The 92,609-nt window shown below is 73.1% G+C and carries 88 protein-coding genes, 2 pseudogenes and 1 riboswitch (1 of these 91 only partly in view); of the genes and pseudogenes, 59 read left to right on the forward strand and 31 right to left on the reverse strand.

Annotation, left to right across the window (positions count from 1 at the left end; genetic code table 11):
• Positions 1-147: the end of a sulfurtransferase gene (locus E4P39_RS13905; RefSeq protein ID WP_135137178.1), read on the forward strand. 699 nt of this gene lie to the left of the window's left edge; only the last 147 of its 846 coding nucleotides appear in the window; the start codon falls outside the window, past its left edge; it ends in the stop codon at positions 145-147.
• Here the strand turns inward: E4P39_RS13905 and E4P39_RS13910 are convergent.
• Entirely contained in the window at positions 131-445 is a 315-nt protein-coding gene (locus E4P39_RS13910; protein ID WP_135137179.1) for an SMR family transporter, read from the reverse strand. The two genes, E4P39_RS13905 and E4P39_RS13910, sit on opposite strands and share 17 nt — an antisense overlap.
• Positions 446-454: 9 nt before the next feature.
• Positions 455-519, reverse strand: a riboswitch (guanidine-III (ykkC-III) riboswitch).
• Positions 520-600: 81 nt separating this feature from the next.
• Here E4P39_RS13910 and E4P39_RS13915 point away from each other — a divergent pair.
• Positions 601-876, forward strand: coding sequence for a hypothetical protein (locus E4P39_RS13915; protein WP_135137180.1), 276 nt, complete (start codon positions 601-603; stop codon positions 874-876).
• Between the two features lie 9 nt (positions 877-885).
• Here the strand turns inward: E4P39_RS13915 and E4P39_RS13920 are convergent, their stop codons facing one another.
• Both E4P39_RS13920 and E4P39_RS13925 read right to left on the reverse strand, forming a co-directional pair.
• Positions 886-1,650 (reverse strand): sirohydrochlorin chelatase, encoded by a 765-nt coding sequence (locus E4P39_RS13920; protein ID WP_245159821.1) that lies wholly within the window; start codon positions 1,648-1,650, stop codon positions 886-888.
• Positions 1,651-1,667: 17 nt separating this feature from the next.
• On the reverse strand, positions 1,668-4,487 hold the full coding sequence (locus E4P39_RS13925; protein WP_135137181.1) for an aconitate hydratase: 2,820 nt from the start codon (positions 4,485-4,487) through the stop codon (positions 1,668-1,670).
• A gap of 255 nt (positions 4,488-4,742) precedes the next feature.
• Here E4P39_RS13925 and E4P39_RS13930 point away from each other — a divergent pair, with 255 nt between their 5' ends.
• The 8 genes from E4P39_RS13930 to E4P39_RS13960 all read left to right on the forward strand — a co-directional run bounded on the left by E4P39_RS13930 (position 4,743) and on the right by E4P39_RS13960 (position 13,242).
• The gene (locus tag E4P39_RS13930) at positions 4,743-5,795 is read left to right on the forward strand and encodes a phosphatase PAP2 family protein (protein WP_135137182.1); all 1,053 of its coding nucleotides are present in this window, start codon (positions 4,743-4,745) and stop codon (positions 5,793-5,795) included.
• Positions 5,792-6,277: a Sir2 family NAD-dependent protein deacetylase gene (locus tag E4P39_RS23245; RefSeq protein WP_280790860.1), complete on the forward strand. Its 486-nt coding sequence runs from the start codon at positions 5,792-5,794 to the stop codon at positions 6,275-6,277. Before E4P39_RS13930 ends, E4P39_RS23245 begins: the two co-directional genes overlap by 4 nt.
• Entirely contained in the window at positions 6,172-6,546 is a 375-nt protein-coding gene (locus E4P39_RS23250; RefSeq protein ID WP_280790861.1) for a Sir2 family NAD-dependent protein deacetylase, read from the forward strand. Before E4P39_RS23245 ends, E4P39_RS23250 begins: the two co-directional genes overlap by 106 nt.
• Positions 6,547-6,651: 105 nt before the next feature.
• Positions 6,652-8,187, forward strand: coding sequence for a long-chain-fatty-acid--CoA ligase (locus E4P39_RS13940; protein WP_135137183.1), 1,536 nt, complete (start codon positions 6,652-6,654; stop codon positions 8,185-8,187).
• A 186-nt stretch (positions 8,188-8,373) separates the two neighbouring features.
• The gene (locus tag E4P39_RS13945) at positions 8,374-9,618 is read left to right on the forward strand and encodes a C40 family peptidase (RefSeq protein ID WP_245159823.1); all 1,245 of its coding nucleotides are present in this window, start codon (positions 8,374-8,376) and stop codon (positions 9,616-9,618) included.
• Positions 9,619-10,107: 489 nt separating this feature from the next.
• Positions 10,108-11,199, forward strand: coding sequence for a MoxR family ATPase (locus E4P39_RS13950; protein ID WP_348633818.1), 1,092 nt, complete (start codon positions 10,108-10,110; stop codon positions 11,197-11,199).
• Positions 11,196-12,224 (forward strand): DUF58 domain-containing protein, encoded by a 1,029-nt coding sequence (locus tag E4P39_RS13955; RefSeq protein ID WP_167761862.1) that lies wholly within the window; start codon positions 11,196-11,198, stop codon positions 12,222-12,224. Before E4P39_RS13950 ends, E4P39_RS13955 begins: the two co-directional genes overlap by 4 nt.
• A gap of 61 nt (positions 12,225-12,285) precedes the next feature.
• Positions 12,286-13,242, forward strand: a complete 957-nt coding sequence (locus tag E4P39_RS13960) for a VWA domain-containing protein (protein WP_135137184.1) — start codon at positions 12,286-12,288, stop codon at positions 13,240-13,242.
• Between the two features lie 62 nt (positions 13,243-13,304).
• Here E4P39_RS13960 and E4P39_RS13965 read toward each other — a convergent pair whose 3' ends face one another.
• The 3 genes from E4P39_RS13965 to E4P39_RS13975 form a co-directional block, all read right to left on the reverse strand.
• Complete coding sequence (locus tag E4P39_RS13965; RefSeq protein WP_135137185.1) at positions 13,305-14,276, reverse strand: NADPH:quinone oxidoreductase family protein; 972 nt, start codon at positions 14,274-14,276, stop codon at positions 13,305-13,307.
• Between the two features lie 365 nt (positions 14,277-14,641).
• Positions 14,642-15,247 carry a dihydrofolate reductase family protein gene (locus E4P39_RS13970; protein ID WP_135137186.1) on the reverse strand — a complete coding sequence of 202 codons (606 nt, stop codon included), beginning with the start codon at positions 15,245-15,247 and terminating at the stop codon, positions 14,642-14,644.
• Positions 15,248-15,610: 363 nt separating this feature from the next.
• Positions 15,611-15,751, reverse strand: a complete 141-nt coding sequence (locus E4P39_RS13975; RefSeq protein WP_135137187.1) for a Zn-dependent oxidoreductase — start codon at positions 15,749-15,751, stop codon at positions 15,611-15,613.
• 230 nt (positions 15,752-15,981) lie between these two features.
• On the opposite strand from E4P39_RS13975, the gene E4P39_RS13980 reads away from it, so the two are divergent.
• From E4P39_RS13980 to E4P39_RS13990, 3 genes are read left to right on the forward strand one after another with little or no spacing between them, the layout of a single operon-like run.
• Entirely contained in the window at positions 15,982-16,770 is a 789-nt protein-coding gene (locus E4P39_RS13980) for an amino acid ABC transporter substrate-binding protein (protein ID WP_245159825.1), read from the forward strand.
• On the forward strand, positions 16,767-17,435 hold the full coding sequence (locus E4P39_RS13985) for an amino acid ABC transporter permease (RefSeq protein ID WP_135137189.1): 669 nt from the start codon (positions 16,767-16,769) through the stop codon (positions 17,433-17,435). Before E4P39_RS13980 ends, E4P39_RS13985 begins: the two co-directional genes overlap by 4 nt.
• Positions 17,432-18,187 carry an amino acid ABC transporter ATP-binding protein gene (locus E4P39_RS13990; RefSeq protein ID WP_135137190.1) on the forward strand — a complete coding sequence of 252 codons (756 nt, stop codon included), beginning with the start codon at positions 17,432-17,434 and terminating at the stop codon, positions 18,185-18,187. The genes E4P39_RS13985 and E4P39_RS13990 overlap by 4 nt, the downstream gene beginning before the upstream one ends.
• Positions 18,188-18,796: 609 nt before the next feature.
• Here E4P39_RS13990 and zwf read toward each other — a convergent pair.
• Positions 18,797-20,287 carry a glucose-6-phosphate dehydrogenase gene (gene zwf / locus E4P39_RS14000; protein WP_135137191.1) on the reverse strand — a complete coding sequence of 497 codons (1,491 nt, stop codon included), beginning with the start codon at positions 20,285-20,287 and terminating at the stop codon, positions 18,797-18,799.
• Positions 20,288-20,653: 366 nt separating this feature from the next.
• Here zwf and E4P39_RS14010 point away from each other — a divergent pair, with 366 nt between their 5' ends.
• From E4P39_RS14010 to E4P39_RS14035, 6 genes are all read left to right on the forward strand, one after another.
• Positions 20,654-21,865 (forward strand): ATP/GTP-binding protein, encoded by a 1,212-nt coding sequence (locus tag E4P39_RS14010; RefSeq protein ID WP_245159826.1) that lies wholly within the window; start codon positions 20,654-20,656, stop codon positions 21,863-21,865.
• Positions 21,862-22,224, forward strand: a complete 363-nt coding sequence (locus E4P39_RS14015; RefSeq protein WP_135137192.1) for a hypothetical protein — start codon at positions 21,862-21,864, stop codon at positions 22,222-22,224. Before E4P39_RS14010 ends, E4P39_RS14015 begins: the two co-directional genes overlap by 4 nt.
• A 224-nt stretch (positions 22,225-22,448) precedes the next feature.
• Positions 22,449-22,790 (forward strand): metalloregulator ArsR/SmtB family transcription factor, encoded by a 342-nt coding sequence (locus E4P39_RS14020; protein ID WP_135137193.1) that lies wholly within the window; start codon positions 22,449-22,451, stop codon positions 22,788-22,790.
• 3 nt (positions 22,791-22,793) lie between these two features.
• Positions 22,794-23,300 carry an SRPBCC family protein gene (locus E4P39_RS14025; RefSeq protein WP_135137194.1) on the forward strand — a complete coding sequence of 169 codons (507 nt, stop codon included), beginning with the start codon at positions 22,794-22,796 and terminating at the stop codon, positions 23,298-23,300.
• Complete coding sequence (locus tag E4P39_RS14030; RefSeq protein ID WP_135137195.1) at positions 23,300-23,920, forward strand: dihydrofolate reductase family protein; 621 nt, start codon at positions 23,300-23,302, stop codon at positions 23,918-23,920. Before E4P39_RS14025 ends, E4P39_RS14030 begins: the two co-directional genes overlap by 1 nt.
• 176 nt (positions 23,921-24,096) lie before the next feature.
• Positions 24,097-24,765, forward strand: a complete 669-nt coding sequence (locus E4P39_RS14035; protein WP_135137196.1) for a hemerythrin domain-containing protein — start codon at positions 24,097-24,099, stop codon at positions 24,763-24,765.
• Between the two features lie 10 nt (positions 24,766-24,775).
• Here the strand turns inward: E4P39_RS14035 and E4P39_RS14040 are convergent, their stop codons facing one another.
• From E4P39_RS14040 to E4P39_RS14050, 3 genes and pseudogenes are all read right to left on the reverse strand, one after another.
• A complete protein-coding gene (locus E4P39_RS14040) occupies positions 24,776-27,397 on the reverse strand; it encodes an AAA family ATPase (protein WP_280790864.1) in 2,622 nt (873 codons plus the stop codon).
• Positions 27,383-28,117 (reverse strand): annotated as a pseudogene (locus E4P39_RS14045) (AfsR/SARP family transcriptional regulator); the annotation flags it as partial. The gene E4P39_RS14040 and the pseudogene E4P39_RS14045, both read right to left, overlap by 15 nt.
• Positions 28,118-28,210: 93 nt before the next feature.
• A complete protein-coding gene (locus E4P39_RS14050; RefSeq protein ID WP_135137199.1) occupies positions 28,211-28,900 on the reverse strand; it encodes a hypothetical protein in 690 nt (229 codons plus the stop codon).
• 447 nt (positions 28,901-29,347) lie between these two features.
• Between E4P39_RS14050 and E4P39_RS22680 the strand changes: the two genes are divergently transcribed.
• On the forward strand, positions 29,348-32,008 hold the full coding sequence (locus tag E4P39_RS22680) for a serine/threonine-protein kinase (RefSeq protein WP_209306536.1): 2,661 nt from the start codon (positions 29,348-29,350) through the stop codon (positions 32,006-32,008).
• Positions 32,009-32,104: 96 nt separating this feature from the next.
• On the opposite strand, the gene E4P39_RS14060 is transcribed toward E4P39_RS22680, so the two are convergent.
• A complete protein-coding gene (locus E4P39_RS14060) occupies positions 32,105-33,175 on the reverse strand; it encodes a DUF2332 domain-containing protein (RefSeq protein ID WP_245159827.1) in 1,071 nt (356 codons plus the stop codon).
• A gap of 105 nt (positions 33,176-33,280) precedes the next feature.
• Complete coding sequence (locus E4P39_RS14065; protein WP_135137201.1) at positions 33,281-33,484, reverse strand: zinc-ribbon domain-containing protein; 204 nt, start codon at positions 33,482-33,484, stop codon at positions 33,281-33,283.
• Between the two features lie 286 nt (positions 33,485-33,770).
• On the opposite strand from E4P39_RS14065, the gene E4P39_RS23255 reads away from it, so the two are divergent.
• From E4P39_RS23255 to E4P39_RS14085, 4 genes are all read left to right on the forward strand, one after another.
• The gene (locus E4P39_RS23255; protein ID WP_280790862.1) at positions 33,771-34,715 is read left to right on the forward strand and encodes a transglycosylase family protein; all 945 of its coding nucleotides are present in this window, start codon (positions 33,771-33,773) and stop codon (positions 34,713-34,715) included.
• A gap of 108 nt (positions 34,716-34,823) precedes the next feature.
• Positions 34,824-35,528 carry a beta-ketoacyl-ACP reductase gene (locus E4P39_RS14075; RefSeq protein WP_135137202.1) on the forward strand — a complete coding sequence of 235 codons (705 nt, stop codon included), beginning with the start codon at positions 34,824-34,826 and terminating at the stop codon, positions 35,526-35,528.
• Between the two features lie 4 nt (positions 35,529-35,532).
• The gene (fabI, locus tag E4P39_RS14080; protein ID WP_135137203.1) at positions 35,533-36,309 is read left to right on the forward strand and encodes an enoyl-ACP reductase FabI; all 777 of its coding nucleotides are present in this window, start codon (positions 35,533-35,535) and stop codon (positions 36,307-36,309) included.
• Between the two features lie 65 nt (positions 36,310-36,374).
• Positions 36,375-37,496, forward strand: a complete 1,122-nt coding sequence (locus tag E4P39_RS14085; protein WP_135137204.1) for a ferrochelatase — start codon at positions 36,375-36,377, stop codon at positions 37,494-37,496.
• Positions 37,497-37,607: 111 nt separating this feature from the next.
• Here the strand turns inward: E4P39_RS14085 and E4P39_RS14090 are convergent, their stop codons facing one another.
• From E4P39_RS14090 to E4P39_RS14100, 3 genes are read right to left on the reverse strand one after another with little or no spacing between them, the layout of a single operon-like run.
• Positions 37,608-38,006, reverse strand: a complete 399-nt coding sequence (locus tag E4P39_RS14090) for a hypothetical protein (RefSeq protein ID WP_135137205.1) — start codon at positions 38,004-38,006, stop codon at positions 37,608-37,610.
• A gap of 15 nt (positions 38,007-38,021) precedes the next feature.
• Positions 38,022-38,243 carry a hemerythrin domain-containing protein gene (locus E4P39_RS14095; RefSeq protein ID WP_135137206.1) on the reverse strand — a complete coding sequence of 74 codons (222 nt, stop codon included), beginning with the start codon at positions 38,241-38,243 and terminating at the stop codon, positions 38,022-38,024.
• A gap of 26 nt (positions 38,244-38,269) precedes the next feature.
• Positions 38,270-39,004, reverse strand: a complete 735-nt coding sequence (locus tag E4P39_RS14100; RefSeq protein ID WP_135137207.1) for a hypothetical protein — start codon at positions 39,002-39,004, stop codon at positions 38,270-38,272.
• 92 nt (positions 39,005-39,096) lie between these two features.
• Between E4P39_RS14100 and E4P39_RS14105 the strand changes: the two genes are divergently transcribed.
• Both E4P39_RS14105 and E4P39_RS14110 read left to right on the forward strand, forming a co-directional pair.
• Positions 39,097-39,534 carry an NfeD family protein gene (locus tag E4P39_RS14105; RefSeq protein WP_135137208.1) on the forward strand — a complete coding sequence of 146 codons (438 nt, stop codon included), beginning with the start codon at positions 39,097-39,099 and terminating at the stop codon, positions 39,532-39,534.
• A gap of 77 nt (positions 39,535-39,611) precedes the next feature.
• Positions 39,612-40,820, forward strand: a complete 1,209-nt coding sequence (locus E4P39_RS14110) for an SPFH domain-containing protein (protein WP_135137209.1) — start codon at positions 39,612-39,614, stop codon at positions 40,818-40,820.
• Here E4P39_RS14110 and E4P39_RS14115 read toward each other — a convergent pair.
• Both E4P39_RS14115 and E4P39_RS14120 read right to left on the reverse strand, forming a co-directional pair.
• Positions 40,817-41,773 carry an RNA polymerase sigma factor SigF gene (locus E4P39_RS14115; RefSeq protein WP_245159828.1) on the reverse strand — a complete coding sequence of 319 codons (957 nt, stop codon included), beginning with the start codon at positions 41,771-41,773 and terminating at the stop codon, positions 40,817-40,819. The two genes, E4P39_RS14110 and E4P39_RS14115, sit on opposite strands and share 4 nt — an antisense overlap.
• Before the next feature lie 89 nt (positions 41,774-41,862).
• The gene (locus E4P39_RS14120) at positions 41,863-42,357 is read right to left on the reverse strand and encodes an ATP-binding protein (RefSeq protein WP_135137210.1); all 495 of its coding nucleotides are present in this window, start codon (positions 42,355-42,357) and stop codon (positions 41,863-41,865) included.
• 227 nt (positions 42,358-42,584) lie between these two features.
• Here E4P39_RS14120 and E4P39_RS14125 point away from each other — a divergent pair, with 227 nt between their 5' ends.
• The gene (locus E4P39_RS14125) at positions 42,585-44,462 is read left to right on the forward strand and encodes a SpoIIE family protein phosphatase (protein WP_245159829.1); all 1,878 of its coding nucleotides are present in this window, start codon (positions 42,585-42,587) and stop codon (positions 44,460-44,462) included.
• A 100-nt stretch (positions 44,463-44,562) separates the two neighbouring features.
• Positions 44,563-45,549 carry a DNA topoisomerase IB gene (locus E4P39_RS14130; RefSeq protein WP_135137211.1) on the forward strand — a complete coding sequence of 329 codons (987 nt, stop codon included), beginning with the start codon at positions 44,563-44,565 and terminating at the stop codon, positions 45,547-45,549.
• A gap of 73 nt (positions 45,550-45,622) precedes the next feature.
• On the opposite strand, the gene E4P39_RS14135 is transcribed toward E4P39_RS14130, so the two are convergent.
• The gene (locus tag E4P39_RS14135; protein WP_135137212.1) at positions 45,623-46,021 is read right to left on the reverse strand and encodes an STAS domain-containing protein; all 399 of its coding nucleotides are present in this window, start codon (positions 46,019-46,021) and stop codon (positions 45,623-45,625) included.
• A 254-nt stretch (positions 46,022-46,275) separates the two neighbouring features.
• Positions 46,276-46,689, reverse strand: a complete 414-nt coding sequence (locus E4P39_RS14140) for a hypothetical protein (RefSeq protein ID WP_135137213.1) — start codon at positions 46,687-46,689, stop codon at positions 46,276-46,278.
• A gap of 190 nt (positions 46,690-46,879) precedes the next feature.
• Between E4P39_RS14140 and E4P39_RS14145 the strand changes: the two genes are divergently transcribed.
• The 8 genes from E4P39_RS14145 (at position 46,880) to E4P39_RS14180 (ending at position 56,053) form a co-directional block, all read left to right on the forward strand.
• On the forward strand, positions 46,880-47,455 hold the full coding sequence (locus E4P39_RS14145) for a DUF1360 domain-containing protein (protein WP_135137214.1): 576 nt from the start codon (positions 46,880-46,882) through the stop codon (positions 47,453-47,455).
• Between the two features lie 171 nt (positions 47,456-47,626).
• A complete protein-coding gene (locus E4P39_RS14150) occupies positions 47,627-48,640 on the forward strand; it encodes a Ku protein (protein ID WP_135137215.1) in 1,014 nt (337 codons plus the stop codon).
• A 1-nt stretch (position 48,641) separates the two neighbouring features.
• Positions 48,642-50,114: a non-homologous end-joining DNA ligase gene (gene ligD / locus E4P39_RS14155; protein WP_135137216.1), complete on the forward strand. Its 1,473-nt coding sequence runs from the start codon at positions 48,642-48,644 to the stop codon at positions 50,112-50,114.
• Between the two features lie 76 nt (positions 50,115-50,190).
• Positions 50,191-51,111 carry a non-homologous end-joining DNA ligase gene (ligD, locus tag E4P39_RS14160; RefSeq protein ID WP_135137217.1) on the forward strand — a complete coding sequence of 307 codons (921 nt, stop codon included), beginning with the start codon at positions 50,191-50,193 and terminating at the stop codon, positions 51,109-51,111.
• 33 nt (positions 51,112-51,144) lie between these two features.
• Positions 51,145-52,044 carry a formyltetrahydrofolate deformylase gene (gene purU / locus E4P39_RS14165; protein WP_135137218.1) on the forward strand — a complete coding sequence of 300 codons (900 nt, stop codon included), beginning with the start codon at positions 51,145-51,147 and terminating at the stop codon, positions 52,042-52,044.
• Positions 52,045-52,203: 159 nt separating this feature from the next.
• Positions 52,204-52,725, forward strand: a complete 522-nt coding sequence (locus tag E4P39_RS14170; protein ID WP_280790863.1) for a Fur family transcriptional regulator — start codon at positions 52,204-52,206, stop codon at positions 52,723-52,725.
• Positions 52,722-54,389 carry a catalase gene (locus E4P39_RS14175; protein ID WP_135137219.1) on the forward strand — a complete coding sequence of 556 codons (1,668 nt, stop codon included), beginning with the start codon at positions 52,722-52,724 and terminating at the stop codon, positions 54,387-54,389. Before E4P39_RS14170 ends, E4P39_RS14175 begins: the two co-directional genes overlap by 4 nt.
• Before the next feature lie 365 nt (positions 54,390-54,754).
• Positions 54,755-56,053: an aromatic acid/H+ symport family MFS transporter gene (locus E4P39_RS14180; RefSeq protein WP_135137267.1), complete on the forward strand. Its 1,299-nt coding sequence runs from the start codon at positions 54,755-54,757 to the stop codon at positions 56,051-56,053.
• A 155-nt stretch (positions 56,054-56,208) separates the two neighbouring features.
• On the opposite strand, the gene E4P39_RS14185 is transcribed toward E4P39_RS14180, so the two are convergent.
• Together E4P39_RS14185 and E4P39_RS14190 are read right to left on the reverse strand one after the other, a co-directional pair.
• Positions 56,209-57,159, reverse strand: coding sequence for a PAC2 family protein (locus E4P39_RS14185; RefSeq protein WP_135137220.1), 951 nt, complete (start codon positions 57,157-57,159; stop codon positions 56,209-56,211).
• A 97-nt stretch (positions 57,160-57,256) separates the two neighbouring features.
• Positions 57,257-58,534 (reverse strand): AI-2E family transporter, encoded by a 1,278-nt coding sequence (locus tag E4P39_RS14190; protein WP_135137221.1) that lies wholly within the window; start codon positions 58,532-58,534, stop codon positions 57,257-57,259.
• Positions 58,535-58,610: 76 nt separating this feature from the next.
• On the opposite strand from E4P39_RS14190, the gene E4P39_RS14195 reads away from it, so the two are divergent.
• The 14 genes from E4P39_RS14195 (at position 58,611) to E4P39_RS14260 (ending at position 70,117) form a co-directional block, all read left to right on the forward strand.
• On the forward strand, positions 58,611-59,078 hold the full coding sequence (locus E4P39_RS14195; RefSeq protein WP_135137222.1) for a PPOX class F420-dependent oxidoreductase: 468 nt from the start codon (positions 58,611-58,613) through the stop codon (positions 59,076-59,078).
• Positions 59,079-59,116: 38 nt separating this feature from the next.
• Positions 59,117-59,704 (forward strand): hypothetical protein, encoded by a 588-nt coding sequence (locus E4P39_RS14200; RefSeq protein ID WP_135137223.1) that lies wholly within the window; start codon positions 59,117-59,119, stop codon positions 59,702-59,704.
• Positions 59,701-60,222: a hypothetical protein gene (locus E4P39_RS14205; protein ID WP_135137224.1), complete on the forward strand. Its 522-nt coding sequence runs from the start codon at positions 59,701-59,703 to the stop codon at positions 60,220-60,222. Before E4P39_RS14200 ends, E4P39_RS14205 begins: the two co-directional genes overlap by 4 nt.
• A 108-nt stretch (positions 60,223-60,330) precedes the next feature.
• A complete protein-coding gene (locus E4P39_RS14210; protein ID WP_135137225.1) occupies positions 60,331-60,990 on the forward strand; it encodes a peptidoglycan-binding protein in 660 nt (219 codons plus the stop codon).
• A 25-nt stretch (positions 60,991-61,015) separates the two neighbouring features.
• Positions 61,016-63,460, forward strand: coding sequence for a M50 family metallopeptidase (locus E4P39_RS14215; protein ID WP_135137226.1), 2,445 nt, complete (start codon positions 61,016-61,018; stop codon positions 63,458-63,460).
• 72 nt (positions 63,461-63,532) lie between these two features.
• Positions 63,533-64,075: a hypothetical protein gene (locus E4P39_RS14220; protein WP_135137227.1), complete on the forward strand. Its 543-nt coding sequence runs from the start codon at positions 63,533-63,535 to the stop codon at positions 64,073-64,075.
• A 41-nt stretch (positions 64,076-64,116) separates the two neighbouring features.
• A complete protein-coding gene (locus E4P39_RS14225) occupies positions 64,117-64,872 on the forward strand; it encodes a dienelactone hydrolase family protein (RefSeq protein WP_135137228.1) in 756 nt (251 codons plus the stop codon).
• Positions 64,873-64,927: 55 nt separating this feature from the next.
• Positions 64,928-65,326, forward strand: coding sequence for an ankyrin repeat domain-containing protein (locus tag E4P39_RS14230; RefSeq protein ID WP_135137229.1), 399 nt, complete (start codon positions 64,928-64,930; stop codon positions 65,324-65,326).
• 173 nt (positions 65,327-65,499) lie between these two features.
• A complete protein-coding gene (locus E4P39_RS14235; RefSeq protein ID WP_135137230.1) occupies positions 65,500-66,771 on the forward strand; it encodes an AI-2E family transporter in 1,272 nt (423 codons plus the stop codon).
• A gap of 112 nt (positions 66,772-66,883) precedes the next feature.
• Complete coding sequence (locus E4P39_RS14240; protein WP_135137231.1) at positions 66,884-67,147, forward strand: hypothetical protein; 264 nt, start codon at positions 66,884-66,886, stop codon at positions 67,145-67,147.
• A 103-nt stretch (positions 67,148-67,250) separates the two neighbouring features.
• Positions 67,251-67,670 (forward strand): DUF350 domain-containing protein, encoded by a 420-nt coding sequence (locus E4P39_RS14245; protein WP_135137232.1) that lies wholly within the window; start codon positions 67,251-67,253, stop codon positions 67,668-67,670.
• A gap of 112 nt (positions 67,671-67,782) precedes the next feature.
• On the forward strand, positions 67,783-68,559 hold the full coding sequence (fabG, locus tag E4P39_RS14250; protein WP_135137233.1) for a 3-oxoacyl-ACP reductase FabG: 777 nt from the start codon (positions 67,783-67,785) through the stop codon (positions 68,557-68,559).
• A 76-nt stretch (positions 68,560-68,635) separates the two neighbouring features.
• Positions 68,636-69,400, forward strand: coding sequence for a crotonase/enoyl-CoA hydratase family protein (locus E4P39_RS14255; RefSeq protein WP_135137234.1), 765 nt, complete (start codon positions 68,636-68,638; stop codon positions 69,398-69,400).
• A 96-nt stretch (positions 69,401-69,496) separates the two neighbouring features.
• Positions 69,497-70,117, forward strand: a complete 621-nt coding sequence (locus E4P39_RS14260) for a GDSL-type esterase/lipase family protein (protein WP_135137235.1) — start codon at positions 69,497-69,499, stop codon at positions 70,115-70,117.
• 6 nt (positions 70,118-70,123) lie between these two features.
• Here E4P39_RS14260 and E4P39_RS14265 read toward each other — a convergent pair whose 3' ends face one another.
• From E4P39_RS14265 to E4P39_RS14295, 7 genes are all read right to left on the reverse strand, one after another.
• Positions 70,124-71,290, reverse strand: coding sequence for a cation:proton antiporter (locus tag E4P39_RS14265; RefSeq protein WP_135137236.1), 1,167 nt, complete (start codon positions 71,288-71,290; stop codon positions 70,124-70,126).
• 8 nt (positions 71,291-71,298) lie between these two features.
• Entirely contained in the window at positions 71,299-71,784 is a 486-nt protein-coding gene (locus E4P39_RS14270) for a cation:proton antiporter regulatory subunit (RefSeq protein WP_135137237.1), read from the reverse strand.
• Positions 71,785-71,898: 114 nt separating this feature from the next.
• Complete coding sequence (locus E4P39_RS14275; RefSeq protein WP_135137238.1) at positions 71,899-73,713, reverse strand: NAD(P)/FAD-dependent oxidoreductase; 1,815 nt, start codon at positions 73,711-73,713, stop codon at positions 71,899-71,901.
• Positions 73,714-73,968: 255 nt separating this feature from the next.
• Positions 73,969-75,780 carry an NAD(P)/FAD-dependent oxidoreductase gene (locus tag E4P39_RS14280; protein ID WP_135137239.1) on the reverse strand — a complete coding sequence of 604 codons (1,812 nt, stop codon included), beginning with the start codon at positions 75,778-75,780 and terminating at the stop codon, positions 73,969-73,971.
• Between the two features lie 42 nt (positions 75,781-75,822).
• Positions 75,823-78,666, reverse strand: a complete 2,844-nt coding sequence (locus E4P39_RS14285) for an FAD-binding and (Fe-S)-binding domain-containing protein (protein ID WP_245159830.1) — start codon at positions 78,664-78,666, stop codon at positions 75,823-75,825.
• The gene (locus E4P39_RS14290; RefSeq protein WP_135137241.1) at positions 78,663-79,958 is read right to left on the reverse strand and encodes a hydroxyacid-oxoacid transhydrogenase; all 1,296 of its coding nucleotides are present in this window, start codon (positions 79,956-79,958) and stop codon (positions 78,663-78,665) included. Before E4P39_RS14290 ends, E4P39_RS14285 begins: the two co-directional genes overlap by 4 nt.
• 86 nt (positions 79,959-80,044) lie before the next feature.
• Positions 80,045-80,443 carry a cupin domain-containing protein gene (locus E4P39_RS14295; protein WP_135137242.1) on the reverse strand — a complete coding sequence of 133 codons (399 nt, stop codon included), beginning with the start codon at positions 80,441-80,443 and terminating at the stop codon, positions 80,045-80,047.
• Between the two features lie 233 nt (positions 80,444-80,676).
• Between E4P39_RS14295 and E4P39_RS14300 the strand changes: the two genes are divergently transcribed.
• Entirely contained in the window at positions 80,677-82,026 is a 1,350-nt protein-coding gene (locus tag E4P39_RS14300; RefSeq protein ID WP_245159831.1) for an MFS transporter, read from the forward strand.
• A 53-nt stretch (positions 82,027-82,079) separates the two neighbouring features.
• Positions 82,080-83,654, forward strand: coding sequence for an FMN-binding glutamate synthase family protein (locus E4P39_RS14305; protein ID WP_135137243.1), 1,575 nt, complete (start codon positions 82,080-82,082; stop codon positions 83,652-83,654).
• A gap of 47 nt (positions 83,655-83,701) precedes the next feature.
• Here the strand turns inward: E4P39_RS14305 and E4P39_RS14310 are convergent, their stop codons facing one another.
• Both E4P39_RS14310 and E4P39_RS14315 read right to left on the reverse strand, forming a co-directional pair.
• A complete protein-coding gene (locus E4P39_RS14310; protein ID WP_135137244.1) occupies positions 83,702-84,340 on the reverse strand; it encodes an FMN reductase in 639 nt (212 codons plus the stop codon).
• The gene (locus E4P39_RS14315) at positions 84,337-85,494 is read right to left on the reverse strand and encodes an LLM class flavin-dependent oxidoreductase (protein ID WP_135137245.1); all 1,158 of its coding nucleotides are present in this window, start codon (positions 85,492-85,494) and stop codon (positions 84,337-84,339) included. Before E4P39_RS14315 ends, E4P39_RS14310 begins: the two co-directional genes overlap by 4 nt.
• A 308-nt stretch (positions 85,495-85,802) precedes the next feature.
• On the opposite strand from E4P39_RS14315, the gene E4P39_RS14320 reads away from it, so the two are divergent.
• The 3 genes from E4P39_RS14320 to E4P39_RS14330 all read left to right on the forward strand — a co-directional run bounded on the left by E4P39_RS14320 (position 85,803) and on the right by E4P39_RS14330 (position 88,178).
• Positions 85,803-86,693, forward strand: a complete 891-nt coding sequence (locus E4P39_RS14320) for a hypothetical protein (protein ID WP_135137246.1) — start codon at positions 85,803-85,805, stop codon at positions 86,691-86,693.
• Between the two features lie 103 nt (positions 86,694-86,796).
• Complete coding sequence (locus tag E4P39_RS14325; protein WP_245159832.1) at positions 86,797-87,312, forward strand: universal stress protein; 516 nt, start codon at positions 86,797-86,799, stop codon at positions 87,310-87,312.
• A complete protein-coding gene (locus E4P39_RS14330) occupies positions 87,309-88,178 on the forward strand; it encodes a hypothetical protein (protein ID WP_135137247.1) in 870 nt (289 codons plus the stop codon). The genes E4P39_RS14325 and E4P39_RS14330 overlap by 4 nt, the downstream gene beginning before the upstream one ends.
• Positions 88,179-88,190: 12 nt before the next feature.
• Here E4P39_RS14330 and E4P39_RS14335 read toward each other — a convergent pair whose 3' ends face one another.
• Positions 88,191-88,856: a TetR/AcrR family transcriptional regulator gene (locus tag E4P39_RS14335; RefSeq protein WP_135137248.1), complete on the reverse strand. Its 666-nt coding sequence runs from the start codon at positions 88,854-88,856 to the stop codon at positions 88,191-88,193.
• A gap of 146 nt (positions 88,857-89,002) precedes the next feature.
• Here E4P39_RS14335 and E4P39_RS14340 point away from each other — a divergent pair, with 146 nt between their 5' ends.
• The 4 genes and pseudogenes from E4P39_RS14340 to E4P39_RS14355 form a co-directional block, all read left to right on the forward strand.
• Entirely contained in the window at positions 89,003-90,487 is a 1,485-nt protein-coding gene (locus E4P39_RS14340) for an NAD(P)/FAD-dependent oxidoreductase (RefSeq protein WP_135137249.1), read from the forward strand.
• A complete protein-coding gene (locus E4P39_RS14345) occupies positions 90,487-91,329 on the forward strand; it encodes an SDR family NAD(P)-dependent oxidoreductase (RefSeq protein WP_135137250.1) in 843 nt (280 codons plus the stop codon). Before E4P39_RS14340 ends, E4P39_RS14345 begins: the two co-directional genes overlap by 1 nt.
• A 14-nt stretch (positions 91,330-91,343) precedes the next feature.
• The gene (locus E4P39_RS14350; protein ID WP_135137251.1) at positions 91,344-91,988 is read left to right on the forward strand and encodes a 50S ribosomal protein L11 methyltransferase; all 645 of its coding nucleotides are present in this window, start codon (positions 91,344-91,346) and stop codon (positions 91,986-91,988) included.
• 287 nt (positions 91,989-92,275) lie between these two features.
• Positions 92,276-92,609, forward strand: a pseudogene (locus E4P39_RS14355) (hypothetical protein); the annotation flags it as partial.

Below are 92,609 nucleotides of genomic sequence, written 5' to 3' on the forward strand. Positions count from 1 at the left end.
TCCGGCGTCACGGCGGCACACGAGATCGCCGCCCTGGCCGTCGCCGGGATCGACGCGGCGCTCTGGCCCGGGTCGTGGTCGCAGTGGTCGGCCGACCCCGCCCTCCCGGTAGCGACGGGACCCGCCCCGGTCAGTGCAGGAGCTTGAGCCCGAGGACGCAGCCGACGATCCCGGCCAGCAACAGCACCTTGACCGCGGACACCGATTCCTCGCCGGACGCGATCGCGATCGCGACCGTGAGCACCGCGCCGATGCCCACCCAGACGGCATACGCCGTGCCCACCGGGAGCTCCCGCATCGCGTAGGCGAGCCCGAGCATGCTCAGGACGAGCGCACCCGCGAAGACCAGCGACGGGGTGAGGCGGGTGAAGCCCTCGGACCGCCCGAGGGCGGTGGCCCAGACGGCCTCCAGGACGCCGGACAGGACGAGCACGAGCCAGGACATGACGCCTCCAGGGAGCCGTCTTGTCGCTGTCCGGGTACGGCACCACTCGTCCGGGGGACCGTTCCGGGCCCACCACGATTCTCTCCCCTCGGCGCCGGGGGGCAAGGGCGCCGTAGGTGATGTTCGCCGCTGGTCCGGAGCGCCATACTGCCGCCGTGGAGACCGTCACCCGCGCACGCGGGCCCCTCGTCGTCGCCGGGCTCGCCGCTGTGCTGCACCTCGTCGTCGGCTACTTCTACCTGGCCGGCGGCCTTGTCATCCCGGGCTACGTCCTCTTCCCGCTGTGGGCGGTGTGGCTCCTCCTGGCGTGGTGGCTCGTGACCCTGGCCCGCCGGAACTCGTGGTGGACCCCGCTCGCCCCGGTCGCGGCGGCGGTCCTGTTCCTCGTCGTGATCACGGTCGGCGAGCAGGTCCTGGGCTGGCAGGGCTGAGCCGACACGTCAGTCCTGGGGGACCGCGGCGTCGTAGCGGTCCAGCAGGACGGCGGCGATCCGGTCGTCGGGCAGCAGGGGAGCGGTGACCCAGTCCGCGCCCGCGCCCGCCAGCTTGTCGTGGAAGTGGCCCGGCGCCAGCAGATAGGCGGCCACGACCACGCGCCGGGCTCCGGCGTCCCGGGCGGCCACGACCGCGTCGGGCACCGCCGGCGTCGCGGCCGACCCGTAGCCGGTGGTCACGGGCCCGGCCCACGAGTGCTGCAGCAGCGCCGCGGTGCTCTCCACGTCGGCGACCGCGCGGACGTCGCTCGACCCGGCCGCGGCCAGGACGACCGCCGTCGCCGGGTCGTCCGGGTCGGCGCCGGCCTGGACCAGCCGGTCGCGCAGCACCTCGACGAGCCGCGGGTCCGGGCCGAGCGGACGGGCCGCCACGGCCGCGTCGGAGCGGGCCACGGCCCCGGCGATGTCGACGTGCACGTGGTACCCGCCCGACAGCAGCAACGGGACGACGACCGCGGGTCGCCCGGCCGAGGACAGCTGTGCCACGACGTCGACCACCGTCGGCGGCTGGACGTCGACGAACGCGGCGGTCGTCACCAGGCCCGGCCGCAGGTGCCGCGCGGCGAGGGCCAGCTCGGCGATCAGCCGGCGGCCGGTGGGGTTGCGGGTGCCGTGCGCGCACGCCACCAGCACCGGTGCGTCGGAGTCCCCACGACGCGCGACGGCGCCGTCCCCCGGCTCGGGCAGGGGGACGGCGCCGTCGGCGACCACGTGGACCGGGCTGCCGGTCAGGCCCCGACGGTCCCGCGCAGGGAGCGCAGCACGTACTGCATGATCCCGCCGTTGCGGTAGTAGTTCGCCTCGCCGGGGGTGTCGATCCGGACGCGGGCGTCGAACTCCACATCGCCGGCCTTGACCTTGACCGTGCGCGGCGTCGTGCCGTCGTTCAGCGCGGTGACGCCGGTGATCGTGAACTCCTCGTCCCCGGTCAGGCCGAGCGACTCGGCGGTCTGGCCCTCGGGGTACTGCAGCGGCAGCACACCCATGCCGATCAGGTTCGAGCGGTGGATGCGCTCGTAGCTCTCGGCGATGACCGCCTTGACGCCCAGCAGCGCCGTCCCCTTGGCCGCCCAGTCGCGCGAGGATCCGGAGCCGTACTCCTTGCCGGCCAGCACGACCAGCGGGATCCCGGCGTCGATGTAGGCGCGGGAGGCGTCGTAGATCGTCGTCGTCTCGCCGGTCAGGTGGTTCTTGGTGACACCGCCCTCGGTGCCCGGCACCAGCTGGTTGCGCAGCCGGATGTTGGCGAAGGTGCCCCGGATCATCACCTCGTGGTTGCCGCGGCGGGACCCGTAGGAGTTGAAGTCGCGGCGGTCCACACCGTGCTCGCGGAGGTACTTGCCCGCGGGGCTGTCGGCCTTGATGGAACCGGCCGGGGAGATGTGGTCGGTGGTCACCGAGTCACCGAGCACCGCGAGGGTGCGGGCGCCGGTGATGTCCTCGACCGGGGCCGGCTCGGCCGGCATGCCGTCGAAGTACGGGGGCTTCCGGACGTAGGTGCTCTGCGCGTCCCACGCGAAGGTGTCGCCTTCGGGGGTGGGCAGCGCCTGCCACTGCTCGGTGCCGGCGAAGACGTCGGCGTAGTCCTTGGTGAACATCTCCGCGGAGACGGCGTGGTCGATGACCCGCTGGACCTCCTGCGGCGACGGCCAGATGTCGTGCAGGAAGACGTCGTTGCCGTCGGTGTCCTGGCCCAGGGGGTCGTTGTTCAGGTCGACGTCCATGGATCCGGCGAGCGCGTAGGCGATCACCAGCGGCGGGCTGGCCAGGTAGTTCATCTTGACGTCGGGGTTGATCCGGCCCTCGAAGTTCCGGTTGCCGGAGAGCACCGAGACGACGGCGAGGTCCGCCTCGTTGACCGCCTGGCTGACCGGCTCGGGCAGCGGGCCGGAGTTGCCGATGCAGGTCGTGCAGCCGTAGCCGACCAGGTAGAAGCCGAGCTTCTCCAGGTACGGGGTGAGCTCGGCCTTCTCGTAGTAGTCCATGACGACCTTGGACCCGGGGGCCAGCGTCGTCTTGACCCAGGGCTTGCTGGTCAGCCCCCGCTCGACGGCGTTCTTGGCCAGCAGCGCCGCACCGATCATCACCTGCGGGTTGGACGTGTTCGTGCAGGAGGTGATGGCGGCGATCACGACGTGGCCGTGATCGACCTCGGTCTCCGTCCCGTCCTCCATGACCACGCGGGTCGGCTTGGACGTGCGGCCCGTGTTGCCGTTGCCGGTGACGGCCTCGTGCGGCTTCCCGGCGTGGCCGTTGCCGTGCGCGAAGGGGCTGGCCGGGTCGGACGCCGGGAAGGTCTCCTCGACGGCCTCGTCGACGGTGGACCCTTCCTCCGCGGCGTCGTCGGGATCGCTGTCGCCGTCCGGCGCGTAGGTCGGCAGCGCCTCGCGGAACGCCTGCTTGGCCTCGGTGATGGCGACCCGGTCCTGCGGGCGCTTCGGGCCGGCGATCGACGGGACGATCGTGGCGAGGTCGAGCTCCAGGTACTCGGAGAACGTGGGCTCGCGGGAGGCGTCGTGCCAGAGGCCCTGCTCCTTCGCGTAGGCCTCGACCAGCGCGACCTGCTCCTTGGAGCGACCGGTCAGCTCCAGGTAGGTGATGGTCTCCTCGTCGATGGGGAACATCGCCGCGGTGGAGCCGAACTCCGGGCTCATGTTGCCGATCGTGGCGCGGTTGGCCAGCGGGACGGCGGAGACACCGGCACCGTAGAACTCGACGAACTTCCCGACGACGCCGTGCTCGCGCAGCATCTCGGTGATGGTGAGGACCAGGTCGGTCGCGGTGGCGCCGTCGGGCAGCTCACCGGTCAGCTTGAAGCCGACGACGCGGGGGATGAGCATCGAGACCGGCTGGCCGAGCATGGCGGCCTCGGCCTCGATGCCGCCGACGCCCCAGCCCAGCACGCCGAGGCCGTTGACCATCGTCGTGTGGCTGTCGGTGCCGACACAGGTGTCGGGGTAGGCCAGGACCTTGTCGCCCTCCTGGCGCGGGAAGATCACGCGCGCCAGGTGCTCGATGTTGACCTGGTGGACGATGCCGGTGCCCGGGGGGACGACCTTGAAGTCGCTGAACGCGCCCTGGCCCCAGCGGAGGAACTGGTAGCGCTCGCCGTTGCGCTCGTACTCGATCTGGACGTTGCGCTCGAACGAGTCCTCCGTGCCGAAGATGTCGGCGATGACGGAGTGGTCGATGACCAGCTCGGCGGGGGCCAGCGGGTTGATCTTCTGCGGGTCGCCGCCCAGGTCGGCCATGGCCTCGCGCATGGTGGCGAGGTCGACGATGCAGGGGACGCCGGTGAAGTCCTGCATGACCACGCGGGCCGGGGTGAACTGGATCTCCTGGTCGGGCTCCGCGTTCGGGTCCCAGTTCGCGATCGCCCGGATGTGGTCCGCGGTGATGTCCGCGCCGTCCTCCGTGCGCAGCAGGTTCTCCAAAAGGACCTTCAGGCTGAAGGGCAGCTTGTCCGCGCCCTCCACCGCGTCGAGCCGGAAGATGTCGTAGTCGGTGCCGTCGACGGTGAGGGTCGATCGTGCCCCGAAGCTGTCCATGCTGGCTGCCACTGCTCTGCGCCTACCCCTCGGTGGTCCGCGACAAGATGTACTGCGCTCGTCTCTCGCACCGATCATCCCAGTTCGCCTCGGAGAACACCGGGTGGGGCGGGCAGCGTCTTCCCCGGTGAGGTCCGTCACCGGGGAAGGAGAGGCGCTGCTCACCCGTCCCCGGTGCACCAGAGGGAACGCCGCGAGTGACATCTGCCCCGATGTGCTGGTCAGCGGCCCGTCGTGCCCATAGCGTCGCCCGCCATGACCGCGGTCGAGTCCACGGCGCTTACCCGAGCGCTGCCCAGTCCCTGTGCTCCCGTGGCGGGGGCGGCAGAGCTGACCGCGTTCGCCACCGTGTCGACGTCGCGGCTCCACGGCCGCACGACCCCGCGGGCACTGGTGCGGGCTGTCCTGCTGGCCGGCCTGGTGCTGGCGTTCGCGGTCACCTGCAGCCGGGAAGGACTGCCGACCGACCGCGTGGTCCTGCTGGGCTGGGTGATCGCCGGTCTGGCGGCGTACGCCGCCACCGACGGACTCCACCGGGTCGGCCGGCTGCTCGTCGACTGGCTGCCCCTGGCGGTCGTGCTGCTGGCGTACGACGCCAGCCGTGGGCTGGCCGACGAGCTGGGGGCGACCGTGCACGTCACGGAGCCGGCGGCGGCGGATCGATGGCTGGCCGGAGGCGCCCTCCCGACGGCCGTCCTGCAGCAGCACTGGGTCGCGGACTGGTGGCAGGCGCTCGCCGCCCTGGTCTACAGCAGCCACTTCGTGGTGACGCCGCTGGTCCTCGGCCTCCTGTGGGTGCGGAACCGGGCGCGCTGGGGGCAGTACGCCCGGCTCGTCGTCGGTCTGTCGGCGGCCGGGCTGGTCACCTACGTGCTCTACCCGGCGGCCCCGCCGTGGCTGGCGGCCAAGGACGGCGTCATCGAGCCGGTCCAGCGGCTGAGCGGAGTGGGCTGGGAGGTGCTCGGGCTGCCGCGCGCCGGGGCGCTGCTCGCGGACAGCCAGGGGCAGGTCAACCAGGTGGCGGCCGTGCCCTCCCTGCACACGGCCTTCGCGGTGCTCACCTGCCTCGTGCTCTACCCGGTCGCGACGCGGCTGTGGCAGCGGGCCGCCCTGGTCGCCTACCCGGTCGTGATGGCGCTCGTCCTGGTGTGGTCGGGAGAGCACTACGTCGTCGACACGCTGCTGGGCGCGGTGTACGCGGCCGGGGTCGTCGCCGTCGCGGCCCGGGCGCTGCCGGTTCTCACAGCGGTCGCGGGGAGCATCGCCGCCCGCCGCCGCCCCGCCGTCGTGCCGGGCGTGAGCGGGTGACCGGCGCCGTCCCCCTGCCCGGCTGGCTGACCGGGGCGCGGAGGATCTGCGTCCTCAGCGGGGCGGGCATCTCCACGGACAGCGGGATTCCCGACTACCGGGGGCCGAACGGGCTGTGGACCCGCGACCCGGACGCCGAGAAGCTGGTCACGCTCAGCTACTACCTCGCGGACCCGGAGATCCGGCGACGCTCCTGGCTCCTGCGGCAGGCGATGCGGGACGCCGACCCGCGACCCAACGCCGGGCACGCCGCGCTGGTCGGCCTTGAGCGGCAGGGCCGGCTGCGCGCACTGATCACCCAGAACATCGACGGGCTCCACCAGGCCGCCGGCTCCTCGCCCGACCTGTCCTGGAGATCCACGGCACCGTGCACGAGGTGGTCTGCGTCGGCTGCGGCGACCGGACGGCGATGTCCGCCGCCCTCGCCCGGGTGGCGGCGGGTGAACCGGACCCGGCCTGCCTCGTGTGCGGCGGCGTCCTGAAGTCGGCGACCGTCTACTTCGGGCAGATGCTCGACGAGGACGTCGTCGAGGCGTGCACCGCGGCCGCGGCGGACTGCGACGTCTTCCTCGCCGTCGGCACGTCGCTGCAGGTGTGGCCCGCGGCCGGCCTGGCCGACATCGCCGTCGGCGCCGGGGCCCGGCTCGTCGTGGTGAACGCCGAGCCCACCCCGTACGACGACGTGGCCGACCTCGTCGTCCGGGAGCCGATCGGCACCGCTCTGCCGCGGCTGGTGTCGTCCGACGGCTGACCTGGGCTGCAGGGGCTCGTCGTCGTCGGCGGCTCCGGTTAGCGTGACGGTGACCACACCGAGCGGCCGGCAACGGAGTCGGCCGCGCAGAGCCCGGGAGCCGGCATGCGCGTGCCCTTGACCACCCAGGACTTCCTCAGCCGGGCCGAGCTCGTCTACGCCGACCGGCTCGGCATCGTCGACGAGCCCAGCCAGCCGGCCCCGTCGCTGGGCGAGGTGAGCTACCGCGAGGTCGCCCGCCGCGGGCGGGCCCTCCAGGCCGGGCTCGACGAGCTGGGCATCGGGGAGGGCGAGCGGGTCGCGATCGTCAGCCACAACTCGGCCCGCCTGCTGGAGCTGCTGCTCGCGGTGCCGTCGTCGGGCCGGGTGGCGGTGCCGATCAACTTCCGCCTCTCGCAGGAGGAGGTCAGCTACATCGTGGGGCACTCCGGCGCCCGCGTGCTGCTCGTCGACCCCGAGCTGGACTCCTCGCTCAAGGGCGTGGAGGCGGAGCACCGGTTCGGCACGGGGGAGGAGTACGAGCAGCTGCTGCGCTTCGACACGGAGCCGCGTCCCTGGTCCGAGCCCGACGAGGACGCGACGGCGACCATCAACTACACGAGCGGGACGACGGCGCGGCCCAAGGGCGTGCAGATGACCCACCGCAACCTCTGGGTCAACGCCGTCACCTTCGGGATGCACATGCAGGTGAGCGACCGCGACGTGTACATGCACACGCTGCCGATGTTCCACTGCAACGGGTGGGGGCTGGGGTACACGATGGCGGGGGTCGGCGCCACGCAGGTCGTCATCCGCAAGATCGACGGCGCCGAGATCCTGCGCCGGGTCGACCGGCACGGCGTCACGGTGATGGCCGGGGCGCCCGCGGTCTGGAACGCCGTCCTCGAGGCCGCCGCCAACTGGGACGGCGAGATCCCCGGCCGTGACCGGGTGCGCATCATCGTCGCGGGCGCGGCCCCGCCCTCCAAGACGATCGCGCGGGTCGAGGCCGAGCTGGGCTGGGAGTTCAACCAGATCTACGGCCTCACCGAGACCGCGCCGCTGCTGACCATCAACCGGCCGCGGGCCGAGTACGAGCAGCTGGACGCCGACGAGCGGGCCAAGCGGCTGTCGCGGGCCGGCGTCCCGGCGCTGGGCACGCGGCTGCAGGTCAACGAGTCCGGGGAGGTGCTGGCGCGCAGCAACACGGTGCTCGCCGGCTACTGGCAGAACCCGGACGCCTCGGCGGAGGCGCTGGAGGACGGCTGGTTCCACACCGGCGACGGCGGCACCATCGACGACGGCGGCTACCTGACGATCTCCGACCGCAAGAAGGACGTGATCATCACCGGCGGCGAGAACGTGTCCTCGATCGAGGTCGAGGACGTCGTCTTCAGCCACCCCGCCGTCGCCGAGGTCGCCGTCATCGGCATTCCCGACGAGAAGTGGGGCGAGCTGGTCACCGCGCTCGTCGTCGTCGCGGAGGGCCAGCAGGTGACGGAGGACGAGATCATCGCGCACTGCAAGGCACGGATCGCCGGGTACAAGGCGCCCAAGCGGGTCGAGTTCCGCGACGAGCTGGCCCGGACGGCGACCGGCAAGATCCAGAAGTTCAAGCTCCGGGAGACCTTCTGGGCCGGATCGGAGCGCCAGATCAACTGACCGTCCCGTCGGTCCACCTCTCCTGGCCCTCCCGTGGCGTCTCACCCCCAGGGGTGAGACGCGTTCAACGGGCGGTCCGCATCGGTCGATCTACCGAGCAGTGGCGCCCTTCCGGGTGCCCGTTCGAATCGACAGCGCGGCCGGGTCCCCCGTGGGGAACGCCAGGGTTGCTGGAAGAGGTAGGACGTGGACAGCGGTGCGCGGAGAACGTTCGTGCGGGCGGGCCTGCGGCTCGCCGGGACGTCCCTGGCCGTGCTCGCGGCCGTGGGGCTCACCCCCGCTGTCGCCGTCGCCGCGCCGACGAACGCGCAGGTCGCCGCCGCCCGGGCCGCGGCCGACGCCGTCACGGCGAGGATCGGTGAGCTCTCCGCGCAGTTGACCGCTGCCGAGGCGACCGTGGACGCGGCCCACGCCGCCGCGACGATCGCCCTCGACGAGTACCAGGCGACGCAGGCGGCCGTCCAGGTCGCGCAGCAGGAGTCCGCCGCCGCCCAGGCCGCCGCCGCGCAGGCCACCGCGGACCTCGGGGTGGCCCGGAGCGCGGTCGTCGCCTTCGCCCGCCGCAGCTACATGCAGGGCAGCACGTACCCCGAGGCCGCCGCCCTGATCACGGCGACCGGCCCCGGTGAGCTGATCGAGCGCGCCGCCCTCCTGGAGGCGGCGGGCACGCACCGGTCCGACGTGCTGGACACGGTCACCGTCCTGCAGCAGCAGGCCGCCTCCGCCGACGAGGTGGCCCGCACCGCGCTGGTGCAGGTCACGGTCCTGCAGGAGGCGGCCGCCGCGGCCCTGGCGACCGCCACGACCGCCGAGGTGTCCGCCCGGGCGCAGGCCGCCGAGCTGGCCACCCAGCAGGCGTCGCTGGAGACCGAGCTCGCCTCGGCGCAGGCGGAGCTGCAGGAGCTGGTCGGGGCTCAGGCCGCGGCCGCCCGCACGGCGCAGGTCGCGCCGACGCCCCCCGCGCCGGTCGACGTCGCCCCCGCCCCGGCCGGCAATACCGCACGGGCCGGCGCCGGCAACTCCTCGGCGGCGCAGGTCGCGATCGACGCGGCGAAGTCCTACCTGGGTACGCCCTACGCGTGGGGCGGCGGGGGCAGCAACGGCCCCGGCCCAGGCCAGGCGCCGGACCTCGGCGTCATCGGCTTCGACTGCAGCGGGCTGACCCAGTACGCCTACGAGCAGGCCGGCATCAGCATCCAGCGCAACAGCCGGGCGCAGTACGCCTCGCTGCCCAAGGTGTCCAGCGACGACCTGCAGCCCGGGGACCTCGTCTTCTGGGCGACGAACCCGGCGAACCCGGGGACGATCCACCACGTCGCCATCTACCTGGGCAACGGGCAGATCGTCGAGGCGCCCGAGAGCGGCGACGTCGTCAAGGTGTCGCCCATGCGGTGGGGGCACTACGCGGGTGCGGTGCGCCCCAGCGCCTGACGACAGCCCCGGGAGCATCGCAGCGAGGAACGAGCGAGGAGCAACGGGACGCCGGGCGTGATCACCGGCGGCCATGACGTAGGGGCGTCGGGCAGCCACGGGGGGAGCTGCCCGACGCGGAGCAAACGTTATCAGCCCCCGTCCTCCACGGGCAGGGGTTCTGCGCGCCTCGCCGAACAGTCCGGGATGTCGACCCGCACGCCGCCGTCCGGGGCGCACCGGAACGTCCGCGGGGTGGCTGCCGCGCGCCGGTGTAGGACACTGGGACGGGGCCGGTTCTGCCGCCCCGTCGACGGCCGCCACCTCAGGGCGCCGTCGGCCGGTACGACCAGGGAGCCCCGTGAGCCAGCTTGCGCGCGAACCGTTCTCCGCTGCGGCGGGAACGCAGCCGACCAGCGTCGAGGGGGCGGCGTGAGCACCGCTGCCGGAACTCCGCTCGACGCCGCGCAGGCCCAGTCCCCGGTGCCGCCCTCGGCCGACGCGGCCCAGCTGGAGCGGGTGCTGTTCGAGATCAAGCGGGTCATCGTCGGGCAGGACCGCCTGGTCGAGCGCATGCTCGTCGCCCTGCTCGCCAAGGGACACGTGCTGATCGAGGGCGTGCCCGGCGTCGCGAAGACCCTTGCCGTCGAGACCCTCGCGAAGGCGGTGGGCGGCACCTTCGCCCGCCTGCAGTTCACGCCGGACCTGGTGCCCGCGGACATCATCGGCACCCGGATCTACAAGGCCGGGCAGGACGCCTTCGACGTCGAACTGGGCCCGGTCTTCGCCAACTTCGTCCTCACCGACGAGATCAACCGCGCGCCCGCCAAGGTGCAGTCCGCGCTGCTCGAGGTCATGGCCGAGCGGCAGGTCTCCATCGGTGGCGTGACCCATCCGCTGCCCGACCCGTTCCTCGTGCTCGCCACGCAGAACCCCATCGAGTCCGAGGGTGTCTACCCGCTGCCCGAGGCACAGCGCGACCGGTTCCTCATGAAGGTGCTCGTCGACTACCCGACCTCCGAGGAGGAGCGGGAGATCGTCTACCGGATGGGCTCCGAGCCGCCCGTGGCCGACACGGTGCTGGGCCCCGACGAGCTCCGCCGGCTCCAGAGGACCGCGTCGACCGTCTTCGTGCACCACGCGCTCGTCGACTACGTCGTCCGGCTGGTCGTGGCCACCCGCACGCCGCGCGAGCACGGCATGGAGGACGTCGCCACGTGGGTCTCCTACGGCGCGAGCCCCCGGGCGTCCCTGGGGCTGATCGCGGCCAGCCGCGCGCTCGCGCTGGTCCGCGGCCGGGACTACGTGCTGCCGCAGGACATCCTCGACGTGACCGCCGACGTCCTGCGGCACCGGCTGGTGCTCTCCTACGACGCGCTGGCCGACGGCGTGCCGGCCGACCACATCGTCAAGCGGATCGTGCAGACGGTGCCGCTGCCCCAGGTGGCGCCCCGGCAGAACGCCGGCGGGTTCGGTCCTGGGACGCCCGGCGGCCCGCAGGTGCCGCACGCCGTAGCCCCCGTCGCGCACCAGCAGGGTCAGGGCCCGCAGTACGGCCCGCCCGCTTCCAACGGCTTCGTCCAAGGGCCGCAGTCGGCGTGATCCGGCGTCGCCGCCAGGCCGAGAGCCTCCAGCCGGGACCCGAGCACCCCGGGCTGCTGCTGCACCCCGCCACCCCTGGCTCCGGCATCGAGCCGGGCAGCGGCGACGGCGCGCCACCGCGGTTCGCCGACGGCCCGGCCGACGTCCTGCTGCGCCGGCTCGAGCTCACCGTCCGCCGGCGGCTGGACGGCCTGCTGCAGGGCGACCACCTCGGGCTCGTGCCGGGCTCGGGGTCGGAGGCCGGCGACTCCCGCACCTACCACCCGGGGGACGACGTCCGGCGGATGGACTGGCCGGTCACCGCGCGCACCCAGGTGCCGCACATCCGCGAGACCATCGCCGACCGCGAGCTGGAGACCTGGGCGGTCGTCGACCTCTCGGCCAGCCTCGACTTCGGCACCGCCGCCTGCCAGAAGCGTGACCTGGCCATCGCCGGGCTGGCCGCCGTCGGGCACCTCACCGTGCACGGCGGGAACCGGCTCGGCGCCGTCGTCACCACCGGAGAGCGGATCGACCGGTACCCGGCGATGCCCGGCCGGCTGGCCGCCGAACGCCTGCTGCGCTCGGTGGTCGCGACGCCCCGGGCGGCGGGCGGCCGCCGGGGGGACCTCGCTGCCGCCCTGGAGACGTTGCGGCGTCCCGTGCGCCGCCGGGGTCTGGTCGTGGTCATCTCCGACTTCCTGGGCGACAGCGACTGGGACCGACCGCTCCGGGGGCTGAGCGCGCGCCATGAGCTGCTGGCGATCGAGGTGGTCGACCCGCGCGAGCTCGAGCTGGTCGACGTCGGGCTGCTGACCGTCGTCGACCCGGAGAGCGGACAGACCCTCGAGGTGCCCACCGGCGACCCGGAGTTCCGCTCTCGCTTCGCGCTCGGCGCGGCGGCGCAGCGGGAGGAGATCGCCGCTGCCCTGCGCCGGGCCGGCGCCGGTCACCTCCAGCTGAGCACCGACCGCGACTGGCTGATGGACGTCGTGCGATTTGTGGCTGAACGACGCCGAGCCGGCTCGGGAGGGGCATCACGATGACGTGTTCCGGCCAGACTTCGTCTCGTGAACGCCGTCGCGCCGGCAGCGGGGGTGCGTCGCGATGACGTTCCAGGCACCGCTCTGGCTGCTCGCCCTGCTCGGCGTCGCCGCGCTGGTCGGGCTCTACGTGCTGGTGCAGCTGCGCCGGAAGGCCTACGCCGCGCGCTTCACCAACGTCGCGCTGCTCGGCTCGATCATGCCGAAGCGCCCGGGCTGGCGGCGGCACCTCGCCTTCGGCGTGCTCGCCCTCGGGCTGGCCACGCTGGTGGTGTCCCTCGCCGTCCCGAGCACCGTGGTGCGGGTGCCGCGCGAGAAGGCGACCGTGGTGATGGCCGTCGACGTGTCCCTCTCCATGCAGGCCACCGACATCGAGCCGGACCGCTTCCGGGCGATGCAGACGGCGGCCAAGGAGTTCGTCGACGTGCTGCCCGAGCGGATCAACCTCGGCCTGGTGTCCTTCGCCGGCACCGCGACCACCGTGGTGCCGCCGACGACCGACCGCCTGCAGGTGGCCAATGCGATCGACAACCTGGACCTGGCCGAGTCGACGGCGATCGGCGAGGCGGTCTTCACGTCCCTGACGACGATCGAGAACTTCCAGTCGACCGTCGTCACGCGGGGGGAGGAGCCGCCGCCGGCGCGGATCGTGCTGCTCTCCGACGGCCAGACCACCGTCGGCCGGGAGGACACCCAGGCGATCGACGCCGCGAAGGCGGCCGGGGTCCCGGTGTCGACCATCGCCTTCGGTACCGACTACGGAACCCTGGACCTCGACGGCGAGATCGTGCCCGTGCCGGTCGACCGGGCGGCGCTGGAGGCGATCGCCGATCAGACCGGTGGCAGCTACAGCCAGGCCGTGAGCGCCGCGGAGCTGGAGCAGGTCTACGCCGACCTGGGCAGCCAGATCGGCTACACGACCGAGCCGCAGGACATCAGCCCCTGGTTCGTGCGCTCCGGGGTGCTGATCGCCGTTCTGGGCGTCGTCCTCAGCCTGCTCTGGACCAACCGCCTCGTCTGACGCGCTTTCGGTACCGGAAGCCGCGCGTGGCCGCGCCGCTTTCGGTACCGGAAGCGCGGACTTCAGCGGGAGGGGTCGAGGACGAGCTTCCCGGTGGAGCGGCGGGCCAGCAGGTCCTGATGAGCCTCCCGGACGGCGGCCATCGGGTAGCGCCCGCCGACGACCGGCTTCAGCGCGCCCTCGGCGACCAGCGGGAGCAGTTCGCCCATGGCGGCGTCCAGCATCTGCGGCCGGGCCATGCAGTGCGCCAGCCAGAAGCCGATGACGGCGCGGCTCTTCTGCATCAGCGGGCCGACGTTGACGGGCTTGGGCTGCGTGCGGCCGGCCTGGCCGTAGGCGACGAGACGGCCGAACGGCGCGAGGGCCGAGAGCGACCCGTCGAAGACGTTCCCGCCGGTCATCTCCAGCACGATGTCGACCGGCTTGCCGCCGTTGGCCTCGCGCAGGGCGCCGGTGAACAGCTTCGGGTCGTCGGTGGCCAGCGCCGGGTCGACAGTGGCGTGGGCCCCGAGCTCTTCCGCCAGCGCCCGCTTCTCCGGGCTGGAGGCGGTGGCGATCACCCGTCCGGCGCCCCAGCGGCGGGCGAGCTGGACGGCGAGGCTGCCCACCCCGCCCGCGCCCGCGATGACGACGACCGACTCGCCCTCGGCCATGTGCGAGCTGGTCCTCAGCAGGTGCCAGGCGGTCGCGCCCTGGAGGACGACGGCGAGGGCCTGTTCGTCGCTCACGCCGTCGGGGACCGTCCAGGTGAGGAAGTCGTGGGCCACGACCTTCTGCGCGTAGCCGCCGCCGTCGAGCAGCCCGACCACCCGCCGGCCGCCGGCGACCGGGGTGCCGACGAACTCCGCGCCGGGGATCAGCGGCAGCTCCTGGGCCGACAGGTAGCTGTTCTCGATCTGGTGGGTGTCGGCGTAGTTGATGCCGGCGGTGGAGACGTCGTAGAGCTGCTGCCCCTCGCCCGGGACGGGGTCAGGCAGGTCGACGACATCGAGGACTTCGGGTCCTCCGAACCGGGTGATCTGGACGGCTCGCATGCCAGCGACCCTAGGTCCTCGACGCTGACGGAACTTCCTGCCGCCCGGGCTCGAGTTCGAGGCTCGGCCGCTTGGTGCTCGCCTGCCCAGGCGATGAATCCAGGGAAGACCTGCTGCGGGGCTGCGCTCCGGCGTCCCTGCCGGCGATGCGACCTCGGTGCGACCAGGCGCCGAAAGCCGGCCCGGGGTAGCCCGCTGGGAGTTGGCGAGAAGGTCCGCAACCCGCTTCGGCAGGCGGGCAACAGCCCCCTGACGTGGTCGCGACGTCCCGCAGGTTGCGATACGCCTGCTGCCTCAGGGCGGGAGGCGTCGCGGCGTGGATCTGACTCAGTGCTTCCTCGAGACGATGCGTGTTTCCCGCGACGTCACGCAGGGGCTCCGAGCGGCGGGTGCTCGAGCACGCGTGGCTTGTACTCGACCAGCAGGATGCGGCCGTCGAACGTCCGGTGCTCGATCATCTCGAGGGCGACGTCCGGATAGCCGTCGTAGATGCGTTCTTCGCCCGTGGCCCCGGTGATCACCGGGAACATCCCGACCCGGAAGCGGTCGACGAGTCCGGCCTTCAGCAGGGACCGGCACAGGCTGAGGCTGCCGATCGTGCTGAGGAGCCCCGAGCCGTTCTGCTTCATGGCGCGGACGGCTTCGACGGCGTCGTCGCGGACGAGCGTGGAGTTGGCCCACGCCAGTGGCTCCTCGAGCGAGGAGGAGAACACCACCTTGGACGCTTGGGTGAGCTCGTTGACGGACGCCTCTTCCTCGGGCCTGAACTCCTCTTGGCCATTCGGGACCTCGCCCGCGGCGAAGCCCGACATCAGGCGGTAGGTGTTCGCTCCCATCAGGTAGGTGACCTCGGGCTGCTCGCCGAGCCAAGCGAGGTACTCCGGGCCCTCGAGGCCCCAGAACCCGGGCCAGCCCTCTCCCGATGCGTAGCCGTCGAGGGAGGTGATGAAGTCGACAAGAAGCTCTGACATGGTGGTGTCCGTTCCTAGGGTGTTACGAGCTGGGACCGGCCGGAAGCCACGAACTCATCGGCCGCGCTGCGGGGTAACGAGGAACCCATGACGCTGCAGCCGAGCGTCCCTGCTCGCCCGCGCCCAGCGCGCTGCTCCGAGCTGACCGATGCCCACCGGGCCACCCGACCCGTCGCCGGCTTCGGCGGCTTCCTCGACTACGCGAGTCACCAAGATCACCAAAGCGGCCAATACTCGCTCCCTGGACACGAGTCCGGACAGCGCAGGTGGGGCCAAGACTTCTTCCCACCTGCCGCAGAAGTCGGCCCCGGTGTCTTCGACGGGCGAACCGAGACGCGCGAGGTCGATCAGTGGCGTGTTCTGTCAGTGGTAGGTGTCGGCGAAGTTGACGCCTGCGGTCGAGACGTCGTACAGCCGCTGGCCGTCACCCGGCGTCGGCTGGGGGACGTCGACGACATCGAGGACCTCGGGACCGCCGAAGCGGGTGATCTGCCCAGCGCGCATAGGAGTGGGGCTGGGGGACGGCAGTGCCAGCCTCGTCCCGGACACCTGAGCCACCGGTCGCTGGCCGTCGGGGTCGGCCTCTGGTCGGAGGACGGCGAGGTCAGGTCGATCATGTTGTGCGACTGACGACCCGGCGGAATGCTTCCGCGTGGGAGCGGTTGACCCCTGGCGGCAGGCCACTGACCTGTCGGACGCCGAACACCCCCGACCCGATGAACCCGGAGCCCACCGTGCGCACGCGCCTGCCCCTGACCCTTGCCCTCGCCACCGCCCTGCTGCTGACGTCCTGCGGCGGGGGATCAGACGAGGCGGGAGGCGGCAGCGCGAGCGGCTCCGAGGACGTGCTGCGCGTCGGGACGGAGGGCACCTACGCGCCCTTCACCTTCCACGACCCGAGCAGCAACGAACTGACCGGCTACGACGTCGAGGTCGCCGAGGCCGTCGGTGCGGAGCTCGGCATGGAGGTCGAGTTCAGCGAGACGCAGTTCGACGCGATCTTCGCCGGCCTCGAGGCCGACCGGTACGACGTCATCGCCAACCAGGTCACGATCAACCCCGAGCGTGAGGAGAAGTACCTGTTCTCTGCGCCCTACACCGTCTCGACCGGCGTCGTCATCACGCGGGCGGACGACGACAGCGTCACCTCGCTGGCCGACGTCAAGGGCAAGCGCAGCGCGCAGTCGACAACCAGCTCGTTCGCCGAGGTCGCCACCGAGGCCGGGGCGCAGGTCGAGGCCGTCGAGGGCTTCACCCAGGCCATCACGCTGCTCAAGCAGGAGCGCGTCGACGTCACGATCAACGACAGCCTCGCCTTCTTGGAGTACCAGAAGAGCACCGGCGACGAAGACGTGAAGATCGCCACCGAGATCGACCAGCCGAGCGAGCAGGCGCTGGTCTTCCGCAAGGACAGCGCCGACCTCCAGGCCCGGGTGGACGAGGCCCTCGCGGCGCTGCGTGCCGACGGTGCGCTCGCCCGCATCTCCGAGAAGTACTTCGGTGAGGACGTCAGCGGGGAGTGAGCGCGATCGACTGGGAGCTGGTCCGCAGCAGCCTGGGCCCGCTGTTCGACGGGCTCGTTCGCGGCACGCTGCCTCTCACCGCGGTGAGCTTCGTGCTGGGGCTGGCCATCGCCCTCGTGGTGGCGCTGATGCGGCTGTCGGGGCGGCGACTGGTGGCTGGGGTGGCCCGGGCCTACGTCTCGGTCATCCGCGGTACGCCGCTGCTGCTCCAGCTGTTCATCGTCTTCTACGGGCTGCCCTCGCTCGGGATCACACTCGACCCGTGGCCGAGCGCAATCATCGCCTTGTCCCTCAATGTCGGGGGCTACGCCTCCGAGGCGGTGCGGGGAGCCATCCTCGCCGTGCCGCCCGGGCAGTGGGAGGCGGCGATGACCGTCGGGATGGGGCCGATCACGACGCTGCGCCGGGTGGTGCTGCCCCAAGCCGCGCGGATCGCCGTTCCGCCGCTGAGCAACACGCTCATCTCGCTGGTGAAGGACACCTCGCTCGTCTCGGTGGTCCTGGTCACCGAGCTGCTGCGCAGGGCCCAGGAGATCGCCGGGCAGAGCTTCGAGTTCTTCACGCTCTACGGCGTCGCCGCCGTCTACTACTGGGTGGTGTGCCTCGTGCTCTCCTTCGGTCAGACTCGGCTGGAGACCCGGCTGTCGCGGCACGTGGCCGCATGAGCACCCCGCTGCTCGAGGCCCGCGGGCTCGTCAAGTCCTTCGGCGCCAACCGCGTGCTGCGCGGCGTCGACGTTGCGGTGCCGGCAGGGTCGGTCACGTGCCTCATCGGGCCGTCCGGCTCCGGCAAGACAACGGTGCTGCGCAGCCTCAACGGGCTGGAGACACCGGAGGCCGGCACGGTGCGGATCGGGGACGTCGAGCTCGACTGGGCGACCCGGCCCGAGGCCCGCGCTGTGTCCCGGCTGCGAGGTCAGAGCGGAATGGTCTTCCAGGCTCACAACCTGTTCCCACACCTCACCGTGCTGGACAACGTGACCTCCGGGCCGGTGTTCGCGCATGGCCGGCCGCGTGCGGAGGCGCAGGAGGAGGCCCGGGCGCTGCTGACCCGTGTGGGTCTGTCCGACAAGGCGGACGCCTACCCGGTGCAGCTCTCGGGTGGGCAGCAGCAGCGCGTCGGCATCGCCCGCGCGCTGGCCACTCGGCCGGAGGTGGTGCTGTTCGACGAGCCGACCAGTGCCCTGGACCCCGAGCTGGTCGGCGAGGTGCTGCAGGTGATGCAGTCGCTGGCCGCAGAGGGCTGGACGATGGTCGTGGTGACCCACGAGATGCGGTTCGCCCGGCAGGTGGCCGACCAGGTGCTCTTCCTCGACGGCGGCGTGGTCGTGGAGCATGGGCCGCCGTCGGAGGTGCTCGTCGAGCCGCGGGAGTCCCGCACCCGGCAGTTCTTGCATCGCCTGCTCGACCCCCTGTAGCCACGACCGGCCTGGGCGCGTTGGAGCTGCGCGCCTCCAGGGCTTCGCGAGCGCCTGATGCCCGCAGGCGTCGAGAGCCGCCATCGCGATGTGCTCGAGGCATCGGACTGGGCTCGTTCGATCGGTGCCTTCTCGGACGTCGTCGCATGCGATCAGTGGGGCGTGAGGTTCCGCCGCGGTCGCCGCCTCGCGTCACTTCGGGGCTACGGCGGGGCTGCGCGGTGCATGTGAGTGTGACGACGGGGCGTGGTGCGTGTCGGCGTAGTTGGTACCGGCTGTCGACACCTCGTAGAGCTGCTGACCGGGACGGGCTCCGGCTCGGCGATGTCGACGATCTCCAGGACCTCGGGACCGCCGAAGCGGGTGATCTGCACGGCACGCATCGCTCGACCCTGGTTCTGACCGTCGAGCAGAAGCTGGGTCCGGCAGCGTTGACGATGGATCCCTCCGCCCGCCCGGGTCTCGGCGGAACTGTGCGGCGGGACGGGCCGGAGGATGGGCCGACAGAGACTGTCGGATGGTGTGTCGTCCGGTCGGACTGCGTGCGCCGGGCTACTGAAAGCTTCAGTCGCAAATGGGGTCTGCCTCTCGCATCTTCATCTGTCGCCGTCAGGTCGAGTGGCGCCAGCTCCGGCCGTCTCGGGCGATGAGCAGGTCCGCCTCCGGGGGGCCCCATGTGGCTGCCTGGTACAGGGGGATGGGCCGCCGGTCCATTGACCAGTACTGCATGACCGGGTCGACGATGCGCCAGGAGCGGCCGACCTCGTCGGCGCGGATGAAGAGGGTCGGATCGCCGATCAGTGCGTCCAGGATGACTCGCTCGTAGGCGTCCGGCGACTGCTCTTCGAAACTCTCGTACGAGAAGTCCATGGATGCCTTCTGCACCCGGAACGCATGTCCGGGGACCTTCGCCCCGAACCGCAGGCTCAGTCCCTCGTCGGGCTGCACGCGCACGATCAGGGCGTCGGGCTCCAGCCCCTCGGCCCTTCCGGGGAACAACGGAAGTTGTGGGGGGCGACGGAATTCCATGGCCACCTCCGTGAGACGCGTGGGCAGCCGCTTGCCGGTGCGCACGTAGATGGGGACGCCGGTCCAGCGCCAGTTCTGGACCTCCAGTCGCATCGCCACGAACGTCTCGGTCGAGCTCAGCGGGTCGACGCCGGGCTCGTCCCGGTACCCGGGCATGAGGTCCTCGCGGGTGCCACCGCGGGTGTACTGCCCGCGCACCGCGTTCGTCGCGATCTCCGCCTCCTCGTCCAGCGGGCGGATCGCGCGGAGCAGTTTCACCTTCTCGTCGCGGATCGCCTCGGCGTGGAACGAGGTGGGCGGTTCCATGAGGAAGAGCGAGAGGACCTGGAGGACGTGGTTCTGGACGATGTCGCGCATCGCGCCGGTCGTCTCGTAGAAACCGCCGCGGTCGCCGACGCCCAGTGTCTCGGCGACGGTGATCTGCACGTTGTCGACCCAGGTCCGGTTCCAGATCGGCTCGAAGATCGAGTTTGCGAACCGCAGCGCCAGCAGGTTCTGCACCGTCTCCTTCGCGAGGTAGTGGTCGATCCGGAATATCTGCTCCTCGACGAACGCCGAGGACAGTTCCGCGTAGAGATCCCGGGCGCTGTCCTCGTCCCAGCCGAACGGCTTCTCGATGACCGCACGGACGAAGCCGTCGCCGTCCGGGACGGACAACCCCGCCTTGCCGAGGCTCACCGCGATCGGCCCGAACAGGCGGGGTGGCGTGGCGAAGTAGTACACCCGGTTGCCGGCGGTGCCGTGCCGCTGATCGCTGGCGGCCATCACCTCGGCCAGCCGCTGGTAGGTGGCCGGGTCGTCGTAGCCGCCGTGGACGTAGCGCGCAGCCTCGGTCAGGTCCTTCCACCGCTGGTCGCCCTCGCCGGACACGCTGCGCCGGCAGAGGTCCCCGAACTCGTCGTCGGTCATGGGCGTGCGGGCCACGCCGATCAGGGCGACCTCCGCGGGGAGGGCGCCGTAGCCGGCCAGCCGCGCGAGTGCCGGCAGGAGCTTGCGAGCGGTGAGGTCTCCCGAGGCTCCGAAGATAACCAGCGCACATGGCGGAGAGCGACGGTCCGCATCGACGTTCATGTGCTGGGAGCATGCCCGGCTCGGAGTGCCACGGACAGGCCCCGACACCGGCGTCCGTTGCGCGGCTGGACACGCACCGCGGTGTGTCGTGGCGACGTGGTGCCGCGCCCGGGAGGACGAGTGACGGCGACGCGGAGCGCGGACCGGCTCAGTTCTACGCGGTGTACCGCTCACGACAGGAAGTGGTGCGTGTCGGCGTAGTGGATGCCGGCTGGCGAGACCTCGTAGAGCTGCTGGCCGGGACCGGGCTCCGGCTCGCCGATGTCGACATCTCCAGGACCTCGGAACCGCCGAAGGGGGTGATCTGCACGGCACGCATGCGGGACAGGCCATGGCCTGCCGGGCAGCCGCGGCGGTGCCCGGGGCGTGCGCCGGGCGGCCCACCCTGGCGACCGGGCCGGTCGGCCGCGAAGCCTTTATGGTCCTCGGATGCAACTGAGCGCAGCGCTGGAACAGCACATCGCAGTGTTCGGCGAGAGCGGCAGCGGCAAGACCGTCCTGCTCTCCTCGTTCTACGGGGCCGCGCAAGAGCCTGCGTACTTGAAGGACAGCCTCTTCCACGTCGTCGCCGACGACATCGGCCAGGGGAGCCGGCTGCACAAGAACTACCTCGGGATGAAGAGCTCTGCGAGCGTGCCAGAGGCCAATCGCTTCCGGGCGACGTCCTACTCCCTCTCGGTCAAGATGAGGGCCGGGTCCGATCCGGAGGCGACGAGAGCTCAGCCCTTCAATGCACTGCGCCTCGTCTGGCACGACTACCCGGGCGAGTGGTTCGAGGAGGACGTGAGCGGACCGGAAGAGGGGCAACGCCGAGTCGACACGTTCAGGTCTCTGCTGCGTTCGGACGTCGCCCTGCTGCTGGTGGATGCGCAGCGGATGCTGGACAACGCCGGCGAGGAGGAGCGCTACCTCAAGTCGTTGTTCGCCAACCTGAAGAACGGGCTCCTGAACCTCAAGGACGACCTGCTGGACGACGGACAGCCGCTCGTCGAGTTCCCGCGCATCTGGGTCCTGGCGCTGTCGAAATCCGACCTCCTGCCCGACCTCGACGTCTTCGGGTTCCGGGACCTCCTCGTCCTGAAGGCGTCCGACGAGATCACCGAGTTGCGCAACGTCATCGCGGAGATGGTGGAGGGCAGCGACGCGCTGTCGGTCGGGGAGGACTTCGCGCTGCTCTCGTCGGCGAAATTCGAGGTGGGCAAGATCGAAGTCACCGAGCGGATCGGTCTTGACCTGCTCCTGCCGCTGGCCGCGATGCTCCCCATCGAGCGACACATCGACTGGACCCAGACGCAGCAGCTGCCGGGGAGGGTGGCGGAGAGCCTGCTGGGCGGCATCGGCCCTGTGGTGGATGTGCTGTTCAAGCGTCTGTCCAGTTTGCCGGGAAAGCTCGGCATCTTCTTCGGTACTGCCGGTCCCAGCCTGCAACTCGTGGCTCAGCTGGCCGGAGACAAGCTGAAGGAGATGAACGACGAGGCGCGCGCGAAGGGGGACAACCTCAAGGCCACGTTGACCGGCTTCCGGCTCGACCTCGAAGGAGGCGAGGAGCGGGGAATCTTCCTCAGGAGCCTGCGATGACCCTGATCTGGGCCACGCGTGGACGGACCTGGGGCTTCCGGTTCCTCCGGGACGGAGGGATCGAGGAGCCGCTCCGGGTCTACGACATCGCCTTCTCGGGCGTCGAGGAGGACTCGGAGGTCTGGCGCCCTATCACCGGCACGAGGGAACAACGCGAGATGGTGGCGCTGCGGTTGCCGGATCCGTTGGGGCGGCAGGACCGCGCCGGAAGGGTGATCCCGCACGACTTCGTCGTCCTGCCACCACTGGCTGACGAGATCGATTCGGTCGAGGACGGTCGCCACAGGATCTGGCCCCTCGTTGCCGATCAGTTCGAGCGCGTCTGGGAGCTGTCGGAACCGCCCTCTCCCACAGACTGACCTCAGCGGATCGGCCCACGGCACGTGAATCGGAGGACGGCCACGTCGTGGTGTGTCCACCTGACACCCGGTCCCCGCAGCAGCGCACGGTCCGAGGCATGAACGAGTTCTCTCATTTGCGCCCTGCCCCGGAGCCCCGGCCAGAGTTGCCCTCGACACGGTGGTCACCACACCCACCAGATTCCTGGTCTTGACTCATGCCGATATGGGTATACGTTGGCGCCGTGGCACGAGCAGCGACGACGTCGGACGTCTTCAACGCGATCGCCGAGCCGCAGCGCCGGGAGATCCTCGTGCTGCTGCGGGCGGGTGAGCGACCGGTGACCGAGTTGGCCCGGGAGATGGGGATGACTCAGCCAGGGGCGTCCAAACACCTGCGGGTGCTCCGGGAGGTCGGGCTCGTGCGGGACCGCAAGGCAGGCAAGCAGCGCCTGTACGGCCTCGATGCCCGCGGGCTGCGGCCGGTTCACGAGTGGACCGGCGGGTTCGAGCGGTTCTGGAACGAGAGCTTCGACCGGCTGGACGCGTACGTGCAGGACCTCGAGCAGGCACGGCAGGAGGAGTAGCTCATGAGCGCCACGGGACGAGGAGCGCCGGCGCAGTCCGCGACGGCCGGCCGCGAGATCGTGATCTCGCGGGTCATCGGCGCCCTACGGGAGCTGGTGTTCGAGGCGTTCACCGAGGTCCGGCACCTGTCGCGGTGGTGGGGGCCGGACGGGTTCACCACCACCACGCGGTCCTTCGAGTTCCGCGTCGGCGGGGAGTGGGACTTCGTGATGCACGGGCCGGACGGGACGGACTACCAGGAATGGATCTCCTGGACCGAGATCGTCCCGCCGGAGCGGATCGCGCTGCTGCACGGTGAGTTCCGCGGCGACCCGAACGCCTTCGAGTCGGTCCTGACGTTCGAGCCCGACGGGGCGGCGACCCGGATCGACATGCGCACGGTGTTCCCCACCAGGGAGTTGCGCGACGAGGCGGTCGAGAAGTACCACGCGATCGAGGGTGGCCGGCAGACCCTGGGCAACCTGGCTGCCTACGTCACCGAGATCCATCGGCAGGGAGGCGAGGGCTGATGGCCGGGAAGGTGTTCTTCAGCGTGTCCATGTCGCTGGACGGGTTCATCGCGCCCGGGTCCCTCGGGGAGTTGATGGGGCGGCAGTGGATGGAACTGCAGCGGTGGGTCTTCCCGACGCGGTTCTTCCGGGAGAACCTGAAGCTCGGCGGGGGTGGCGAGGAGGGGCGCGACAACGACATCGTGCGGACGACGTTCGAGCGCACCGGCGCGAGCGTGATGGGCAAGCGCATGTTCGACGCCGGCGAGCAGATGTGGCCGGAGGAGGCGCCCTTCCACACGCCGGTCTTCGTCGTGACGCACGAGAAGCGTGACCCCTGGGAGCGGCCGGGCGGGACCACCTTCCACTTCGTCAACGACGGCATCGAGGCCGCGCTCGACCGGGCCCGCGAGGCCGCCGGCGACCGCGACGTCCGCATCGCGGGCGGCGGCGCGACGATCCTGGAGTACGTGAACGCCGGCCTGATCGACGAGTTCTCGATCGCTCTGTCGCCCGTGCTGTTCGGCTCCGGAATCCGCCTGTTCGAGGGCGTTGACGCGGACCGCGTGGCCCTCGAGCAGGTCCGCGCGGAGCCCTCCCCGAGGGTGACGCACCTGACCTACGCCGTCCGGAAGCGGTAGGCGGACGGCGGAGAACGAGCCCCGCATCGTGAGCCGAGTCAGGGATCAACCGACGAGGTGCGCACCCGCCTGAGCCGAGTCAGGTATGAGGTGGATCTGCAAGCGGGCTGCAAGCCGGATGCACGGGGTGGGGTCGATCGTCGTGCTGACGACCCGCCGCAGCCGAGGAGACAGCCATGCACGCCACGACCGGACCGATCGACACCAGCGTGATGCCGACCATCCACACCTTCTTCCGTCGTGAGATCCGGCTGGCCGGGGGCGTCGTCCGTCGCGTCGCCGACGGTGACGTGCGCCGGGCCGGGGTGGTCGCCGACCATCTCGACTTCGTCGCACGGTCGCTGCACGAGCACCACACCGGCGAGGACGAGCTCCTGTGGCCGAAGCTGCTGGAACGCGTGCCCGAGGAGCTCGCCCCCATCGTGCGGCTGATGGAGGCTCAGCACGGGCAGGTCGACGCGCTGCTCAGCGAGATCGGCGATGTCCGCGTGCGCTGGGCGGCGACGGCGGCCCCGGCCGACCGCGACCGGCTGGCCGACCTGTTCGACCAGCTGTACGTGCACCTTGCCGAGCACTTGGACGCGGAGGAGGAGCGGCTGCTGCCGATCGCGGCCCGAGCCGTCACGCAGGCCGAGTGGGCGGAGCTGGGGGAGCGCGGCCGCGCGCGCACCCGGCGATCGGAGCTGTCGCTGGCCCTGGGCATGTTCCAGTACGAGGGCGATCCCGCCGTGATCGCGCAGATGCTCGCGGAGGCTCCCGCGCCGGTCCGGTGGATCGTGCCGCGGCTGTCCCGCCGGGCTTTCCGGCGGCGCGCGCTCGCCATCCACGGCACCGCCACGCCCTGAGGAACGGGACTCAGTCCGGCAACCGTGCCAGCAAGGCCTCGGTGCGGGCCGTCCACGGTTCCAGCCCGAGGGACCGGTGCGTGTCCAGTGCGGTGCGGGCGTGCGCCCGGGCGGCGACCGGGTCGCCGTCGGCGGCAGCCAGCCGCGCCAGGGTGTGGGAGACGCTGCCGAGGAAGAGGGCGGACAGGCCGCCGGAGGCCAGCCGGTCGGCGTAGGGGGTGAGCTGCCGACGGAGATCGGCGACCGCGTCGTCGGTGGCGAGGCCGCGGTCGGCGAACTCGAGCCACAGCCAGGCGCGCAACACGGTGAGGCTGATCCACAGGTAGTCGCGGATCACCGCCGGCTGCTCGCCCCACGGACCGAGCATCCGGCGTGCCTCCTCCGCCCGCCCCGCCTCGACCAGGGCCATGGCGTGCAGGTCGCGCAACTCGCTCGGCTGGTAGGCGGCGGCCTGCCGGAGGACGGGCTCCAGCTCGCCCAGCCGCCCCTGCACCCACCGGATCGTGGTCCGCTGTGCCAGCCCGATGCCGACGCCCGGGGTGGCCAGCGTGTGCTCGAGCCGCTCCAGCCGGTCGATGTCCTCCTCGGCGCCGGCGAGGTCGCCGTGGACCTGCCGGAGCAGCGCCAGCCCCCAGCCGGAGACGAGCAGCACCTGCGGGAGCGAGTGCCGCTCGGCAAGCTGCTGCGCGCGGACCAGATCGGAGTGTGCCTCCTCCAGGCGTCCCGCCTCGGCCCGGATGCCGGCCCGCTGCGTGAGGGCGCGGGCGCCCGCGCATTCGTCGCCGGCCCGCGCGGCGCGTTCGACCAGCTCCTCGGCGAGCGCGGCGCGGCGGTGCAGCAGATCGGTCCGGGCGATCGCCAGCGCGGCGAGCTGCAGCACGGCCCCCATGTCCTGGGGCCCGGCGTCCGTGGTCCGCAGCCGCGCGACGGCGGAGTCGATCAGCCGGAGGCTGGTGTCGGCCCCGTCGGGGCGGGACAGGTGCTCGACCGCCAGCGCCGCCTCGACGCGGGCGCGCAGGGCAGCGGTCAGGGCGCCGTCCCGGCAGGCGAGCACCTCGTTCCAGAGGTCGATGGCGGCGTGGTCGACCTGGGCCCGCGTCCGCCATCCCCAGACCGCACTGTGGGTGATCTCCAGCAGGATCCGTGCGGCGGCAGCCGGGTCGGAGCGGCGCAACGCCGACGTCCCGGCGGTGGCGAACTCCGGCCAGGCGTCGATGGGCCGGCCGAGTCGTAGCAGCGCCCGGCCGCGTCCCACCCGCACGGACTCGCGCTCCTCCGGGCTGGTCAGCGGGTCCCGTTCCTGCAGCTCGACGGCGAGGGTGAACAGACGGAGCGCCTCCGCGTGCGCCGAGCGGGTGGCGGCCGATTCCCCGGCCCGTCGCGCGAAGGTCCAGCCCGACCGGGCGTGGGCGGTGCCGGCCAGCCGGTAGTGCTCGGCGAGCTCTGCCGCGTGGTCGGGAATCCGGCCGGCGTGTGCGTCCTCCAGCGCGGTGGCGACGAGGAGGTGCGTGCGGGCACGGGCCGGCGCCGGCAGCATCTCGTAGACCGCGTCACGTACCAGGGAGTGCGTGAACCGGTAGCGGCCGGGCGCCGGCTCGTCGACGAGCCCCAGCGCGATCGCGGATGCCAGCGCCTCGTCCACGTCGACCGGGGAGCAGGCGGCCGCCTGCTCCACGACGGCCGGCTCGAAGGACCGCCCGGCCACCGCGGCCACCGCGAGGATCTGCGAGGTCGCGTCCGGGAGCCCGGCCAGGCGCTGCCGGACGACGTCCCGCACGCCGGAGGGCACCGTGCGCCACACCGAGGAGTCCGGCCGGGCCAGCGCTCCCTCGCTCGCCAGCAGGCGCGCCACCTCGGTCACGAAGAACGGGTTCCCGTCCGTCCGGGCGACGAGCTCTGTCGCGATCTCCGGAGAGATCTCCACCCCGGTGGAGACCGCCACGCAGGAGACGATCGCGGCCTCGTCGAGGCCGGCCAGATCGATCCGCAGCGGGTCCAGCCGGGCCAGAGCGCCCAGCAGGTCCGCCAGCGAGCCGTCCGCATCGGCGGGGGAGTTGCGCAGGGCGACGACGAGGACGACCGGGACGTCGGCGACGTCGGCGGCCACCCGGCGGATCAGTCGCAGGCTGTCCGCGTCGGCCCAGTGGACGTCGTCCAGGACGAGCAGCACGGGTGGGCCCGAACCGACCGCGGTGAGCAGCGTCTCGGCGAGCCGGTAGCTCTCCGATGCGGCGTCCCGCACCCCGCCCTCCGTGGCAGCGAGGGCCTGGTCGCTGCCGAAGACGGCGCGGGCGGCCCTGGTCCAGCCCCACAGCGGCGGGCTGCCGTCGGGGTCCCAGGTGCCTCGACCGCAGCGGAAGCCGGCCGCTCTCGCCCGGCCCAGCACCTCCTCGGCGAACCGCGTCTTGCCGATGCCGGGCTCACCGCGGATCACGACGGTGCGGCCTCGGCACCGGGCCGCTGCGGCGAGGACGTCGTCGACCGCCGCCAGCTCCCGTGCCCGTCCGGCGAGCCCGGCATCGGTGGACGGCGCCCGCGGCCCGGCGGAATGTCGTTCGGTGGCGGGCCGGTCGGCCAGGCGGGGGAGCAGACCGGGGTCCTGCCGCAGGATCGACTCCTCCAGGGCCCGCAGGTCCGGCCCCGGGTCGATGCCGAGCTCCTCGGCCAGGTGGTCGCGGGCCCGTCGCAGGCTCGCCAGCGCGTCGGCCTGCCGGCCGGCGCGGTACTGCGCGCGGGCGAGCAGCCCCCACAGCCGTTCCCGTGCGGGATGCTGCCGCACCAGTTGCTCCAGCTATGCCGCGGCCGTGCGGTCGTCCCGCGCCGTGCGGACCTCCCAGAGATCCTCCAGGGCGGTCAACCGCAGTTCTGTGAGCCGGAGCGCCTCGGCAGCCAGTGACGTGCTGGTCTCGGTCAGCCCGGCGTAGGGGTCCCCCCGCCACAGCGCCAGCGCCTCCTCGAGCGAAGCCTCCGCCCGGGCCGGGCCGGCGGCCACGTCGGAGCGCGCACGGCGGATCAGCTCGGTGAACCGGCGCGCGTCGACGTGCTCGGCCGCCAGGGCGAGGGAATAGCCGCCGGGATGCGTGCGCAGCCGGTCGTCCGTGGCGCGCGCCCGCCGGGCCGGCTCCAGCTCCCGGCGGAGGCGGGCGACGTAGGACTGCAGCGACGCCTCGACCCGGGCCGGCGGCTGCTCGCCCCAGATCTGGTCGACCAGGTGGGACACCGACACCGGCCTGCCCTCAGCGGCGACGAGCAGCGCGAGCAGTGCCCGTGGCTTGGGCCCACCGAGGTCGGCGGACGCCCCGTCCACCTCCACCGCCAGCTCGCCGAAGACCCGGACCTTCACGGGGCGCATGCTAAACGCGACGGGGCGCGACCGGGACCGAGAGCAGCAGGCGGCGCCCGGGCATCCCGGGCGCCGCCTGGTCGGTGGGAGGAGTGCGGGCGGTCAGCCGACGGATGCGAGCTCCTGGGGAGCGGCGGTCTTCTCGGCACGCGCGCCGGTCGCGGCGGTACCGAGCGCCCACAGGGCCAGCAGCACGCCCGCGACCGCGAACAGCGGCGTGAACTCGGTGTCGGGCGACAGGAAGGTCAGCGGCACCACGACGGCGTGCGCCAGCCCGCCCACGACGCCGAGCAGGGCCACGACGCGGCGCAGGCCGCCCTGGATCCTGGCCAGCGTCGTGGCGAGGTACACGACGGCCAGACCGCTGACGGGGTACAGCACGGCGGCGAGCCCCAGGTGGGTGAAGGCGACCGGGGCGGCGTGGCCGGCGTCCAGTGCGTGGCTGTCGACCACGGCGGCGAGGTGGAAGACCGTCTCGACCGCGTAGAGGGAGAGGGCCACGACGGCGACGGCGAGGGGCCGTCCGGCCGCCTGGGGCCAGACCTGCCGGCGGCGGGCCATCCACAGGCCGACGACGAGGAGCACGGTGCCGATCACGACCAGCGTGTGCCCGGGCACCCACATCTCGTCGGCGGTCATCGTCGCCAGCTCCTCGCGCATCGAACCCGAAGCGTCGGAGTCGGGGTGCATGGGGCCGCCGGCGAGCAGCGTGGCTCCGGACGCGAGCAGGGCCAACCGCCAGCCCTGCGGCCGGCGAGGAGCGGGGGTCTGGGTGTTCGGGGAGGTCGTCATGGCCGCAACGCTGGCGGCAGGGACTTGCAACCTGCTGGACGACCTCTGGACTCCGGGCGCAAGGCGCCGCATGTCGGCGCGGCCCGTGGCCAGCGCCCGGTCGGCGCTCGTGAACCGCTGAGACCGGCACGGCCGACTATCAGGAACATGACAACCTCCACCCACGCAGGAGCGTCGGGGTCCACTCGGGTGACCTGGACAGCGCGTACGCCCCGAGGCCCGCGTCCGGGAGCCCCCGGTTCGGTGCCGACGGTTGGCACCGGACGCGCGCGGTGGGGAGGCGGCGGGCGGTCTGCGCATCCCTCACCAAGGTGGCGAGGGTCGACACCTCGTGAGGCCGTCGATCACCCCTGCAGTGACTGTTCCGGCCTCTCGCCGGAGGCGACCCTGATCGTGACGGATCCCCCGGACACCCAGAGGTTCCACGTGCCCAGAGCATCCACTTCGGTGACCACGTACGAACCGGGCAGCGCGATCGCTGACTACCGGATCGATTCCCTGATCGGCCGCGGCGGCATGGCGGTCGTGTACCGCGCGGAGGACATGCGCCTCGGCCGCAAGGTCGCGTTGAAGCTGCTCACGCCGGACCTCGCCGACAGCGAGCAGTTCCGGCTGCGCTTCATCCAGGAATCCCGGATGGCCGCCTCGCTGGACCACCCGAACATCGTGCCGATCTACGAGGCCGGCGAGGCCGACGGGCAGCTGTACATCGCGATGCGGTACGTGGCCGGCCCCGACCTGAAGGGCCTGCTGGCCGACCAGGGTGGCCAGCTGCCACTGGACTGGGCGGTCGGGTTGTTCGGCCAGATCGGGGATGCGCTGGACTCCGCCCACCGCGCCGGGCTGGTCCACCGCGACGTGAAGCCGGCGAACATCCTGATCGCCGAGAGCCAGGAGCGGCCGGATGCCGTTCGCGACTCCCACGTCTACCTCACGGACTTCGGCCTCACCAAGCGCACGTCCGAGCTGTCGGCCGGGCTGACCAGCGCCGGGCACTTCCTCGGCACGGTCGACTACGTCTCGCCCGAGCAGATCCAGGGCAAGCCGGTGGGGCCGGGAGCGGACATCTACGCGCTGGGCTGCGTCCTCTACGAGTGCCTGACCGGGTTGCCGCCCTTCCGGCGGGACGATGACGCCGCGCTGCTGTGGGCGCACCTGGTCGGGACGCCGCCGCCCATCGCCGAGATCCGTCCCGAGGTTCCCGTGGCGGTCAGCGCCGTGGTGGCGCGGGCGATGGCGAAGGACCCGGCGGACCGGTACCAGTCGTGCGAGGAGCTCGTGAGCGAGCTCGAGGCGGCCCTCGACGTGCCGGTGCCGATGACCACCCCTGGTGGCGGCTGGACCCCGGACATCGGAGCGGCCACGCACGGCGCCGACGCGACGTCGGACAGCCCCCTTTCGGACGGCGGGACCGTCGCCGCGGACAAGTCCGGCGGAGGTCTCCACGCGTCCGGGCCGATCGCGGGCCTCCCGGCCCCGGCAGACGCCCCGTACGAGACCGCACAGTCGGCGGACCACCGACCCGTCCTCCGGATGGACCCCGGGTCCGAGCCCGGCTGCGTCGGCGAGCAGCGCGAGCCTGTGGCGGGTACGGCGCCGCTCTCGGTCGAGGGCGACCGTCCGCCCGTCGTTGCTGCCGCCTCCGCGACCCCCTCCGTGCCGACCGAGGGTCCGCGGCCGAGCGCTTCGAAGCGACGTCGTCCGGCCGTGCGGCTCGTCGTCGTCGGCCTGCTCGCCCTCGTACTGGGAGCGGATGCGGCGGGGGCCAGTCGGCTCGACCCGGTCGGCGCCACATCCGTCGTGGCAGAACGCGCAGACTCCGCCGGCGGTGACCCCTTCGCCCCGCCGCCCGTTGGCGCGGCATCCGAGTCGGCACCCCCGGCCGACGGTGGATCAACGCCGGACACCGAGGGTGGTGCACCGACGGAGGACGTTCCGGGTCCTGGAGACACCATGGGTATCTACGGCGGTACCGGTGCCGATGCATGCAGCGCGTCGTCCCTGGCCACGTTCTTCGACACCCATCCGGACCGGGCAGCGGCCTGGGCGCGTGCCCAGGGAATCCACCCGAGCGACATCCGGTCGTTCCTGAGGTCGCTCACTCCCGTCGTCCTCAGCACCGACACGGCCGTCACCAACCACGGCTTCCGGGACGGCCGGGCGAATGCCTACCAGGCAGTTCTGCAAGCCGGGACCGCTGTGCTGGTGGACGAGGACGGCGTACCCCGCGTCCGTTGCGCCTGCGGCAACCCGCTCGACGGGCCCTCGGCGCGCCGGCAGGTCCGCTACACAGGACAAGCGTGGCCCGAGCTGGGGAGTCGACCCGTGGCGGTCGAGGCCGCTCCGGTGGAGGACCCGGCGAATGCGGGGTCGGGCGGGGAGCCGACCTCGGACGGGTCCGCCGGATCGAGGGAGGAGCCGGCCACGGACGGGTCCGACGCGTCGGGCGACGCGGCGGCTGTGGACGGGTCCGCTGGGACCGGCGGCCAGCCGGCCACCGACGGGTCCGCCGGGTCGGGGGAGGTGACGATCGCGGACGGGGTCGCCGGAACGGGCGACGCGGCGGCTGCCGACGGGTCCGCCGGGACCGGCGAGGCGACGGCCACCGACCGGTCGGCCGGTTCGGGCGACACTGCGAATGCGGACAGGTCTGCGTCCGCGGGAACGGGGGAGGAGCCGGCCACCGACGGGTCCGCCGGTTCGGGCGACACGGCGGCTGCGGACGGCTCCGCCGGATCGGGTGAGGTGCCGGCCCCCGACGGGTCCGCCGGTTCGGGCGACACAGCGGCTGCGGACGGGTCCGCCGGGTCGGGGGACGTGCCGGCCCCCGACGGATCTGCCGGCTCGGGGCAGGTGCCGGCCACGGACGGGTCCGCCGCGTCGGGCGACGCGGCTGCGGCCGGGGCCACCGGGTCGGGGGACGTGCCGGCCCCCGAGGGGTCAGCCGGTTCGGGTGACACGGCGGCGACGGACGGGTCCGAGGGTTCGGGGGAGCTGCCGACCGCGGACGGGTCCGCGGGCTCGGGCGAGGTGCCGACCACGGACGCGTCCACCGGCACCGGCGAGGAGCCGGCCACGGACGGGTCCGCGGAGTCGGGTGACAGGTGACCCCGGCTGAGACCAGATCTCTGCCGCAGGCACCTCAACTCACGTGACTTGGACGGCGCACACCGCCGGTCACTACGCCCACAATGCCTGCCTGACCTAGGAGCCGGCCAGCCACGCCAGCAGGCGGCCCCGCGACCAGCAGCGACCGATGGCCTGGCTGTGCAGAGCCGACCGGTCGAGCACCGCGAGGCCGATGATGCTGTGGCCGGCGGCGCGGCGATCGCCGAGTGTCGGTATCGCCGGCGCGACGCCGACCCCCTCCACTGACACCCACGCCACCGCCCGGCCGTCCGCCGCTTCGTCGAGGCGGTGCAGGAAGCGCAGGCGGCTCTCGAGCGGGAGGGCTGACAGCGCCCACGTCGTGGTGACGACTGGCAGGGCGTCCGCCGGCACACGGGCGACGGCGTCGGCCAGGACCTCGAGGGGGTCACCCCGCAGCAGCAGCGGAGGGGCGGTTGCCACCAACGCCATCTCCGCGTCGAGCCCCGCCATCCGCTCCGGCTGATCGGGCCACAGGCAGGCGCGTAGCCAGCGGGCGTCGTCCGCGTCGGTCACGTCGACCGGATCGGGGTCGACGCCGACCCGGGCGACGACGTCGGGCATCGCCGCTATCGGGATGGGTCGGTCTCCCACGATCGAGGACGACAGCTGCACGGGAGAGGACGGGTCGCCCAGCGACGGTCCGTTGCTGTACGTGATCCCGACGCGATCGACATGGAGATTGAGCCCGGAAGAACAGCCCACGTCGACCAGCCCGACCGCATGCGCGCCCACCCGGCGCGCCGCCTCGGCAATGGCCGGGTACAGCACGGCGCAGCGTCCGGCCTCGAACGTCCGCGTCCGCCGGCGCACGGCGATGGCCACGACCTCGTCGGTCATCCGCACGAGCGTGTCGATCGCCGCGCCGGCGGCAGCGTCGCCGTCGGCGGCGGCATAGGCCGCGGCAAGCGCTGGGGCGCGGCCGGCGAGGGCGAGGTCGTGCAGCGCGGCGAGGATCACCGGAGGGGGCCGCTTGCGCGCCGGTGCCGCCTCGATGGCGCGCAGCGCCTCGTCCGACTCGCTCAGGGCGACGGCGACGCGCTGGTACAGCGGCGATGCTCCGGCGGCGTCGACCTCACCGAAGGTCCGGTACGCCTGAGCCAGCGTGCGGGCCCTCCCCACCGGCACGGCGCCTCCTGCGGCCGGCTCTGGCATCCCGCCAGTGTCCCGCCATGGGAGCGACGACCCCCGGCCGGGCCCGAGGCCGACTACCGGACCAGGGCGCCACCGTGCTCACAGCTCGACGGCGGCGCCGCAGATGCCGCAGATCTCGAGCTGCCGACGCCCCCACCGGGCTACCGGCACGAAGAACACCGTGAACTGCCGGAACTGCCGCACCCTCGCCCACTGCGAGGTGTTGCCGCAGCGCGGGCAGGCACGGACCGCCCCGGGACCCAGGTCCTCGTGCTTGGTGCCGAAGCCGAAGAGAAGGAACACGCCGCCAGCGTAGGTGGCCGACCGATCGCCGTCCGCCGTCGAATCGGGTCTCAAGGACTGCTCCCGACTGGCCGATTCCCATGGTGGAGCGCTCGAACGGGCGATCCCGGGACCGGGAGCTTCCGGACGCTGAAGGGGGACCGTGCGCGTGGAGGTGGGAGGGGAACGGACCGCCCGCCACCGGCCGGCGAGCCGGTGGGCCGTCGTCGGGATCGCCGCGGCCATCGGGCTGTGCGTGCTCCCCGGGTCCGCTTCAGCCGCGCCGTCCACACCCTCCGACGCCCAGGTGAGTGCCGCACAGCAGGCTGCCGACGCCGCCGCCGCGCAGGTCGGTCGGAGCTTGACGGACCTGGGCGCTGCCCGGGCGGCCGTGGACTCCGCGGCCGCCGGCGCCGCCGCGGCCCTCGGCCGTCACGAGGCGACAATGGCGGCCTACCGGAGCGCTCGGACGGCCGCGGACACCGCGGAGGCGGCGGCCGAGCAGGCCCGCCTCGACCTGGCCGCCGCGCGTGACGACGTCGCCGCGTTCGCCCGGAGCAGCTACATCACCGGCACGACCTCGCCGGGCATGCAGGCTCTGCTCACCTCGGCCGACCCCGCGCAGATGCTCGAGCGGGCCGCCCTCCTCGACGCCGCCGGCGGCCGCCGGTCCGACGTCCTGACTCGGGTCGCCGTGGTCCAGGGGCAGGCCGCCGATGCCGCGACGGTGGCCCGGGACGCGCTGGCCCAGGCCACCTTGCTCGAGCAGGAATCCGCCGCCGCCCTGGCCTCGGCCAACCAGATCGAGAGCGCGGCCCGCCGGACGGCGGAGACGTTCGAGGCCCAGCAGGCCGCGATGGAGGCCGAGCTGCAGGAGGCGCGGGAAACGCTGGTCACCCTGCAGCGACAGCGGACCGCCGTGCAGCCGGTTGCGCCAGCGTCCTCCGTCCCGTCGAGCGGTCCCGGCGGTGGCTCGTCCTCCGGTGGGCCGGCGCAGAACGCGCCAGCCCATGACTGGAGCGGCGTCGCGATGTGCGAGTCGAGCGGCAACTGGACCATCAACACGGGCAACGGCTACTACGGAGGCCTGCAGTTCAGCCCGTCCACCTGGGCCGCCTTCGGTGGCCTGGCCCATGCCCCGAGAGCCGACCTCGCCACGCCGGCCCAGCAGATCGCCGTCGCGGAGAAGGTCCTGGTCGTCCAGGGCGTGGGCGCCTGGCCCACCTGCGGCCAGCTCCTCGTCGCGCTCTGAAACGTCCCGCCGCGGCGGACGCCGGGTGCTGACTGCTTCCCCGCAGGTGGGCCGGGCGGCCACCGGATAAGTTCGCAGCACACAGGCGTCGGCGCAGGGGAGTGGCACGTGGGCAGGTCAGTGCTGGTGACCGGCGGGAACCGGGGGATCGGGCTGGCCATCGCCCGCGCCTTCGCCGAGGCGGGTGACTCGGTGGCCGTCACGCACCGCGGCAGCGGTGCTCCGGACGGGCTGTTCGGCGTGCAGTGCGACGTCACCGACGCCGACGCCGTCGACCGCGCGTTCAGCGAGGTCGAGGAGCACCAGGGGCCGGTCGAGGTGCTGGTCAGCAACGCCGGCATCACCCGCGACGGGCTGCTGATGCGGATGAAGGAAGAGGACTTCACCGAGGTCGTCGACGCCAACCTCACCGCCGCGTACCGGGTGGCCAAGCGTGCGTCGGCGAAGATGGTCCGCGCCCGGTCCGGCCGGATGATCTTCGTGTCGTCGGTGGTCGGGCTGCTCGGCTCGGCCGGGCAGGCCAACTACGCGGCGAGCAAGTCCGGGCTCGTGGGCCTGGCCCGCTCGATCGCCCGTGAGCTCGGCAGCCGGGGCATCACCGCGAACGTGGTGGCGCCCGGCTTCGTCACCACGGACATGACGGCGGCGCTGCCGGAGGCCCGGCAGAAGGAGATCCTCGGGCAGGTGCCGCTCGGCCGGTACGCCTCGCCCGAGGAGATCGCCGGGGTCGTGCGGTTCCTCGCCGGCGACGCGGCCGGCTACATCACCGGGGCGGTCGTCCCGGTCGACGGCGGACTGGGAATGGGGCACTAAGGGCATGGGCATCCTCGAGGGCAAGAAGATCCTGGTCACGGGCGTGCTGACCGAGGCGTCCATCGCCTACGCCACGGCGCGCATCGCGCAGGAGCAGGGCGCCACGGTGGTGCTGTCCAACTTCGGGCGGACCCTGTCGCTGTGCCGGCGGGTCGCCAAGCGGCTGCCCCAGGAGGCGGCTGTCATCGAGCTCGACGTCACGAACACCGAGCACCTGTCGACGCTGGCCGACCGGCTCCGGGAGGAGCTCGGCGCCGACGCCACCCTCGACGGCGTCGTCCACTCCATCGGCTTCGCGCCGCAGGAGGCGATGGGGGAGGGCTTCCCCGAGGTCGCCTGGGAGCACGCCGCGACGGCGTTCCACGTCTCCGCCTGGTCCTACGCCTCGCTGGCCCAGGCCTGCCGGCCGATGCTGGCCAATCCGTCCTCGATCGTCGGGCTCACCTTCGACGCCACCGTCGCCTGGCCGGTCTACGGGTGGATGGGTGCCGCGAAGGCGGCGCTGGAGTCCACCTCCCGCTACCTCGCGCGGGAGCTGGGGTCGGAAGGCGTGCGGTCCAACCTCGTCGCGGCGGGCCCGCTGCGCAGCATGGCCATGAAGGCCATCCCCGGCAGCAACCAGTTCGAGGAGGCCTGGGAGTCCCGTGCGCCGCTGGGCTGGTCGGTCACCGACACCGAGCCGTCGGGCAAGGCCGTCGTCGCCCTGCTGTCGGACTGGTTCCCCGCCACGACCGGCGAGATCATCCACGTCGACGGAGGCTTCCACGCCGTCGGCGTGTGACGTCCCCCGAATGATCGTCGGTGGATGAACTGCATCCGCCGACGCCGTGAGAGAGAAGAACAGTCGTGCCCCGCGCCACCGACGTCGAGATCACACCCGCAGGTCAGCGACCCGACGAGGACTCGTCCCTCGCCGTCCGGAACAACGGGGGAGTGCCGCCGTCCACCGACCCGGCACCGGCCGGACGGCGCGAGGCGCTGCTGGTGCTCTCCTTCGGCGGTCCCGAGGGGCACGAGGACGTGATGCCGTTCCTCGAGAACGTGACCCGGGGTCGCGGCATCCCGCGCGAGCGGCTGCTGGACGTCGCCGAGCACTACCACCACTTCGGCGGCGTCAGCCCGATCAACGAGCAGAACAAGGCCCTGATCGCGGCGGTCGAGCAGGACCTCGCCGCGGCCGGCGTCGACCTGCCCGTCTACTGGGGCAACCGCAACTGGGCGCCCTACGTCGAGGACGTCTGGCGCCAGATGTATGACGACGGCGTCGAGCACGTCTACGTCTTCGCCACGTCCGCCTACGCCTCGTTCTCCGGGTGCCGGCAGTACCACGAGGACATCGCACGGGCCCGCGCCGTGTCCGGGGGCGGCCCCACCGCCGAGAAGCTCCCGCACTACTTCGACACCCCGGGCTTCATCCAGGCCAACGCCGACGCGCTGGCCGCGGCCCTGGCCTCGCTGCCCGAGGGCCTGCGGGACACCGCCCGCCTGGTCGCGACGGCGCACAGCATCCCCGACGCGATGGCCGCCGTCGCCGGACCGGACGGCGGGGCCTACCAGGCCGAACTGCTGGCTGCCGCGGACCGCATCGTGGCCGAGGTCGCCCCGGGCCGGCCGTTCGACCTGGTGTGGCAGAGCCGCAGCGGCCCGCCGTCCGTGCCGTGGCTGGAGCCCGACGTCAACGACCACCTCCGGGCCCTGGCCAAGGACGGCGAGACGGCGGTCGTGCTCTTCCCGGTGGGCTTCATCAGCGACCACCTCGAGGTGATCTGGGACCTCGACAACGAGGCGAGGGAGACCGCCGAGGAGGTCGGACTGGCGTTCGCGCGGGCCGCCACCGCCGGCACCCACCCCGCGTTCGTCAGCACGGTGCGGGAACTGCTGGAGGAGCGCCGCGCCGGCGGGCTGCCCCGCCTGGGCACCAACTGCCCTGCCGCGTGTTGTTTCGTGGGTCGCCCGAGCCGAACGTGACGCCTGGTCACGCCGAGTGGGGCCCGGAGGGTCCCGCGCAGGCGTGACGCAGCGGCTCCGCGGCGCCGGGGGACGGCTCGTGGCCGCGGCGTCGTCCGGAGGACGACGGTGTCATCGCCACATCGGGGCGATGCCGCGGTTGTAGCGGCGGCCGAACACCTTCGCGAGCACGGTGACGACCGGCGCCGGGATCAGCGTGCGCAGGAAGGCCCGGTGCTCGTCGCTCATCCCGTCGGTGAGCCAGGCGAAGAACGGGCCGGCCACGCCCGGCGGCTGCCGGCTCAGCTTCTTCTCCACCGCCTTCCACTCGGGTGTCTCGGTGTGCGGGTGGAGCTGCGGCTCGAGTTCGGACTCCTCGTGGAGCAGGTGCCGCTCCACGACGGCCTGCGTCCGGACGACGCTCTCGCGCGCGGCCGCCGCGTCGGCGCCGGAACCGCTGCTCGCCAGCGCGGTCATCGCGGCGCCGGTCTCCGACAGGGCCTCGGCCATCGCGTGGTGCTCGGACTCCATCTCGTGCAGCAGGTCCTACGCGACCCCGACCTTGGCCAGCATCGGCCAGATGTGGGTGTCCTCGCCCTCGTGGTGGTGGGTCAGCTCCCTGCGGAGGTTCACGTACGCGCGGTCGAGGTCACGGGCGCGGGCGGTGTCGCCGTCGCGGAACGACTGCAGCGCGCCCGAGAGACGGTCCAGGTCGCGCCGCACGGCAGCGTGGATCAGCCGGTTCATCGTCAGCTGCGGCTCGGTCATGCCGGCGACCGTAGCCAGGGGAGGCCCTAGCGCGGAACGGTGTTGAACGCGGCGGTCACGGCGTCGCGGACGGCGTCGGCCAGCGGGCGCAGGGCGGAGTCGCGGGCGGCGGCCTGGGCGTGGTTGACCGCCGCGCCGGGCGCGTCGGCCATCGCCAGGTCGAGGACGGCGGCCAGCCGCTGCGCCCGGCCGAGCACCGACAGCGCCAGCGGGTCGTGGTCGTGAGGGAGCCCCGGCGCGGTCGCTTTCGACAGGCCGGCCAGCAGCCCCGGGACCTCCGGGTTCCAGCGGGCCACGTCGAGCCCGGCGAGGGTGCGGGCGGCGCCGGTGACCGCGAGGTCGAGGGCGCCCGAGACCGCGCGCAGCGTGCCCTCGACCGGCGGTGGAACAGGTTCCGCGCCGTCGAGCGGGAACGCCGTCCAGGCGACCGCCTCCGGCCCCCCGGCTTCCGGCACCAGGGTCAGCCGGCTGCCCACCGCGGCCTGTCCCGCCTCCAGCGCCAACGGGGCCAGGCCCGGTAGCCGTGGCAGACCGCGGACGTCGCCGGGCACCGGGAGGACGAGCCGGAACCGGCGCTCCCCGAGGCCGCGCAGGGTGGTCAGGGCCCGGCCCAGCGGCACCGCCCGGTCGGTGTCCGGCAGCCCGGCCACGGTGTGCACGCGGTCGCCGAGCAGGGCGTCGAGTGCCTCGTCGTAGGACGTGCGACCGCCCAGCCAGGCCGTCGTCCAGGCCGCGAACCGGCCGGCGGGGAAGTCGTGCACCCCGCGAGGCTACGACGGCGTCCGGGGGAGTTCCGGAAACCTGTGATCAAAAGGCAATCCCGATCGGCGTGACGTTCTGCGACACTCCGGGCATGGCTGCGTGGTTGCTCTGGCTGATCGCCGCAGGCCTGTTCGCCGCCGGCGAGGTCGTGAGCCTCGATCTGGTCCTGCTGATGTTCGCCGGTGGCGCCCTCGGGGGCATGACGGTCGCCCTGCTGGGGGGCGCCACGGTGTTCCAGCTGATCGCGTTCATCGCGGTCTCGGCGCTGCTCCTGGCAGTGGTGCGGCCGATCGCGACGAAGCACCTCACCAACCGGACGCCGCTCCAGCTGGACGGCGTCGACACGCTGATCGGCCGCACCGCCAAGGTGACCCGCGACGTGGACGTCTCCGGTGGCCGGATCCGGATGGGCGCCGACGAGTGGAGTGCCCGGAGCCAGCACAGCGGGGAGTCCTACGCCGTCGGCGAGATGGTCCGGATCCTCCAGGTCGACGGTGCCACCGCCGTCGTCGGCGACGCGCTGGAGTGAACCCTGTGCACAGCTGGTGATCGTCGCGGACCCGACAGTGCAGGATCAGCCCTGACCCCCGAGGAAGGGAGCCCCCGATGGAACCCGCCATCATCGCGCTGCTCGTCATCGCCCTGCTGGTGATCGTCGTGCTGGCCAAGAGCGTGACGATCGTGCCGCAGGCACAGGCGAAGGTGATCGAGCGGCTGGGCCGCTACAGCCGGACGTTGCAGCCCGGCCTGTCCATCCTCGTGCCGTTCGTCGACCGCGTGCGAGCGACGATCGACCTCCGCGAGCAGGTCATCTCCTTCCCGCCCCAGCCGGTGATCACCTCCGACAACCTCCAGGTCGGGATCGACACCGTTCTCTACTTCCAGGTGACCGACCCCCGCCTGGCCGTCTACGGGATCGCGAACTACATCACCGGCATGGAGCAGCTCACGACGACGACGCTGCGCAACGTCGTCGGCGGGCTGAACCTCGAAGGCGCGCTGACCGGCCGCGACGGCATCAACAGCCAGCTGCGCGAGGTCCTCGACGGGACGACGGGGCCGTGGGGGCTCCGGGTCGCGCGCGTGGAGATCAAGGCGATCGACCCGCCGGCGTCCATCCGCGACTCGATGGAGAAGCAGATGCGCGCCGACCGCGACAAGCGCGCCATCATCCTCACCGCGGAAGGCGCGCGGCAGTCGGCGATCACCACCGCCGAGGGCCAGAAGGCCGCGGCCATCCTGTCGGCCGAGGGCAAGAAGCAGGCGGCGATCCTCGAGGCCGAGGCCGAGCGGCAGAGCCGGATCCTCCGGGCCGAGGGTGAGCGCGCCGCGCTGTTCCTGCAGGCGCAGGGGCAGGCGAAGTCGATCGAGACGGTGTTCCAGGCGATCCACGACGGCAAGCCCGATCAGGGCCTGCTGGCCTACCAGTACCTGCAGACGCTGCCCAAGATCGCGCAGGGGGACGCGAACAAGATGTGGATCGTCCCCAGCGAGTTCAGCAAGGCGCTCGAGGGGCTGTCCCGCCTGGGCGGCGCCGAGGGGGACGGGAAGTCCTGGCTCGACGTCGAGCCCTCCGCGAACGGCAGCTCCACGCCGACCGCGGCGATGGACACCACCGGCTGGTTCGAGTCGCAGCTCCCGCGGGCCGCCGATCAGCCCGAGGCCAAGATCGAGCTCTCGAGCATCGCCGACGCCCCGCCGCCGACCCCGCAGATGCCGGTGACGCCGTCGCTGACGCAGGCGAAGCAGGAGGTCCGGGAGCTGCCGGCCGACCCGTCGCAGACGGCCAACGGCCAGCCCGGCTCTCCGAGCTAGTCCTTCAGCAGGCCCTCGCGCAGCTTGGCCAGTGTCTGGCTGAGCAGCCGCGACACGTGCATCTGCGAGATGCCGATGTCGGCGGCGATCTGCGACTGGGTCATGTTGCCGAAGAACCGCAGGATCAGGATGCGGCGCTCGCGGGCCGGGATCGTGGCGAGCAGCGGCTGCAGCGACTCCCGGTACTCCACGCCCTCGAGCGCGGCGTCCTCCTCGCCCAGGGTCGCGGCCAGCGTGGGGGAGTCGTCCTCGCCCGAGAGCCGCTCGTCCAGCGAGCTGCTCCGGTAGGCGTTGGCGACGGCGAGCCCCTCGAGGACCTCGGCCCGCGGGATCCGCAGGTGGTCGGCCAGTTCCGAGGGCGTCGGCGCGCGGCCGTTCTTCTGGGCCAGCTCGCCGACGGCGGCGTTGAGCGACAGGTGCAGCTCCTGCAGCCGGCGCGGCACCCGGACCGACCAGCCCTGGTCGCGGAAGTGCCGCTTGATCTCGCCGGTGATCGTGGGGACGGCGAAGGACAGGAACTCGACCCCGCGGGTCGGGTCGAACCGGTCGATGGCCGCGATCAGCCCGAGCGTGCCGACCTGCAGCAGGTCGTCGAAGGGCTCACCGCGGTTGGAGAAGCGGCGGGCGAAGTGCCGGACGAGGGGGAGGTGCTCCTCGACCAGGATCTCGCGGAGCCGCTCGCGTCGAGGGTCGCCCTTCTCGAGCGTGGCCAGCTCGGCGAACAACGGAGCAGTCCGCTCGGCGCGCCGCCGGTTGTCCGAGATGGGTGGTGCGTCGGGCTCGGCCGGCACCGGGAGCACGTCGGCGACGACCTCGGCGTCGTCCGTCGCGACCTCGGCGTCGTCGGTCGCATCCTCGGCGTCGTCGGCCACGACCTCGGCGTCGTCGGTCGCGACCTCGGTCCGCGGGTCCGGGACGCCGTCCGGCGCCTCGACCGCGTGGTCAGGGGTCACGTCGTCCTCGGGGCCGGGCCCTCCGTTCGAACGCTGGCCGGGCAGCGGTACCGCCACGACGGGGGTCTCGCCGGTGGATGTAGACCGGCTCACCGGGCGACCGAGAGGTTCTGTCCCGCGCCGTTCGCCTCGGTCGGGTGCTGGCCGGGGAGGAACTTGTCCATGGAGATCACGCCCACCGGAGCGTCGGTGCCGTTGCCGCCGGGGACGGCGTCCTGGGTCGAGCGACGTGCCTCGACCGCGTCGACCAGCGTGGCGAGCACCGCCCAGCCGAATCCGTCCCGGGGTACGTCGGTGCCCTGCGCCGTCGGCACCCAGGCGTCGATGTGCAGCCCGGAGCGGGTGGTCTCGAAGACCACCGTCAACGGCGCGCCGGATGCCGCGATCTGGCTGAGCGTGGCGCAGGCCTCGTCGACCGCGAGGCGCAGATCCTCGACGGCGTCCAGGTCGTAGTCCATCCGCAGGGCGAGGTCAGCCGCCATGGCCCGGACCGCGGGCAGCTGGGTCGCGGTGGTGGGCACCCGCAGCTCGAGCCTCTCGCCGCGCCGGGCGTCCTGCGCGAGTGCGCCCCTCGAGTCGACCATCCGTCGTCCGCTCCTTCGTTGCTGCGCACTCGGCCCTCGAGTGGCGGCGCTCCATCGTGCCGGGCTCGGATCGAGCCGGTGGGCGGCACGGGCAGTAGTGCCCGGACGCCGCGCAAGAGCGTTGACTACCCCCGTCCCGCACCGTGGCAAACGTGGCGTGGGCCACGATGACACGGGCGTCCGGGCGCGGTTGCCGGGGCCTGAACCCTGGTATTGGCTGACCTGAGATGACCACCAGTCGAGGCAGTGTGCCACCCCCGCCCGACCCCGCCGGGGACGTGGGCGGCCCTGGCCTGGACATGGCGGCCGCCGTCCTCGTCGCGGCCATGGAGTCGGCACCCGCCGCCATCTACTGTCTCGCCGCTGCAGGCGGGGCACCCGTGTGGGCCAACGCGCGCGCCCGCTCGCTGGGCATCGAGGCGGCCGACCTGCCGGTCGTCGACGGTCGGCCGGTCGCCGACGTGGTCGACGCGGTGCTCCGCACCGGCCGCACCGAGACGGTCTGCGGACCGATGGACAGCGACGGCTCGGCCGCCACCGTGGTCGTGCGGCCGATGCGCGTCGCGGGCGGTCCCGGCGCGCTGCTCGTCCTCGAATCCGACGACGTCGCAACCGACACCTCGGTCTGGCCCAAGCCGCCCCCGGACGTGGTCGAACAGGCCCAGCTGTCGCTGCTGCCGCCGTCCCTGCCGATGCTGCCCGACATCCGGCTCTCCGGGAGCTATCACCGGGCCACCGTCGCCGGTGCCGCAGGCGGTGACTGGTACGACGCCGTAGCGCTGGGCGGCGGGCGGGTCGCGCTGGTGGTGGGGGATGCCGTCGGCCACGGTGTGCCGGCCGCCGGCGCCATGAGCCGCCTCCGCGGAGCCATGCGCTCCTCCGCCCTCCGCGACCCGTCGCCGCGCGCGGTCCTCGGCGCCCTCGACGCGTTCGCCGCGGAGATGGACGACGTCGAGGGCGCGTCGGTCTGCTACGGCGTACTCGACGCCGGAACGGGCCGGCTGATCTACGGCGCGGCCGGGCACCCGGCGCCGCTGGTCGTCCACGCCGACGGCAGCACCGAGTTCCTCCCGGTGGTGGCGAGGCCGCCGCTGGGCAGCCTGCCGGGCTCCGTCACGGAGGTCGCCGAGCACGTCCTGGAGCAGGGGGCGACCCTCGTCCTGTTCTCCAACGGGGCCGTCGCCGGTGCTCCCGGCCCGGACGTCGCCCTCGACCGGCTCGCGGACGTGGCGCGCGAGGTGCTGTCGCCTCCCGATGCCCTGGAGGCCGAGGCGTCGGCAGGGCTTGCCGCAGCCATCGCCGAAGGTGTCCGCCGCCCGCAGGGGTGGCCCGACGACGTCGCCGTGCTCGTGGCCCATCGCCGGGCGACGTCCCTGTCGCCGCTCCGCCTCGAGCTGGTGGCGCTCCCGGCCGCCCTGCCGGGCGTGCGGCGGCAGCTCGGCACCTGGCTGACCGGGGTCGGCATGGGAGAGCAGGACCGGGTCGGGGTCATGGTCGCGGTGGGTGAGGCCTGCGCGAACGCGGCCGAGCACGCCTACCGGGGCGCCGAGCCGGGGCCGATGGCGGTCACCGCCGACGTCGACGTCGACGGGGTGCTGACCGTGACCGTCCGCGACGAGGGTTCGTGGCGTCCCCCGGACCGCGACCCCGGCGACCGGGGGCGGGGCCTGCTGATCATGCGCCAGCTGGTCGACACGGTGACCCTGGCCGAGGAGCCCCAGGGGACGACGGTGACCCTCAGCCTCCGGCTGCGCCGGGGGCCCGACGGGGAGACCGAACGGGGCGCCGGGATCACCGACGCCACCGTCACGGTCGACCGCAGCGGAGCCCGTCCGGTCGTCGTCGCCAGCGGCGCGATCGACGAGGCCGGCGCCGAGCAGCTGCGCATCCGGCTGCTCGAGGCGAGCCACGGCGGCACCGGCCGGATCGAGCTCGACCTCGCCGAGGTGGACCTGTTCAGCAGCGCCGCCGTGCGGGTGGTGCTCGCCATCGCGCGCATCGCCCGCAGCGAGAGCTGGCGTCTGGTCGTCCACGCTCCGGAGGGCGGCGTGACCCGGCACGTGCTGCAGATCAGCGGCCTCGGCGACCTGGTCGACCTGCGCTGACCACCGTCCTCTGCCCGACCCGCCCGCCGCATCCGGCGGCCGGGTTTGTCGGCGCCGTCCCGTGTCCATCCCTCCTGCCGTGAGACTCCGCCGCAGTGATGTGAACGCGCCGGGTTACCGGCGCCGTCGGGCCGGGCGGGGCTTCGCCTACTTCGACACCGACGGGACGCTGATCAGGGACGACCGGCTCGACCGCATCCGGGCGCTGGCCATCCCGCCGGCGTGGCGCGACGTGTGGATCTGCCCCTGGCCCAACGGGCACATCCAGGCCACCGGGGTCGATGCCGCCGGCCGGCGGCAGTACCGGTACCACGACCAGTGGCGGGCCCGGCGCGACGCCGAGAAGCACGAGCGGGTCCTGGAGATCGCCCGGGGGCTCCCCGACGTCCGCGACGCGGTCAAGGCCGGCCTGCGCACCCGCGGCCTGAACCGCGACCGCGTGCTGGCCACCGCCATCCGAATGCTCGACCTCGGTGCCTTCCGGGTGGGCAGCGAGCAGTACGAGGAGGAGAACGGCACCTACGGCCTCGCCACGCTCAAGCGCGACCACGTGTCGGTCCGCGGGGAGCGGACGTTCTACTCCTACACCGCGAAGGGCGGCGTCGAGCGCGAGGTCGAGATCACCGATCAGCCGACGGCGACCGTCGTCCGGCAGCTTCTCGAGCGGCCCGCGGACGCCGGTGAGGACCTGCTGGCCTACCGGACCGAGGACGGCGAGTGGCGGGACGTGACCAGCGCCGAGATCAACGCCTATCTCAAGGAGATCAGCGGCGCGGAGATCACCGCCAAGGACTTCCGCACCTGGACGGCGACCGTGCTGATGGCCGCGGCGCTCGCCGAGGCGCCGCCCCCGGCCAGCAGGACCGCGCGCAAGAAGGCGATCAGCGCTGCCTACCGGCAGGTCAGCGAGCAGCTCGGGAACACCCCGGCGGTGTGCAAGGCGAGCTACGTCGACCCCCGCGTCGTGGACAAGTTCGAGAACGGGGAGACCGTGGCACCGGTGCTGCGGAAGGCCGAGCAGGCCGAGGCCGATCGCGACGCCCAGAAGGTGCTCGAGGCCGCCGTGTGCCAGCTGCTCTCCGCCTGAGCCCGGAACGACGACAGGCCCCGCCGGAAGGCGGGGCCTGTCGTTAGTCACCGGGGTGGTGCCCCGACTGCGGTCAGCGGGCGGTGCTGTCCGCGATGGTGAACAGGTCGATCAGGCCGGTCACCTCGAGGGGACGGGTGACCGCCCGGGTGCTGGCGATGAGCCGCAGGCCGACCTCGCGGGAGCGGGACGACTTCTGCGTCTCGACGAGCACGGCCAGCCCGGCCGAGCCGAGGAACTGGACACCGGAGAGGTCGATGACGAGCTCGCGCGGCTGCTGCTCCAGCTGACCGTCGAGCGTCGAGCGGAGGACGGGGGCGGTGAAGGTGTCCACCTCGCCGACGACCGTCACGGTCACCACGCCGTCCTCGTCGGTCGAGGTGGAGAGCGTGATCACATCGTCGAAGGGTGCCTCGGTGCCCTCGGCGGACACGTCGGACTGGCCTTCGGCGGGAAGGTCGGAAGTGGTCACGGACAGTGGCTCCTCTCGGCAGCGGAACCCGGGGGCGGACCGCCGGGACAATCTACCGCTGGGCGGTCCGGGGCTCGTGGTCCCCGGTCCCGCAGGTGGTCGAACGTGTCGGCGGCCGGCTCACAGGGACCCGGCCGCACGGCGGCTGCCTGCTGAACCGCGATCCAAACGTAGACAACCGATCGGGGACACGCCAACCCACCCCCGGACATGGCGCCGACGCGCCACGTCCGGCGGGCAGCCGGCGCCCCGGCTCAGCCGTCGGTGAGGTGCATCGCGCCCTGTTCGGGGCCTTCACCACCCACGGACGGGTCCGCGGTCGCCTCGACGTCGTCCGCGGTGCGGTTCGTGCCGGAATCGGTGTCCGGCGTGGTGGAGGTGTCCTGCTCGAGCTGGCCCACGGAGCGGTCCGGATCCTCGGCCGGGCGGATGTCCGGGCCCTCGTCGGGAAGCTCCCGCGCCAGACGGCCTTCGAGCGACTCGCCCTCGGCCTGCTCGAAGGCCGTCGTCCCGAAGTCGGCGCTGGCGTTGGCCCGCTCTCCGGGGAGCGGCGCGAACTGCGGGTCCTCGGCGCGCTCCTGGGTGGGCGAGTCGTCCTGGGCGACCTCGGGCAGGCCCTCGTCCTCCGGGAACACGTCGCGTGCGGTCTGGCCCTCGGGCTGGGTCATGGGTGCCTCCCTGTTCTGCGCGGCGTCCGCGGCCGGCCCGGTGGGGTCCGGGAGCGGACGGAGCCGGGCATCCGCCCGGCGTCGGACCCTCGCCCTACCCGTGCCCCGCCCGGGCATGCGCCGGTGTGCGGTGGACCACGGTCGGCCCTGCCGGGCTTGGGCGGCCGACGGCGGGGGTAGCGCGGCTGGCATGGCGATCGCAGACGAGGTCCAACGGTTCAGCCGCCCGGTGTTGCGGTGGGCCCGCCACCAGGAGCGGGAGTACACCAACGGTGAGCCGCGGCCGCTGGCCGGCGACCTCGGCGCGATGGGCGTGTACCTGGGCCTGGTGTCCGCGGCAGGGGCCGCGGTGCGCGCCTCGGGCCGTGAGCTGCCCGAGCGGATCCCGGCCGCGGATGCCTTCCTGCTGACGGTGGCGACCTTCCGGCTCGCCCGGCGGATCGCGAAGGACCCGGTGACCGCGCCGATCCGGGCGCCCTTCACCACGTTCCAGGGGCCCTCCGGGCATGCGGAGATCGCCGAGGAGGTACGCGAGCACGGCGGCGTCAAGCACGCGGTCGGGGAACTGCTCACCTGCCCGTTCTGCCTCGCGCAGTGGGTCGGGACCGGGTTCGTCCTCGGGTACGTGGCCGCCCCCAAAGCGACTCGGCTGGCCGCCCTGACCATGACGATGGTGGCAGGGTCCGACGTGCTGCAGTTCGTCTACGACGCGATCCAGACCGGCCTGGTGCCGCCGCCCAAGATGGACGAGGTCGGCGAGGCCTGAGGTTCCCCGGGACGGCGGCTCCTCCCGGTCGGGGGGACGTCCTCCGTCCGGGGGACGGCGGAGAGGCGCGAACCTGCCGCGCGCGGGGCTCCGCGCCTATCCTGTGATCTTGACCCGGCGACGGGTTCGCGAGGCGCCGGGACGTCCGGTCGCCCGGTGGGAAGGGGCGGCATGCGATCGATCTGGCGCGGGGCCGTGTCGTTCGGCCTCGTCAGCATCGCCGTGAAGCTCTACTCCGCCACCGAGGACAAGGACATCCGCTTCCACCAGGTGCACGCCACCGACGGCGGCCGGGTGAAGTACAAGCGTGTCTGCTCGATCGACGGCGAGGAGGTCGAGTACCGCGACATCGCCAAGGGCTTCGAGCTGCCCGACGGCCAGGTCGTCATCCTCACCGACGAGGACTTCGAAGAACTCCCGCTCAGCACCCGCCGCGAGATCGAGGTGCTCGAGTTCGTCGACCAGGACCAGATCGACCCGATCCACTTCGAGAAGACCTACTACCTCGAGCCCGAGGGCCCCGCGGCCCGGCCCTACGTCCTGCTCCGGCAGGCCCTGGAGAACGCCGGCCAGGTCGCCATCACCAAGATCGCCATCCGGCAGCGCGAGTCTCTGGCCGCGTTGCGCGTGCTGGACGGCGTCCTGACGCTGCACACGATGCGCTGGCCCGACGAGATCCGCGCCCCCGAGTTCGCCTTCCTCGACGAGGACATCACGGTCCGGCCGCAGGAACTGAAGATGGCCGAGGCGCTGATCGCCTCGATGACCGGGGAGTTCGACCCCAGTGAGTTCACCGACGACTACCGCGAGGCCATGACGGCGCTGCTCGAGGCGAAGCAGAGTGGCGGCGAGGTGCAGCAGGTGCCCGAGGTGCCCGACGACGGCGCAGCGGTGGTCGACCTCATGAGCGCCCTGCGGCGCAGCGTCGAGCGGGCCCGTGGCGGCTCGGCCGACGACGGGTCCGACGCCGCCGAGAAGCCTGCCGCCGAGAAGGCCGCCGCCAAGCGGGCCCCGGCGAAGAAGGCCGCGTCGAGCGACGACGACGCCCCCGCGAAGAAGGCGCCGGCCAAGAAGGCCGCCCCGGCCAAGGCCACCGCGGCGAAGAAGGCCGCGCCGGCCAAGGCGACCGCGGCGAAGAAGACCGCGGACAAGCCGCCGGCCAAGCGCGCGCGTCGCAGCGCCTGACGTGCCCGCGCGGCCGCGCGCCCGGCGGGAGGACCCGCTCGCCGAGTACCGCGCCAAGCGGGACCCCCGGCGGACCGCGGAGCCGGTCCCGCCGGCCGGTCAGCCGCTCCCGGTGGGGAACGACGACACGTTCGTCGTCCAGGAGCACCACACGCCCCGCGGTGGGGGCGAGCGCGTGCACTGGGATCTGCGGCTGGAGCGGGACGGCGTCCTGAAGAGCTGGGCGGTGCCCAAGGGGCCGCCGACGACCCCGGGGAGCAACCGGCTCGCCGTCCCCACCGAGGACCACCCGCTGGAGTACGCGTCCTTCGCCGGGACGATCGCCGCCGGCGAGTACGGCGGCGGCCACGTCACCATCTGGGACTCCGGTCGGTACAGCACCGAGAAGTGGGACGAGCGGCACGTCATCGTGTCCTTCGAGGGCCGCCGGCTGGCCGGGCGGTACGCGCTCTTCCCGCTGGACGACGGCGCCTGGAACATCCGCAAGCTCGACGCCACCCCCGCACCCGCCGACGTCGAGGCGCGGGTCCCGCTGCCGATGCTGGCCACGCCCGGCGAGCTGCCCCCGCCGGCGGACGACGACCGCTGGGGCTACGAGTTCAAGTGGGACGGCGTCCGCGCGGTGGCGGCCGTGGACGGCGGCGTCCTGGGCCTGACCTCGCGCAAGGGCACCGACATCACGGTGCGCTATCCGGAGGTGGCCCGGCTGCCGGACGGGCTGCTCGGTCACCGCGCCGTCGTCGACGGCGAGATCGTCGCGATGGACGAGCGGGGCCGGCCGGACTTCGGTGCGCTGCAGAACCGCATGCACCGGACCGGTCCCGAGGTGCGCGGGCTGGCGGCGGCCAGGCCGGTCACGTTCCTGGTGTTCGACCTGCTGTCCCTGGACGGCGAGGACCTGCTGGAGCGGCCCTACGCCGAGCGCCGCGAGCGGCTGGACGCGCTCGGGCTGGCCGGCCACCGCTGGGTGACCACCCCGTGGTTCCGCGGCGGCGGCGAGCGGGTGCACGCGGCCAGCCTGGAGAACGAGCTCGAAGGGATCGTCGCCAAGAAGCTCGACTCGCCGTACCGGCCGGGGGTGCGCAGCCCCGAGTGGCGCAAGGTGAAGAACGTCCGGGTGCAGTCGGTGGTGGTCGGGGGCTGGCGGCCCGGTCAGGGCCGGCGGGCGGGCGGCATCGGATCGCTGCTGTTCGGCGTCCCGGACGACGAGGGCCGGCTCATCTACGCCGGCCACGTCGGCACCGGGTTCAGCGATCAGGACCTGAAGGACCTGCAGCGGATGCTCACCACGCGGAAGACCTGCCCCTTCGACGGCGACCTGCCGCGCGACATCACCCGCGACGCCCACTGGGTCGAGCCCGACCTGGTCGGCGAGGTGGCCTACGCGGTGTGGACCGCCGAGGGACGTCTGCGCCACCCCTCGTGGCGCGGGATCCGGGACGACCTGGAGCCGGACGACGTCGTGGTGGAGTGAGCGGACAGGGGCGTGAGCATCGCAGCGAGGAACGAGCGAGGAGCGGAGCGCTCCGCGGGAGCGAACTGGTGACGGCATGAAGAAGCAGCGGGTGGAGATCGACGGCCGGACGCTGTCGGTGTCCAACCTGGAGAAGGTCCTGTTCCCCGAGGTCGCGTTCACCAAGGCGCAGGTCATCGACTACTACGTGCGCGTCGCGCCCGTGCTGCTGCCGCACCTGGCCGGCCGGCCGGTCACCTTCACCCGCTGGCCCGACGGCGTCGAGGGGCAGACGTTCTTCGAGAAGAACAGCGCCCGGCACGCGCCGGAGTGGGTGCGCCGGGTGACCATCCCCAGCCCGGGCAGCTCGACCGGCCGGGAGACGCTGGACATGGTCGTCCTGGAGTCGGTCGCCGACCTGGCGTGGTCGGCCAACCTGGCGGCGCTGGAGATCCACGTGCCGCAGTGGCAGGTCGACGACGACGGCGTCCCGCAGCTGCCGGACCTGCTCGTGCTCGACCTCGACCCGGGCCCCGACACCGGGCTGGCGGAGTGCTGCGCCGTGGCCGAGCGGCTGGGCGCACGGCTGGAGGCCGACGGCCTGGACCCGGTGGTGAAGACGTCGGGGTCCAAGGGCATGCAGGTCTACGCGCCCATCGAGGCGGCCGACCGGGACCACCCCAGCCGGTACGCGAAGGCGCTCGCCCAGGAGCTCTCGAACGAGACGCCCGACGACGTGGTCTGGCGGATGGAGAAGGTGCTCCGCCCGGGCAAGGTGCTGATCGACTGGAGCCAGAACAACCCGGCGAAGACGACGGTCGCCCCCTACTCGCTGCGCGCCCGGCCGCACGCCACGGTGTCCACGCCGATCGGCTGGGACGAGGTGGACGCGGTGCGCGAGGGCGCCGACCCGGCCACCCTGCGCTTCCGCGCCGACGACGTCCTGGCGCGCGTCGAGGAGTACGGCGACCTGTTCGACGTCGCCGGTGCGCGGCGGGCCGCGCTGCCCGAGGTCTGAGCGGTCGCGGGCGGTCTGGGACGATTCCGCACCATGTCGCCTGGGGAGTCCGCCGCCGGCCCGCCCGATCCCCGCTTCACCGACGTGGGGCGCCTCGTCGTCCGCTGCCCGGACCGGCCGGGCATCGTCGCCGTCCTCAGTGGGCTCATGGCCGAGGTCGGCGCCAACATCACCGACTCCCAGCAGCACTCCTCCGACCCCTACGGCGGCACGTTCTTCCTGCGGCTGGAGTTCCACCTCACGGGCCTGCCCGCGCGACGGGCGGAGCTGGAACAGCGGCTGGCCACGCTGGCGGGGGAGTGGGGGATGGTCTGGCGGCTCGTCGACGCCTCGCACCGGCCGACGCTGGCGGTCTTCGTGAGCAGGACCGACCACGTGCTCCAGGAGCTGATCTACCGGGTGCGCGCCGGCGACCTGCGCGCCGAGATCAGCTGCGTCGTCTCCAACCACCGTGACCTCGAGCCGGTCGCGGTCGGCGCGGGCATCCCGTTCCACCATGTCCCTGTGACCCCGGAGTCCAAGGCCAAGGCCGAGGCCGAGGCGGCGGCGCTCGGGCTGCTCGGGGACGTCGACCTGGTGGTCCTCGCGCGGTACATGCAGATCCTCTCGGCGGACTTCTGCGGCCGGTTCCCCGAGCGGCTGATCAACATCCACCACAGCTTCCTGCCGGCCTTCGTCGGGGCGAACCCGTACCAGGCGGCGCACGACCGGGGCGTGAAGCTGATCGGCGCGACGGCGCACTACGTGACCGCCGAGCTGGACGCCGGGCCGATCATCGAGCAGGAGGTCGCCCGGGTCGACCACCGCGCGACGGTGGAGGACATGCGCCGGGTCGGCCGCTACGTCGAACGCCAGGTCCTGGCCCAGGCGGTCACCTGGCACGTCGAGGACCGGGTGATCGTCGACGGCGAGAAGACCATCGTCTTCGCCTGAGGCCGCCCCTCCGCTTTCGGTACCGAAAAGCCGGGCGCCGTCCCTCCGCCTCCGGTACCGAAAGCCGGGCGCCGTCCCTCCGCTTCCGGTACCGAAAGCGGAACCGTGGCGCCGGGGGACAGCGGGAGCCTCCGGGCACGCAGATCCTTGATTTGACTGATGCAAGACAACGGCGTTGAGTGGTCGCTGATGGAGACGACCCGGGCGCACCAGCTCCGAGCGGTCGGGCTGCGCGTGACGCGGCCCCGGCTCTCGGTGCTCGACGTCCTGGCCGACCGCCCGCACGCCGACGCCGACACGATCGTCACCGCCGCCCGTGCGGCGCACCCGTCGCTGTCGCCGCAGGCCGTCTACGGCGTCCTCCGCGCGCTGGTGGAGCGCGGCCTGGCCCGGCGGATCGAGCCGGCGGGCGCCCCGGCGCTGTTCGAGCTCCGGGTCGCCGACAACCACCATCACCTGGTCTGCCGCTCGTGCGGTGCCGTCGCGGATGTCGACTGCGCCGTCGGGGCGGCTCCCTGCCTGGACCCCTCGGACACGGCGGGCTTCGTCGTCGACGAGGCCGAGGTCGTGTTCTGGGGACTGTGCCGTGACTGTCAGGTCGCGGGCTCTCCAGGGATCGCAGTTCCGGCAGGTGCAGTGCAGTTTTCCGCGCAGGAAACCCGAGGAGGAGCAATCGCATGACCGACGTCGCATCGCAGGGCCCAGCCGCCAGCGAGGCCGACCGGGCCGTCCTGACCAACCGTCAGGGCCACCCCGTCTACGACAACCAGAACTCGCGCACGGTGGGCGCCCGTGGCCCTGCGACCCTGGAGAACTACCAGTTCCTCGAGAAGATCAGCCACTTCGACCGTGAGCGCATCCCCGAGCGCGTCGTCCACGCCCGCGGCGTCACCGCGTTAGGCGTCTTCGAGGCCGACGGCACCGTCGGCGACGAGCCGATCGCGACGTACACCCGCGCCAAGCTCTTCTCGGAGAAGGGCAAGAAGACCGACGTCGCCCTGCGGTTCTCCACCGTGGCCGGTGGCCGGGACTCCTCGGAGGTCGCCCGCGACCCGCGCGGATTCGCGGTGAAGTTCTACACCGAGGACGGCAACTGGGACCTCGTCGGTAACAACCTGGGCGTCTTCTTCATCCGCGACGCGATCAAGTTCCCCGACTTCATCCACTCGCAGAAGCCCGACCCGGTCACCTTCGAGGCCAGCGTGGCCCAGCGCGCGTTCGACTTCATCAGCCAGACCCCCGAGGCCATGCACATGGTCACGCTGGTCTTCGGCCCGCGCGGCATCCCGGCCAGCTACCGGCACATGCAGGGCTTCGGCGTGAACACCTACAAGTGGGTCAACGCCGCCGGCGAGACCCAGCTGGTCAAGTACCACTGGCTGCCCAAGCAGGGCGTGACGTCGCTGACCGCCGTCGAGGCCTCCGCCGTCCAGGCGCAGACCCTTGGATCGCACACCAAGGACCTCTACGACGCCATCGAGGCCGGCGACTTCCCCCAGTGGGAGCTGCATGTCCAGCTCATGGACGACCACGACCACCCCGAGCTGGACTTCGACCCGCTCGACGACACCAAGGTGTGGCCGGAGGAGCTATTCCCGCTGCGCAAGGTCGGCACGATGACGCTGAACCGCATGCCGGAGAACTTCTTCACCGAGAACGAGCAGATCGCGTTCGGCACCGGTGTGCTGGTCGACGGGCTGGACTTCTCCGACGACAAGATGCTGGTCGGCCGGACGTTCTCCTACTCCGACACCCAGCGGTACCGCGTCGGCCCGAACTACCTGCAGCTGCCGGTGAACCAGGCCAAGAACGCCCGCGTGGCCACCAACCAGCGCGACGGGCAGATGGCCTACGGCGTCGACCTCGGCGAGGGTCAGAACCCGCACGTGAACTACGAGCCGTCGATCACCGGTGGACTGCGTGAGGCGACCTACCCGACGCACGACGAGCAGGGTCCGGAGATCGTCGGCCGGCTCACCCGCAAGCGGATCCCGCGCACCAACGACTACGCGCAGGCCGGTGAGCGGTACCTGCTCAGCGAGCAGTGGGAGAAGGACGACCTGGTGACGAACCTGGTCGGCGCCCTGTCCCAGTGCAACCGGGACATCCAGGAGCGGATGGTCTGGCACCTGTTCATGTGCGAGGACGAGCTAGGCCAGCGGGTCGGCGAGGGCATCGGCATCTCTGCGGACGACGTCCGTGGGCTTGCCCCGCTGCAGACCCAGACGCTCACCGAGGACGAGCTCCAGCGGGCCGCCAACCTCGGAAAGAACGGTCCCCGTGACGTCACGGGGCACGTGATGACGCACTGCGTGCCGAACTCCCGGATCGGTGCCTCGATCTGAGGTAGCCACATCCCCTGAGCAGCGGGCCGCGACCGGATCGGTCGCGGCCCGCTGTGTCCTGCACATTGTCGTCCTCCGGACGACGACCGCGGCCAGGTGACGTCCCCGGCTCACGGTGAGCCGCTGCGTCGTGCCTGCGCGGAACCCTCCGGGCCCCACTCGCCACGACAGTGCCGGGCGCCTGCGCGGAACCCTCCGGGCCCCACTCGGCACGACGGTGCCGGGCGTGCGTCCGCGCACACGCTCGCCGCCGTGTCGCGGCCAGGTTCCGTCCCGCCTCACGCTCGCCGCTGCGTCGGGCCTGAGCGGACCCCTCCGGGGCCCGCTCGTCAGGACAACCGGCGGTGGCGGACTACCTTGCCCGCGTGCACACCTCCTCCGGTACCGCTGCCCGTGCGACCGGGTGGGTCGCCCCGCTCTGCTGGATCGCCGTCCTCCTCGACGGCTTCGACCTCGTCGTGGTCGGCACCGTGGTCCCGGTGCTGCAGCAGCCCGACGAATGGGCGCTGACCGGCGCGGGCACGACCTTCGTCATCACGATCGGCCTGGTCGGGATGATGATCGGCGCCCTCACCGTCGGCGCCCTCACCGACCTGGTGGGCCGGCGGAAGTCCCTGATCGGGGCGGTCACGTTCTTCTCCCTGCTGACCCTGGCCTGCGCCTTCGCGCCGAACGAGGTCGTGTTCGGCATCCTGCGCTTCCTCGCCGGCCTCGGTCTGGGCGGCTGCCTGCCGACGGCGATCGCGATGGTCAACGAGTTCAGCCGCAGCGGGCGCAGCGGCCGGGCCACCACGACGGTCATGACCGGCTACCACGTGGGCGCCGTTACCACCGCCGCACTCGCGATCGTGGTCATCCCGAAGCTGGGGTGGGAGTGGATGTTCGTCCTGGGCGCGCTGCCGGCCGTCGTCCTCGTGCCGCTCATGCTGCGGTCGCTGCCCGAGTCGGCCGCCTATCTGGTCGCCCACGGCCGCCGGGCAGAGGCCGAGGAGGTCGCCCGCCGATACGGCCTTGAACTGGAGGACCCCGCCGCCCCGGTCGCGTCGCACGCCGGCGAGACCGCCGGCGCGACGCTCAAGACGCTGTTCGCCGCCGGCTACCTGCGCAACACAGTGGTCATCGGTGTGACGTCGTTCATGGGGCTGCTGCTGGTCTACGGCCTCAACAGCTGGTTGCCGACGATCATGCGGGAGGCCGACTACGAGCTCGGCGACGCCCTGGCCTTCCTGCTGGTGCTCAACCTGGGTGCCATCGCCGGTCTCTTCGTGGCCGGGAAGGTCGCCGACCGGATCGGCGCGCGGGCGGCCGGCATCGGATGGTTCGGCGGCGCGGCGGTGTTCCTCGCACTGCTCTCGATCCGGCTCCCGATCGGGGGCATCTACGTGATGGTGTTCCTGACCGGATGCTTCGTGTTCAGCGCCCAGGTCCTCGTCTACGCGTTCGTCAGCGCCAACCACCCGCCGCAGGTGCGCGCCACCGCCCTCGGCTGGTCGGCCGGAGCGGGGCGGATCGGCGCCATCGTCGGCCCGGTGATCACCGGCGCCCTGTTCGCCGCCGGGATCGCCTTCCCGTGGGGCTTCTACGTCTTCGCCGTGGTGGGTGCGCTGGGGGCCGCGTCCCTGGCCGTCGCGAGGACAGTGCGCCTCCGGACCGCGACGCGGTGACACGGCGGTCCTCCGGACCGCAACGCGGTGACACGGCGGTCCTCCGGACCGCAACGCGGCCAGGTGCCGTCCCCCGGATAGCAAGGAGCCCCTGCGTCGCTCGATCGCGGAGACCTCCGGCCCCCACTCCTCACGACATCCGATGGTGCGTCCGGTTACTCCCGCGGGCGCTTGCGGTCCTGGTCGGCGAGGAAGCGCTCGAACTCCGCGCCGATCTCCTCGGCGCTGGGCACCTCACCGGTCGCGCCCAGCAGGTCGGTGCCCTCCCGGGCGGCGGTGAACGTGTCGTACTGCTGCTCCAGGGCGGCGACCACGGCGGTGTTGTCGGCCGAGCGCGCGATCTGCTCGTCGATCTCGGTCCGGTTCGCCTCGGCGGCCTCACGGAGCGCCTCGATGGGCAGGTGCAGGCCGGTGAGCTGCTCGAGGTGCTCCAGCAGGGTCACCGAGGCCGCCGGGTAGGTGGCCTGGGCCAGGTAGTGCGGCACGTGGGCGGCCACCCCGAGGGCGTCGACCTCGGCTTCGCCGAGCCGCAGCTCGAGCAGGGCGGAGATGTGACCCGGGATGCGCATCTCGCCCCAGTACACGGGATAGGAGTCGATGAGGCCGCGCCGCGTCGCATGAGCCGTCACGGTGACCGGACGGGTGTGGGGGACCGGCATCGGGATGGCCTGCAGTGCGACCACCGAGGTCACGCCGAGGCGCGCCACGAGTTGCGCGACCGCCGCGACGAAGCGTTCCCAGGCGTAGTCGGGCTCGGTTCCGTGCAGCAGCAGGAACGGCAGCCCGGCGTCGTCCTCCATGGCGTACAGCAGGATCTCCGGCGCCGCGAAGGACTCGTAGCGGTCGGCGTTGAACGTCATCCGAGGCCGGTGGGCCCGGTAGTCCACCAAACTGTCGACGTCGAAGCGGGCGATCACCTCGTGCGGGAGACCGGCCAGCAGGTGGGCCCCGGCCAGGGCGCCGGCGTGGGCGGCGTCGAAGTCGCCCGCGAGGTCGTGCACCAGCACCAGGCCACTGCGCTCGGCCGGTTCGCCGGCGGCGGCCTCGGTGAGGAAGCGCTCGGCCTCGGGGAGCAGGTCGACGAGCTCCTCCGGTCGCTGGGCCACGGTCGGGTCTCCTCGGGTCGGTGCGGACGGTCTACCGCTGCAGCCCGCATGGGCCCCGCCGCATTCCCATCGTCCCCCGCGCGGCGGCGGGACGCCCTCAGCGGTCCGGCTGGTCCTCCGGCGGCTCCACCCGGTCGTGGACCACCTCGGTGCCGGCGTCGTCCCCCGTGACCCGGGGCCGGGTGCCGTCGTCGGCGACCTCCGGGGACTTGTCGTCGAGCTCGTCCCGGACGTACCGGTAGACGACGGCGATGAGTGCGGCGACCGGCACCGCGAGGAAGGCGCCGGTGATACCGGCCAGCTGGCTGCCGGCGGTCACGGCGAGGATGACCACGGCGGCGTGCAGGTTGAGCCCGCGCCCCTGGATGATCGGCTGCAGCACGTTGCCCTCGATCTGCTGCACGAGGACGACGAGGGCCAGCACGATCAGCGCCGTCGTGAAGCCCTGGCTCACCAGCGCGACGAGCACGGCGAAGGCGCCGGCCACGAAGGCACCGATGATCGGGATGAACCCGCCCAGGAACGTGAGCACGGCCAGCGGGAGCACCAGCGGGACGCCCAGGATCAGCAGGCCGATGCCGATGAACACCGCATCGATGAACCCGACGAGCGCCTGCTGGCGGATGAACTCCGACAGCGTCGCCCAGGTCTTCTGGGACAGGGCGGCCACGTGGGGGGCGGCCCGCGGGCCCGTCTGTGCGGACAGCCACGGCACCCAGCGGGGACCGTCCTTGAGGAAGAAGAAGACGAGCAGCAGCGCGAGGATCAGGTTCAGCAGGCTGTTCCCGACCACAGTGGCGCCGGTCAGGGCGGCGCCGGCGATGCTCTGCGCGTTCTCCTGCAGCGAGTTGATGGCGTCGTCGACGGCCTGTCCCACCTGGTCCTCGCCCAGGTTGAACGGCGGGCCGCTGAGCCATTCCTGGATGTCCTGGAGCCCGGTCGTGGCCTGGTCGATGAGGTCGCCCACCTGGCTGCCGACCTGCGGCGCGACCGCGGCGATGACCCCGCCGAAGGCGGCCAGGAAGCCCAGGAGCACCACGGCGGAGGCCAGCGCCGGCGGCCAGCCGCGCTTCCGGAGGAACCGGGTGGGCGGCCACAGCACCGTGGCGAAGAGCAGGCCCAGCACGACCGGCAGCAGGATGCCCCAGAGCTTGCCGAGGACGTAGCCCACGAGCACGACCGCCGCGACGATGAGCAGCAGCTGGCCGGAGGCGACCGCGAGCTTGCGGGTCGCTGCCTGCAGCTTCGGGCCCCGGCCGGCCGACGGCGCGGGGGCGGTCGTCGCGCCCTCGACGGCGTCGGGCCTGCCCCCGGCCCGATCCGGGGTCGCGGACTCCGGCTGCTCGGGAGTGCGGCCTGGTAGACGGAGCCTCATGCCCTCGATCAGAACACACCGGGCGCACCGGGACCGGCCGATGCGGACTGTCGTCACCCAGACGTAGCGTCCCGGTATGCCGAAGACCGCCACCGCCGACCGGGTCGACCGCGACGCCCTGCTCGCGTTCCTCCGCCCTCGCCACCAGGCAGTTCTCATGACCCGCAGGCGCGAGCGCGGTGCACAGCTGTCCCCGGTCACCTGCGGGGTCGACGGCGAGGGCCGGATCGTCGTCTCCACGTATCCGCAGCGCGCCAAGGTGGCCAACGCCCGCCGGAACCCGGAGGTCTCGCTGTGCGTCCTGTCGCCGGAGTGGGACGGCCCCTGGGTGCAGGTGGACGGCCGGGCCGAGGTGCTCGAGCTGCCCGACGCGCTCGAACCGTTCGTCGAGTACTACCGGTCGATCAGCGGCGAGCACCCCGACTGGGACGAGTACCGCGCCGCCATGACCAGGCAGGGCAAGGCGCTGCTGCGGATCACGGTCACCGGGTGGGGTCCCGTGGCCACGGGCGGTTTCCCGCCCGAGGTCATCGACAAGCTCTGAGGCTTGCATATGCCCAAGAAAGGTGTCAGGCTTGCCGAGTGCCGTACGTGCTCACGGTCGACCAGCGGGCCAGCCGCCGGAACGCCGACCGCGTTCCGGAGGCCCTCGCGCTGCTCGGCGGAACCGTACCGACCGTTCTCGCTTTCGAGCGGACGACCGGTGACGAGTTCCAGGGGGTCCTCGCCGAGCCTGACGACGTCGTGGGCGTCGTCCTCCGGCTCGTCCGGCACGGCGGATGGAGCATCGGCATCGGGGCCGGCACCGTGCAGACCCCGCTGCCGCGCAGCACCCGGGCGGGCACCGGCCAGGCCTTCCTCAGCGCCCGGCGGGCCGTCGAGGCCGCCAAGCAGCGACCGACCCGCCTGGCCGTGCGGGGTGCCGTGCCGGCGGAAGCTTCGGACGCGCAGGCCGTGCTGAGCGCGCTGGCCGTCGTCGTCGAGCGGCGGAGCGGGCAGGCCTGGCAGGCGATCGCGCTCGTGGACGCGGGACGCACCCAGGCGGAGGCGGCGGCCGAGCTCGGGATCTCCCGGCAGGCGGTGGGACAGCGGCTCGCGGCCGGCCTGTGGGACCTCGAGCGCGACCTGCGGCCCACCGCCGCGCGGCTGCTCGCGCGGGCGGCCGGATGAGCGTCGCGGCCCTCGTCGTCCTCGGCTGCACCGCCGCCGGTGGCCTGCTCCTCACCGCCCGGGGCGAACGTCGCCGCTCGACCTGGGGCGCTGCGGTCCTCACCCTGCTGCTCTCCGCCTCCGGCGTCCTCGCCTGGGTCGCCGGCGGCGCGTCCGACGGGATCGAGGAGGCCGCCGCGGTCGTCGCCGTCCTCGCGGCGGTCCTCGGCGGGGGCCCGGTGGCCACCGCCGTGCTGCGGGCGGCCGATCCGGCCGCCATCGGGGTCACCGGCGGCCCGCAGGACCCGGACGTCCTGCGCGGGGGGACGTGGATCGGGTTCCTCGAGCGCGCCGCGGTCGGCGCCACCATCCTGGCGGGCTCCGCCGAGGGGCTGGTCGTGGTCCTGGCGGTCAAGGGTCTCGGGCGGTACGCCGAGCTGCGGGCCCCGGCGGCCGCCGAGCGCTTCATCATCGGCACGCTGGCCAGTGCGCTGTGGGCGGCGGCCTGCGTCGGCGTCGCGATCCTGCTGCGCGGCTGAGCCCGGGTCGGGTCGCCTGATCGGGGGACGACCCGATTGCCGCGCTGACCAGCGGCTACCTACCCTCCGTTGACCGTACGGAGCGCCCGCTCCGGAGAAGGAGGAGCCGTGGCCCAGGACGACGCACTTCGACCGCTCTCCCCGGAGGAGCTCGCCGCCGAGACCGGGGCGGCCCTGCCGGACAAGGAGGTCATCTCCCTGCTCGATCTCAATGCGGACGTCGACCTCGCCCTGGACGCCGCCGCGCCCATCGACCTCGCGGTCGCCGCCAACGCCAACGTCGCGGCACCGATCGACGCGGCCGTGGCGGCCAACGTCCTGTCCGTGGGCTCCAACGCGCAGGCGCTCGCCGACCAGGGCGTGATCATCGACCAGGGGATCACCGGCGAGGCCGTCGCGAACGCGCCGCAGGACAGCACCATCGACCAGTCCGGCGACCCGGCCGACACGACGGAGCCGGCTCCGGCTCCCGCCCCGGCGCCGGGCGGCACGGACGGCGCGACCGAGACCGTCGGCGACCCGCTGTCCGGCGACCTGCTCGACGTGAACGTCGACCTCGCGGCCGACCTGAACCTCGCCGCCCCGATCGCCGGTGCCGTCGCGGCGAACGCCAACGTGGCCGCCCCGATCGACGCCGCGGTCGCGGCCAACATCGGCTCCGTCGGTTCCGAGGCGACCGCGCTGGCGCAGCAGGACGCGATCATCACCCAGGACATCGACGCGAACGCGGAGGCGACGGCGGACCAGCAGTCCGACATCACGCAGTGAACGGTGACCTGCTGAGCCCACGCGGATGAGCGATCCGAAGACGACCCCGATCCCGGTCGCGGGGGCCGCGCCCACCCGGGCGCTCCCCGCGACGGGCGGCGAGGTCCTGGTCAGGGCGGCGGGGATCGAGCTGCTCGGGGAGACGCCGGGCTCCGGCTACCGGAACCCGCCCGCCCTGGTCCGCCGTGCCGACGGCCAGGTCATCACGCTGACGCCCCTGCTCCAGCAGGTGCTGCTCGCCGTCGACGGGCGGCGGACCGTCGACGAGGTGGCCGGCGAGGTCAGTGCCTCGTCCGGACGGCTGGTGCGCGGCGACGACGTCCGCCAGCTCGTGGACGCGTCGCTGCGGCCGCTCGGCCTGCTGCTCCGCGCCGACGGGACCGAGCCGGAGCTCCGCCGGTCGGATCCGCTGCTCGCGCTGTCGTTCCGCCGGGTCGTCACCGACCCGGCCGTCACGCGCCGGCTGACGGCGCCGTTCGCCCTGCTGTTCTCACCGCTGTTCGTCGTGCCCGTGGTGCTGGCGTTCGGCGCGATCTCCGGCTGGGTGCTGTTCTCCCAGGGGCTCGCGGCGGCGACTGCCCAGGCCTTCGGCAACCCGGCGCTCTTCCTCGCCGTCGTCGTGCTCACGGTGCTGTCGGCCGGGTTCCACGAGTTCGGGCATGCGGCGGCCGCCCGCTACGGCGGCTCCACCCCCGGCGCGATGGGGTTCGGCTTCTACCTCTTCTGGCCGGCGTTCTACACCGATGTCACCGACAGCTACCGCCTCGGGCGGGGCGGCCGGGTGCGCACGGACCTCGGCGGCCTCTACTTCAACGCGCTCGTCGTCCTGGCGGTGTTCGGGGTCTGGTGGCTGACCGGCTGGCACGCCGTCCTGCTGATCGTGGCCACGCAGATCCTGCAGATGGTCCGGCAGCTCCTGCCGCTGCTGCGCTTCGACGGCTACCACGTGCTCGCCGACCTCACCGGCGTCCCTGACCTCTACCAGCGCATCGGCCCGATCATGACCGGCCTGCTGCCGGGGCGGTGGCACCAGCCGGAGGCCACGGCGCTCAAGCCCTGGGCACGCGCCGTCGTCGTGACCTGGATCCTGCTCGTCGTCCCGCTGATGGCCGGCTCCCTGCTGCTGATGGTCCTGGCGCTCCCGCGGCTGCTGGCGTCGGCGTGGGCCGGGGTCCAGCGGCAGGCCGGTCTGCTGGGGGCCGCCTTCGACGAGGGCGACATCCTCGGCGTGCTGGCGCGGGCGCTGGCCGTCGTGGTCGTCGTGCTGCCCATCCTGGGTCTGCTGTACGTCCTGGCCCGCCTGGCGCGCAGTGCCGCCGTCGGGGTGTGGCGGCGCACGGAGGACCGGCCCACCCGCCGGGCCCTGGCCCTGCTCCTGGCCGCGGCGCTCGTCCTCGGGCTCGGCTGGGCGTGGTGGCCCGCCGAGGACCGCTACCGCCCGGTGCGGGCCTTCGAGGGCGGCACGGTGCTCGATGCGGTCACGGCCGCCGGCAGCGGCCCGCTCGAGGCGGGCTCGCAGGGCGCGGCTCCCACCATCTGGCCCGAGGACGCCGGACCGCTCCCCACCGAGGACCGGCCCGCGCTGGCCATGGTGCTGGTCCCCGCGGCGGACGGCGCGGCAGGCGCCGACGGCGTCGACGGCGGGGGAGCCGCGGAGGGTGACGGGGACGGTGCGGGAGCCGCGGCCGGCGACGGGGACGCCGCCGTCGAGGCGCCCACGTGGGTCTTCCCGTTCAACCGGCCGCCGGCACCGGGGGAGGGGGACAACCAGGCCCTCGCCGTCAACACCGAGGACGGCTCGGTGGTCTACGACGTCACCTTCGCCCTGGTCTGGGCCGACGAGGACGCCGTCCTGAACCGCAACGAGGCCTACGCCCTGGCCAGCTGCCGGGACTGCCGGACGGTCGCGGTCGCGTTCCAGGTCGTGCTCGTGGTCGGCTCGGTCGACGTCGTCGTCCCGCAGAACCTGGCCGCAGCGGTCAACTACGCCTGCCTGCAGTGCGTGACCCAGGCGCTCGCGACCCAGCTCGTCGTGAGCCTGCCCGGTGAGCTGAGCGAGGACGGCACGCGGTACCTGGCCGCCATCTGGGCCGAGCTGGCCGAGTTCGGCGAGCAGATCGAGGGAGTGCCGCTGGCCGAGCTGCGCGACCGGCTGACGGAGTTCGAGACGCGGATCCTGGACGTCGTCCGGGCCGATGCCGAGACGTCCGGCACCGAGCCCGCCCAGCCCGCCGAACCGTCGGAGGACGTCGCTGGGGAGGGTGACCCGGCGGACGGCAGCGCGCCGTCCAGCGGCTCGGCCGGGTCCACCCGGGCCGGGACGTCGGCTGCGTCGAGCGGGTCGACGGCGACCGGGGATCCCGGCCCGTCCAGCTCGGCGTCGGCGCAGACCACGACACCGGCTCCTCCGCCGAGTTCCGCGCCCGCCGAGACCACGTCGGCGACGGCGTCGTCCACTCCCAGCGGCTGAGCCGACGACGCGCGGTGCGCAGGCCTGCCAGGGAGAATGACCGGGATGTCCGATTCCCAGCCTGGAGGTCACGTGTCCGATCCCGCAGCCGGTGCCGTCCGCAACGTCGACCTGCTCGGCATCTACTGCAACGACCACCTGGCCGCCGCCACCGGCGGGATCGAATTGGTCAGCCGGATGCTCGGGCACCACCGGGGCACGGCCCTCGAGCCTCGCCTCGAGGAGCTGCTGGACGAGCTGCGGGAGGAACGGGGCGTGCTCGCCGCGTCGATGGCCGCGCTCGGCCTGCCCATCCGGCGGTACAAGCAGGTGGCCTCCTGGATCGGGGAGAAGCTGTCCCGGGGCAAGCTCAACGGGCACCTGCTGTCGCGCTCTCCGCTCAGCGACCTCGTGGAGTTCGAGTTCATCGCCACCGCCGTGCTCGCCAAGCGTGCCGGCTTCGAGTCCCTCCGTGCCCTGGCCGACCGCGACTCGCGGCTGGACGCCGACGCGCTCGACCGGATGATCGCCCAGGCGGACAAGCAGCACGGCTGGCTGGCCGACGTGCGGCGCGAGGTCGCCGGCCGGGTGTTCGGCGGGAACCCCGGGGCCGCCGACGCGGCAGCCGACAGCTGACCGCCGGTTCCCCGCCCCTGCGGCCGGTGTAGAACCGGCGCATGTGCCACGACCACGACAGCCGCCCGCCGGCCCCACCGCGTAGCGGGGACGTCGCCGAGCGGGGCGTCCTGACCCTGACTTCGGCCGACGGCACCGACTTCTCGGCCGCCTATGCCGCACCGGCGGTCCCGGCCGGTACGGGGGTGGTGCTCCTGCCCGACGTCCGTGGACTCCACCCGTTCTACGTGGCGCTCGCGGAGCAGTTCGCGCGGGCCGGCCTGCCCACCGTCGCCATCGACTGGTTCGGTCGGACCGCCGGCGTGGCCGAGGACGGCGTCCGGGACGCGGACTTCGAGTGGCAGCCGCACGTGGCGGCCGCCACTCCCGAGGGGATGGAGGCCGACATCGCCGCCGGCCTCACCTACCTGCGCGAGCGCGCCGGCGCCGATCTGCCGGTGGTCACGGTCGGGTTCTGCCTCGGAGGCAGCCTCTCCTGGCGGCAGTCGCGCGGCGACCTCGACCTCGCCGGGTGCGTGGGCTTCTACGGCAAGCCGTCGGTCGTCGGGGATGCGGCCTCCCGGGCGCACCTGCCCACCGTGATGCTGATCGCGGGCGCCGACCGGGCGACGCCCGTGGAGGAGCAGCTCGCGCTGGCCGAGACGATGCGCAACGCCGGCGCCGACGTCGACGCGGTCGTCTACGACGGCGCCCCGCACTCGTTCTTCGACCGGTCCTTCGCGGAGTGGGACGAGGCCTGCCGGGACGCGTGGGAGCACGTGCTCGCGCTCACCGACCGCGTGGCGGCCGGGCGCTGACCCCGGTCGCGTGCCCGCGAGGAGCAGCCGGACGACGGCCTCCTAGGCTGAGCGCGTGAGTGCCGAACCGATCGATCCCGGGGTCATCGAACTGGCCGGCCGGGTGTTCGACCTGGCGCGCGGTGGCTACACCGAGGAGCTGGTGGCCTACGTCGACGCCGGAGTCCCGGTGAACCTCACCAACGACAAGGGCGACACCCTGCTGATCCTCGCGGCGTACCACCAGCACCCGGACACGGTCGCGGCCCTGCTGGAGTGCAGCGCGGACCACTCGCGGGTCAACGACCGGGGCCAGACGGCGCTGGCGGCCGCGGTCTTCCGGCAGTCCGTCGAGACCGTGCAGCATCTCCTCGACGCGGGGGCCGACCCCGACGCCGGAGGCCCCAGCGCCCGGGCGACCGCCGCCTTCTTCGACCTCCCGGTCATGACCGATCTGCTGGCGGGTCACCCGTAGGAACGGTCCCGAGGCATGCGGTGATCGATCTCGGGTAGGCGACCAGGGGGAGTGGGGTGGGCATGTCAGTGCGGCCGGACGTGCGGAGCGGTGGCAAGGCCGCTCGCCCCGGGACCGTGCGCCCCGGGACGGACGGGGCGGCGACGGCCGACGTCCCGGCGTCGGATGCAGGTGTGCCTGCGGTCGACGCCGCCGCGCCGGCGGAGCCGGACACGACGGAGACCCCCGAGCCGTCGACGAGCGACGCGGCGTCGGGCTCGACATCGTTGGCGGCGCAACTGACCGCCCCTGCGATACCGCGCTGGATCCTGCTCCTCGTCGGCCTCGCGACCGCGACGACCGCGGTAGCGGGGCTGCGCGCGGTGGCCTGGCTCGTGGCCCCGGTGTTCCTGGCCCTCGTCGTCGTCGTCGCCCTGGCACCCGTCCAGGGGTGGCTGCGGCGCATCGGCGTCCCCCGATGGCTGGCGACGACTGTGCTGCTGATCCTCGTCTGGGCGGTGCTGCTGGCCTTCGTCGCGCTGCTGGTCGTCTCCGCGGCCCAGCTGGCGGCGCTGCTGCCCGACTACGCCGATCAGGCCGAGGTCCTCATCAACGAGGTCGTCACCGAGCTGAACACGGCAGGGCTCGTGTCCGGACAGCTCTCCGACCTGATCGGGCAGATCGACTACGGCCAGGTCGTCGGGCTGGCCACCGGGCTGCTCACCCAGCTCCTGGGCGCGGCCAGCACCCTCGTCCTGCTCCTGTCGGCGCTGGTGTTCATGGCGATCGAGTCCAGCGGCTTCCCCAGGCGGATGGCGCTGGTGGGGGAGGAGCGCCCGCACCTGCCGGTCGCGCTGACGCTCTTCACGCAGGGAACGCGCAGCTACCTGCTCGTGAGCACCGTCTTCGGCGCGATCGTGGCGGTCGGTGACTGGATCGCCCTGTCGATCATCGGGGTGCCGGCTGCCGCCATGTGGGGGTTGCTGGCGTTCGTCACCAACTACGTGCCCAACATCGGGTTCGTCCTCGGGGTCATGCCACCCGCGCTCCTCGGTCTGCTGGCCGGCGGATGGAGCGAGCTGATCGCCATCGTGGTCGTGTACTCGCTGCTCAACTTCGTCGTGCAGACGCTGGTCCAGCCGCGGTTCATCGGCGACTCGGTCGGGCTCTCGATGACCGTCACGTTCATCGCGCTGCTCTTCTGGAGCTGGGTGCTCGGTGCCCTGGGTGCGCTCCTGGCGATCCCGTTGACACTGCTGGTCAAGGCCCTGCTGGTGGACGTCGACCCACGGGGCCACTGGCTGGACACGCTGCTCCGCGAGGAACCGCGGGCCCCGCGGACCATGCGGGCCCGGCGGCGCATGGTCGCGCGGCGGGCCGCTCTGGCCTCCGTGCGGCGGCTGCACCATCCGCGCCGGGCGGCCCACCCGGTGGACGCCGTCGACGACCCGTCCGGCCCCGTCTGATCCGTCTCTTGGCGCAGGTCAGCACGCGTGTCGCGGAATTCCAGAGCGGTGCTCCGCGTTGGAGATCGTGTGCGGACCGGCGCTCCTGCGCGCCCCCGCGGAGGAGGCAGACATGAAGGGCGACCGGGTCGAGATCGTGATCGACGCCAGCGGGAGCACGCGGACCTACGACATCGAGGCGACGCGGGCCGGCCGGCGAGTGGAGGTCACCCATGGGCGTGGGCTGGTCGAGGTGACCGAGACGACGCGCGGTGGGACGCCGGTGCGCACCGCCAGGTTCATGGCCGGGCGGGTCCTGGCGCTCGTGGAGCACCCGGCACCGCGGCCGGCACTGGCCGACGACGCCGCGGTCACCGGTCTGCGTCCGTCGGCCTGACACCCGGCGGGCGAGCGGCCGGCTCAGGGGCCTGCGCGCAGGCGGTGGACGTGTGCGGTAGACCTTGCACGCCCGTTCGCCGTCCCCCCGGAGGTTCCGTCCCGTGCTGGAGAGCATCGGCTACGCCGTCGCCTATACCGGGGTCGGCATCGCGCTGCTGACCCTGGGCTTCTTCGCCCTCGACCTGTTGACACCCGGCCACCTCGGCCGGCACATCTACGAGCACCGGTCGGTCAACGCCGCCGTGACGCTCGCCGCAGGCTTCCTGGGCCAGGGCGCGATCGTCTTCGCCAGCATCTGGATCAGCGGCACCAGCGGGTTCGGTCAGGCCCTGCTCTACACCGTCGTCTTCGGGATCCTGGGGGTCGTGCTCCAGGCGGCCGCGTTCGTCGTCCTCGACCTGATCACCCCCGGGCGGCTCGGTGAGCACCTGATGGAGAAGGCGTTCCACCCCGCCTGCCTGGTCAGCGCCGCGGTCCAGCTGGCCGTGGCCGCGATCATCGTCGCGAGCATCTGGCCCTGACCCGGCCTCCCTCGGAGCTCCCGCTACCTCTAAGTAACCTGACGGTGGCAGCTCGGCCCGCGCCGCGGCGCACGAGCCCGGCACAGCCGGCAACCAGACGAAGGGAACCAACATGGGCGAGGCAGGCACCACCGGGGCGACGTCCCGCGTGGCCATCGTGACCGGAGCGGCGCGCGGCATCGGCGCCGCGACCGCCGTCCGGCTGGCGCAGGACGGGTTCGCCGTCGCCGTCCTCGACCTGGACGAGGCCGCCGCGAAGGGCACCGTCGAGGCGATCGAGGCCGCCGGCGGCCGGGCGCTCGCCGTCGGCGCCGACGTGAGCGACGCCGAGCAGGTCGAGACCGCGGTCAACCGGGTCGCGGCCGAGCTCGGCCCGCCGACGGTGCTGGTGAACAACGCAGGCGTCCTGCGGGACAACATGCTGTTCAAGATGTCCGACTCGGACTGGGACATCGTCATGAACGTGCACCTGCGCGGTGCCTTCCTCATGACCCGGGCCGTCCAGAAGCACATGATCGAGGCCAAGTGGGGCCGGATCGTGAGCATGTCCAGCGTCTCGGCGCTGGGCAACCGCGGCCAGGCCAACTACTCCACGGCCAAGGCCGGCCTGCAGGGGTTCACCAAGACGGTGGCGATCGAGCTGGGCAAGTTCGGGGTCACCGCCAACGCCATCGCGCCCGGGTTCATCCAGACCGAGATGACCAAGTCCACGGCCGACCGGATGGGCATCCCGTTCGACGACTTCATCAAGGGTGCCGCCGCGCAGATCCCGGTGGCCCGGGTCGGCCAGCCGGAGGACATCGCGCACCTGGTGTCCTTCCTCGTCAGCGAGGGCGCGGGCTTCGTGTCCGGTCAGGTCGTCTACGCGGCCGGCGGTCCGCGGGTCTGAGCTCCGCAGCTCCCCGCGGGGCCCGGGCAGCCACTGGCCGCCCGGGCCCCGCGCCGTTCCGGCCCAGAGGAGAACCGTGTCCGACGAGGTACTGGTCGAGCGCCGCGGCGCCGTGCAGGTCATCACCATCAACCGGCCGCAGGCACGCAACGCCCTCGACGCCGCGGTCGCGCGCGGGGTCGCCGACGCGGTCGACGAGCTCGACGCGTCCGACGCGCTGCGGGCCGGCGTGCTCACCGGGGCGGGCGGGACCTTCTCGGCCGGCATGGACCTCAAGGCGTTCCTGCGCGGTGAGGTCCCGGCGATCGAGGGCCGCGGGCTGTGCGGGATCACGGTCACGCCGCCGCGCAAGCCACTGCTGGCCGCGGTCGAGGGCTGGGCGCTGGCCGGTGGCTTCGAGCTGGTCCTCGCCTGCGATCTCGTGGTCGCGGGACGGACGGCGCGGTTCGGGGTGCCCGAGGTGACCCGGTCACTGGTCGCCGCCGGGGGAGCCGCCCTCCTGCTGCCCCAGCGTGTGCCGCGGGCCGTCGCGCTGGAGATGCTCCTGACCGGCGAGCCGATCGACGCCGAGCGGGCTGCTGCCGTCGGTCTGGTCAACCGGGTCGTCGACGAGGGGAGCGCGCTGGAGGCCGCGGTGCAGCTGGCCGGGGTCATCGCGGCGAACGGACCGCTGGCCGTGGCGGCGACGAAGCGGATCGTGCAGTCGGCGCCGTCCTGGGCTCCGGAGGACGCCTGGGCCCGCCAGGACGAGATCGTCGCGCCCGCCTTCGCCTCCGAGGACGCCCGGGAGGGATCCACGGCCTTCGCCGAGCGCCGCGCGCCCGTCTGGCGCGGCCGCTGAGCGACGTCCGCGATCCGGCCGTCGAGTTCTCCGGAACCCGTGGCCCGTCCCGTGCGGCTGGGGAACGTGCGGCGGGGACGCGGGGTTGGACAGTGCGTGGAACGGTTTCCCCTGCGGCTCGTCGTCCTCGGTGACTCGATCGGCTTCGGCACCGGGGCGCTGCGCGTCGAGGACACGCTTGGCCGCCGCCTGGCCACCGCCCTGACCACGGACGGCTTCGACGTCGACCTGCACGTCGTGGCCGTCCCCGGCGCCGCCTCGCGGGACCTCGCGGCCCAGGTCCGGCGCGCCGGGCCGCTGGACGCCGACGTCGCCGTCATCGTGATCGGCGCCAACGACCTGGCCCGCTTCGTCCCGCCGGGGCAGGCCGCGGCGTCGCTCGCCTCGGCCGTCACCGCGCTGCGCACCTCCGGCGCCGACGTCGTCGTCGTGCCCGCGCCCGACATGTCCTCGGTGCCGTTCGTGCCGCCGGCCTTCCGGGCCGCGGTGCGGGCGGCGTCCCAGCAGTTGCAGCAGCACCAGGCCGCCGCGGTGGAGGCCGCCGGCGGCCGCATGGCGGCGGTCCACGAGGTCGGAATGGCCTTCGCCGGCGATCCGGCGATGTTCTCCGCCGACCGGTTCCACCCCTCCTCGGCGGGTTACGCCGCCATCGCGGCCGCCCTCACGCCCGCCGTGCTCGCCGCCGCGCGATCCCGGCGGGGGAACGCAGCGGCCTGACCGCCGTCAGGCCGGGGCCACCGCGGGGCGCCAGCGGGCCGACAGCGGCTCCACGAGCCGGGTCAGCACCGGCCCGCTGACCGCCATCAGCAGGACGTAGCCGGTCGCGACCGGCCCGATCTCCGGGATCCCGGCGGCCGCGGCCATCCCTGCGATGACGATGGAGAACTCGCCGCGGGCCACGAGCGCGGTGCCGGCGCGCAGCCGGCCGGGTACCGCCACGCCGTCGCGCCGGGCGGCGAACCAGCCCGTGCCGACCTTGGTGGCGGTCGTGACGACGGCGAGTGCGACGGCCACCGGCAGCGCAGGCAGGATCTCCCCAGGGTCGGTGGCCAGACCGAAGGCGACGAAGAAGAGGGCGGCGAACAGGTCCCGCAGGGGGCCGAGGATCGCCCGTGCCCGCTCCGCGAAGGACGCCGGCAGGGCCAGCCCGACCAGGAACGCGCCCACGGCGGCCGAGGCACCCATGGCCTGCGCGAGCCCGGCGACGAGCAGGGTCAGCCCCACCAGCCGGAGCAGCACCTGCTCGTCGTCCTCGTGGCTGAGCAGCCGGCCGAGCCGGTGGCCGTGCCGTTGAGCGGCGAGCAGCACGAGGAGCACGGCCCCGACGGCCAGGGCGACGCCGGCGACGGCCGACCCCGGACCCTCACCGGCCAGCGCGACCACGAGCATGGGCAGGAACAGGGCCATCGCGAGGTCCTCGAGCACGAGCACCGAGAGCACGGCCGGTGTCTCACGGTTGGCCAGCCGGCCCAGGTCGCCCAGCAGACGCGCCACGATGCCGGACGAGGAGATCCAGGTGACCCCGGCAAGGGCGAGCGCACCCTCCCAGGGCAGGCCGAGGAGGAGCCCGGCCACGAATCCCGGCGGCGCGTTGAGCACCAGGTCGACGACGCCGGAGGGGGCGTGCCGGCGGAACGAGCTGAACAGCTCTCCGGCCGAGAACTCCAGGCCCAGCGTGAGCAGCAGCAGCACGACGCCGATCTCCGCGGCCGCGGCGAGGAACGGCTCGGCGGTCGTCAGCGGCACCACCCCGCCCTCCCCGAGGGCCAGCGCGGCGACCAGGACGAAGGGGATCGGCGACAGCCCCAGCCTGCGGGCGGCCAGGCCCAGGACGGAGATCCCGAGGAAGAGCAGGCCGAGTTCGAGCAGGAGCGCGGAGACGTGGTCCACGCCGGCGCCTAGACCTGCCCGGACAGGCGCCGGGCGAGCTGCTCCAGGCCTTCGCTCGAGCCGATGGCCACCAGGACGTCGCCGGCGCGGAGCTGGTCCGCGGGCGTGGGCGAGGGCACGACGTCGGCGTCGCGCACGATCGCGACGATCGAGCAGCCCGTGAGGGTGCGGGCGCGGGTGTCGCCCAGCGACCGCCCGTCGAACGGCGACCCGGGCTGGATGGGGATCCGCGCCGACTGCAGCCCGGGCACCTCCTTGGAGAGGTCGGCGAACCGCTTGGTCAGCCGGGGTGCGCCCAGCACGTCCGCGACGGCGTCGGCTTCCTCGGCGTTGAGCCGGAACACGCCGCGGGCACGGTCGGGGTCGTGCCGGTCGTACACCGCGATCTCGGCGCCGCCGTCGCGCTGGACGACGATGCCGAGCAGCTGACCGGAACGGGTCCTCAGCTCGTACCGGACACCCACGCCGGGCAGCAGTGTCTCCTCGAGTTCCACCCCGGGATCGTCGCAGAGGGCGGCCGGGGCAGCCGATGGGACGGCCGCGCCGTCAGGGACCCCACGGACGGCGCCGGTCGCCGAGCCGTGCGGCCGGGACCGCGCCGACCCGCCTCAGGCGCGGTGGTGCACCTCCTGGAGGCCGTGCACCGGCGTCGGGATGCCCACCTGGCGGGCCTTGAGCTGCAGCGCCAGGTAGAGCGAGTAGTGGCGGGACTGGTGCAGGTTGCCGCCGTGGAACCACAGCGCCTCCTGCTGGGTGGGCTTCCACATGTTCCGCTGCTCGCCCTCCCACGGGCCGGGGTCCTTCGTCGTCCCCGATCCGAGCCCCCAGACCTTGCCGACCGTGTCGGCGACCTCCTGCGAGATGAGATCGGCGGCCCAGCCGTTCATCGAGCCGTAGCCGGTGGCGTAGACCACCAGGTCGGCCTCGAGCTCCGTCCCGTCCTCGAGGACGACGGCGTGCTCGCGCAGCTCGCGGACGCCGCCGTGCGCCAGCTTCACGCTGCCGTTCGCGACGAGCTCGGAGGCCCCCACGTCGATGTAGTAGCCGGAGCCGCGGCGCAGGTACTTCATGAAGAGGCCGGAGTCGTCCTCGCCGAAGTCCAGCCAGAAGCCGGCCTCCTCCAGCCGCCGGTAGAAGTCGGCGTCGCGCTCCCGGATGGCGTCGTACACCGGCTTCTGGAACTCGTGCATGATCCGGTACGGCAGCGACGCGAAGATCATGTCCGCCTTGTGCGTGGTCACGCCCGCGGCGAGGGCACGCTCGGAGTACAGGTCACCGAGGCCCAGGTCCATCAGCGAGTCCGACCGCACGATGTGCGTCGACGAGCGCTGGACCATGGTCACGTCGGCCCCGTGCTCCCAGAGCGCCGCGGCGATGTCGTGCGCCGAGTTGTTGGAGCCGATGATGACCGCCTTGCGCCCGCGGTAGGCATCCGGGCCCGGGTGCCGCGAGGAGTGGTGCTGGTCGCCCAGGAACCGGTCCTGGCCGGGAATGGCGGGCACGTGCGGCTTCCCGGACATCCCGGTGGCCAGCACCAGCTGCTTGGGCCGCAGCGTGACCTCGCCCCCGTCCCGCTCGACGACGACGGTCCACTCCTGCGTGTCCTCGTGGTAGGTCGCCTTCGTCACCGTGCTGGAGCCCCAGTAGTTGACCTCCATGACCCGCACGTACATCTCGAGCCAGTCGGCGATCTTGTCCTTCGGGGAGAAGACCGGCCAGTTCCTGGGGAAGTCGAGGTAGGGCAGGTGGTCGTACCAGACCGGGTCGTGCAGGCAGAGCGACTTGTAGCGGTTGCGCCACTGGTCGCCGGGGCGGGGGTGCCGGTCGATGACGATGTGCGGGACGTCCAGCTGGCGCAGCCGGGCGCCCAGTGCGATGCCGCCCTGACCGCCGCCGACCACGACGACGTACGGCTGGGTGGTCCGGCCCAGCTCCTCGACCTCGCTGCGCCGCTTCTCCAGCCACGTCTGCCGGTCGCGCTGGACGCCGTGCTCGGCGCCCATCGGCCGGCGCTCGCTCAGCGGCTCCTCGTGGCCCTTGAGCTCGTAGAGGCTGGTCAGCAGGGTGAACGCCTTGCCGTCGACGAGCCGGACCAGGCCCCGCCCGCGGCCCACCGCGGTCTCGAACTCGATCCACGCGGTCGTGACGCCGTCCGCCTCGGTCGGCTCCTCGCTGGTCGTGAAGCCGCTGGGATCGGTGGTGTCGAGCGTCGCCCGCAGCAGGTCCCGGACCCCGTCCGGGCCCTCGACGGTGGTGATGTTCCAGGTGAAGGAGACGAGGTCCCGCCAGAAGCTGACCGCGGCGAACATCTCCGCGGCGCGGTCGACGTCCCGTGCGCGGAGGGCGTCCTCGAAGCCGGTCAGCCAGGTGTCGACCGAACCGGCCGGAGTGGTCGAAGCGGGGCGGTCGAGGATGTCGGTCACGATGTCGCTCCTGCCATAGCTGTCTCCTACGTCTCCACGCCGGTCGCGCGATCCGTCACTGCCGCCTCGGCCGGCTCGTTGCCGCCCGCACGCTGCGGCCGCGACGCCGGAAGCTCTCGGCGGTGCACACCACGATCGTGCGCCGACGACCGTAGGTCCGCCGGGCGACCGCCGTCCAGGGTCGCGTCGACGGAGTCCGGCGGCGCGCCGCGCAGGGAGGCCGGCACCGCCGGCGGGGTCGTGCCGGCCGGGCGCTCAGGAGCGGTGGTGCACTTCCGGGAGGCGGTAGACCGGGGTCGGGATGCCCACCTGCCGGGCCTTGAGCTGCAGCGCCAGGCAGAGCGAGTAGTACCGCGCCTGGGCCAGGTTGCCGCCCTGGAACCACAGGCCCTCCTGCCGGGTCGGCTTCCACATGTTGCGCTGCTCGCCCTCCCACGGTCCGGGGTCGTTCGTCGTCCCCGATCCGTGTCCCCACACCTTGCCGACCGTGTCGGCGACCTGCTGCGAGATGAGCTCGGCGGCCCAGCCGGTCATCGATCCGTAGCCGGTGGCATGGACGACCACATCGGCCGGCAGCGCGGTGCCGTCGGTGAGGACGACCGAATCCTCGGTGAGCTCCCGCACGCCCCCGCGGGCGAGCCGCACCCGGCCGTCGGCGATCAGCTCGGACGCACCCACGTCGATGTAGTAGCCGGAGCCGCGGCGGAGGTACTTCAGGCCCAGCCCCGTCTCGTCCTCGCCGAAGTCGAGCAGGAAACCCGCTCGCTCCAGCCGGGCGTAGAAGCCGGCGTCCCGCTCCCGGATCGCGTCCCAGATGGGTTTCTGGACGTCGGGCAGCGTGCGGAAGGGCATCGACGCGACGAGGGTGTCGGCCTTGTGGGTCGTGATCCCGGCGGCGAGGGCGCGCTCGGAGTAGAGCCTGCCGTGCGCCAGTTCCATGAGCGTCTCGGACCGGACGACGAGCGTCGACGAGCGCTGCACCATCGTCACGTCCGCGCCGGCCTCCCACAGGGCCGCCGCGATGTCGTGCGCGGAGTTGTTCGACCCGATGATCACGGCCTTCCTGCCCCGGTAGGCGTCGGGCCCCGGGTGCTCGGAGGAATGGTGCTGGTCGCCGCGGAACCTGTCCCGGCCGGGCACGTCGGGGATGTTCGGCCGCCCCGACATGCCGGTGGCGAGCACGAGATGCTGCGGGCGCAGGGTGAGTTCCTCGCCGTCCCGCTCGACGACGACCTCCCATGCGCCGGTGGTGGGGTCGTAGCCGGCCCGGCGGCAGGTGGTGGACCCCCAGTAGTTGATCTCCATGACCCGGACGTACATCTCGAGCCAATCGGCGATCTTGTCCTTCGGTGAGAAGACCGGCCAGTTGGCGGGGAAGTCGAGATAGGGGAGGTGGTCGATCCAGACCGGGTCGTGCAGGCACAGCGACTTGTAGCGGTTGCGCCACGTGTCCCCGGGGCGGGGATTGCGGTCCACCACCACCGTGGGCACGTCCAGCTGCCGGAGCCGCGCGGCCAGGGCGATGCCGCCTTGGCCGCCCCCCACGACGAGCACGTACGGCTGCCTCGTGCGGCCCAGCTCCGAGAACTCCGCCGTGCGCTGTTCCAGCCACGTCTGCCGGCCGGGCCGCACGCCGTGCTCGGCGCCCCGGGGACGGCGTTCGCTCATCGGCTCCTCGTGGCCGGTGAGCTCGTAGAGCGTGGTGAGCAGGGTGAAGGCGCGGCCGTCCCGGAGCCGCACCACGCCGCGACCCCGCCCCACTGCGGTCTCGAACTCGATCAGGGCGGTCGTCGTCCCGTCGGCCTCGGTCGGCTCCTCGGAGGCGGCGAACCCGTGCGGCCCCGTGACCTCGAGTGTCGCGCGCAACAGGTCCCGGACGCCGTCCCGCCCCTCGACCGTGGTGATGTTCCAGGTGAAGGCGATCAGGTCCCGCCAGTAGCTGACGTCGCCGAACAGCTCGGCCGCCCGCTCCACGTCCCGTGTCGTCAGCGCGTGCTCGAAGTCCGACAGCCAGGCGTCGACCTGCGCTGCCGGGCCGGTCGCGGGCCGGGGGTGGGCGTGGGGCACGGGCGCACTCTGCACGATGCGGTCTCCTGACGGAACGGCCGGTCAGCGCAGGTGCTGCGCCAGCAGCTCCGCCAGGTGCAGACCGCGCCGGCCGGCCAGCTGGTCGAGCTGGGTGCGGCAGGAGAACCCGTCGGCCAGGACGACGGCGCCGTCCGGCAGCCCCCGCACCGCCGGGAGCAGCTGCTGCTCGGCGATCGCCACGGACACGTCGTGGTGGCCCCGCTCGACGCCCCAGTTGCCCGCGAGCCCGCAGCAGCCGCCGAGCCGGGTGACGCGCGCACCGGCCCGGGCGAGGAGCTGCGCGTCGGCCGACCAGCCCATGACCGAGGCGTGGTGGCAGTGCGGCTGCGCGACGATCTCCACGCCGTCCATCGCGGGTGGCGCCCAGCCGGAGGTGTCCGCCAGCAGCTCGGCCAGGGTGCGGGTGCCGGCGGCGACACGTTCGGCGGCCGCGCCGCCGACCAGTTCGAGGGCCTCGCTGCGCAGGGCGGCGGTGCACGAGGGCTCGACGCCGACGACCGGGATGCCGGCGTCGACCAGCGGGGCGAGGGTCTCGACGGTGTGCCGGAGCGTCTTCCGGGCGGTGTCCAGCTGACCGGTCGTGATCCAGGTCAGCCCGCAGCAGGTGTCCGCGCCGGGGACCTGGACCCGGTAGCCGGCCGCCTCGAGCACGCGGGCGGCGGCGGCTGCCACCTCCGGGGCGAAGTGGTCGGTGAACGAGTCCACCCACAGCGCCACCGGCGCGCCGCCGTCGGTCCAGCCGGAATGGCCATTGCGGCCGGACTCGGCCCACTCCTGCCGGAAGGTGCGCATCGCGAACGGCGGGACGTCGCGGCGCTGGTCCATCCCGGCCGACCACTTGGCCAGCCGCCCGCCGAGGCGGGACGCGAGGAACGCGTTCACCAGCCGCGGCGCGCGGGCGGCGAGGTCGGCCCACCGCGGCAGCCGGCCCAGCGTGTAGTGGGCCCGCGGGCGGAACCGGCGGCGGTAGGACTGGTGCAGGACCTCGGCCTTGTAGGACGCCATGTCCACGCCGGTGGGGCAGTCCCGGGAACAGCCCTTGCACGACAGGCAGAGGTCGAGGGCGTCGTGCACCTCGGGTGAGCGCCAGTCCCGGACCGGACCCCCGGGGGCGAGCATCTCCTGCAGGACGCGGGCGCGGCCGCGCGTGGTGTCCTTCTCCTCGCGGGTGGCGCCCCAGGACGGGCACATGACACCGCCGGAGGCCGACAGGTCGGCGCGGCACTTGCCGACCCCGGTGCACCGGTGGACGGCGGCGGCGAAGTCCCCGCCGTCGTGCCGGTAGGCCAGCGCGAGCCCCTCGCGCCTCGGCTGCACGGCGGCGATGCGGATGTCCTCGTCGAGCTTCGCGGGCCGCACCAGGATGCCCGGGTTGAGGACGTCGTCGGGGTCGAACACCGCCTTGACCCGCTCGAACAGCCCGAGGACGGCGGGGGAGTACATGTACGCCAGCAGCTCCCCGCGCGCCCGCCCGTCGCCGTGCTCGCCGGACATCGACCCGCCGTGCTCGGCCACCAGGCGGGCGGCGTCCTCGATGAAGGCCCGGTAGCGCGACCGGCCGCGGTCCGGACCGGATCCGAAGGGGAAGTCGATCCGGCCGTGGATGCAGCCGTCGCCGAAGTGCCCGTAGGGCACGCACTGCAGCCCGTGCTCGTCGAGCAGCGCCTCGAAGCCACGGAGATAGGTGCCGAGGCGCTCGACGGGGACGGCGGCGTCCTCCCAGCCGGCGTGGGCGGGGCGGCCGTCGCTGGTGCGGGCCGCGAGCCCCGCGCCGTCCTCCCGGATCCGCCACAGCGCCGCCGCTTCGGCGGCATCGGTCACGACGAGGGAGTCCAGCGCCCCGGCGTCGGCGAGCACCCGGCCGGCCCGGTCGACCACCTCGGCGACGCTGTCGCCGGTCAGCTCGACCATCAGCCAGCCCTCGCCGCGCGGCAGATCGGGGACGACGGCGGCGGGGACGTCCCGCAGCCGCTGGACGATGCGCGCGTCCATCCCCTCGACGGCCGCGGGGGAGTGCGGCAGCAGCGCGGGCGTGGCATCGGCGGCGTCGGCCATCGTGGGGTAGCCGAGCACGATCAGGCCCCGGTACGGCGCATCGGCGACCAGCCGCACGGTCGCGCCCAGGACGACCGCGAGCGTGCCCTCGCTCCCGACCAGGGCGCGGCCGACGTCGAAGCCGCGTTCGGGCAGCAGGTGCTCCAGCGAGTAGCCCGACACCTGCCGGCCGAACCGGCCCAGCTCGGTGCGGATCGCGGCCAGCTCGCCCTCCACGAGGCGGTGCAGGTCGGCGAGGACGCCGGGTGCCGCGATCGTGCCGCCCTCCAGCCGCAGCCGCTCGCCCGACCCGGTGACGACGTCGAGGCCGACCACGTTGTCCGACGTCCGGCCGTAGCCCAGCGCGCGGGACCCGCAGGCGTTGTTGCCGATCATGCCGCCGACCGTGCAGCGGTTGTGCGTGCTCGGGTCGGGGCCGAAGCGCAGGCCGTACGGCTTCGCGGCGGACTGCAGGGCCGCCTGGACCAGGCCCGGCTCGACGACCGCCGTGGATGCCTCCCCGTCCACCAGCAGCGCCCGGTTCAGGTACCGGCTGGTGTCGAGGACGACGCCGGCGCCGACGGCGTTCCCCGCGATCGACGTCCCCGCGCCGCGTGCGGTCAGCGGGACCCCGAGGGAGCGGCAGACCTCCAGCGTCGCGACGATCTCGTCGGCATGCCGCGGCCGGACGACCGCTCGGGGGAGGACGCGGTACAGCGACGCGTCCGAGGAGTAGAGCGCGCGGGCCAGCCCGGAACCGTCCACGTCGGCGATCCCGGCGCCGCGCAGGGCGGCGAGCAGGTCGCCGTCGACGGTGTCGGGGCGGCTCACCACAGGTCGATCGAGCGGCGGTAGACCTCGGCGACGTCGTCCTCGGTGACCTGCTTGGGGGCGGTCGCCAGCAGTCGCTGCTGCTTCATCGTGCCGTCGACGAGGTCGCCGATGTCGCCCTGGTCGTAGCCGACCGCGCCGATGCCGGCCGGGATCCCGATGTCGCGCATCAGGTCGGTGAGCACGGTGGGCAGGAACGCGGCCGGGTCGTCCGGCTCGTCGGCGCCCGGGGCCAGCAGCAGCGCGGCGCGGCGGTGGCGGTCGGGGGAGGCGTCGAAGGTGAAGCGGAAGGCCTCCGGCGCGGTCAGGGACACCGCCATGCCGTGCGGCACCATCGGTTCGTGGGCGGGATAGCCCGCGGGGTGGAAGTCCTTCACCCGGCCGGCGATCGGGTAGGCGTTGGCGTGCGGGATGTGCACGCCGGCGTTGCCGAACCCCATGCCGGCGAAGGTCGCGGCCATCGCCATGGTCGACCGTGCCTCGAAGTCCTCGCCGTCGTGCACCGCGCGCCGGAACGCGCTCGCGAGCAGCGACAGCGACTTCTCCGCGTACAGGTCGGCGATGGGGTTGGAGCCGCAGTACGGGACCCGCTGCTCGGGCCGCTTGTGGTCGTAGCTGGTGTACGGGCGCGCGGTGTAGCTCTCCAGCGCGTGGCAGAGGATGTCCATCCCCGAGGCGGCCGTGACCTCGGCCGGCTGGGTCCGGGTGAGCAGCGGGTCGACGACGGCCAGCGTGGGCCGCAGCCGCACGTGGCTGATGCCCGTCTTCACCTTCAGGGAGAGCACGTCGAGCACGCAGATGGTCGTGCTCTCCGCGCCGGTGCCGGTGGTCGTGGGGACGGCGACGAGCGGCAGGAGCGGGTTCACCGGGGCCCTGCCACCGCCGACCGGCTTGTTGATGTAGTCCATCAGCTCACCGGGGTTGGTCGTCAGCAGGTTCACGGCCTTCGCCGTGTCGATGCTGGTGCCGCCCCCGACGGCGACGATCGCGTCCCAGGGCCCGGTGTCGCGGGCGAACGCGATCGCCTGCTCCATGCTCTCGTCGGTGGGCTCGACGTGCGCGCCGTCGAATACCCGGGCCTCGATGCCGAACTGAGCCATCTGGTCGGCCACCCGCTGCGGGTGCCCGGTGGCGGCGACCCCCGGGTCGGTGACGACGAGCACCCGCTTGGCGCCCGTGAGGCTGAGGTCGTAGCCGATCTCGTCGGCGGCCCCCGGTCCGAACTTGAGCTGGGGGGCACCGTAGGTGAAGACGCTCTCGGGGTTCGCGGGGAGGGACAGCGGCGCGCTCATGGAGCGATCTTCGACCATGGCCCGGCGAGGGGCCACGGGACCGGGGCACCGGGGCGGGGCCACCGGTCGTGGCCCCGCCGCAGGGCTCACTCCGTCGGGGGCTCGTCCTTGCCGGCCTCCTCCATCGCGTCCGCCTCCTCCTTCGTCTTGTGCACCGCGCCGTCGGCGTGCTCGGGCGGGCCGTAGACCGTGTAGAGGATCAGCGGGTTCGGGCCGGTGTTGAGGAAGTTGTGCTTCTTCCCGGCGGGGACGACGACGAGGTCGCCCTGCGCCACGTTCTTCTCCGTCCCCGAGACGACGGCCTTACCGGTCCCGCTGACGAAGGTGAGGATCTGGTCGACGTCGTCGTGGACCTCCTCGCCGATCTCACCGCCCGGCGGGATGGTCATGATCACCAGCTGGCTGTGCTCGCCGGTCCAGAGCACCCGGCGGAAGTCGGGGCTCTTCTCGGCCTCGGTGGCGATGCTGAAGTTGATGACGGCCATGGACGGCGTTCCTCTCGTCGGTTCGTTCGCGCTGGTCGGCCCGGCAGGGAGATGCACCGGACGACGGACGAGGGTGCTCCTGCCCGCGCGGGGGGCCGGCTAGTCGTCCCCGTGACCGCCGTCCCGCATCGGGTGATCGCGAGGCCACCCGGAAACCACCGCCGCCGACCGGCCGTGACGGAACTCACCGGTCCGCGCGGAAGTTCTGACCCGCGGCCGGCGTCGTCATCGACGTGACCACGTCGACCGCCCAGGACGCGCCTGCCCTGGCCCGGCCGACGGCCCGCGCCTACGTGGTGTGGGTGGTCGCCCTCGTCGCCTACGCGGTCGCCGTCTTCCACCGCTCCTCGCTGGGCGTGGCGGCGGTCGAGGCGCAGGAGCGGTTCTCCGCGGGCGCCTCGGCGGTCTCGCTGTTCCTCGTCGTGCAGCTGGCCGTCTACGCGGGCCTGCAGATACCCGTGGGCGTGGCGCTGGACCGGCTGGGCTCGCGCCGCATGATCCTGGCCGGGGCGCTCACGATGGCCGCGGGCCAGCTGGTGCTCGCGCTGGCCTCCGACGTCCCGACCGCCGTCGCCGCGCGTGTGCTGGTCGGCGCCGGTGACGCCATGACGTTCATCAGCGTCCTGCGGCTGGTCGCGCTGTGGTTCCCCGGCCGGACGGTCCCGCTGATCACGCAGCTCACGGGCATCCTGGGCCAGCTCGGTTCCATCGCGGCGGCCTATCCGCTGGTCGCCCTGCTGCACGGCACGTCGTGGCAGACGACGTTCCTCGGTGCGGCCGCGACCGGTGTGCTGGTCGGCGTGCTCGTCCTCGTCGCCCTGCGCGACGCCCCGCCGGGCACCGTGACCGGACCTCCGCCCGGCCTGGGCGAGCTGCGCCGGAGGCTGGCCGACACGTGGCGCGAGTCCGGGACGCGCATCGGGCTGTACACGCACCTGGTCACCCAGTTCTCGGGCACCGTCTTCGCGCTGCTCTGGGGCTATCCGTTCCTCGTGGTCGGCCAGGGCCGGTCACCGGGGACGGCGGCCGCCCTCCTCACCCTGCTCGTGCTGGTGGCGATGTGCGTCGGTCCGCTCTTCGGACGCCTCTGCGGGCGGTGGCCGCTGCGCCGCTCGGATCTGGTCTTCACGATCCTCGCCGCCACGGTCGCCGCGTGGACCGTCGTCCTGCTGTGGCCGGGGCGGGCGCCGCTGCCGGTGCTGATCGTCCTCGTCGTCATCCTCGGCACCAACGGGCCCGGCTCGATGATCGGCTTCGACTACGCCCGCACGTGGAACCCCGTCGAGCGGCAGGGCAGTGCCAGCGGGGTGGTCAACGTGGGTGGCTTCGTGGCCTCGCTGCTGACCATCCTGGCCGTGGGTGCGGTTCTCGACCTGCTCACCCCGGAGGCCGCGACCGCGTACAGCCTGGACGCGTTCCGTGCGGCGTTCGCCGTGCAGTACGTGATCTGGGCGGTGGGCCTGATCGGGGTGCTCCGCCACCGGCGCCTGCTGCGGGCCCGGATGGCCCGGGACGGCGTCGTGCTGGCCCCGCTGCACGCCGCGGTCGCGGCGCGGTTCCGGGGCGGCTCGGCCTACCGCTGACCGCACGGCGCGACCTGCTGCGACGGTTCCCGGTCGGGTGGACACTTCCCGGCATGAAGCGAGCCGCGCGCGCCGCCGCCACCGGACTCACCGCCCTGGCCGCGGTCGCCGCCCGCGACCTGCTGCAGCGCGAGCACACGCTGCTGCGCAACTTCCCGGTGCTCGGGCACGCGCGGTACCTGCTCGAGGAGATCGGCCCGGAGCTCCGGCAGTACCTGGTGGCGGGCAACAACGAGGAGCGTCCGTTCACCCGCGACCAGCGGCGGTGGGTCTACGCGTCGGCGAAGAAGGCGAACAACTACTTCGGCTTCGGCACCGACAACGACCTCGAGTACACGGCCGGCTACCCGGTCATCAACCACCGCACGTTCGGCCGGGCGGTGCCGACGACGAACGTGCACACCGGGCACGACGTGGACCTGCCCGCCGCCAAGGTGCTCGGCGCCGCCCGCGGACGCCGGCAGGCCTTCCGCCCGGCGTCCGTCGTCAACATCTCGGCGATGAGCTTCGGATCGCTGTCCGGCGCCGCGGTGGAGGCGCTGAACCGGGGCGCGGCGCTGGCCGGGTGCATGCACAACACGGGGGAGGGCGGGCTGTCGCGCCACCACCGCCACGGTGCGGACCTGACCTTCCAGATCGGGACGGCGTACTTCGGCTGCCGCGACGAGCACGGGCGCTTCGACCTGCAGCGGCTCAAGGACCTCGTCGCCGGCGCACCGGTGCGGGCCCTGGAGATCAAGCTGAGCCAGGGGGCCAAGCCGGGCCTGGGCGGCGTGCTGCCCGCGGCGAAGGTCTCGGCCGAGATCGCGGAGACCCGGGGTGTGCCCGAGGGCGTGGACTGCATCAGCCCCTCGCGGCACGCCGAGTTCTCCGACGTCGACAGCCTGCTCGACTGGGTCGAGCTGCTGGCGGAGGAGACGGGGCTGCCGGTCGGGATCAAGTCGGCCGTCGGCGACATGGGCTTCTGGCGCGAGCTGACCGACCGGATGTCCCGGGACGGGCGGGGCGTCGACTTCGTGACCGTCGACGGCGGCGAGGGGGGCACCGGAGCGGCGCCGCTCATCTTCACCGACTCCGTCTCGCTGCCCTTCCAGCTCGGTTTCGCCCGGGTCTACTCGGAGTTCGCGCGGAAGGGGCTGCAGGAGCAGGTCGTGTTCGTGGGCGCTGGCAAGCTGGGCCTGCCGGACAACGCGATCGTCGCCTTCGCGCTGGGCTGCGACATGGTCAACGTCGCCCGGGAGGCGATGCTGTCGATCGGCTGCATCCAGGCGCAGAAGTGCCACACCGACACCTGCCCGACGGGCGTCGCGACGCAGAACGCCTGGCTCGCCCACGGACTCGACCCCGCGCTGAAGTCCGTGCGGGCGGCCAACTACATCACCACGCTGCGCCGTGACCTGCTCAAGGTGGCCGAGGCGTGCGGCGTCGAGCACCCGGGGCTGATCGATTCGAGCTCGGTGGAGATCCTGACCGGCCGGACGGCGTCGCGGCCGCTGCACGAGGTCTACGAGTACGTGCCGGGATGGGGGCTGCCCTCGGCGGCCGACCGCGAGGAGATCGTGCGGATCATGACCGCCGAGGCGCCGCAGGGCGGCTCCGCACCGCCGTCCCCCGACGCCGTCGGCTGACGCCGCCGGGCGGGACTTCCCGCGCGGAAAGTCCCGGCACGGGGCGGTCAGGTGCCGCGGAGGAGCTCCTCGAAGGACGTCGCCGGGTCGGCGAACGGGTCGACCGGCCCAGCGGCTCTGCCGTCTCCCACCCGCCCGAGGCCGGTGACCAGGGCGGCGAGCTCGCCGGCGGCCCGCTGAATGCGGTCGGCCAGCGCCCGGTCGCCCCCGCTGCCGCCGGCCCAGTCCTCCGACGCGGCGAAGACGCCGGTCGGGACGGCGACCGCGCGGAGGTAGGCGAACAGCGGGCGCATCGCGTGCTCCAGCGCCAGCGAGTGCCGTGCCGTGCCCGCGGTGGCCCCCATCAGCACCGGCTTCCCGACCAGCGCGTCCTTGTCCAGCACGTCGAAGAACGTCTTGAACAGGCCGCTGTAGGAGGCGGAGAAGATCGGCGTCACCGCGATCAGCGCGTCGGCGCCGGACACCGTCTCCACCGCCGTCCGCAGGGACCCGTTCGGGAAGCCGGTGACCAGGTTGTCGGCGAGGTCCCGGGCGTGCGAGCGCAGCTCGACCACCTCGACGGTGGCGTCGTCGCCGCGGGCGCGCAGGGCCTCGACCGTGGCCGCGGTGAGCCGGTCGGCCAGCAGTCGCGTCGAGGAGGGGTTGCTCAGGCCGCCGCTGACGACGGCGAGGGTGCGGGTCGTCATCGGCTCGGGACCTCCTGGACCTGGCCAGGCGCCTGCCCAGTCACATGGTCGGCGGGCGCGTGCACGGTGGCGTCCCTCGCACCGCCGGCGGCGGCGACCAGCGAGGCGTGCGTGGGCGCCTCCGGGACGTGGGCGGGCTTGAGGGCGGCGAACTCCTTGCGGAGCACCGGGACGACCTCCTCGCCGAGCAGGTCGAGCTGCTCGAGCACGGTCTTCAGCGGCAGGCCGGCGTGGTCGATGAGGAACAGCTGCCGCTGGTAGTCGCCGACGTACTCGCGGAAGCCCAGCGTGCGCTCGACGACCTGCTCCGGGCTGCCCACGGTGAGCGGGGTCTGCGCGCTGAACTCCTCCAGCGACGGGCCGTGGCCGTACACGGGCGCGTTGTCGAAGTAGGGCCGGAACTCCCGGACGGCGTCCTGGCTGTTCGTGCGCATGAACACCTGCCCGCCGAGCCCGACGATGGCCTGATCGGCGCTGCCGTGGCCGTAGTGCTCGAAGCGGCGGCGGTAGAACTCGATCATCTTCTGGGTGTGCTCCGGCGGCCAGAAGATGTGGTTGTGGAAGAAGCCGTCGCCGTAGTACGCGGCCTGCTCGGCGATCTGCGGGCTGCGGATCGAGCCGTGCCAGACGAACGGCGGCACGCCGTCCAGCGGTCGCGGGGTGGCGGTGAAGCCCTGCAGCGGGGTGCGGAACTTGCCCTCCCAGTCGACGACGTCCTCCCGCCACAGCCGGCGCAGCAGGGCGTAGTTCTCGACCGCCAGCTCGATGCCGGCGCGGATGTCCTGCCCGAACCAGGGGTAGACCGGGCCGGTGTTGCCGCGGCCCATCATCAGGTCGACGCGGCCGTCGGCCAGGTGCTGCAGCATCGCGTAGTCCTCGGCGATCTTCACCGGGTCGTTCGTGGTGATCAGCGTCGTGGCCGTCGACAGCTGCAGGGTCGAGGTCCGCGCGGCGATGTAGCCGAGCATCGTGGTGGGGGAGGAGGCGATGAAGGGCGGGTTGTGGTGCTCGCCGGTCGCGAAGACGTCCAGCCCCACCTCCTCGGCCTTCAGGGCGATGGTGACCATCGCCTTGACCCGCTCCGCCTCGGAGACCGCCCGGCCGGAGGTCGGGTCGGGGGTGATGTCGCTGACCGAGAAGATCCCGAACTGCATCGTGCATCTCCATCTACTTGAGAGCGCAACTACTTTCGCTGGTCCCAACGCGCGAAGTCTGCCCCGTATGCCCGGGTTCCCCACCCGGATGACGCCGGGCGCAGCGCCGGTTCTCTTTGACCGACCGTAGTCGGCAGCGCACGCTCGGCCCGAACTACGCCGGGGGACCACGGTGCGCGGATAACGGCCGGGTAGCAATTTTCCGCCTGGCCCGCAGGTTCTGGAATGGTCCGTCACGACAGCACAGCCGCCCGGACGCGCGGGCATGGATGCCGGCGGGCGCATGCCGGCGCAGGGAGCGGATGCCGATGTTCCGACGCACCGAGGACGCTGGTCCCGATCGGGCCGGGGAGGCCGACGGCGGCGGCGAGCCCACCGCCGACCCTGCGGCGGCGTCCGGACCGAGCGTGCCCCCGCCGTCCGTGCGGGCCCTCCTCCAGCGTGCGACCGGACGGCATGCCGTCCTCCCGCGCGCGGGCCTGGACGGCCTGCTCTCCACCGCGCCCGTCTTCAGCGCGCGGCTGCGCGGCTACGACCCGTTCGAGGTCGACGAGTACGTCGCATGGGCGGAGGGGGAAGTCGCGGCCGCGCGCCGCGAAGCCGAGCACGTGCTGGCCCGGTACGGCGCATGCGCGGCCGAGCTGGAGATCTCCCGCCGTCTGCTGGCCCAGACCCCCAAGGGCAGGGACGTCTCGCCGGTCACCGACCGGGTGCGCGACATCCTCCGGCTCGCGGCCGACGAGGCGTCGGCGATGGTCGATGGCGCCGCGGAGGAGGCCGAGCAGATCCTGGCCGAGGCGCGGCTCGAGGCCGACGCGCGGCTGCGCAAGGCGCGCCAGGTCAAGGAGATCGCGGCCGCGACCGCGGACGAGATGCGTGACCTCGCCCAGCGGGACCGCGCCGACGCCGCGGCGCTGCGCGAGCAGGCGCGGGCAGAAGCGGACGAGCTGGTCGGCGGCGCCGTCGCGGAGCGCGACCGGCTGGCAGCCGAGGCGGCCGAGGCGCGCGACCAGCTGGCGGCGGTGCAGGCCGAGCTCGAGGACCTGCAACGCCAGCGGGACGACGCCCGGGCGTCGCTGCGCCGGCTGACCGACCAGATCGAGGCGGCGCTGGCCCTCGCCACCGCCGGCCCGTCCGAGCGGTTCCTCGTCGTCGGCAACACGGTGGAATCCGTGCCGGTCGCGTCCGTCCCTTCCTGACCGGCGCGGCCACCGCGGAGGACCGCTGCCGCCACCGGCAGGGCGACGGTGGCAGGCTGTCCGTGGAGCTGCGAGTTGCGCGGTGCCGGACAGGAGGACGACGGTGGACGAGGACGTCAGCGAGGTCGTGCGGATCGACGGCGGGATCGTCGTGGGTCACGACGGATCGAAGTGCTCCCAGGAGGCCCTCGCCTGGGCTGCCGCGCTGGCGCGCCGGGCGGACCTCGACCTCCACGTGGTGCGCGCCTGGGCGATGATGACCGCGCCCAAGCCGAGCACCTGGGAACCCGGCTACGTGCCGCCGCTCGCCGACTACGAGAAGGCGGTGCACGACGAGCTCACCGCTCACGTCAGGGCGGCGCATCTCGATCCGGACGTGCGGGTCACCTGCCACGTCGTCCACAAGTCGCCGGCGCAGGGGCTGATGGGCGCGGCCCAGGGGGCGGACCTGATGGTGCTGGGCGCGCGGGGGCGGGGCGGTTTCTCGGGGCTGCTGCTCGGCTCGGTGAGTGACCAGCTGGTGCACCACGCGCCCTGCCCGGTGACGGTGATCCGCACCGGCGCCCACGGGCGCGGGCTCGGCGCGGTCATCGAACGCGCCGCCACCCTGCCCGAGTGACGGGGACGACCGCCCCCCGGATCGCCCTGGTCACCTCCGAACGCGGCCTGCGGATCGACCCGGACCTGGTCCCCGCCCAGGCCGCACTCCGGGTCGCCGGGGTGGCCGCGGACGTCGTCCGGTGGGACGACCCGGCCGTCGCGTGGGACTCCTACGGGCTGTCGGTCGTGCGCTCCTGCTGGGACTACGCCTGGCGGCTGGACGAGTTCCTCGCCTGGGCGGGCCGGGTGCCGCGACTGCGCAACCCCGCGCCGATGCTGCGCTGGAACTCCGACAAGCGTTACGTCCAGGACCTCGAACGGGCCGGCCTGCCCGTGGTGCCGACGGTCTGGGACCCGGCCGTGGCGGGGGAGCTCCCCATCGCGGGTGAGTGGGTGGTCAAGCCGTCGGTCTCCGCCGGGTCCCGCGACACGGCGCGCTGGGACCGCGCGGAGGAGGTGCTGGCGCACGTCGGCGAACTCGTCGCGGCCGGCCGGACGGCGATGGTTCAGCCGTACCAGGCGAGCGTCGACCGGTCGGGGGAGACGGCGATGCTCTTCCTCGGGGGGCGGTTCTCCCACGCCGTCCGGAAGGGGCCGTTGCTGCAGCGGGGCGAGGGTGTCCGCCAGGACCGGGACAGCCGGGGGGACCTCGGTCCGGTCGAGCCGACCGGCGCACAGCGGGACGTGGCGCAGGCGGTGTTCGACGCGCTGCCCCACCTCGTGCCAGGAACAGAACCGGCGCTGTACGCGCGGATCGACCTGGTGGAGGACGCGGCGGGTCGCCCTCAGGTCCTCGAACTGGAGCTGACCGAGCCCAGCCTCTTCCTGCCCCAGGCGCCCGGCGCCGCCGACCGGCTGGCCGGCGCCGTCCTGGCGCTCCTCTGACGAAGGCGCCGCTCAGCCGGCCGGCGCGGAGCCGTAGATCGCGCTGAGCCAGATCCCCAGCAGCACCCCGACGACGTCGCTCTCGGCGACGGCGGGGCCGTCGCCGCTGAACGTCGCGTACAGCACCCGCTCGTTCATCGAGTTGAGGGCCACGGCGAGATCGCGCGCGGGCACTCCGGGGGGAGCCGCACCGCGGGCGCGCTCGGCCTCGATCGCCGCGGCGCTCCGCTGCACCCAGCCCTCGAACACCCCGGCCCACAGCTCCCGCACCTCATGATTGGTCGACCGGGCCTCGGCCCAGGCCAGCGTGAGCCCTCGGTGGTCGCGGAACGTGTCGTGGTAGGCCGAGATCGCCCGCCGCCAGGCCTCGCGGGCCACCTCGGGCGGACGCCCTGAAGCCCCGCTCGTCACGGCCTCCGCCTGGGTCATCGCGGCATCGGCCTCGGCGACGACCCGGTCGAGCAGCGACAGCAGGACGGCGTCCTTGGAGGCGAAGTAGAAGTAGAAGGTCGGACGCGAGATGCCGGCCCCCCGCGCCAGGTCGTCGACCGAGACGGCACTGAGCGGCCGTTCCGCGAGCAGCCGCTCGGCGGTGGCGAGGATCGCCAGCTCGCGGTCGTCGCCGGACGTCCGCGCCGGCCGGCGGCCGCGGACGCCGAGGGAGGGGTCGCTCGGCACGGTGCGGAGGTTACCCGCGGACGGCCGTTTCTCAACACCGTGTTGACTCGTTCGACAGAGCGTCGATACCGTCGGTGCCGCAGAGTTCGCGCGGCAGCGCCGACCCGCGGCCGGCTCCCTGCCGGCCGAGCCACTGGAGAGCGCACGTGGTCCCGGAACATGTGGACGTCCTGATCGTCGGTGCCGGGTTGTCCGGCATCGGTGCCGCCTGCCACCTGCAGGAGGAGCTCCCCGGCAAGAGCTACGCGATCCTCGAGTCGCGCAGCGCCATCGGCGGCACCTGGGACCTCTTCCGCTACCCGGGGATCCGGTCGGACTCCGACATGTTCACCCTCGGCTACGCCTTCCGGCCGTGGCGGGACTCCACGGCCATCGCCGGCGGCGAGGCGATCCGGCACTACATCCAGGACACCGCCCGCGACTACGGCGTCGAGGAGAGGATCCGCTTCCACCACCGGGTGGTCTCCGCCGACTGGTCGACCGACGAAGCCCGCTGGACGGTGACCGCCCGCCGCAGCGACACCGGCCGGACGGTCACGCTGACCTGCTCGTGGCTGACCGCCTGTTCCGGCTACTACCGGTACGACGAGGGCTTCCGCCCGTCCTTCGAGGGTGAGGCGGAGTTCGCGGGCGAGGTGATCCACCCGCAGCACTGGCCGGAGGACTTCGATGCCACCGGCAAGCGGATCGTCGTCATCGGCAGCGGCGCCACCGCCGTCACCCTCGTCCCGAGCCTCGCGCCGGACGCCGAGCACGTCACCATGCTGCAGCGGACGCCGAGCTACGTCCTCTCGCTCCCCGGCCGCGACCCGCTGGCCCGGTGGCTGCGGAACAAGCTGCCGGCGACGGTCGCCTATCCGATCGTGCGGTGGAAGAACGTGCTCCTCTCCACCGCGCTCTACCAGTTCAGCCGTCGCCGGCCGGCCGCCGCCCGGAAGCTGATCCGCCGGCTCACCGAGAAGCAGCTGCCGTCGACCATCGACGTCGACACGCACTTCAACCCGCCGTACGACCCATGGGACCAGCGGCTGTGCCTGGTGCCCGACGGCGACCTGTTCCGCAGCCTGCGCCGGGGCGACGCCTCCATCGCGACCGGCCGGATCGCCCGCTTCACGGAGCGGGGCATCGAGCTCGAGTCGGGGGAGCACCTCGACGCCGACGTGATCATCACGGCGACCGGCCTCAACCTGCTGCCGATGGGCGGGATGACGCTGAACCTGGACGGCAACCCGGTCGACATCTCGGAGACGGTCTCCTACAAGGGGATGATGGTCTCCGGCGTTCCGAACTTCTCGATGGTGATCGGCTACACGAACGCCTCGTGGACGCTGAAGGCGGATCTCGTGAACCGCTACGTCTGCCGGCTGATCACGCACCTCGACGCCGGGGGCTACGTCTCGGCCACGCCGGTGGGGCCGCCCGAGGGCGCCGACCAGCCGTTCCTGGACCTCGCGTCGGGCTACGTGCAGCGGAGCCTGGCGAGCCTGCCCAAGCAGGGGCGGCGCACCCCGTGGCGGCTGCACCAGAACTATCTCCGCGACGTGCGGATGATGCGGCGCGGCCCCCTCGACGACGAGGGCATGACCTTCCAGCCGCCGCCGGCGGCCCGGACCGAGAGGGCGGCCGCCTGATGGACGCGTACCGGTTCGCGGGCGGCACCGCCGTCGTCACCGGGGCCGCCAGCGGCATCGGGGAGGCGCTGGCCGTGCAGCTGGCCGCCCGCGGCAGCAACCTCGTCCTCGTCGACCGCGACGAGGAGCGGCTGGACGGTGTCGCCGACGGACTGCGCGCCGCCCATCCCGGCCTCGCGGTGGACACCTACGTCGTCGACCTGTCCGACGACGCGGCGACCGCGGCGGCGGCCGAGGCCCTGGCCGCCGGCCACCCGGGGACGACGCTGCTGGTCAACAACGCCGGCGTGGCGCTGGGCGGGCGCTTCGACCAGGTCAGCCTCGAGGAGTTCGACTGGGTGATGGCGGTCAACTTCCGCGCCGTCGTCCGGCTGACCCACGCGTTCCTGCCGGCCCTGAAGTCGCACCCCGGCTCGCACCTGGTGAACGTGTCGAGCGTCTTCGGCATCTTCGCCCCGGCCGGGCAGGCGGCGTACGCGGCCAGCAAGTTCGCCGTCCGCGGGTTCTCCGAGGCGCTGCGGCACGAGCTGGCCGACGACCGCGTCGGCCTAACCGTCGTGCACCCCGGTGGCATCAGGACGCGGATCGCGGAGAGCGCGCGCACCGGCTCCGGCGTCCCGGTCGAGGAGTACGAGCAGGGCCGCAGGCAGTTCGCCAAGCTGCTCACGATTCCGCCGGAGACGGCCGCGGCCCGGATCATGGCGGCGATCGAGGACCGCCGTCCGCGGCTGCTCATCGGCTGGAGCGCCAAGGTCCCCGACGTCCTGGTGCGGCTGATGCCCGGCACCTACTGGAGACTGATCGCCCGCCGCGCCGGCCGGCCCGCGCCGGCGTCGGTCTGAGGGGTTCCGCCCGGGTGCCGCCCGCGCGCTCCGTCGAGGCGTTCGTCCGCGCCCACACCCGTGCGGTGCGGCCGGCGCTCGTCCCGGAGGTCACGCTGCTGGTGGCCTCGGACGTCGTCGCGCTGTGGGAGGCGCTGGAGGGCCGCACCGGGCAGGCGCCGTCCGAGCCCCCGTTCTGGGCGGCGGCCTGGCCCGGCGGCCAGGCGCTGGCGCGGTACGTGCTCGACGTCCCCGGCCTGGTGGCGGGACGGTCCGTGCTCGACCTCGGATCCGGCAGCGGCCTGGTCGCCGTCGCCGCGGCGCTCGCCGGGGCGCGACGCGTCGTCGCCAGCGAGATCGACCCCTTCGGTGCCACGGCGGTCGGCGTGAACGCCGCGGACAACGGCGTCGGCCCGTTCGAGGTCGTGGGGGACGTCCTCGACAGCGGCCCGCCGGACGTGGACGTCGTCCTGGCCGGTGACGTCTGCTACGACCGCGCCATGAGCGAGCGCGTGCTGCCGTACCTGGACGCGGCACGGGCGCGGGGCACCGAGGTCCTGCTCGGTGACCCGGGGCGTCCGTACGTGCCCCAGGCGCGGCTGACCGCGGTCGCCGCCTTCGACGTGCCGGACACCGAGGGTCCCCAGGTCCGCCGGACCACGGTCTGGCGGCTCCCGTGAGCGTGCAGGGCGAGATGGATCACCACGGGGAATGCGCCCGCACCATTGTCACGGATCGGTAACGGCAGCTACCGTGGGTCCCAGGTCCGGCCGAGCGTCCCCACCCAGGGGACGGGCACCGGACAGCCGAATCGCCTGAAGGCGTGCCGGGACCACTGCAGTACCGGGGTGACCTCTTCCTCCGGGCCACGGCCCGCCGCCTCGCCAGTCGTCCGCCCGCAGCAGCTCGCCGGAGCCTCGCGCCCGCCGACCTGCCGCGCCTCGTCGTTGTGGAGCATCCGCACCCCATGAGCCGTCGCACCTCCACCCTGTCCCGCGCCCGCACCTCCCGCCGCCCGGGTTCCGCGCCGCACCGGCCGCCGGTGTCCGGCCGGCGGCCCGCGCTCTACCTCGGTACCGCCGTCGCCGGCGCCGTCCTGGTGGGCATGCTCACGGGCGCGGGTACCGGCGCCTCGGCGGACGCCACCGGCCTCGAGTCGGTGAGCGTCGCCTCGCAGCTGGGCGTCTCCGCGAACCCGCCGGCCGCGGGCGACGCGGCCGAGGCCGTGCGTCCCCTCGAGCAGCTGGTGGCCAGCCGGAGCGAGCGGGACGCGGCCCAGGCCGCCGCCGCCCAGGCGCAGG

The sequence above is a fragment of the Blastococcus sp. CT_GayMR19 genome, from assembly GCF_004570385.1.
Taxonomy (GTDB): Bacteria; Actinomycetota; Actinomycetes; order Mycobacteriales; family Geodermatophilaceae; genus Blastococcus_B.

Bases quoted from the DNA above. Each gene is read 5' to 3' on its own strand.
- E4P39_RS13925 (WP_135137181.1), bottom strand. From the start codon at position 4,487: ATGGACAGCTTCGGGGCACGATCGACCCTCACCGTCGACGGCACCGAC.
- E4P39_RS14150 (WP_135137215.1), top strand. From the start codon at position 47,627: ATGCGATCGATCTGGCGCGGGGCCGTGTCGTTCGGCCTCGTCAGCATC.
- E4P39_RS13970 (WP_135137186.1), bottom strand. From the start codon at position 15,247: ATGTCAGAGCTTCTTGTCGACTTCATCACCTCCCTCGACGGCTACGCA.
- E4P39_RS14240 (WP_135137231.1), top strand. From the start codon at position 66,884: ATGAAGGGCGACCGGGTCGAGATCGTGATCGACGCCAGCGGGAGCACG.
- E4P39_RS13940 (WP_135137183.1), top strand. From the start codon at position 6,652: ATGCGCGTGCCCTTGACCACCCAGGACTTCCTCAGCCGGGCCGAGCTC.
- E4P39_RS14090 (WP_135137205.1), bottom strand. From the start codon at position 38,006: ATGGAGTCCGAGCACCACGCGATGGCCGAGGCCCTGTCGGAGACCGGC.
- E4P39_RS13990 (WP_135137190.1), top strand. From the start codon at position 17,432: ATGAGCACCCCGCTGCTCGAGGCCCGCGGGCTCGTCAAGTCCTTCGGC.
- E4P39_RS14305 (WP_135137243.1), top strand. From the start codon at position 82,080: ATGAAGCGAGCCGCGCGCGCCGCCGCCACCGGACTCACCGCCCTGGCC.
- E4P39_RS14175 (WP_135137219.1), top strand. From the start codon at position 52,722: ATGACCGACGTCGCATCGCAGGGCCCAGCCGCCAGCGAGGCCGACCGG.
- E4P39_RS14315 (WP_135137245.1), bottom strand. From the start codon at position 85,494: ATGCAGTTCGGGATCTTCTCGGTCAGCGACATCACCCCCGACCCGACC.
- fabG (WP_135137233.1), top strand. From the start codon at position 67,783: ATGGGCGAGGCAGGCACCACCGGGGCGACGTCCCGCGTGGCCATCGTG.
- E4P39_RS14105 (WP_135137208.1), top strand. From the start codon at position 39,097: ATGGCTGCGTGGTTGCTCTGGCTGATCGCCGCAGGCCTGTTCGCCGCC.
- E4P39_RS14120 (WP_135137210.1), bottom strand. From the start codon at position 42,357: ATGGTCGACTCGAGGGGCGCACTCGCGCAGGACGCCCGGCGCGGCGAG.
- E4P39_RS14095 (WP_135137206.1), bottom strand. From the start codon at position 38,243: ATGACCGAGCCGCAGCTGACGATGAACCGGCTGATCCACGCTGCCGTG.
- E4P39_RS14295 (WP_135137242.1), bottom strand. From the start codon at position 80,443: ATGGCCGTCATCAACTTCAGCATCGCCACCGAGGCCGAGAAGAGCCCC.
- purU (WP_135137218.1), top strand. From the start codon at position 51,145: ATGTCGCCTGGGGAGTCCGCCGCCGGCCCGCCCGATCCCCGCTTCACC.
- E4P39_RS14015 (WP_135137192.1), top strand. From the start codon at position 21,862: ATGACCCTGATCTGGGCCACGCGTGGACGGACCTGGGGCTTCCGGTTC.
- E4P39_RS14050 (WP_135137199.1), bottom strand. From the start codon at position 28,900: ATGACGACCTCCCCGAACACCCAGACCCCCGCTCCTCGCCGGCCGCAG.
- E4P39_RS14170 (WP_280790863.1), top strand. From the start codon at position 52,204: ATGCAAGACAACGGCGTTGAGTGGTCGCTGATGGAGACGACCCGGGCG.
- E4P39_RS13910 (WP_135137179.1), bottom strand. From the start codon at position 445: ATGTCCTGGCTCGTGCTCGTCCTGTCCGGCGTCCTGGAGGCCGTCTGG.
- ligD (WP_135137217.1), top strand. From the start codon at position 50,191: ATGAAGAAGCAGCGGGTGGAGATCGACGGCCGGACGCTGTCGGTGTCC.
- E4P39_RS14025 (WP_135137194.1), top strand. From the start codon at position 22,794: ATGAGCGCCACGGGACGAGGAGCGCCGGCGCAGTCCGCGACGGCCGGC.
- E4P39_RS14190 (WP_135137221.1), bottom strand. From the start codon at position 58,534: ATGAGGCTCCGTCTACCAGGCCGCACTCCCGAGCAGCCGGAGTCCGCG.
- E4P39_RS13960 (WP_135137184.1), top strand. From the start codon at position 12,286: ATGACGTTCCAGGCACCGCTCTGGCTGCTCGCCCTGCTCGGCGTCGCC.
- E4P39_RS13975 (WP_135137187.1), bottom strand. From the start codon at position 15,751: ATGCGCGCTGGGCAGATCACCCGCTTCGGCGGTCCCGAGGTCCTCGAT.
- E4P39_RS14310 (WP_135137244.1), bottom strand. From the start codon at position 84,340: ATGACGACCCGCACCCTCGCCGTCGTCAGCGGCGGCCTGAGCAACCCC.
- E4P39_RS14205 (WP_135137224.1), top strand. From the start codon at position 59,701: ATGAGCGTCGCGGCCCTCGTCGTCCTCGGCTGCACCGCCGCCGGTGGC.
- E4P39_RS14320 (WP_135137246.1), top strand. From the start codon at position 85,803: ATGTTCCGACGCACCGAGGACGCTGGTCCCGATCGGGCCGGGGAGGCC.
- E4P39_RS14215 (WP_135137226.1), top strand. From the start codon at position 61,016: ATGAGCGATCCGAAGACGACCCCGATCCCGGTCGCGGGGGCCGCGCCC.
- E4P39_RS14110 (WP_135137209.1), top strand. From the start codon at position 39,612: ATGGAACCCGCCATCATCGCGCTGCTCGTCATCGCCCTGCTGGTGATC.
- E4P39_RS14225 (WP_135137228.1), top strand. From the start codon at position 64,117: ATGTGCCACGACCACGACAGCCGCCCGCCGGCCCCACCGCGTAGCGGG.
- E4P39_RS14195 (WP_135137222.1), top strand. From the start codon at position 58,611: ATGCCGAAGACCGCCACCGCCGACCGGGTCGACCGCGACGCCCTGCTC.
- fabI (WP_135137203.1), top strand. From the start codon at position 35,533: ATGGGCATCCTCGAGGGCAAGAAGATCCTGGTCACGGGCGTGCTGACC.
- E4P39_RS13965 (WP_135137185.1), bottom strand. From the start codon at position 14,276: ATGCGAGCCGTCCAGATCACCCGGTTCGGAGGACCCGAAGTCCTCGAT.
- E4P39_RS14035 (WP_135137196.1), top strand. From the start codon at position 24,097: ATGCACGCCACGACCGGACCGATCGACACCAGCGTGATGCCGACCATC.
- E4P39_RS14145 (WP_135137214.1), top strand. From the start codon at position 46,880: ATGGCGATCGCAGACGAGGTCCAACGGTTCAGCCGCCCGGTGTTGCGG.
- zwf (WP_135137191.1), bottom strand. From the start codon at position 20,287: ATGAACGTCGATGCGGACCGTCGCTCTCCGCCATGTGCGCTGGTTATC.
- E4P39_RS14125 (WP_245159829.1), top strand. From the start codon at position 42,585: ATGACCACCAGTCGAGGCAGTGTGCCACCCCCGCCCGACCCCGCCGGG.
- E4P39_RS14140 (WP_135137213.1), bottom strand. From the start codon at position 46,689: ATGACCCAGCCCGAGGGCCAGACCGCACGCGACGTGTTCCCGGAGGAC.
- E4P39_RS14030 (WP_135137195.1), top strand. From the start codon at position 23,300: ATGGCCGGGAAGGTGTTCTTCAGCGTGTCCATGTCGCTGGACGGGTTC.
- E4P39_RS14290 (WP_135137241.1), bottom strand. From the start codon at position 79,958: ATGAGCGCGCCGCTGTCCCTCCCCGCGAACCCCGAGAGCGTCTTCACC.
- E4P39_RS14345 (WP_135137250.1), top strand. From the start codon at position 90,487: ATGGACGCGTACCGGTTCGCGGGCGGCACCGCCGTCGTCACCGGGGCC.
- E4P39_RS13930 (WP_135137182.1), top strand. From the start codon at position 4,743: ATGACCGCGGTCGAGTCCACGGCGCTTACCCGAGCGCTGCCCAGTCCC.